The sequence below is a fragment of the Pseudomonas sp. PDM19 genome, from assembly GCF_014852215.1.
GTDB lineage: Bacteria > Pseudomonadota > Gammaproteobacteria > Pseudomonadales > Pseudomonadaceae > Pseudomonas.
Genome location: NZ_JACVBG010000002.1, coordinates 168932 through 279388, shown reverse-complemented (window position 1 = coordinate 279388; position 110457 = coordinate 168932). Strand labels below are relative to the sequence as shown.

At 66.4% G+C, this 110457-nt stretch carries 106 protein-coding genes, 1 pseudogene and 1 riboswitch (1 of these 108 running past the window's edge); of the genes and pseudogenes, 51 read left to right on the top strand and 56 right to left on the bottom strand.

Features of this window, described 5'->3' with window-relative positions:
* The first annotated feature begins 51 nt into the window (after window positions 1–51).
* Window positions 52–723 (top strand): tyrosine-protein phosphatase, encoded by a 672-nt coding sequence (locus IB273_RS09555; RefSeq protein WP_192223944.1) that lies wholly within the window; start codon window positions 52–54, stop codon window positions 721–723.
* 74 nt (window positions 724–797) lie between these two features.
* Window positions 798–1685, top strand: a complete 888-nt coding sequence (locus IB273_RS09550) for a TIGR01459 family HAD-type hydrolase (protein WP_081516194.1) — start codon at window positions 798–800, stop codon at window positions 1683–1685.
* 118 nt (window positions 1686–1803) lie between these two features.
* Here the strand turns inward: IB273_RS09550 and IB273_RS09545 are convergent, their stop codons facing one another.
* Window positions 1804–2337 (bottom strand): hypothetical protein, encoded by a 534-nt coding sequence (locus IB273_RS09545; RefSeq protein ID WP_081516196.1) that lies wholly within the window; start codon window positions 2335–2337, stop codon window positions 1804–1806.
* Between the two features lie 223 nt (window positions 2338–2560).
* Here IB273_RS09545 and IB273_RS09540 point away from each other — a divergent pair, with 223 nt between their 5' ends.
* Window positions 2561–2803: a hypothetical protein gene (locus IB273_RS09540; protein ID WP_192223943.1), complete on the top strand. Its 243-nt coding sequence runs from the start codon at window positions 2561–2563 to the stop codon at window positions 2801–2803.
* Window positions 2804–2915: 112 nt separating this feature from the next.
* On the top strand, window positions 2916–4592 hold the full coding sequence (locus IB273_RS09535; protein ID WP_318652475.1) for a SulP family inorganic anion transporter: 1677 nt from the start codon (window positions 2916–2918) through the stop codon (window positions 4590–4592).
* A 60-nt stretch (window positions 4593–4652) separates the two neighbouring features.
* Here the strand turns inward: IB273_RS09535 and IB273_RS09530 are convergent, their stop codons facing one another.
* From IB273_RS09530 to IB273_RS09515, 4 genes are read right to left on the bottom strand one after another with little or no spacing between them, the layout of a single operon-like run.
* Window positions 4653–5552, bottom strand: a complete 900-nt coding sequence (locus IB273_RS09530) for an HlyD family secretion protein (protein ID WP_081516201.1) — start codon at window positions 5550–5552, stop codon at window positions 4653–4655.
* A 13-nt stretch (window positions 5553–5565) separates the two neighbouring features.
* Window positions 5566–5766: a DUF1656 domain-containing protein gene (locus tag IB273_RS09525; RefSeq protein ID WP_081516439.1), complete on the bottom strand. Its 201-nt coding sequence runs from the start codon at window positions 5764–5766 to the stop codon at window positions 5566–5568.
* A gap of 1 nt (window position 5767) precedes the next feature.
* Window positions 5768–7969 carry an FUSC family protein gene (locus IB273_RS09520; RefSeq protein ID WP_081516202.1) on the bottom strand — a complete coding sequence of 734 codons (2202 nt, stop codon included), beginning with the start codon at window positions 7967–7969 and terminating at the stop codon, window positions 5768–5770.
* A gap of 1 nt (window position 7970) precedes the next feature.
* Window positions 7971–9464 (bottom strand): efflux transporter outer membrane subunit, encoded by a 1494-nt coding sequence (locus tag IB273_RS09515; RefSeq protein WP_081516203.1) that lies wholly within the window; start codon window positions 9462–9464, stop codon window positions 7971–7973.
* Between the two features lie 309 nt (window positions 9465–9773).
* Here IB273_RS09515 and IB273_RS09510 point away from each other — a divergent pair, with 309 nt between their 5' ends.
* Entirely contained in the window at window positions 9774–10709 is a 936-nt protein-coding gene (locus IB273_RS09510; RefSeq protein WP_081516204.1) for a LysR family transcriptional regulator, read from the top strand.
* Window positions 10710–10915: 206 nt separating this feature from the next.
* A complete protein-coding gene (locus IB273_RS09505; protein ID WP_192223941.1) occupies window positions 10916–11890 on the top strand; it encodes a 2-hydroxyacid dehydrogenase in 975 nt (324 codons plus the stop codon).
* Between the two features lie 102 nt (window positions 11891–11992).
* On the opposite strand, the gene IB273_RS09500 is transcribed toward IB273_RS09505, so the two are convergent.
* On the bottom strand, window positions 11993–12886 hold the full coding sequence (locus IB273_RS09500) for a DMT family transporter (protein WP_081516206.1): 894 nt from the start codon (window positions 12884–12886) through the stop codon (window positions 11993–11995).
* 137 nt (window positions 12887–13023) lie between these two features.
* Between IB273_RS09500 and IB273_RS09495 the strand changes: the two genes are divergently transcribed.
* The gene (locus IB273_RS09495; RefSeq protein ID WP_081516207.1) at window positions 13024–13899 is read left to right on the top strand and encodes a helix-turn-helix domain-containing protein; all 876 of its coding nucleotides are present in this window, start codon (window positions 13024–13026) and stop codon (window positions 13897–13899) included.
* A gap of 103 nt (window positions 13900–14002) precedes the next feature.
* Here the strand turns inward: IB273_RS09495 and IB273_RS09490 are convergent, their stop codons facing one another.
* The 5 genes from IB273_RS09490 to IB273_RS09470 form a co-directional block, all read right to left on the bottom strand.
* Complete coding sequence (locus IB273_RS09490) at window positions 14003–14326, bottom strand: DUF3325 domain-containing protein (RefSeq protein WP_192223940.1); 324 nt, start codon at window positions 14324–14326, stop codon at window positions 14003–14005.
* On the bottom strand, window positions 14326–15840 hold the full coding sequence (locus tag IB273_RS09485; RefSeq protein ID WP_192223939.1) for a PepSY-associated TM helix domain-containing protein: 1515 nt from the start codon (window positions 15838–15840) through the stop codon (window positions 14326–14328). Before IB273_RS09485 ends, IB273_RS09490 begins: the two co-directional genes overlap by 1 nt.
* Entirely contained in the window at window positions 15837–16124 is a 288-nt protein-coding gene (locus IB273_RS09480) for a DUF3649 domain-containing protein (RefSeq protein WP_081516210.1), read from the bottom strand. Before IB273_RS09480 ends, IB273_RS09485 begins: the two co-directional genes overlap by 4 nt.
* A 101-nt stretch (window positions 16125–16225) precedes the next feature.
* Window positions 16226–16813 carry a hypothetical protein gene (locus IB273_RS09475; protein ID WP_081516211.1) on the bottom strand — a complete coding sequence of 196 codons (588 nt, stop codon included), beginning with the start codon at window positions 16811–16813 and terminating at the stop codon, window positions 16226–16228.
* 296 nt (window positions 16814–17109) lie between these two features.
* Window positions 17110–18507: a PLP-dependent aminotransferase family protein gene (locus tag IB273_RS09470; protein WP_192223938.1), complete on the bottom strand. Its 1398-nt coding sequence runs from the start codon at window positions 18505–18507 to the stop codon at window positions 17110–17112.
* A gap of 138 nt (window positions 18508–18645) precedes the next feature.
* Between IB273_RS09470 and IB273_RS09465 the strand changes: the two genes are divergently transcribed.
* Window positions 18646–19533, top strand: a complete 888-nt coding sequence (locus IB273_RS09465; protein WP_081516213.1) for a DMT family transporter — start codon at window positions 18646–18648, stop codon at window positions 19531–19533.
* A gap of 441 nt (window positions 19534–19974) precedes the next feature.
* Window positions 19975–22005, top strand: coding sequence for a DEAD/DEAH box helicase (locus IB273_RS09460; protein ID WP_139791481.1), 2031 nt, complete (start codon window positions 19975–19977; stop codon window positions 22003–22005).
* Between the two features lie 352 nt (window positions 22006–22357).
* On the opposite strand, the gene IB273_RS09455 is transcribed toward IB273_RS09460, so the two are convergent.
* From IB273_RS09455 to IB273_RS09425, 8 genes are all read right to left on the bottom strand, one after another.
* Window positions 22358–23143, bottom strand: coding sequence for a 3-hydroxybutyrate dehydrogenase (locus tag IB273_RS09455; RefSeq protein WP_081516215.1), 786 nt, complete (start codon window positions 23141–23143; stop codon window positions 22358–22360).
* Between the two features lie 43 nt (window positions 23144–23186).
* Window positions 23187–23534 carry a YceK/YidQ family lipoprotein gene (locus tag IB273_RS09450; RefSeq protein ID WP_225610148.1) on the bottom strand — a complete coding sequence of 116 codons (348 nt, stop codon included), beginning with the start codon at window positions 23532–23534 and terminating at the stop codon, window positions 23187–23189.
* Window positions 23535–23564: 30 nt separating this feature from the next.
* Window positions 23565–23750, bottom strand: coding sequence for a YceK/YidQ family lipoprotein (locus IB273_RS31920; protein ID WP_412548072.1), 186 nt, complete (start codon window positions 23748–23750; stop codon window positions 23565–23567).
* A complete protein-coding gene (locus IB273_RS31915; RefSeq protein WP_412548071.1) occupies window positions 23751–23924 on the bottom strand; it encodes a hypothetical protein in 174 nt (57 codons plus the stop codon).
* 33 nt (window positions 23925–23957) lie between these two features.
* A complete protein-coding gene (locus IB273_RS09440) occupies window positions 23958–25091 on the bottom strand; it encodes an ABC transporter permease (RefSeq protein ID WP_081516218.1) in 1134 nt (377 codons plus the stop codon).
* Window positions 25092–25100: 9 nt separating this feature from the next.
* Window positions 25101–26273 carry an ABC transporter permease gene (locus IB273_RS09435; protein ID WP_192223936.1) on the bottom strand — a complete coding sequence of 391 codons (1173 nt, stop codon included), beginning with the start codon at window positions 26271–26273 and terminating at the stop codon, window positions 25101–25103.
* On the bottom strand, window positions 26255–27226 hold the full coding sequence (locus IB273_RS09430; RefSeq protein ID WP_081516220.1) for an HlyD family secretion protein: 972 nt from the start codon (window positions 27224–27226) through the stop codon (window positions 26255–26257). Before IB273_RS09430 ends, IB273_RS09435 begins: the two co-directional genes overlap by 19 nt.
* Window positions 27227–27311: 85 nt before the next feature.
* Window positions 27312–27791 carry a phosphate-starvation-inducible protein PsiE gene (locus IB273_RS09425; RefSeq protein ID WP_081516221.1) on the bottom strand — a complete coding sequence of 160 codons (480 nt, stop codon included), beginning with the start codon at window positions 27789–27791 and terminating at the stop codon, window positions 27312–27314.
* A gap of 169 nt (window positions 27792–27960) precedes the next feature.
* Between IB273_RS09425 and IB273_RS09420 the strand changes: the two genes are divergently transcribed.
* The 9 genes from IB273_RS09420 to IB273_RS09380 all read left to right on the top strand — a co-directional run bounded on the left by IB273_RS09420 (window position 27961) and on the right by IB273_RS09380 (window position 36085).
* Window positions 27961–28242 carry a DUF3509 domain-containing protein gene (locus IB273_RS09420; RefSeq protein WP_151188210.1) on the top strand — a complete coding sequence of 94 codons (282 nt, stop codon included), beginning with the start codon at window positions 27961–27963 and terminating at the stop codon, window positions 28240–28242.
* Between the two features lie 269 nt (window positions 28243–28511).
* A complete protein-coding gene (locus IB273_RS09415) occupies window positions 28512–28778 on the top strand; it encodes a YebG family protein (RefSeq protein WP_081516223.1) in 267 nt (88 codons plus the stop codon).
* A gap of 261 nt (window positions 28779–29039) precedes the next feature.
* The gene (locus tag IB273_RS09410; protein WP_151188211.1) at window positions 29040–30404 is read left to right on the top strand and encodes an ABC transporter ATP-binding protein; all 1365 of its coding nucleotides are present in this window, start codon (window positions 29040–29042) and stop codon (window positions 30402–30404) included.
* Between the two features lie 4 nt (window positions 30405–30408).
* On the top strand, window positions 30409–30900 hold the full coding sequence (locus IB273_RS31745; protein ID WP_151188212.1) for an acyltransferase: 492 nt from the start codon (window positions 30409–30411) through the stop codon (window positions 30898–30900).
* A 7-nt stretch (window positions 30901–30907) separates the two neighbouring features.
* Entirely contained in the window at window positions 30908–31744 is an 837-nt protein-coding gene (locus IB273_RS09400; protein ID WP_192223935.1) for a 3-keto-5-aminohexanoate cleavage protein, read from the top strand.
* Window positions 31737–33176, top strand: coding sequence for a glycosyltransferase family 4 protein (locus IB273_RS09395; RefSeq protein ID WP_192223934.1), 1440 nt, complete (start codon window positions 31737–31739; stop codon window positions 33174–33176). The genes IB273_RS09400 and IB273_RS09395 overlap by 8 nt, the downstream gene beginning before the upstream one ends.
* A complete protein-coding gene (locus IB273_RS09390; protein WP_192223933.1) occupies window positions 33173–34078 on the top strand; it encodes a Gfo/Idh/MocA family protein in 906 nt (301 codons plus the stop codon). Before IB273_RS09395 ends, IB273_RS09390 begins: the two co-directional genes overlap by 4 nt.
* A gap of 19 nt (window positions 34079–34097) precedes the next feature.
* A complete protein-coding gene (locus tag IB273_RS09385; RefSeq protein ID WP_192223932.1) occupies window positions 34098–35210 on the top strand; it encodes a DegT/DnrJ/EryC1/StrS family aminotransferase in 1113 nt (370 codons plus the stop codon).
* A 26-nt stretch (window positions 35211–35236) separates the two neighbouring features.
* Window positions 35237–36085 carry a sulfotransferase family protein gene (locus IB273_RS09380; protein ID WP_081516230.1) on the top strand — a complete coding sequence of 283 codons (849 nt, stop codon included), beginning with the start codon at window positions 35237–35239 and terminating at the stop codon, window positions 36083–36085.
* A 17-nt stretch (window positions 36086–36102) separates the two neighbouring features.
* Here the strand turns inward: IB273_RS09380 and IB273_RS09375 are convergent, their stop codons facing one another.
* Window positions 36103–37122: a Glu/Leu/Phe/Val dehydrogenase family protein gene (locus IB273_RS09375; protein ID WP_192223931.1), complete on the bottom strand. Its 1020-nt coding sequence runs from the start codon at window positions 37120–37122 to the stop codon at window positions 36103–36105.
* A 155-nt stretch (window positions 37123–37277) separates the two neighbouring features.
* Between IB273_RS09375 and IB273_RS09370 the strand changes: the two genes are divergently transcribed.
* Complete coding sequence (locus tag IB273_RS09370; RefSeq protein ID WP_081516232.1) at window positions 37278–38087, top strand: SirB1 family protein; 810 nt, start codon at window positions 37278–37280, stop codon at window positions 38085–38087.
* Between the two features lie 10 nt (window positions 38088–38097).
* Here IB273_RS09370 and IB273_RS09365 read toward each other — a convergent pair whose 3' ends face one another.
* From IB273_RS09365 to IB273_RS09355, 3 genes are all read right to left on the bottom strand, one after another.
* Window positions 38098–40641, bottom strand: a complete 2544-nt coding sequence (locus IB273_RS09365; protein WP_192223930.1) for a LuxR C-terminal-related transcriptional regulator — start codon at window positions 40639–40641, stop codon at window positions 38098–38100.
* 193 nt (window positions 40642–40834) lie between these two features.
* Complete coding sequence (locus tag IB273_RS09360) at window positions 40835–42205, bottom strand: DUF1329 domain-containing protein (RefSeq protein ID WP_081516234.1); 1371 nt, start codon at window positions 42203–42205, stop codon at window positions 40835–40837.
* A gap of 22 nt (window positions 42206–42227) precedes the next feature.
* A complete protein-coding gene (locus IB273_RS09355) occupies window positions 42228–44039 on the bottom strand; it encodes a DUF1302 domain-containing protein (protein WP_081516235.1) in 1812 nt (603 codons plus the stop codon).
* Between the two features lie 241 nt (window positions 44040–44280).
* Here IB273_RS09355 and IB273_RS09350 point away from each other — a divergent pair, with 241 nt between their 5' ends.
* The 3 genes from IB273_RS09350 (at window position 44281) to IB273_RS09340 (ending at window position 47038) form a co-directional block, all read left to right on the top strand.
* The gene (locus IB273_RS09350) at window positions 44281–45096 is read left to right on the top strand and encodes an AraC family transcriptional regulator (RefSeq protein WP_081516236.1); all 816 of its coding nucleotides are present in this window, start codon (window positions 44281–44283) and stop codon (window positions 45094–45096) included.
* A gap of 113 nt (window positions 45097–45209) precedes the next feature.
* Complete coding sequence (locus tag IB273_RS09345) at window positions 45210–46631, top strand: NAD(P)/FAD-dependent oxidoreductase (protein WP_192223929.1); 1422 nt, start codon at window positions 45210–45212, stop codon at window positions 46629–46631.
* A gap of 59 nt (window positions 46632–46690) precedes the next feature.
* A complete protein-coding gene (locus tag IB273_RS09340) occupies window positions 46691–47038 on the top strand; it encodes a cupin domain-containing protein (protein ID WP_081516238.1) in 348 nt (115 codons plus the stop codon).
* A 41-nt stretch (window positions 47039–47079) separates the two neighbouring features.
* On the opposite strand, the gene IB273_RS09335 is transcribed toward IB273_RS09340, so the two are convergent.
* The 5 genes from IB273_RS09335 to IB273_RS09315 form a co-directional block, all read right to left on the bottom strand.
* A complete protein-coding gene (locus tag IB273_RS09335) occupies window positions 47080–47847 on the bottom strand; it encodes a crotonase/enoyl-CoA hydratase family protein (protein WP_081516239.1) in 768 nt (255 codons plus the stop codon).
* Between the two features lie 125 nt (window positions 47848–47972).
* Window positions 47973–48884, bottom strand: coding sequence for an SDR family oxidoreductase (locus IB273_RS09330; protein WP_081516240.1), 912 nt, complete (start codon window positions 48882–48884; stop codon window positions 47973–47975).
* A 112-nt stretch (window positions 48885–48996) separates the two neighbouring features.
* Window positions 48997–49290 carry a hypothetical protein gene (locus IB273_RS09325; RefSeq protein ID WP_081516241.1) on the bottom strand — a complete coding sequence of 98 codons (294 nt, stop codon included), beginning with the start codon at window positions 49288–49290 and terminating at the stop codon, window positions 48997–48999.
* Between the two features lie 99 nt (window positions 49291–49389).
* On the bottom strand, window positions 49390–50268 hold the full coding sequence (locus IB273_RS09320; protein WP_192223928.1) for an alpha/beta fold hydrolase: 879 nt from the start codon (window positions 50266–50268) through the stop codon (window positions 49390–49392).
* A complete protein-coding gene (locus IB273_RS09315) occupies window positions 50268–51050 on the bottom strand; it encodes a class II aldolase/adducin family protein (RefSeq protein ID WP_192223927.1) in 783 nt (260 codons plus the stop codon). Before IB273_RS09315 ends, IB273_RS09320 begins: the two co-directional genes overlap by 1 nt.
* 421 nt (window positions 51051–51471) lie before the next feature.
* Between IB273_RS09315 and IB273_RS09310 the strand changes: the two genes are divergently transcribed.
* On the top strand, window positions 51472–52185 hold the full coding sequence (locus IB273_RS09310; RefSeq protein WP_230986095.1) for a WbqC family protein: 714 nt from the start codon (window positions 51472–51474) through the stop codon (window positions 52183–52185).
* 7 nt (window positions 52186–52192) lie between these two features.
* Here the strand turns inward: IB273_RS09310 and IB273_RS09305 are convergent, their stop codons facing one another.
* On the bottom strand, window positions 52193–52879 hold the full coding sequence (locus IB273_RS09305; RefSeq protein ID WP_151188224.1) for an LrgB family protein: 687 nt from the start codon (window positions 52877–52879) through the stop codon (window positions 52193–52195).
* Complete coding sequence (locus IB273_RS09300; protein WP_081516245.1) at window positions 52866–53243, bottom strand: CidA/LrgA family protein; 378 nt, start codon at window positions 53241–53243, stop codon at window positions 52866–52868. Before IB273_RS09300 ends, IB273_RS09305 begins: the two co-directional genes overlap by 14 nt.
* 113 nt (window positions 53244–53356) lie before the next feature.
* Here IB273_RS09300 and IB273_RS09295 point away from each other — a divergent pair, with 113 nt between their 5' ends.
* Window positions 53357–54253: a LysR family transcriptional regulator gene (locus tag IB273_RS09295; protein WP_192223926.1), complete on the top strand. Its 897-nt coding sequence runs from the start codon at window positions 53357–53359 to the stop codon at window positions 54251–54253.
* A 146-nt stretch (window positions 54254–54399) separates the two neighbouring features.
* On the opposite strand, the gene IB273_RS09290 is transcribed toward IB273_RS09295, so the two are convergent.
* The gene (locus tag IB273_RS09290) at window positions 54400–54870 is read right to left on the bottom strand and encodes a cupin domain-containing protein (protein ID WP_192223925.1); all 471 of its coding nucleotides are present in this window, start codon (window positions 54868–54870) and stop codon (window positions 54400–54402) included.
* The gene (locus tag IB273_RS09285; protein WP_081516248.1) at window positions 54870–55325 is read right to left on the bottom strand and encodes a flavodoxin; all 456 of its coding nucleotides are present in this window, start codon (window positions 55323–55325) and stop codon (window positions 54870–54872) included. The genes IB273_RS09290 and IB273_RS09285 overlap by 1 nt, the downstream gene beginning before the upstream one ends.
* 144 nt (window positions 55326–55469) lie before the next feature.
* Here IB273_RS09285 and folM point away from each other — a divergent pair, with 144 nt between their 5' ends.
* From folM to IB273_RS09260, 5 genes are all read left to right on the top strand, one after another.
* The gene (gene folM, locus IB273_RS09280; protein ID WP_151188227.1) at window positions 55470–56195 is read left to right on the top strand and encodes a dihydromonapterin reductase; all 726 of its coding nucleotides are present in this window, start codon (window positions 55470–55472) and stop codon (window positions 56193–56195) included.
* A gap of 32 nt (window positions 56196–56227) precedes the next feature.
* Window positions 56228–56788, top strand: a complete 561-nt coding sequence (folE, locus tag IB273_RS09275) for a GTP cyclohydrolase I FolE (protein ID WP_081516250.1) — start codon at window positions 56228–56230, stop codon at window positions 56786–56788.
* A 1-nt stretch (window position 56789) separates the two neighbouring features.
* A complete protein-coding gene (gene folX / locus IB273_RS09270) occupies window positions 56790–57161 on the top strand; it encodes a dihydroneopterin triphosphate 2'-epimerase (RefSeq protein ID WP_081516251.1) in 372 nt (123 codons plus the stop codon).
* A gap of 125 nt (window positions 57162–57286) precedes the next feature.
* Window positions 57287–57598: a DUF1244 domain-containing protein gene (locus tag IB273_RS09265; protein WP_081516252.1), complete on the top strand. Its 312-nt coding sequence runs from the start codon at window positions 57287–57289 to the stop codon at window positions 57596–57598.
* A 12-nt stretch (window positions 57599–57610) separates the two neighbouring features.
* Complete coding sequence (locus IB273_RS09260) at window positions 57611–57949, top strand: HopJ type III effector protein (protein WP_081516253.1); 339 nt, start codon at window positions 57611–57613, stop codon at window positions 57947–57949.
* Window positions 57950–58070: 121 nt separating this feature from the next.
* Here the strand turns inward: IB273_RS09260 and IB273_RS09255 are convergent, their stop codons facing one another.
* Window positions 58071–58547 carry a Bro-N domain-containing protein gene (locus tag IB273_RS09255; protein ID WP_192223924.1) on the bottom strand — a complete coding sequence of 159 codons (477 nt, stop codon included), beginning with the start codon at window positions 58545–58547 and terminating at the stop codon, window positions 58071–58073.
* Window positions 58548–59421: 874 nt separating this feature from the next.
* Complete coding sequence (trxB, locus tag IB273_RS09250; RefSeq protein ID WP_192223923.1) at window positions 59422–60366, bottom strand: thioredoxin-disulfide reductase; 945 nt, start codon at window positions 60364–60366, stop codon at window positions 59422–59424.
* 420 nt (window positions 60367–60786) lie between these two features.
* On the opposite strand from trxB, the gene IB273_RS09245 reads away from it, so the two are divergent.
* The 3 genes from IB273_RS09245 to IB273_RS09235 all read left to right on the top strand — a co-directional run bounded on the left by IB273_RS09245 (window position 60787) and on the right by IB273_RS09235 (window position 64836).
* On the top strand, window positions 60787–62718 hold the full coding sequence (locus tag IB273_RS09245; RefSeq protein ID WP_192223922.1) for a diguanylate cyclase domain-containing protein: 1932 nt from the start codon (window positions 60787–60789) through the stop codon (window positions 62716–62718).
* Window positions 62719–62815: 97 nt separating this feature from the next.
* A complete protein-coding gene (gene cysZ, locus IB273_RS09240) occupies window positions 62816–63556 on the top strand; it encodes a sulfate transporter CysZ (protein ID WP_192223921.1) in 741 nt (246 codons plus the stop codon).
* 83 nt (window positions 63557–63639) lie between these two features.
* The gene (locus tag IB273_RS09235) at window positions 63640–64836 is read left to right on the top strand and encodes a glycosyltransferase family 4 protein (protein ID WP_192223920.1); all 1197 of its coding nucleotides are present in this window, start codon (window positions 63640–63642) and stop codon (window positions 64834–64836) included.
* Window positions 64837–64838: 2 nt separating this feature from the next.
* Here IB273_RS09235 and IB273_RS09230 read toward each other — a convergent pair whose 3' ends face one another.
* From IB273_RS09230 to IB273_RS09215, 4 genes are all read right to left on the bottom strand, one after another.
* Window positions 64839–65798: a DegV family protein gene (locus IB273_RS09230; protein ID WP_081516259.1), complete on the bottom strand. Its 960-nt coding sequence runs from the start codon at window positions 65796–65798 to the stop codon at window positions 64839–64841.
* A 245-nt stretch (window positions 65799–66043) separates the two neighbouring features.
* Window positions 66044–67156 carry an NADH:flavin oxidoreductase gene (locus IB273_RS09225; protein ID WP_081516260.1) on the bottom strand — a complete coding sequence of 371 codons (1113 nt, stop codon included), beginning with the start codon at window positions 67154–67156 and terminating at the stop codon, window positions 66044–66046.
* A gap of 69 nt (window positions 67157–67225) precedes the next feature.
* Window positions 67226–67816 carry a TetR/AcrR family transcriptional regulator gene (locus tag IB273_RS09220; protein ID WP_081516261.1) on the bottom strand — a complete coding sequence of 197 codons (591 nt, stop codon included), beginning with the start codon at window positions 67814–67816 and terminating at the stop codon, window positions 67226–67228.
* 74 nt (window positions 67817–67890) lie between these two features.
* Complete coding sequence (locus tag IB273_RS09215; protein ID WP_081516262.1) at window positions 67891–68781, bottom strand: LysR substrate-binding domain-containing protein; 891 nt, start codon at window positions 68779–68781, stop codon at window positions 67891–67893.
* Between the two features lie 107 nt (window positions 68782–68888).
* Here IB273_RS09215 and IB273_RS09210 point away from each other — a divergent pair, with 107 nt between their 5' ends.
* Window positions 68889–69296 carry a tautomerase family protein gene (locus tag IB273_RS09210; RefSeq protein WP_192223919.1) on the top strand — a complete coding sequence of 136 codons (408 nt, stop codon included), beginning with the start codon at window positions 68889–68891 and terminating at the stop codon, window positions 69294–69296.
* On the opposite strand, the gene IB273_RS09205 is transcribed toward IB273_RS09210, so the two are convergent.
* The 3 genes from IB273_RS09205 to IB273_RS09195 all read right to left on the bottom strand — a co-directional run bounded on the left by IB273_RS09205 (window position 69283) and on the right by IB273_RS09195 (window position 71325).
* The gene (locus IB273_RS09205) at window positions 69283–70023 is read right to left on the bottom strand and encodes a nitroreductase family protein (protein WP_081516264.1); all 741 of its coding nucleotides are present in this window, start codon (window positions 70021–70023) and stop codon (window positions 69283–69285) included. The two genes, IB273_RS09210 and IB273_RS09205, sit on opposite strands and share 14 nt — an antisense overlap.
* Before the next feature lie 112 nt (window positions 70024–70135).
* Window positions 70136–70621 carry a glutathione peroxidase gene (locus IB273_RS09200; RefSeq protein ID WP_081516265.1) on the bottom strand — a complete coding sequence of 162 codons (486 nt, stop codon included), beginning with the start codon at window positions 70619–70621 and terminating at the stop codon, window positions 70136–70138.
* A 218-nt stretch (window positions 70622–70839) separates the two neighbouring features.
* Window positions 70840–71325: an FKBP-type peptidyl-prolyl cis-trans isomerase gene (locus IB273_RS09195; protein ID WP_017519102.1), complete on the bottom strand. Its 486-nt coding sequence runs from the start codon at window positions 71323–71325 to the stop codon at window positions 70840–70842.
* On the opposite strand from IB273_RS09195, the gene IB273_RS09190 reads away from it, so the two are divergent.
* From IB273_RS09190 to IB273_RS09175, 4 genes are all read left to right on the top strand, one after another.
* Complete coding sequence (locus tag IB273_RS09190; protein WP_139791476.1) at window positions 71294–71626, top strand: DUF3565 domain-containing protein; 333 nt, start codon at window positions 71294–71296, stop codon at window positions 71624–71626. The genes IB273_RS09195 and IB273_RS09190 overlap by 32 nt on opposite strands.
* A gap of 2 nt (window positions 71627–71628) precedes the next feature.
* Window positions 71629–72819, top strand: coding sequence for an acetate kinase (locus IB273_RS09185; protein ID WP_151188236.1), 1191 nt, complete (start codon window positions 71629–71631; stop codon window positions 72817–72819).
* A gap of 61 nt (window positions 72820–72880) precedes the next feature.
* Window positions 72881–75007, top strand: coding sequence for a phosphate acetyltransferase (gene pta, locus IB273_RS09180; RefSeq protein WP_081516268.1), 2127 nt, complete (start codon window positions 72881–72883; stop codon window positions 75005–75007).
* An 81-nt stretch (window positions 75008–75088) separates the two neighbouring features.
* A complete protein-coding gene (locus IB273_RS09175; protein WP_151188237.1) occupies window positions 75089–75997 on the top strand; it encodes an acyltransferase in 909 nt (302 codons plus the stop codon).
* A 52-nt stretch (window positions 75998–76049) separates the two neighbouring features.
* On the opposite strand, the pseudogene IB273_RS09170 reads toward IB273_RS09175, so the two are convergent.
* Together IB273_RS09170 and IB273_RS09165 are read right to left on the bottom strand one after the other, a co-directional pair.
* Window positions 76050–76776, bottom strand: a pseudogene (locus tag IB273_RS09170) (OmpA family protein).
* An 85-nt stretch (window positions 76777–76861) separates the two neighbouring features.
* Window positions 76862–77503, bottom strand: coding sequence for an MBL fold metallo-hydrolase (locus IB273_RS09165; protein ID WP_081516271.1), 642 nt, complete (start codon window positions 77501–77503; stop codon window positions 76862–76864).
* A gap of 119 nt (window positions 77504–77622) precedes the next feature.
* On the opposite strand from IB273_RS09165, the gene IB273_RS09160 reads away from it, so the two are divergent.
* The 4 genes from IB273_RS09160 (at window position 77623) to IB273_RS09145 (ending at window position 82356) form a co-directional block, all read left to right on the top strand.
* Complete coding sequence (locus tag IB273_RS09160; RefSeq protein WP_138216057.1) at window positions 77623–78435, top strand: LuxR C-terminal-related transcriptional regulator; 813 nt, start codon at window positions 77623–77625, stop codon at window positions 78433–78435.
* A gap of 183 nt (window positions 78436–78618) precedes the next feature.
* A complete protein-coding gene (locus tag IB273_RS09155; protein ID WP_192223918.1) occupies window positions 78619–79749 on the top strand; it encodes a class II histone deacetylase in 1131 nt (376 codons plus the stop codon).
* Window positions 79746–80924, top strand: a complete 1179-nt coding sequence (locus IB273_RS09150) for an MFS transporter (protein ID WP_192223917.1) — start codon at window positions 79746–79748, stop codon at window positions 80922–80924. Before IB273_RS09155 ends, IB273_RS09150 begins: the two co-directional genes overlap by 4 nt.
* Window positions 80925–81033: 109 nt before the next feature.
* Window positions 81034–82356: an alginate export family protein gene (locus IB273_RS09145; protein ID WP_192223916.1), complete on the top strand. Its 1323-nt coding sequence runs from the start codon at window positions 81034–81036 to the stop codon at window positions 82354–82356.
* Between the two features lie 60 nt (window positions 82357–82416).
* Here the strand turns inward: IB273_RS09145 and IB273_RS09140 are convergent, their stop codons facing one another.
* A complete protein-coding gene (locus tag IB273_RS09140; protein ID WP_192223915.1) occupies window positions 82417–83433 on the bottom strand; it encodes an AraC family transcriptional regulator in 1017 nt (338 codons plus the stop codon).
* Window positions 83434–83554: 121 nt separating this feature from the next.
* On the opposite strand from IB273_RS09140, the gene IB273_RS09135 reads away from it, so the two are divergent.
* Window positions 83555–84394, top strand: a complete 840-nt coding sequence (locus tag IB273_RS09135) for a metal-dependent hydrolase (RefSeq protein WP_192224500.1) — start codon at window positions 83555–83557, stop codon at window positions 84392–84394.
* A 290-nt stretch (window positions 84395–84684) separates the two neighbouring features.
* Here IB273_RS09135 and IB273_RS09130 read toward each other — a convergent pair whose 3' ends face one another.
* On the bottom strand, window positions 84685–85623 hold the full coding sequence (locus IB273_RS09130) for an alpha/beta fold hydrolase (protein ID WP_081516277.1): 939 nt from the start codon (window positions 85621–85623) through the stop codon (window positions 84685–84687).
* Window positions 85624–85786: 163 nt separating this feature from the next.
* Here IB273_RS09130 and IB273_RS09125 point away from each other — a divergent pair, with 163 nt between their 5' ends.
* On the top strand, window positions 85787–86659 hold the full coding sequence (locus IB273_RS09125) for a hypothetical protein (protein ID WP_081516278.1): 873 nt from the start codon (window positions 85787–85789) through the stop codon (window positions 86657–86659).
* A gap of 278 nt (window positions 86660–86937) precedes the next feature.
* Here the strand turns inward: IB273_RS09125 and IB273_RS09120 are convergent, their stop codons facing one another.
* The 4 genes from IB273_RS09120 to IB273_RS09105 form a co-directional block, all read right to left on the bottom strand.
* Entirely contained in the window at window positions 86938–89664 is a 2727-nt protein-coding gene (locus IB273_RS09120) for a LuxR C-terminal-related transcriptional regulator (RefSeq protein WP_192223914.1), read from the bottom strand.
* 232 nt (window positions 89665–89896) lie between these two features.
* The gene (locus IB273_RS09115; RefSeq protein WP_081516280.1) at window positions 89897–91264 is read right to left on the bottom strand and encodes a DUF1329 domain-containing protein; all 1368 of its coding nucleotides are present in this window, start codon (window positions 91262–91264) and stop codon (window positions 89897–89899) included.
* A 166-nt stretch (window positions 91265–91430) separates the two neighbouring features.
* On the bottom strand, window positions 91431–93353 hold the full coding sequence (locus IB273_RS09110; protein WP_081516281.1) for a DUF1302 domain-containing protein: 1923 nt from the start codon (window positions 93351–93353) through the stop codon (window positions 91431–91433).
* Window positions 93354–93560: 207 nt separating this feature from the next.
* Entirely contained in the window at window positions 93561–95243 is a 1683-nt protein-coding gene (locus IB273_RS09105) for a fatty acid--CoA ligase (RefSeq protein WP_192223913.1), read from the bottom strand.
* Between the two features lie 200 nt (window positions 95244–95443).
* Here IB273_RS09105 and IB273_RS09100 point away from each other — a divergent pair, with 200 nt between their 5' ends.
* On the top strand, window positions 95444–96619 hold the full coding sequence (locus IB273_RS09100) for a thiolase family protein (RefSeq protein WP_081516283.1): 1176 nt from the start codon (window positions 95444–95446) through the stop codon (window positions 96617–96619).
* A gap of 63 nt (window positions 96620–96682) precedes the next feature.
* Here the strand turns inward: IB273_RS09100 and IB273_RS09095 are convergent, their stop codons facing one another.
* Together IB273_RS09095 and IB273_RS09090 are read right to left on the bottom strand one after the other, a co-directional pair.
* Window positions 96683–97312, bottom strand: a complete 630-nt coding sequence (locus IB273_RS09095; protein ID WP_151188246.1) for a LysE family translocator — start codon at window positions 97310–97312, stop codon at window positions 96683–96685.
* Between the two features lie 77 nt (window positions 97313–97389).
* Window positions 97390–98619 carry a DUF1266 domain-containing protein gene (locus IB273_RS09090; RefSeq protein ID WP_192223912.1) on the bottom strand — a complete coding sequence of 410 codons (1230 nt, stop codon included), beginning with the start codon at window positions 98617–98619 and terminating at the stop codon, window positions 97390–97392.
* A 444-nt stretch (window positions 98620–99063) separates the two neighbouring features.
* On the opposite strand from IB273_RS09090, the gene IB273_RS09085 reads away from it, so the two are divergent.
* The 6 genes from IB273_RS09085 to IB273_RS09060 all read left to right on the top strand — a co-directional run bounded on the left by IB273_RS09085 (window position 99064) and on the right by IB273_RS09060 (window position 104802).
* Window positions 99064–100029: a 2-hydroxyacid dehydrogenase gene (locus IB273_RS09085; RefSeq protein WP_151188248.1), complete on the top strand. Its 966-nt coding sequence runs from the start codon at window positions 99064–99066 to the stop codon at window positions 100027–100029.
* The gene (locus IB273_RS09080; protein WP_192223911.1) at window positions 100026–100790 is read left to right on the top strand and encodes a DUF1835 domain-containing protein; all 765 of its coding nucleotides are present in this window, start codon (window positions 100026–100028) and stop codon (window positions 100788–100790) included. Before IB273_RS09085 ends, IB273_RS09080 begins: the two co-directional genes overlap by 4 nt.
* Window positions 100791–100843: 53 nt before the next feature.
* A complete protein-coding gene (locus IB273_RS09075; protein ID WP_192223910.1) occupies window positions 100844–101845 on the top strand; it encodes a class I SAM-dependent methyltransferase in 1002 nt (333 codons plus the stop codon).
* A 119-nt stretch (window positions 101846–101964) separates the two neighbouring features.
* Entirely contained in the window at window positions 101965–103422 is a 1458-nt protein-coding gene (locus IB273_RS09070) for an amino acid permease (RefSeq protein ID WP_081516289.1), read from the top strand.
* Between the two features lie 44 nt (window positions 103423–103466).
* Window positions 103467–103670: riboswitch (yybP-ykoY riboswitch) on the top strand.
* A 6-nt stretch (window positions 103671–103676) separates the two neighbouring features.
* Window positions 103677–104258 (top strand): TMEM165/GDT1 family protein, encoded by a 582-nt coding sequence (locus IB273_RS09065; protein WP_081516290.1) that lies wholly within the window; start codon window positions 103677–103679, stop codon window positions 104256–104258.
* Between the two features lie 100 nt (window positions 104259–104358).
* The gene (locus tag IB273_RS09060; RefSeq protein ID WP_192223909.1) at window positions 104359–104802 is read left to right on the top strand and encodes a ketosteroid isomerase-related protein; all 444 of its coding nucleotides are present in this window, start codon (window positions 104359–104361) and stop codon (window positions 104800–104802) included.
* 117 nt (window positions 104803–104919) lie between these two features.
* Here the strand turns inward: IB273_RS09060 and IB273_RS09055 are convergent, their stop codons facing one another.
* Window positions 104920–105903, bottom strand: a complete 984-nt coding sequence (locus IB273_RS09055) for an NAD-dependent epimerase/dehydratase family protein (RefSeq protein WP_081516291.1) — start codon at window positions 105901–105903, stop codon at window positions 104920–104922.
* A gap of 92 nt (window positions 105904–105995) precedes the next feature.
* Window positions 105996–106817, bottom strand: a complete 822-nt coding sequence (locus tag IB273_RS09050; RefSeq protein ID WP_151188250.1) for a M48 family metallopeptidase — start codon at window positions 106815–106817, stop codon at window positions 105996–105998.
* Between the two features lie 429 nt (window positions 106818–107246).
* Here IB273_RS09050 and IB273_RS09045 point away from each other — a divergent pair, with 429 nt between their 5' ends.
* Window positions 107247–109379 carry a methyl-accepting chemotaxis protein gene (locus IB273_RS09045; protein WP_192223908.1) on the top strand — a complete coding sequence of 711 codons (2133 nt, stop codon included), beginning with the start codon at window positions 107247–107249 and terminating at the stop codon, window positions 109377–109379.
* Window positions 109380–109517: 138 nt separating this feature from the next.
* Here IB273_RS09045 and IB273_RS09040 read toward each other — a convergent pair whose 3' ends face one another.
* The 3 genes in view from IB273_RS09040 to IB273_RS09030 are tightly spaced (at most 22 nt apart) and all read right to left on the bottom strand, a layout consistent with a single transcriptional unit that may run on beyond the window.
* A complete protein-coding gene (locus tag IB273_RS09040) occupies window positions 109518–110129 on the bottom strand; it encodes an SOS response-associated peptidase (protein ID WP_192223907.1) in 612 nt (203 codons plus the stop codon).
* 22 nt (window positions 110130–110151) lie between these two features.
* The gene (locus IB273_RS09035; protein ID WP_081516295.1) at window positions 110152–110418 is read right to left on the bottom strand and encodes a DUF2007 domain-containing protein; all 267 of its coding nucleotides are present in this window, start codon (window positions 110416–110418) and stop codon (window positions 110152–110154) included.
* Window positions 110418–110457, bottom strand: the 3' portion of a protein-coding gene (locus IB273_RS09030; protein WP_081516296.1) for a CPXCG motif-containing cysteine-rich protein. Its footprint extends 143 nt past the window's final position; the window shows 40 of its 183 coding nt (coding positions 144–183); its start codon lies off the right edge, out of view; it ends in the stop codon at window positions 110418–110420. Before IB273_RS09030 ends, IB273_RS09035 begins: the two co-directional genes overlap by 1 nt.

Sequence of the window (110457 nt, the reverse complement as noted above, 5' to 3'; positions counted from 1 at the left end):
CGGGCACAACCGGCCCCTCCCTAAGGTGACGCGGACCTTAGAGGAGTCCCCATGTCCCTGCCTTCGATTTTCCGTGGCGCCATCGCCGCCGCCCTGCTGAGCACTGCACTGCTGGGCATCAGCCCGCTTGCCCTGGCCGCTGGCGAGACGCAGGCCGACTGGGCCCGGCCGGTGGACAAGTCATTCAACCTCTACCAGATGTCGCCAACCCTCTACCGCAGCGCCCTGCCCGGCAGCGCCGACCTGCCCGAGTTGCAACGCCTGCAGGTGAAGACCGTGGTGAGCTTCATCAAGGACGATGATCGCGAATGGATCGGCCAGCACGACATGCAGGCAGTCAGCTTCCCGACCCACGCTGACCGCGTCGACGACGCCGACGTGCTGGAGGTCCTGCGTATCCTGCAACAGGCCGAACAGAACGGCCCGGTGCTGATGCACTGCAAGCACGGACGTGACCGCACCGGCCTGTTCGCCGCCATGTACCGCACGGTGATCCAGGACTGGAGCAAGGAAGACGCGCTCAAGGAGATGGTCCAGGGCGGCTACGGCGCCGAAGACGACATGACGGACGCCATCGCCTACGTACAGAAGGCCGATATCGGCAAGCTGCAACAGGCCCTGGCCAGCGGCGAGTGCAGCACCTCGGCCTTCGCCGGCTGCCAGCTCAAGGGCTGGCTGGCGGACACCTTCGGCGAGGAACGCCCGCCGCACCCGGCGCACTGATCGGCTTCTCTGTCACACCGTCATGGCGAGAGTGCGCTAACGTGGGCGCACTCCCACCGTTTTACAGGCAAGCCATGACCACCTCCCGCTTCAGTGCCGTCACCCACACCCGCTACATCGACCACGCCGGCCTGGATGCCTTCTGCGCCGACTACGACGGCTTCCTGCTCGACCTCTGGGGCGTGCTGATCGACGGCGTCGACGTTTTCCCCGGCGCCCTCGACTGGCTCGCCCGCCGCGCCGCCGAAGGCAAACCGGTGTGGTTCCTCAGCAATGCTTCGCGCAGCGTCCCGGAAATGGCCGACACCCTGGTGCGGCTGGGCGTCTCCCGCGAGCTGTTCGCCGGCATCACCACCTCCGGCCAGTTGGCCATCGACGCCTTCACCCATGAGCGGGAATTCCAGCGCGGCGGCATCTACACCGTTGGCGTCGGCGACGCGCTGACCACCTGGCCGGCGGAGATCCGCGAGCGCTTCTGCGACGACATCCACGCCGCCTCGCTGATCCTCGGCGTCGGCAGCTTCCCGCAGCACGAACTGGAGGAGCGCTTCGCCCCGTTGCGCGGCGCCACCGACAAACCCTTCCTTTGCGCCAACCCGGACCGCGTGGTGGTGTCCGGCGGCCAGACGGTGTTCGGCGCCGGTCGCCTGGCCGAAGCCTTCGCCGAGGAAGGTGGCAGCGTCCACTGGTACGGCAAACCCGATCCGTCAGCCTTCCGCATCGCCCAGCGGCAGCTGGAAGCGCGCGGCGCGAAGCACATCCTGTTCGTCGGCGATTCGCTGGTGACCGACGTGCCCGGCGCGCTGGCCGCACGCATCGATACGCTGTGGCTGGCGTCCACCGGCATCCATCGCCAGGCGCTGGGCGTGCCCTTCAACGGCGAACTGGACCCGGAGAAAACCAACGCGCTGCTCGATGGCTACCCGGTTCGTCCGCACTTTGCTGCGCCGGGGCTGGTCTGACGGCCTGCCCTGACCGGGGCACGAACATCGACTGCGGGCCCCACCGCCCCTTGCCACCGAAATTGCTCGTGACCGATTCCGCCCGTTGGACTCAGGCGGAACCGGCCGAGGTGGGAAGTCAGTCGATGGCCGAGGTGGGCAGCGCGGAGACCTTGGGCTTGGCGCCGAGTCGCGCAAGCAAAGTGAGCAGCGCCACCTCACCCGCCAGCAGGATGCCGCCGCCGATCACGATCAGCCCGCTGATTGCCAGCGGCGGCTCGGCCAGGTGGGTCGCCAGGGCGACGGTGAGGAAGACAAAAGCGCTGTGATTGATGAACAACGGCGCGAACAGGCCGCCGCAGAAAATGATGTAGACGCCGACGAACAGGACGATGCCCGTCGCCAGGATCGGGTCCATGAGCGTCTTGAGCAGGCCGATGGCGACGACGATGCCCCAGGCCAGCCAGACGCCGGTCACCGCCCCGCAGAGAATGCCGGGTATGCGCTGGGTGTCCTTGTTATAGACGCTGAACAGGATGGCGCAGAAGAACGGCGCCCAGATCGCCTTGAAGCCCAGGATCACCCCGACGATCGCGACACCGACCACCCAGGCCACCAGGACGGCGGCATCGAAGAAAACCTTGGGACGGATTTGTGGCGTTTGCTCACTCATGACCTTGCCTCTCCTTAGTCTTTGTTCTTATGTCATTTTCAACTGCCGTATCGAGCTGCACAGCGAGACTGCGCGGTCCAGCCTAATGATCCAGATCGGGTCGACAATCGCTCGAACGAACTACTGCACCGCAATTCGAACAGTCCCGGAAAGCCGGCCGGTTGTTCGCACCTTTGTTCGGTCCCACAGGTCTCAAGCAGCACAGCCCTGTGGGAGTGCCCGAATGCCACTGATCGACCTGCTGCAATGGCCAGCCATGCTGGTCACCGTCCTCGCCGCCTGGCTGGTCGGCTCCCGCGAGCGCAAACGGCGAAAGATCGGTTTCTGGGTGTTCCTCGCCAGCAACGTGCTGTGGATCGTCTGGGGAATTCCGGCCAAGGCCTATGCGCTGGTGCTGCTGCAGCTGTGCCTGGCGGCGATGAACATTCGCGGCAGCTACAAGAACCGCCAGCGCGGTGACGCCTGACGGAATGCCGCGAAGACTCCGATAGGCCCTTGGGAAGTCGCCCGCTGTCGCCGGCCGGCGCCATTGCTCGAATGCCCTACCAAACTCCAGGTAGAGCACCATGGCGTCTCCCGTGAAACTACTCCAGGGCATTCGCCCCATTACCCGCAAAGGCGCGCTGCGCGACGCGCTGGCCGGTATCTCGCTGGCGGCGATGGACATCCCCCAACTGCTCGGATACGCACGCATCGCCGGGATGCCGGCAGTCACCGGGCTGTACACCGCGCTGCTGCCGCTGCTGGCCTTCGCCTTCGTAGGCTCCTCGCGGCATCTGGTGGTCGCGGCGGATTCGGCCACCGCGACTATCTTCTCCGGCCATCTCGCCAGCCTGGCACCCGTTGGCAGCCCGCAGTACATCGCCCTGGCCGGCACGGTCGCGCTGCTGACCGCCGGCATGCTGCTGATCGCCCGGCTGCTCAGGCTGGGCTTTCTCGCCGACTTCCTGTCGCGCACGGCACTGACCGGCTTTCTGGTCGGCGTCGGTGCACAGGTAGCGCTGTCGATGGGCGGTGACATGCTGGGTATCGTCGTGCCCGCTTCGACGGCCGGCGAGAAAGCCGTGTTCCTTGCCGGCCATATCGGCCAGGCGCATCTCCCCACCGCCGCCATCGCAGTCTCACTGGTAGCGCTCCTGCTGGCGGCCAGGCAATGGCTGCCCAACTGGCCGCTCCCCTTGCTGGCCATGGTCGGCTGCATTGCCGCCAGCGCCGCCTTCGACTTTGCCGGGCACGGTATCAGCGTGCTCGGCCCGATTGCCGGAGGCCTGCCAAGCCTGTCGCTGCCCGCGCTGGGCTGGCGTGATGTTCGGGAGCTGCTGCCGATCGCCGGCGCCTGCTTCATCATGATCGTCGCCCAGAGTTCAGCAGCCGCCCGCGTCTACGCCGACCGCCACAGCGAGTGCGACGACGAGAACGCCAACATCCTCGGACTGGCGGCCGCCAACACGGCAGCTGCCTTCAGCGGCACCTTCGTGGTCAACGGCAGCCCGACCCAGACAGCCATGGCCGAACAGGGCGGCTCGCGCAGCCAGGTGGCGCAACTCAGCTTCGCCCTGATCGTGGCCCTGGTGGCGCTGTTTCTCTGCCAGTGGCTGCAGTACCTGCCGCACTGCGTGCTGGCCGCCGTGGTGTTCACCATCGCGATCGGCCTGATCGACCTGAAGACCCTGCTGGCCATGCGCACGGAAAGCCCGCTGGAATTCCGCATGGCCCTGCTCACGGCCGCCACCGTGCTGTTGGTGGGAGTCGAGCAGGGCATCCTGCTGGCCATGGCCCTATCGCTGGCGCATCACGTACGCCGCAGCTACCGCCCGCACACCCTGATGCTGGAACCGGACGCCGACGGACGCTGGCTACCGGTGCCGGTACAGATCGGCAAGCAGACGGCGCCTGGGCTGATCGTCTATCGCTTCGGCGCCGACCTGTTCTACGCCAACGACAGCTTCTTCACCCAGCAGGTCATCGCCCTGGTGGAGCGGGCACCCGCCGGATTGCGCTGGTTCGTGGTGGATGCCGGCGCCATCACCGGGCTGGACTACTCCGCCGCGCGTTCGCTGGCCGATCTCTGCGAGCGCCTGCGCAAACAGGGTGTGACCCTGGTGTTCGGCCGCGCCAACCGCTTCCTGCGGGCCGACATGAAGCGCCACAACGTGGCGCGCATCATCGGCCACCGGAACATCCTGCCCACCCTGCATCGGGCACTGGCCGTCGCCGGGGTCTCGGAACAGGGCGCCGTGGCCGGTGTGGTGTAAAGGCGGCACCAAGAAACGAAAACGGGAGCCGAGGCTCCCGTTTTCATTCATCCACTCAGATCACTGCGCAGCCGCGCCGTCGGAGTGTTCCGCGTTGCGGCTCTGCGGGTTGACGATCACCGTGGCGGTGATGCCCGCTGCCAGCAGGACGCCTTCGGGCACGTCGTCGATGTGGATGCGCACCGGCACGCGCTGGGCCAGGCGCACCCAGTTGAAGGTCGGATTGACGTCGGCCACCAGCTCGCGGCTTTCCGGGTTGTCGCGGTCGTAGATGGCGCGGGCGATGCTCTCGACATGGCCCTTCAGGCGCTCGCCGCTCATCAGTTGCAGCTCGGCCGGGTCACCGACGCGGATGTGCGGCAGCTTGGTCTCTTCGAAGTAGCCGTAGATCCAGTAGGAGTTCTCGTCGACCACGGCCATCTTCGCCTCGCCCACGCGGGCGTAGTCGCCACGGTGCACGTTGAGGTTGGTCACGTAGCCGTCTACCGAGGCCCGCACCTGGGTGCGTTCCAGGTTCAGCTTGGCGGCGTCCAGCGCGGCCAGGGCCTGCTGGTAGTCGGCCTCGGAGGCGGCGGCGGTATTGCTGGCGTCGTCCAGGCTCTCGCGGGAGACGACTTCCTCGTCCATGGCGCGGCGGCGCTTGGCGTTGAGCAGGCGCATCTGCAGGGTGGCCTTGCGCGAGTCGACCAGGGCCTGGGCCTGCTTCACGGCGATCTGGTAGTGGTCCGGATCGATCTGCATCAGCAGGTCGCCCTTCTTCACCTGCTGGTTGTCGCGCACCGGCACGTCGACCACCACGCCGGAGACGTCGGCGGCGACGTTGATGATGTCGGCGCGCACCCGGCCGTCGCGGGTCCAGGGCGTATCCATGTAATTCACCCAGAGGGCGCGGCCGATCAACGCGGCGACCGCCAGGATGATCAGGGTCGCCAGCAGGCTGATGATGGATTTGAGAGTCATGGGTGCACGCTCGTTACTTATAGATAGTGAGAGACAGGCCGCCGAACAGGCAGGCGAACAGGCACACGCGGAACAGCGCCGGGTGCCAGGTGAAGCGGTACAGGCCGATGGAGGCGAAGATGCGGTCGATGCCCCAGCAGATCACCGCGGCAACGAGGAACATCAGGGTCAGGGTCGGCATGTAGACCCCGTGGAACGCGATCTCGCGGGGCAGGTCAGGCAACATGGGTCGATCTTCCAGAAGAGGTTTCGCCATCGCGCAGCGGCGACTGCGGGTCGAGCAGGCTGCTGCGGATGAAGTGCAGGTAGCTGAGCACGCGGCGCAGCGGCGAGCTTTCGAAGTCCGGGGCGCGAGGCTCGTCGGTGGTCCTGACGCAGTCGATGGCCTGCTCGACGGCGGCCAGGGCGCGCTCGCGATTGGCCTGCCCGGGTTTGACGAACAGGCGGATCAGCGCGCGGCCCATGGCGCGAATCGACTGCCGCCAGGGCGACGATTGCGCGTAGCAGGCCTCGTCTGGCAGGTTCTCCTGCTCGACGCGCAACTCGATGATCGAATGGCCGATCTCCAGCACCACGAAGGTCCAGCGCAGCAGGCGGCGTTGCATCAGCGGGCTGCGCGCGGCGACGCCGTAAGCCTGGTTGAGCAGGTCGCGGGTGCCGCTCTCGAAGGACGAGACGAGGCCGTCGAGCTTGCCGCTGATGGCTTCCACCACGCGCAGGCGCAGGTCCTTCTCCAGGCGGCGCCACAGCCAGGCGCTGGTCGGCGGCATGATCACCGCGGCGACCACGGCCGCCAGGCTCTGCGAGATCACCAGGGCGATGTACTCGTTGAGCATGCGGCCCGGATCGTAGACGGTGAGGTTTGCCGGAATTGCCCCGAAGCTGAAGAACACCAGCAGGCCCAGGCCGTAGCCGGCGTACTTGGGCTTGATCGAGAAGAACGCGCCCACCGCGAACACCGGCGCCAGGGCGAAGGCCAGCAGCGGGAAGCCGTCCAGGTGCGGGAACACGAAGAAGGTTTCCGAGAAGCCGAGGATGGCCGCGAAGAAGGTGCCCACGGCCATCTGCATGGCCATCTTCGCCGGGTCCGGCGCAGCCGATACCAGCGCGGCGACGGCGGCGGCGTTGAGCACGAAGGTACTGCCGCTGGGCCAGGCGGTCTCGATCCAGAAGATGCCGAACACCAGCACCATCAGCGCGGTGCGCCCGCCGGCCACCAGCGAGGCAACCAGGTTGGCCTTGGGCGAGAAGCCGTGTTTCCAGTTCTCCCTTTCGTGCTTGTGCGCGGCCAGGGAGGCGTGGGTCAGGGCGTAGTTGTAGAGGTCGTCGGCCAGGCGGTAGAGCAGCTCGCCGGCGGTGTTGTAGTCCAGCAGCGCGGACGGATCGTCCTGCTCATCCAGCAGTTGCGCGCGACCGGAGCGGATGCGTTGCATCATCCGCGTGCGGTGGCTTTCCAGCTGGGCGGCGAGGCGCTCGGCGTCGCGGTCGGTGACCGACTGGCCGCGCCACGGGGCGAGCACCTGGGCGAGTTCGTCCAGGCACGGCTGCAGCGCACGCAGCACGGCCTCGGCTTCCTGCGCACGCAGGCGCGAGAGCAACTGGTGCAGCGCGTGGTAGCGGGTGGTGAGGACCATGAACTCGTTGTTCAGGCGCGACAGGCGGCCGGAACGCAGACGCATGTGCGGGTCTTCGAAACGGGTAACGCTGCGCAGCGCTTCCAGGCCCACGGCCTGGGAGGCGAAGGCCACGTTGGCGGCCTCGAACTTCGGCCGCTCGCCGCCGCCGAGGTTGTCCAGGACGAAGCCGGCGAAGGCGCCGAAACGCTGGTACAGCGCACTGCGCATGGCGGTGCTGGAGGTCTGCGGGAACAGCGTGGCGCTGACCACCATGGAACAGAGGATGCCGAGGCTGATTTCCAGCACACGCCAGATGGCCGACATGAACGCGGCTTCCGGATGCAGGGTGGCAGGCAGGCCGATCAGCGTGGCGGTATAGCCGGCGAGGACGCAGGCGTAGGAGCGGAAGTCTCGGTAGCGCGCAGCGCCGACGGTGCACAGGCCGATCCACAGCGCCGAGACGAGCAGGAACAGCTCACGCTGCTGGGCGAAGATGGCGATCAGCGCGACCATCACGGTCAGCCCGACCAGGCTGCCGAGAATCCGGTAGAAGCTCTTGGCGAACACCTGGCCGCTCTGCGGCTGCATGACGATGAACACGGTGATGGTCGCCGTGCTCGGCTGCGGCAGTTCCAGGCGCATCGCCAGCCACAGGGTCAGCAGCGCGGCGAGCAGCACCTTGGCGATGTACACCCAGGTGACGCCGTCACTGCGGCCCCACTCCAGCAGCGCCCGACGCAGGGCGTCCAGCGGCGCCAGCTGGCGGGTGGCGGTGCTGCCGTTGAAGGAATCGCCGGCCATCTCAGCGCTCGCTGGCCGCGCGGACGTCGACGGTCTCGGGGACCATCTTCGCCTCTTTCGGGCCTTCCTGCTTGTCCATCAGGCCGCCGCCCAGGGCGACGACGAGGCCGGCATGGGTAGCCAGGCGCGCGGCGCGCACCTGCTGCTCCACCAACTGCTGCTGGAACAGCCGGGTCTGCGCGTTGAGCACGTTGAGGTAGTCGGTCAGGCCGCCACGGTACGCCTTGGTGGCGATGTCGTAGGTGCGCTGGGCCGAGGCCACGGACTTGGCGGCGAAGCCTTCCTGCAGCTCCATGGAGTGCATGCGGATCAACTGGTCGGAGATGCCCTTGAGGGCGTTGACCAGGGTCTGGTTGTACTGCGCCACGGCGGCATCATAGCCGGCGGATTCCTGGCTCAGCTGCGAACGGCGACGCCCGCCGTCGAAGATCGGCAGGGAGATGGCCGGGCCGACGCCGTAGGTGAATTTCTCGGCGTTGAGGAACTCCAGCACGCCGCCACCGACGGCGCTGTAGCCGATGCTCGCGACCAGGTCGACGTTGGGGTAGAACTCGGCGCGGGCGACATCCACACCCTTGGCTTGCGCAGCGACTTTCCAGCGGCTGGCGACCACGTCCGGGCGGTGGCCGAGCAATTCCATCGGCAGCTTGCTCGGCAGCCCCGGCCCTTCGGCGAGCTTCAGGCTCGGCCGCTGGATCGAGGTACCGGCGCCGGGGCCCTTGCCGGCCAGGGCAGCGATCTGGTTGCGGGTGAGCTGGATTTCCTCGTCCACCGCCTCGATCTTGCGTTCGGTTTCCGGCAGCGGGACTTCCGCCTGGCTGACTTCGAAGTGCGTGCCGATGCCACCGTCGAGGCGGCGCTGGGCCAGGGCCAGGATGCCCTGCTGCTGCGCCAGCATGGCCTTGCCGATGTCCAGCTTGGCGTACTGCAGCGACAGCTGGATGTAGGCGCGGACGATATTGCCCTCCAGCTCCAGCTGGGCCATGCGCGCCTCGGCGGCAGTCATCTTGGCGATGTTCACGTAGCGCTCGGTGTTGCTGCGCTCGCGGCCCCAGAGGTCCAGCGAATAATTGAAGCCCAGGGCGGCGTTGTTGTTGAACGTGGTGCTGTCGGCCAGATCGCCCGGGCCGTAGAAATAGTCGGTCGGCCAGCGGTGGCGGGTCAGCGAAGCGTCCACGCCGATCTGCGGCGACTCGGCGGACTCGGCGATGCCGGCCATGGCCATGGCCATGCGCACCCGCGCCTCGGCCTGGGCCAGGGTCGGGCTGCCCTCCAGCGCGGTCTGCACCCAGGCATTCAACTGCGGATCGCCATAGGCGCGCCACCACTGCTCGGCCGGCCAGCCAGCTTCCTGGTTGGCGTGCGCGATGGCGGCGTCGGTGGCCAGCTCGGTGTCGCCCAGGCGTTGTTCCTGCGGGGCGATGCCGTTGGTGCTGATACATCCGGCGATTGTTGAAAAAATGACAAAGGAGCCGACGAACGTCAGTCCTTTCATGAGGTGACGCGACACGGTGGAGGTCCTGGAAGTGGTCTAGCTTTTCAGCGTGGGGCTTTTAAGCGTGGAGATGCCGGCAAAGCCAATGGCGGCGATTGAATTCTAGGGATGGGGAAGGGAACGGATAAGCCGGCTGATTTGTGATTGTTTATTACCGATAATGAAACAATGTGTGTCGCCATCCATGTGACAATAGGCCGCCCCCGCTCTGCTCCGCGCATTGCCACCCATCAAGGACATGCTGCCGGCGACGACGTATCGCTTCACTGCGTCGCCACCCGGGACAGACGCCCCACTGACGAGGCCCCAATGGACACACTGCAGACCATGCGTGCGTTCGCCTGTGTCGCGGAAACCGGCAGTTTCACCGCCGCCGCACAGCAGCTGAACACCACCACCGCCTACGTATCCCGCGCGGTCGCCAATCTGGAGTCCCACCTGCGGACCCGCCTGCTCAACCGCACCACCCGGCGGATCGCCCTCACCGAGGCTGGCCAGCGCTACCTGCTGCGCTGCGAGCAGATTCTCGCCTACGTCGAGGAAGCCGAAGCCGAGGCCAGCGACGCCCATGCCCGCCCCGCCGGCCGCCTGCGCGTACACTCGATGACCGGCATCGGCCAGCACTACGTGATCCGCGCCATCGCCAACTACCGCCAGTTGCACCCGGACGTGACCTTCGAGCTGACCATGGCCAACCGCGTGCCGGACCTGCTCGACGAGGGGTTTGACGTGGCCATCGTGGTTGCCTCCGAACTGCCCGACTCGGGCCTGGTATCCCAGCGTATCGGCGAGACCTACAGCATCCTCTGCGCCTCGCCCGACTACCTGGCCCGGCGCGGCACGCCGAAAACCCCGACGGAGCTGATGGACCACGATTGCCTGCGCCTGATCAGCCCGGTGCTGCCGCTGGACAAGTGGCTGTTCGACGGCCCCAACGGCCAGGAAATGATCACCCTCGGCCCCTCGCCCTTCCAGGTGAACGTCGGCGATGCCATGACCGAGGCCATCGGCTCGGGCATGGGCATCAGCGCCCTGCCCGTCTACTCGGCCATCGACGGCCTGCGCGACGGCTCGCTGGTGCGCGTGCTGCCGCACTACAAACTGCAGATACTCAACGTCTATGCGCTGTACCCGTCGCGACAGTATCTGGACGCAAAGATCAAGACCTGGGTCGCGTACCTGCGAGAAAATCTCCCCGGTGTGCTCCAGGCCGATGGCGCCGGGCTCGCCGATGTGGGACCCTGACCACCCTTTTTGTCGTGTTTCGCGGGCAAGCTCACTGTGTAACTCCTTACCCCGGTGTTCAGTGAGCTTGCCCGCGAACCCATCTTCTTCCCCGCCGCACACCACCCCACGTTCGATAATCGCCCGGCGCGCACGCAGGCCTTGCGCCGCTCTGGCTCGGCAATGGTAGGGTTAAGCCCCCTCCGCCTCCCTGCCGTCCGAGAGCCATGAAAAAGAATGTGTTCGTCTTCAGCCGCCTTGCCGCGGAACACCTCGACCGCCTGCGCAGCCAGTTCAACGTCACCGTGCTCGACCCCAAGCAGGGCGATGTCGACGCGCAGCTGGCCGCTGCCCTGCCGACCACCCACGGCATGATCGGCGTCGGCCGCCCGCTGGGCGAGAAGCAACTGGCCCAGGCCGCCCAGCTGGAAGTCATTTCCAGCGTCTCGGTGGGCTACGACAACTACGACCTGAACTACCTGAACCAGCGCGGCATCCCGCTGACCAACACCCCGGACGTGCTGACCGAAACCACCGCCGACCTGGGCTTCGCCCTGATCATGGCCGCCGCCCGGCGCACCGCCGAGCTGGACGCCTGGACCAAGGCCGGGCAGTGGAAGCGCACCGTGGACGCCCAGCACTTCGGCGTCGACGTGCACGGCAAGAAGCTCGGCATCCTCGGCCTGGGCCGCATCGGCGCGGCCATCGCCCGTCGCGGCCACTTCGGCTTCAACATGGACATCCTCTACCACGGCAACAGCCGCAAGCCGGAGCTGGAACAGGCGTTCGGCGCGCGCTTCTGCGGTTTCGAGGAACTGCTGGGCGAGGCGGATTTCGTCTGTGTGGTGGTACCGCTGTCGGACAAGACCCGCAAGCTGATCGGCAAGCGTGAGCTGGAGCTGATGAAGCCCACCGGCATCCTGGTGAATATCGCCCGCGGCCAGGTGATCGACGAAGCCGCGCTGGTGGAAGCGCTGCAGGAGAAGCGTATCCTCGCCGCCGGCCTGGATGTCTACGAGAAGGAACCGCTGGCCGAGTCGCCGCTGTTCGCCTTGCCCAACGCAGTGACCCTGCCGCATATCGGCTCGGCCACCCACGAAACCCGCCAGGCCATGGCCGAGTGCGCGCTGGACAACTTCGAAGCCGCCCTGCGCGGTGAGCGGCCGAAGAACCTGGTCAATCCGCAGGCCTGGAAAGCCTGATGCGCTTTTCGTAGAGCGCATAACCTGGGACAGGTTATCCGCCGGCACCTCGGCGGCGGATAACGCTGGCGCGTTGTTCGCCCTACGAAGCTACGAGGAACATCACGCCCGCGCCGGCTGCAACACCGGCCTGGGCTTGCGGAACACCAGCACGTTACCCACCATCACCAGCCCCAGCCCGGCCAGCGCCGGCAGGCTCCACTGGTAGCCCTCGGCGAAGGCCGAGACGTTCAACGCCACCACCGGGAACAGCACGGTGCAGTAGGCCGCACGCTCCGGCCCCATGCGCCCGACCAGCGTCAGGTAGGCGGTGAAGCCGATCACCGAGCCGGGGATCGCCAGGTACAGCAGCGACCAGACGTACTGCGGGCTGCTGTCGAAAGTCAGTGGCACACCCTGCACCAGACAGATCACCAGCAGGATCAGCGAGCCATAGAGCATGCCCCAGGCGTTGGTCGACAGCGGCCGCAGCCCGGCTTTCTGCTGCAGGCTCGACAGCAGGTTACCCGCCGAGAAACACAGCGTGCCGAGCAGCGCCAACCCCAGGCCGTAGAAGGTCTCCCGCGAGGCCTGATGCCCGGACAGCTCCGGCCAGAACAGCAGCGCCAACCCTGCCAGACCGAATGCGCCGCCGCCCAGGACGTTGGGCGCAATCCGCTGGCCGAAGAAAACCCGTGCATTCAGCGCGTTCCACAGCGTCGCGGTGGAGAACACCACGGCGACCAGCCCGCTGGGGATCCACTGGCTGGCGGTGTAGAAGCACAGGAAATTCACGCAGAACAGGCACAGTCCCTGGGCGAAGCAGATTGCCTGCCCACGCCGCCCCAACGGCTGCAACCGGCGCGAAACCAGCAGCAGGGCGAACAGCACCAGCGCCGCCAGGCTGAAGCGATAGGCGATGGACAAAGGAATGGCGACCACGCCGACCTGCAACTTGATGGCGATCCAGGTCGTGCCCCAGATGAGCACGGTGAGCAGGTAGAGCGAGAGGTTCATGGCGGTCTCCGAAAATCCTACGGAAACAGTCTCCCGCCCGCTCCCGGCGCCGGCTTGCAGATTCTTGCGCTTATTGCGACAACCGGGCTGGCAAGGCGCGCCCGCGCGGGTAGAGTGAAGGCAACAGAGGAACATCCATGTCAGCCATTTCGCAGCTCGAAGTCTTCCAGTCGATGAACGCCTCGCCCAACGCCCGCCTGGAGCGTTGCGCGGAGCTGGGCGACGGGCTGTCCGCTGCGATCTGGAGCAACAGCCACGACGCCCGCGACTACCACGCGCCGAGCCACCACACACTGTCCTGCTACCTGAACGACGGCACCGGCACCTTCCGTCGTGGCGCCCCCGGCACCACTGGGGCGCCCGACAAGCTCTGCGTGATGCCGGCCGGCGCCGAGTCGGCCTGGATCGTCAACGGCGACATCCGCCTGGCCCACCTCTATATCGGCCAGGAACAGTTCTCGCTCGGCTGCATCCGCCTGCTCGACCGCGAGCCGCGTGAACTGCAACTGCACGAACGCACCTTCCTCGATGACCCGCAGCAGGCCGCGCGCTTCCGCCAGCTGGTGAAGCTCGACTGGCACGAGCCGGGCGAACGCATTCGCACCAGTACGCTGGCCCATGACCTGATCGATCACCTGCTGCTGAACCAGGTCGGCATGCGCGAAGGCTTGAAACTCAAGGGCGGGCTGGCGCCGACCATGCGCCGGCGCGTGGCCGACTACATCGAGCAACGCCTGGACCAGCCGCTGTCCCTCGGCGAGCTGGCGATGCAGACGGCACTGTCGGAATACCACTTCGCGCGGATGTTCCGCGAAAGCTTCGGCATGCCACCGCACCAGTACGTCCTGGCCCGCCGCGTGGCCCTGGCGCAGCGCCTGCTGCGCGACACCCGCCAGCCGCTGAGCCAGGTCGCCCTTGCCTGCGGGTTCTCCAGTGCCAGCCACTTCGCCAACCGCTTCAGATCGGTGGTAGGCGGGACGCCAGGGGAATACCGGCAGGCGTTCGAGGAGTAGGCATTCGGTCGTGTACCGGCCGGTACAGGGTTCGCGGGCATGGCCCGCTCCTACAGGTTGAGTCCTGCACTGCTCATCAGCGAATACGCCGGCAAGTCCGGCGTCAGCCCAGCACCGCCAGCAGGCCACCGATCACCGGCATAGCCGCCGCCGTCGGCAAAGCCCAGCGCGGACGCCAGGCCAGCAGCAGGACCAGCGCAGCACAGGCGATCATCAGCAGGCATGCCCAGTAGACGATGCCCAGTTCGATGCCCATACGGTGAATCGAATAGGCCAGCGCCAGCACGCCATCCACCAACGCCACGATCCGCAGCAGGCGCACGCGGGACGGCGATGGAGCACTGCCGAACAGATCGCGATGATGGCGGGACAGCGACAGGCAGGCCGCCGCCAGCGCCAGCAGGTTGAGACCGAACACCAGCAGCATCAGGCGTACTCCTCGTTACGGACGCGGCGTGCGCGAGTCGGCTCAACACGCTCCTGTCCCAGTCGCCAGCCGAGGAAAGCACAGAGACCGCCGATCAGCAGCAGGCCGAGATCGATACCGACCATCATCCAGTCGCCGTTGGCGACATGCGTCGTGACCCGCCCTGGCTCGGGGCCGAACAGGCTCAGCACCGGCAGCAGCAACGCCAGCGCGGCGAACTGCTCGCGAGCCATGGAGCGACTGCCACGGCGCAGCAACGCGTGGGCCAGCGCCAGCAGCCAGATGACCACGAAGGCGGTGGCTTCCCAGCGGGTGCGCTGGAGCAGGTCGGCCGGCAGCAGGCGCGATGCCGCCAGCAGGCCGAGGGAGGCGATCGGCAGACCGCCGCAAACCGCGCCGTTGAGCGTACGCACCAGCGCAACGCCACGATGGCCGCGCCCCTCACGCTTGCTGACCCAGACCTGCAGGCCGCCGAACACCATTACGCAGCCCACCAGGCCGAGGACGAAATACATCACCCGCAGCAGCTCGTTGCCGAACTGCGCCATGTGCAGGCCGGTCAGCCAGGCGTAGGTCTTGTAGCCCGGCTTGTAGGGCTTCTGCACGTGCAGCAGCGCGCCGCTGCCGGAGTCGAAGGACACGGTACGCTGGTCGTTGACCATGCTCTTGTCGATCGCCTTGCGGATCTGCACCATCGCCGCCGCATCGCCCGGGTTCTCGATGTTGATCCAGCCGACCTGGCTGTCATCGCCCCAGGCCTCGCGGGCCTTGAGGATCATGTTGTCGATGGACTTGGTCGCCTTGGCCGGCTTGCCCAGCGCCTCGCGATCGAAGGCGCCCTGCACGTCATGGAAGAAGTGCTCCATGTCGTTCTTGTAGGCCACCTTGATGCCGGCGGTCATATAGAAGGTGATGAAGATCGCCAGGCCTGTGTAGGCCATCAGCAGATGGAACGGCAGGCCGAGCACGCCCAGCACGTTGTGCGCATCCAGCCACGCGCGCTGCCGGGCAGCTTTCGGGCGCAGGGTAAAGAAGTCCTTGAAGATGCGCCGGTGGACGATCACCCCGCTGACCAGTGCCACCAGCATGAATACACCGGCCACGCCGACCACGTAGAGGCCGAGGATTCCGCCGTGCAGTTCGTAATGCAGTTCGAGGAAGAAGTTGCCACCGACCGTCCTGGGCAGCACCTCGCCACTCTGGGCATCCACCAGGAAGGACTGGAACTCACTGAAGTCCGCCGGCTCCCAGCCCGCCGTCCAGTACGGCATGCGCTCAGTGGGCGGGTGCATCCAGTAGCCATGGGCCTTGGGCGCGCGCAGGGCGATCAGCTCGCGCACCTGGTCGGCGCCCACCTTGACCTGCTCCAGCTTGTGCAGCTGCGGGGTCATCCAGCGGGTGAGCTCCTTGTCGAACACTGCGACGGTGCCGGAGAACAGCACGACGAAGAGAATCCAGCTGACCAGCAGCCCGGCCCAGGTGTGCAGGCCGGACATCGATTGACGCAGGCTCATGGACGCACTCCGTAGCCACTCGGCAGGAAGGCCGCGACGCCAAGCACGACACTCACTGCCACCGGGAGCCAGACCGCACGCCACGGGCTCTTCGCGCCGAAGGCGTAGAGGATCGCCGCGACCCAGACGATGAAGCAGGCGAGGCTCGACAGCGAAACGCGGTCCGGCCTCGACATCGGCAGGTAGACGCTGAGGAAGGCAGTCGCGGTATAGGCCAGGGCATAGCCGCCGACCACGGCGCTGAGGATGCGGGCGACAACGGCGCCAGCCTGGGTTCCGGTCATACGGCAAGTCTCGACGGGATACGGGCAAGGCGGCCCGGGCTGTTCCCAGGCACGCGATTGAAAAGCGGAATTATATGATACTAATTCTCAATTAAAAGAACTCAGCAACGCCTTTTGTGAGTATCTGTGTCGGAAATTCGCTGAACGGCATAGGTTGCAGTCACATCCATGGCGCGTATCAGCCTACTCATCACTATGTCGGCTTCGGCCATGACACGAGGCGGCGGTTGCTCGAGGAGGATTCGGGATGCGCCAGGGGTCAGTTCGACAGCGGCCACTACCGAGCCCTTGCCAAAGAGGTATTCATAGATCAGCAGGTAGTCCGTGCCTGGCAGGTCCTTGTGCTCCGCTACACGCCGCAGCACGTTGAGCACGCCGACTATCCAGTCCCGGCTGTCGCGGAACTCCAGCACGCCCAGGCTCCAGGTCTGGGTCCAGTCATCGTAATGATTCCAGGCCGGCGAGCGCAGGTGCCGGCTCCAGCCAGCCACCCAGCCCGCCGCCGTCGTTCCCTGCCCCAGTTCGCACAGTTCCCTCCAGGTCAAACCGCCGCGGTGCTGGGGATTGCGATCCAGCCATTCATCCAGGTCCTCGAAACGCGCAGCGGATCCTGCCTCCTGACGCAGGAAATCTTCCAGCCTGGCGCGGCTGATGGCGACATTCAGGTACAGCTGGCACGGTTCGGCCATAGAGCGTCCTCTTCTTCTGATCCAACGATTCACCTCGAATCACCTGTCGCGAGCCTGAGGTGCTGAATCGATAATCCTAGAGGTTTGGCCTGTTCGTGGTTCGCCGTACCTTTTCGACCGTGAGGTGGTATTTTTCAGATCCTGCTGTACAGCTGTTCAGCTTTCCGCAGGCTTTTCAGTCGGCCCAGGGCTTATTGCCCTGCCCCGCGGCCTTTTCTGCCGGCTTCCGGAGAGGGAAACGCTCTGGATTCGCGGGCAGAAAAGGAATACCCGACCAGTTCTGAGCTCGATTTCTGTCAGCGCCTGCGCGCTTGCCCCATGGCCCGCTCCAGCCCCTCGAAGACGCGGGGCGACAGGCACTGGGCGACGTTGAAGCGCAGGTAGCCGGCGGCACTCTGGCTCAGGCTGAAGACATTGCCGGGCGCCAGCACCAGATTGTCCGCCAGCGCCGCCCGCGAGACTTCGGCGGCATCCAGCCCATCCGGCAGACAGGCCCAGACGAACACCCCGCCACGCGGTTCCAGCCAGGGCTGGATATCCAGCGCGCGCAGACGCAGCAGCGTCTCGCCCATGGCATCGGCCAGGCGCCCGCGCAGGCTGTCCAGGTGGCGGCGATAGCTGCCCTTGCGCAGCAGTTCGTAGAGCATCTCCGCGCTGAACGGGCTGTTGCCGAAGCTGGTCGCCAGCTTCAGGTCCACCAGCCGCTCGCACCATTCCGGCTGGGTGGCGATGTAGCCGCAGCGCACCGAAGCCGACAGTGTCTTGGAGAAGCTGCCGACCTGGATCACCCGCTCCAGCCCGTCGAAGGCCGACAGGCGCGGCGCACTCTCATGTTCGAAGTCGCCGAAGATGTCGTCCTCGACGATCAGCAGGTCATGGGCCTCCGCGAGCTTCAGCAGGCGATGGGCAACCAGTGGCGACAGCACCGCGCCGGTAGGGTTATGGAAGGCCGAGTTGGTGATGTACAGGCGCGGGCGGTGCTGCTCCAGCAGGGTCGCCATGGCAGCAACGTCCGGCCCGGCAGGCGTGTAGGGCACGCCCACCACCTGCACGCGATGCGCGCGCAGCAGGGCCTGGAAGTTGAAGTAGCCGGGGTCGTCCACCAGCACGCAGTCGCCCGGTTCCAGCAGGAAGCGACAAACCAGGTCGATGGCCTGGGTGCCGTTGTCGGTGAGCACTACCTGTTGCGCTCCGACCGGCACGCCGTAGTCCGCCAGCCGGCGCGCGAGCTGCTCGCGCAGGCCGGAATGCCCGTAGGGGCGGCCGTATTCCAGCAGGCTCGATTGCGGCGCGCGGGCAATCTGCCGCAGCGCCCGGCGCAATTCCTCCTCCGGCAGCCAGGACGGCGGCAGCCAGCCGCAGCCGGGCTTGAGCGAGGTATCCGCGGCCTCCAGCGACTGTCTCGAAATCCACAGCGGATCGATGCTGCGGTCCAGCGCCGGACCGACATCCGCCAGGGACAGCGGCGGCGCATGGCCGGCGACATAGAAGCCGGAACCCCGGCGCGCGGCGATCACACCGTCGGCGGCCAGCCGGTCATAGGCTTCCACGACGGTGGTCTTGGACACTTCCAGCTGTTCGGCCAACTGACGAATCGACGGTAGCCGCTCACCGGGCACCAGCGCCCGTACGGCCAGGCGTTCACGCACGTGCTGCATCACCGAATCGACCCGCGTGCTCTTTGGTCTGCCCATGCCGCCCTCGCTTGCCCCCGGATAAGGTGTACCGAGATAATTTACGGACAGTTTGCGCAAATTGTACCCTTCTGTCACTGGCCGCCCGGCGGCTCCGCGCGCATCCTCCAGGCTCGCTCTCCTGCCGGAAGACCCACCATGAACAACACCCAGACTCTCGCCACGAACAGCCACCTCGGCGGCTGGCTCAGTGGCTTCCTCGGCGTCCTCATCTTCAGCGGATCACTGCCGGCGACGCGGGTAGCAGTGGCCGACTTCGACCCGACCTTTCTCACCCTCGCCCGCGCCAGCATCGCTGGCCTGCTGGCGGCGGCGATCCTCATCGTGCTGCGGCAGAAACTGCCGGCGCGCAAGGACCTGGTCCCCCTGCTGGTGGTCGCCGGCGGCGTGGTGGTGGGCTTTCCGCTGCTCACCGCGCTGGCGCTCAAGCACGTCAACTCGGCCCACGCCATCGTCTTCGTCGGCCTGCTGCCGCTGGCCACCGCGCTGTTCGGCGTGGTGCGCGCCGGTGAACAGCCGCGGCCGGCGTTCTGGATCTGTTCGCTGCTGGGCAGCGCCGTCGTCGCCGGCTTCGCCCTGTCGCAGAGCGGCGCGGGCAACTTCACCGGCGACCTGCTGATGCTCGCCGCCGTGGCGGTCTGCGGCCTGGGCTACGCCGAAGGCGGGCGCATCGCGCGCCACCTGGGCAGCTGGCAGGTGATCTGCTGGGTGCTGGTGCTGTCCCTGCCGCTGATGCTGCCGCTGGCCTGGTACACCCAGCCGGAAACCTTCACCGGCGCCAGCTGGCCGGCCTGGATCAGCCTCGGCTACGTCTCGCTGTTCAGCATGCTCATCGGCTTCTTCTTCTGGTATCACGGCCTGGCCACCGGCGGCATCGCCGCGGTCGGCCAGCTGCAGCTGCTGCAACCGTTCTTCGGCCTGGCGCTGGCCGGCCTGCTGCTGCACGAGCAGATCAGCCCGCTGATGGCCGGCGCGACCGTCGCGGTTGTGCTGTGCGTTGCGGGGGCAAAACGCTTCGCCCGCTGACCGCCGGTTTCCTTCCGCGTCCCGCCCGAGAAAAATCGCGGTATCATCGGGCGTTTGCGTACTCGGCTGGACTGCCGGAAGGACACTCGGATGAAGCCACCCGCCGAATCTCCACTGCCTGCCGTGGAGCGCGACGAACTCGCGCCCCGGCCACGGCTGACCCTGGGCAGCCACGTGCACAGCGGCTTCGACCTGCGCAGCGGACGCATGCAGAACATCTCCCGGCACCGCGCCGCGCTGGCGTTCCTGTATGGCGATATGCCGGTCTCGGGCAGCGTCACGCCGCGTTCCGGTCGCGAAATCCGGGTGTTCCGCGATGACCAGATCGTCCGCGTCAGCCGCGAGCTGGAACTGGAACACGCCTGGCGCCTGGACCTTCGCGAGCTGGGCTTCAAACCGGCGATGCGCCGCAGCGATGCGCTGGAAGACAGTGCCGGGGAAATGTTCGAACTGCCCGACGACAGCGCCTGGCAGGAGTTCATGCGCGAAGGCCTGCCGCACCTGCGCGAACAGGGCTGGGAAATCGATATCCGCCCCGAATTCGTCTTCGACCTCACGCCGGTGGAAAACTGGTACGCCGAGATCGAGGAAACCGACGACCGCCAGTGGTTCGACCTGGAGCTGGGCATCGAAGTGGAAGGTCGGCGCATCAGCCTGCTGCCGGCGCTGATCGAACTGATCCGGCGCATGCCGGCGCTGCTCGACCCGGTCGCCCTTGCCCGCCACTCCGACGATGAACAACTGGTGCTGCGCCTGGATGCCGGGCGCAACCCTGTGCACACCTGGCAGACCGCCTCCGACCGGCCGCTGCGCGTCTCGCTGCCGTTCGGCAAGCTCAAGCCGATGCTGGGCACATTGTCCGAGTTCTACATCGGGGAACAGCCACCGGTACGCCGCCTGCGCATGGGCGCGCCGGACGCCGCGCGCCTGACCGAGCTGGAAGAACTGCCGCTGACCTGGCAGGGCGGCGAGCAACTGCGCGAGATCGCCCATCGCCTGCGCGACTACCGCGCCCAGCCGGCGCAGATTCCCGCCGGCCTCAACGCCGAGTTGCGCGGCTACCAGCACGAAGGCCTGAGCTGGATGCAGACCCTGCGCGAAGTCGACGCCAGCGGCATCCTTGCCGACGACATGGGGCTGGGCAAGACGCTGCAGTCCCTCGCCCACGTGCTGCTGGAAAAGCAGGCCGGGCGCCTGACCAGCCCGGCGCTGGTGATCATGCCCACCAGCCTCATTCCCAACTGGCTGGACGAGGCCGAGCGCTTCACGCCCGACCTGCGGGTGCTCGCCCTGCATGGCGCCGGGCGGCGCAAGGCATTTGCGAAGATCGCCGAGCACGACCTGATCCTCACCACCTACGCCCTGTTACCGCGCGATGCCGAGAAACTGGCGCAGCACGAGTATCACCTGCTGATCCTCGACGAGGCACAGAACATCAAGAACGCCACCACCAAGGCCGCCCAGGCCGCACGCCACCTGCGGGCGCGCCATCGGCTGTGCCTGACCGGCACGCCGCTGGAGAATCACCTGGGCGAGCTGTGGTCGCTGTTCCACTTCCTGCTGCCGGGCTGGCTGGGTGATGCGCGGCAGTTCGCCGTGGACTACCGCACCCCCATCGAGCGCCACGGCGACCAGGGCCGCCTGGCACACCTGGCCGCGCGCATCCGCCCGTTCCTGCTGCGTCGCACCAAGGAACAGGTGGCCTCGGAACTGCCACCCAAGAGCGAGTTCATCCAGCACATCGAGCTCAGCGAGGCACAGCGCGATCTCTACGAGACCGTGCGCCTGGCGCTGGACCGCAAGGTGCGCGATGAGATCGCCCGCCGTGGCTTGGCGCGCAGCCGGATCATCATCCTCGAGGCGCTGCTCAAGCTGCGCCAGGTCTGCTGCGACATCCGCCTGGTGAACAAGGAAGCCCCGCCGCCCACCGGCAAATCCGCGCGCGCGGTGACCTCGGGCAAGCTGGTCTACCTGCTCGACATGCTCGAAGAACTGCTCGCCGAAGGCCGCCGGGTGCTGGTGTTCTCGCAGTTCACCTCGATGCTCGCACTGATCGGCGAGGCGCTGGCCGAGCGCAACCTGGAGTACGCCCTGCTCACCGGTGATACCCGCGACCGCCGCGCGCCGGTGAAGGATTTCCAGGAAGGCCGCGTGCCGCTGTTCCTGATCAGCCTGAAGGCAGGTGGCGTAGGCCTGAACCTCACCGCCGCCGACACCGTGATCCACTACGACCCCTGGTGGAACCCGGCCGCCGAGAACCAGGCCAGCGACCGCGCGTACCGCATCGGCCAGGACAAACCGGTGTTCGTCTACAAGCTGATCGCCCGTGGCACGGTGGAGGAGAAGATCCAGCTGCTGCAGCGCGACAAGGCCGCACTGGCCGCCGGCATCCTCGACGGCTCGGGCAGCGACTGGCAGCTGGACGACGCGGACATCGACGCGCTGTTCGCGCCGCTGCCCAAGGCGGTCTGATCCTGCACGAGTGCTGTAGGAGCAGGCCATGCCCGCGATCGCGCGCATGGCGCGCATGGCGCGCATGGCGCGCTCCCATAACCCGCTTCGGTCGTAGATGCCGGCCAATCCCACGATTACCGTTCCGGGAAAGCTCCTACAGTGAAGAACCTCCTGACACCACGAAGGGGAAATCCACTACATCGCCAAGCACCGGCATGTAGGAATCTACACCTGCGCCGACGCAACGAGCCCGGACCCGGCAGAGGCAGACGCCCCGGGTGAACCAGAGCTCTTGCCGGCGCAAGCAAGTCGACCCAATGACCCCGCTCGTCCCCTTACGAGACGGGGTCATTGTCCTTGCGCCTCCAGCTCAGCGCATGCCCCAACCATGGCTGACCAGAACCGACTGTCCGGTGAGCGCCGCCGAGGGGAAACTGGCCAGGAACAGTACCGTCTGCGCCACGTCCTCCACGCTGGTGAACTCGCCATCCACCGTCCCGCCGAGCATCACCTGTTTCACCACCGCTTCCTCGCTGATGCCCAGCTCCTTCGCCTGTTCGGGAATCTGCTTCTCCACCAGCGGTGTGCGCACGAAGCCGGGGCATACCACATGGGAGCGCACGCCGTGTGGCCCGCCTTCCTTGGCCAGGGTACGGGCCAAGCCGAGCAAACCGTGCTTGGCAGTGACGTAGGCGGATTTGAGCGGCGAGGCTTCGTGGGAGTGCACCGAGCCCATGTAGATCACCACACCGCCGCGCCCGGCCGGGTACAGGTGGCGCAGCGCTGCGCGGGTGGTGAGGAAGGCGCCGTCGAGGTGGATGGCGAGCATCTTCTTCCAGTCGGCGAAGGCGTAGTCCTGCAACGGATTGACGATCTGGATGCCAGCGTTGGAGACGAGGATGTCGAGCCCACCGAAGGTGGCGACTACCCGCTCGATGCCGCGGTCCACAGCCAGCTCGTCGGTCACGTCCATGGCCACCGCCAGTGCCTTGCCACCGGCGGCTTCGATCTCGGCGACCACGCGCTGGGCGGCGTCCTGCTGCAGGTCGGCGATCGCCACTGCGGCACCGGCCTGCGCCAGGGTCAGGGCGATCTGTTTGCCGATGCCGCTCGCCGCGCCGGTGACCACCGCGACCTTGCCGTTCAATGCGTTCATCTGAGAGCTCCCGGGGAGGTTGGAACTCTCACTCTAGACGGCCCTAATCGCGAAGCAGCTGAATGTCGCCGTCCTGGTTCTGGCGGTACAGGGTGTAAGGAAGCGTCAGGGTATCGGCCACTGCGGATACGCCCATGTCGAGAAACGCCATCGGTACGTTCATGGGAGCGATGGCGTATAGCGGTCCTCCACGGGGATGGGAGTCTCCGCTCATCACGCAAAGGTTGTAGACCACTCCCCCGTATACGCGTGGAAGTGTGTCGCCACAGCCCGTTCCCTTGAGCTGCAGATCGTCCACGCGAGCAACGTTGTCGCTGGAAAGTGTTCGTGTCGATCCACAACCGGCAATACCGGCAAACGTCATAAGGATTACCAGCAGGCGAGTCAGCATCATTCAATTCCCTTGACGTTCGGATTCCGCTCAGTCACGACGCAGCTCGATGCTGCCATCGCGGTTCTGCCGATACAGGGTATAGGGCAAGGCCAGGGTATCGACGACGCCGGAGAAGGCCATGTCCAGCACCGGCAGGATCGGTGGGCCGAAGGTGTAGTTGGCTGGTGTGGCCGCCGGTGTGTAGCCATTCTGGGCCGGGGGCTCGCCGTACAACTAACAGGCATCCCAGACCACACCACCGTAGACCCGCGGGATGGCTCCGCAATAGGTCCCCTTCAATTGCAAGTCGCTGGCCTTCGCCACGTCGTCGCTGCGCAGGGTGTGGTAGGAGCCGCATCCGCTGAGCAACGCGGCGCCGAGCAGCAACCAGGAACGGAACATCGTCATATCGAAACTCCTTCTCGATAGCGAAACGACAGCTTACCAGCCCTTGAGCTGGTCCCAGCGCCAGTTGCGGTACTGGTAGATCAGTGTACCCAAGAGTCCATAGGCCGCCGCCATGGCGAAAAGGATGAGGATGCGGTCGGCCACGGCGGAAAGTGGCAGGTTCATCTGGTTCATTTCCACCACGGCGCGGATCGCCCAGGTAGACGGGATCGCGTCGGCCAGCAGCTGTACCCACTGCGGCATGGCCTGGGGCGGCCAGGTGAAGCCGGCCATGTAGAACAGTGGCAGGGTGATGAAGGTCATGGTCAGGTACACCGCCTCTTCCGAGGGCAGCAGTTCGGCGATGAACTCGCTCATGGCGATCACCGCCAGCAGGAAGGGCAGCACCAGGCCCATCAGCATGAAGAACGAGGCCGTCTGCCGGTATCCCATGATCCACGGCCAGATCACATAGAAGAGCATCGCCAGCACCGTCCAGATCAGCAATTGCGCGGCGTAGCGGCCAAAGCGCGTCGAGGTCGGCTGGCGCAGCGAGCGCGGGGTGCCGCCGCGCAGGTTGAGGTTCACCCGTGTGCAGGAGAGCAGCAGGCTGTGCTGCAGGATCAGCGTCACCAGCCCCGGCAGGACGATGGCGGCGAAGCTGGTGCCGGGGTTGAACAGATCGGTCAGCTGGCCGATGGCCGGCTGCAGCAGTACATTCGCCTGCACCTCGGAGAAGCCGCCGCGCATCAGCCGTTCGCGGTTATAGCGCAGCGACAGCTCGGTGTAGGTGGCGCTGATGTCCTGCTGGATCTGCCCGTTGGCCATGCGGTTGGTGGCGTCGCCGAAGATCGGCACGGTCACCGCCTCGCCGCGCAGCACGCGCTTCTCGAAGTCCAGCGGGATCACCACGATGGCGAACAGCTTGCGCCAGGCCAGGTCATGCTGGGCCTCGGGCAACTGGTCGTAGCCGACCGTGGCGATCTTCGGCGCGGCATCCAGCTGACGCACCAGTTCGCGAGACACCGCGCTGTGGTCCATGTCGATCACGGCCACCGGCAGGTCGTCCATGGTGCGGTGGGCGTAGGGCAAGGTCGTCAGCGCCACGGACAGCACCATCAGCAGCCACAGCGGCTTGCCGAGCATGCCGCTCAGGGATTCGCGGAAGACCTTCCAGAAGTTCTCCATGACAGCTCCTTACGCCGGGCTCAGGTCGAGGCGCCGGCGCAGGCGCATCTTGGCGATCATGTAGGCGATCAGCGGGTAGAGCAGCAGCTTGCAGCAGGTGTAGAGCCCGGACTCGGCCGGCGCCCTGCGCAGGAACTGGTCGAACAGGCCGTGCAGGGTATGGGTCAGCGGCTCGGCCTCGGAAATGACACGGGCGATCTGCGGCATCGCCAGTTCCGGCAGCAGCACGCCGGAATAGGTCTGCGCCACGCCGATCAGCAGGCCGATCAGGGAATACGCGCTGTAGCGGTTGGCGGTGAAGATGAACAGCATCAGCCCGACACTCTGCGCTGCCGCCACGTAGCAGATGGTGATCGCCAGCATCCACCAGGGGTTGCCGTTGATCCGCGCGCCATTGAGCTCCACCAGCAGGAACAGCTCGACCATCAGCAGCGTGCTGAACAGCAACGTGTAGGGCGCCAGCTTGCCCAGCAGCCGCGCGCCAAGGGCCTGGGCACGCAATATGTGCGGCGAGGACGCGCGCAGCTCCGGCGCTTCGCGCGCAAGCACATGCACGGTGGCGACGATCACGAACAGTTGCAGCAGGTGCACGATGGCGGCGAACTGCTGGAAGTAGATGTAGTTGCCGCTGGCATTGAACAGGCTTTCATAGGACACGCTGATGCTGGCCAGCGCCGGCACGGCGCGGTCCATGCCGGTGGCCAGGCGCGGGCGCAGCTCGGCGTTGACCGAACTCATCAGGCCGCTGAAATCCTGGGTCGAGTAGAAGCCGGCGGAATAGAACAGCGAGTTGTAGTACAGCTCGGCGACCGGCTGGCGGCCGGACAGCGCGTCCGCCTCGAAGTCGCGCGGGATGTAGAGCAACGCATAGTCATCGGCCATGCGCAGGCGGCGCAGGCCCTCCTGCAGGCCGCCGCCGAGCACCTCGACCTTGGCGTGGGAGCCGGCGTCCAGCTCGCGGACGATGCGCCGCGACAGGCTGCTGTGGTCGGCATCGACCACGGCCACCGGCATGTCCAGCAGCGTACCCGCCTGGTACACGCCGCTGATCACCACGAACAGCAGCAACGGCCAGAGCCAGCCGAGCCAGTGAATGGTCCAGCTGCGCAGGGCGACCCGCGTTTCGCTGCCGAAGGCCTGGGCGAAACGCAGCAGGTTGCGCCTTACTGCTTCCACTGCCACAGCGCGCTCATGCCGGGGCGCAGGCCTTGTACCGGCTGGTCCGGATACAGGCGTACCTCGAAGGTCTTCAGGTCGAAATCACCGGTGGCGCGGGTGGCGCGCTTGGTGGCGAAGTCACCGAGCGGCGCGATGTACGCGACCCGGGATTTCACTTCAGCGCCCTTGAGCGCCGGTACCCGGATGGAGACTTCGTCGCCCTTCTTCACATCGGCGAGGATGTCTTCGCGCAGGTTGAACACGAAGTAGCTGTCGGATAGCCGCACCAGCGTCAGCAACGGGCTGTAGGCATTGACCAGTTCGCCCTGCTCCGCCGGGATCGGCCCGACCTCGCCGTCCACCGGCGCGACCACGTTGAGATCATCGGTCTGCGCCTGCAGCTCGAGTATCTGCGCGTCGGCCCTGCGCACGGCGGCTTCCAGCGCACGGCGGCGCTCTTCGCGGTCGCCCTGGTTGCCCTGGTCGAGATTGGCCTGGGCTTCGGCGACGCGGTTGCGCGCCACGTCGCGCCCACGGCGGGACAGGTCCAGCTGTGCCTGGGAAACGAAACCGCGGCCGGCCAGTTCCTCGTTGCGCTGGTACTCCAGGTCGGCGTTGCGCAGCTCGGCCTGCGCCTGGGACAGACTGGCCTGCAGGGCCCGCAGGGTTTCCTCACGGGTGCCATGCAGGGATTCGTCGAGGTTCGCCTGCACCTGGTTCCGCGCGGCGCGCAGGGAGTCCAGCTGGGCCTGCAGCTCCGGGCTGCTGAGGGATATGAGCACCTGGCCCTGCTTCACGTCGTCACCGCGCCGCACATGCAGCACTTCGACCCGGCCCTTGGCCTTGGACGCGACGATGACGTTGGTGGCGTCCGCCTCGCCCTGCAGCAGCAGCGGCTGGGTGTGCAGGCGCAGGTAAAGGGTAACGGCGATGATCACCAGGATCAGCAGGGGTGCGAACAGCTTCCATCCCTTCATGGAGTGGTCTTCTCAGGCAGCGGATGCACCGATGGTAGTGCATCCGCCGGCCGAGCGGCGGCTCTGGATCAAAGCCGCCGGGCGATCAGCGCTCGTCGTCGCTGATCAGGTCGTGCTCGCCACCGCGCAGCTTGCCGCTGGGCGAAGGGAAGCGCGAGGAGGCATAACGCACCACCAGGATCGCCAGCGCCAGCAGCAACAGGGCAACCGAGACCAGGATGATGCCGTCGTCGGGCACGTGGTTGTGCTGGATGTCGGCGATCATCAGGCGGGTCAGCGCGGTCATCGCCACATAGATCAGGAAGCGCACCGGCATGTGGTTGGTCTTGAAGTAGATACCGACCATGGCGCCCAGCTCGAGGTAGATGAACAGCAGCAGGATGTCGTCGATGCTTGCGTGCCCCTTGCCGACCATCTCGCCGAAGGCCACCGCCGCCGACCAGAACACCGTGCCGCCGATGGCGAACAGCGCCAGGTAGTGGAAGCCCTCCACCAGCAGGTTACCCAGGGATTCGGCACAGCCGTGCATCCGCTCGCTCAGGCGCTCGGCCCAGTTCTGTTTCATTCGTCGGTTCTCCGCAATACAAGGCTTTGTTGGCGTGAAGCCTGCAAGTGCTACGCCATTGATCTTGCGCAGTCATGGCACAGATGGGCTGCGCGAATATGACTGCGAACTTTTTCGGCCCGCCCCGAGTCCATTCAGGGGCATGCCACAAAACAGGCAGGAACGAGTGATGGAAAGTCCCTTTCAGACGCTGACCGACGCCTTCCAGGACCAGTACCGCGTCAATTTCAGCCTTGAACGGCCCGACGGCAGCATTGTCCTGACCCTCTCCACCGAGGCAGGAGTCGCCGCGCGCCGGCTGATCCGCAACACCCAGCTGCAGGACCCGGAACAGCTGCAGCGCTTCATCCAGAGCATCCGCTTCGGCATCGCCATCGAGCAAGGCGGCACGGCGCCGCAGCTGCTGGCTGCCATGACGCGCGGCGACAACGGCCTGCCGATCGCGTCCTGACGGCACCCTCTGCAAGAATTCCTTCCTACAGAGCCATCTGACTGACGATTCATTGCGCCAGTCACGTGGCTGCGTTGCGCGCGCCTACGGGGCGCGCGCACTGCTTTGGGCCGCCGCCAATACTGGCCTTCTACAAGCACATCCCTTTCCTGCGTCTACGCTGCTGGCAACGATTCGCACAGCCGCAGTAGCATCGCGCGATCATTTTACTGTATAAATAGACAGTGATTTCGAACCCCCCAATCAAAGAGAAGGCACAGAGGTGATGAATGGCCGTCGAAGTGGTGTACCGCAGCAGCCGCGATCCGGAGCGCCTGTTCATGGATAAGGCAGAGGCCGACCGGCACGACAAGATGCTGGAGCTGGCGGAAACGCTGGCCGACGTGCTGCAGAAGGCGGTGCCTTCGCTGAAGGAGGATCAGGTCGAGGAGATCGGTATCTTCATGGCCAGGAACCGCGACGCCTTCGCCCGCGCCTTCAAGAACCAGCCCGATGCGTTGAGCGATATCTTCAGCGAGCCTGCTGCCGAGGAATGAGCCTGCAAGCAAGCCGCCTGACCCGGGCAATGGCGATGTGCGGGGTCGCATCGATCTTCGCCCCGCCTGCCCTCCCCATCTCCCGACTGGCGGGACTGCCAGCACTTGAAGGCAGCTTGTCCGGGGGCTTGTGCTGATGCCAGAATGCGCTAAGAAAATTCCTATAAGATTCTTAACGCACCGTGCACCGGGAATTGTCGGCGCGCCGGCCTTGCCGGAGTGCGGACGTCCGCCGCGTGGTCGTGATCAGGACGACCGATCATGCACGATTCGCCCGCTACCGAACTCATCCGCTGCTCAGCCCTGAGCAAGAGTTTCCGGCAATATTCCAAGCCCAGCGATCGCCTCCTCGATGACCTGAGCCATGTCTGGCCCCGCTGGCTTGGTGGCCGGCCACGCGACAGCGCCAACGAATTCCACGCCCTGCGCGGCATCGACTTGACCCTGAGTGCCGGTGAGGCCGTTGCTATCATCGGGCGTAACGGCTCGGGCAAATCGACCCTACTGCAACTCATTGCCGGAACCCTGAGCCCGGGCAGCGGCACTGTCCTGGTGCGCGGTCGGGTCTGCGCCATGCTCGAACTGGGCGTAGGCTTCAATCCCGAGTTCACGGGGGTCGAGAACGTCCGCCTGTATGCCGCCGTGCTGGGCATGAGCGGCGAGGAGATCGAACAGCGGCTGCCCTCGATCATCGCTTTCGCCGAAATCGGCGACTTCGTGGCACAACCGGTGAAGACCTATTCCAGCGGCATGTATGTCCGCCTGGCCTTCGCCGTGCTGGCGCACTCCGATCCGGAACTGCTTATCGTCGACGAAGCTTTGTCGGTGGGCGATGCGGCCTTCCAGGCCAAATGCATGCACTGGTTCCGCGGCTTCCAGGAAGCTGGCGGCAGCCTGCTGCTGGTCAGCCACGACGTGGGTACCGTCCGCGCCATCTGCAGCCGTGCCATCTACCTGGAATCCGGACGGATCAAGGCAGAAGGCCCCTGCGGCGAAGTCACCGATCTCTACCTGCACGACATCCACCAGACCCAGAACCAGGTGTTGGCGCAACCGGCGGCATCTTCCGAGGGAGCGACCCCGAAATGCCAGGTTACTGACGCCGCCTACCTCGCCCGCTGCCAGGCTTTCGAACAGCGCTGGATCAACAAGCGGCAGGGCACCGGCGATAGCCGCGTGCGTCTGGTGGAGTTGCTCAACGCCTCCGGCGAGCCGTCCGAACTGTTCCAGTTCGATGCTCCCGCGATCATCCGCATTCATGTCGAGTGTCTGCGCAGCGCCGCGGTATCGGTCAACTACAAGGTGCGCGACCGCCACCTGGTGTCAGTGATCGGCGCCGACTTCCTCATCACCGAACAGCCCCTGCTGACCATGCAGCCTGGCGAAATCCACTGCATCGAATACCGCACCCGGCTGCCGCTGATGCACGGCGACTACAGCCTGCGCCTATCGATCACCGAACCCGTCGACAAGCACGCCCAGGCAGTCTTCCACGACATCGTCGAGGTGGCGCTGCCCTTCAAGGTTCTGCCGGCCGATCGTGGCTGGATCTACACCCAGAGCTACCTGCCCAACCAGGTCAGCGTCCGCCAATGGCAGGACCAAACCCAACTCGAGAACGCCTGACGCCATGCATGAACTCGAACAGCGCTTCCCCGAAGTCCGCTTCTACAACCCGCTACTCACCGAAGTACAGGACAACGTCGAGATCGGCCCGCAGAGCCGGGTCGGCTCGATGACGCTGATCCACAGCGGCGCGCGAATTGGTGCTGGCGTCACCATCGGTTCGCACTGCAACATCTGCGACTGCCGCATCGGCGAACGCGTGTCGATCCAGACCGCCTGCCACATCACTCGCGGCGTCGTGATCGAGGACGATGTCTTCATCGGTCCGCACGTGGTCACCCTCAACGACAAGCTCAAGGGCGGCCCCATGGTCTACCCGCGCATCTGCCGGGGCGCACGGATCGGCGGCGGCAGCGTCATCCTGCCGGGCGTGACCATCGGCGAGAACGCCGTCGTAGGCGCCGGCAGCGTCGTCACCAAGGACGTCCCGGCGGGCGCCACGGTGATCGGCAACCCCGCGCGCAGCCGCGCCGGCGTGACCGTCGAGAGCGACTGAGACGACGATGGAAGGATTCATCCTCAATCTGGCCCCCACCGGCATGCTCCCCACACGGGCAATGAGCCCTCATGTGCCGCTGAGCGTGGAAGAGATAGTTGCCGACGCGTGCCGCTGCGTCACGCTGGGCGCCAACATGCTGCACCTGCATGCACGCGATGAGCAGGGTCGGCCGACCTATCGCCGCGAGGTCTATGCCCGCATCATCGGTGGCATCCGCGAGGTGCATCCCGACGTCGTCATCTGCGTGTCCCTGAGTGGCCGCGATTTCGGCGAGTTCGAGCAGCGTGCCGACCCGCTCGGGCTCACCGGCGACCTGCGACCGGACATGGCGAGCCTGACCCTGTCGTCGCTGAACTTCAGCCGCAGCGCCAGCGTCAACAGCCCCGAGATGATCCAGCGCCTGGCCGAACGCATGGCCGAAGCGGGCATCCGGCCGGAGCTGGAAGTGTTCGACGCCGGCATGCTCAATTACACCCACTACCTGCTCGAGCGCAGGCTGATCCAGCCGCCGCTGTACTTCAACTTCATACTCGGCAATGTTGCCGGCGCCCAGGCCAGACCCGGCGCCCTGGCATTACTGCTCAGCGAATTGCCGCAAGGCGCCCTGTGGTGTGGAGGCGGTGTGGGAACCAGCCAACTGGTGATGAACACCCAGGGCCTGTTGTACGGCAACGGTGTCCGAACCGGCCTGGAAGACTACCTGTGGCTCGATCCGCAGCGCCGCGAGCTGGCAAGCAACGCACAGATGGTCCAGCGCCTGGTCGACATCGCCTCTCACTTCGAGCTGCGCCCGGCCACAGCCCGTGCAGTTCGCCAGGCACTGGGGCTGCGCCATGTCTGAAGCGACCTTCAAGCCGTTGCGCGTTCTCATCACCAACAACACCCTGGGCAACCGCGCCGGTTCCGAACTCTACGTCCGTGACCTGGCGCTGGCGCTCCTGCGCCGCGGCCACTTGCCGGTGGCTTACAGCTCGCAGCTGGGCGACGTCGCCGAAGAACTGCGCCGGGCGACCATTCCGGTCATCGACGACCTGAATGCGCTGAATATTCCGCCTGACGTCATCCACGGCCAGCACCATCTGGATGCGGCCACCGCGATGCTGCACTTCCCCCGCGTCCCGGCACTGTACATCTGCCACGGCTGGTTGCCCTGGGAGGAAGTTCCCCCTGTGCTGCCTGCCATCGGGCGGTACCTGGCCGTGGACGACCTGTGTCTGGAGCGTCTGCTGACGACGCCAGGGATTCCTCCGGAGCGCTGCGAAGTGCTGTACAACTTCGTCGATCTGCAGCGTTTCAAACAGCGCCCGGCATTACCCGAGCGCCCACGCTCCGCGCTGATCTTCAGCAACTACGCTGCAGGCCAACCCAGTCTCGAAGCCATGCGTAACGCTTGCCATCGCGCGGGCATCGTGCAGGTCGACGTGGTTGGCGGCGGCTCGGGCAACGCGGTCAAGGAACCGGCGCAGATACTGGGTAATTACGACCTGGTGTTCGCCAAGGCGCGCGCGGCCCTCGAAGCCATGGCCAGCGGCTGTGCGGTCGTGGTCGCCGATCAAGTAGGCCTGGCGGGCATGGTGGACAGCGACAACCTGGCCGAGCTGCGTCGCCTGAACTTCGGCGTACGCAGCATGCAGCGCCTGCCTCTGGACGAAGAGACCCTGCTGGCACAGATAAATCGCTACGACAGCCAGGACGCGCGCCGGGTCAGCGACTGGATTCGCCAGGATGCCGACATGGAGCGTGTGGTGGATCGTTGGCTGCAGATCTATACCCAGCTCATCGAGGACTCTGCAGAGGGCGACAACGCCCCGTCGCCGCAGTCCCAGCTGCAGGCCGGAGCCGCCTACCTGCGCTGGCTGGCACCCACCATCAAGAAGCAGTACCAGACTGCACACCATGCCGCACAGGCCCAGCGGAACCTCGCACACGTGCAAGGGCAGGTTCGCCAGTTGACCGAGCAACTCGACGGACACCACACTCAGTGGGCCGCACTGGAACGGCATTGCCAGCATCTGCAGTCGCTGCTGGACGAGGGCGAGCAGCGCGCTCAGCACCTGCAGGCGTCGCTGACGGAGCAAGAGCTGCACGGCCAGCAGCTGGAAAACCAACTGGCCGTGCAGGAGCAGCATGGCCAACGCTGGCAAGCACTGGCAAGCGAGCGAGAACTGCACCTGCGCAAGGTCGAAGCCGATCTCGCCGAAGTCCTCGATTCGCGGACCTGGCGCGCCCTCGCCCCGTACCGACGCCTCAGACGTTGGCTGCGCAAGGGATGAGCGCCGCTCTGCACTCGCCACTGCGCGTCGCAATCGTCGGCCTGGGCAAGATGGGCCGCCTGCACTGTGCCGCCTGGCAGCGCCTGCCTGACGTCCGGCTCACAACGCTGGTGGACTGCGCCCCCGAACAGATCGCCTGGGCGACGGCCCAGGCGATGACCTGTCTCGACAGCGCCGAAGCACTGGTGGGCCGGGTGGACGTGGCGATCATCGCCACCCCCAGCGACCAGCATGTCGACTGCGCCCTCCCCCTGCTCGAGGCCGGCATCCATTGCCTGGTGGAGAAACCCCTGGCCTTGACCTTCGCCGGGTGTCGGCGCCTGGTCGATGCCAGCCGGCGCAGCGGTGCGCTCCTCGCCGTAGGCCACAGCGAGCGCTTCAACCCCGCCCTGCACCTGGCTCGCAGCGCGCTGTCCGGTCACGCACCCTGCGTAGAAGTGATACGCGCCGCCCCCCCACCTCAACGCTCGCTCAAAGGCGACAGCGACGTGGTGCAGGATCTGATGATCCATGACCTGGACTGGCTGCTGGATACCCTGGGGGCTCCCGAGGAAGAGCTCCGCCTGCTCGAATGGCGCCGGCAGGACGGCCAGCTGTCGCACGTCCGCTGCCAGTTGAATTACGCCAATGGTCGCCGGGTGAACCTGACTGCGTGCCGCGAAAGCGACCGCCGGCAGCGCCAGGTGCGGCTTTACGAGGGCGACATGGCGAACCGGGTGATCGACCTGGACGTACGCTACGCCAGCCACGAACCGGACGCCCTGACGCGCCAGGCGCAGGCCTTCCTCATGGCGCTGCGCGGCGAGCCCTCGCCCATCGCCCTGGGCAGCCAGGCCCTGGAAGCGGTCCTGCTGGGCGAACGCATCCGCAACGGCTGCCAGATGGCCGAGGCCGTACTGTGATTTATTCCCGGAGCAACGAATGACGACTGCGGTTCCCTTCATCGACCTGGTGGCCGACTGGCAGCCGCTCAAGGACGAGGTTCTGGCGCGGGTGGCCCGCCTGTTCGAGCATGGGCATTTCATCATGGGGCCCGAAGTGCAGGAGCTGCAGCGGCTCCTGCAGGCGGACTGTGGCGTTGCCCACGCCCTCACCTGCAGCTCCGGGACCATGGCCCTGCAACTGGCGCTGATGGCCCTGGACATCGGCCCCGGCGACGAAGTGATAGTGCCGGCGTTCACCTTCGCCGCTCCGGTCGAAGCTGTCCTGCTGCAGGGCGCCACACCGGTGCTGGCCGATATCCATGCCGAAACGCTCAATCTCGACGTGGAGTCCTGCGCTCGTCTGATCGGCCCGCGCACCCGGGCCATCATCGCCGTCTCGCTGTTCGGCCAGCCGGCCGACTTCAACTCACTCAATGCGCTGGCCCGCCAGCACGGCCTGCGAGTCATCGAGGATGCCGCCCAGAGCTACGGCGCGACGCTTCACGGCCGACACAGCGGTGGCCTGGCCGACATCGGCTGCACAAGTTTCTTCCCCACCAAGCCCTTCGGCGGCGCTGGCGAGGGCGGGGCCCTGTTCACCCAGGACGAGCGGCTCGCCCAGCGCATTCTTGAGGCTCGCGATCACGGCCAGTCCGCCAAGTATCTGCATAGCTCGGTGGGTACCAACGGTCGGCTGGATGGTTTGTCGTGCTGTGCGCTGCTGGTGGCCCTTGGACGCCTGCCGGAACAGCTGGCACGCCGGCAGGCCATAGCGCGACGCTACGACCTGGGGCTGGCCGTAGCCGGCAACAGCCTGCGGCGCCAGGGAATGCTGGCCGGTGCCAGTTCGGTCTTCGCGCAGTACGCCGTGCGGCTCGAGGAGCGTGACCGCCTCGCCGAACATCTGCTCAAGGCTGGTATCCAGGTGGCCGTCCACTATCCCACGCCCGCCCACCAGCAACCTGCTTTCGCCCGCCGTTGCCGCTATGAAGCCCTGCCCAACGCAGAGCAGGCTTCTCGTCAGGTGCTGTGCCTGCCGCTCTACCCCACCCTGACAGAAACGGCGCAGGAACGCGTCGTCGATGTACTGCTCGAGGGGTTATTGCGGTGAGTGGGCAACCACAACACTCCCGGCCCATGCCAATCATTGTTGGTGTGCCACGCTCGGGCACGACATTGCTGCGCTTCATTCTCGACGCCCACCCGCAGCTGGCGATTCCCCCGGAAACCGGCTTTTTGCTCAACGAAACCCTGTTGCGCAATCCAGCTCCGGCCGCCGAACTGGCCCGAGCGTTGACCTTGCTGCCGGAGTCTGCTCCGGCCTGGGCAGACTTCGCCCTGGACGCGGATCACTTCATCGATGCTGCAGCCTGCTTGCCAGCGCAGGCCGGCCTGCCGCAAGTACTGCGGCTGTTCTACAAGCTCTATGCCGCGCGCTTGGGAAAGCCACGTTTCGGAGACAAGACACCGTCTTATCTGCAACGCATGCGTACTGTCGCCGAGCAACTGCCGGAAGCCCGCTTCATCCATATCCTGCGCGATGGCCGGGACGTCGCCCTATCCTGGGGACAAACCTGGTTCGCTCCAGACCGGGAGCCTGAACTGCTGATAGCGCGCTGGGCTCAGCTGATTGGCGATGCCCGTCAGCAGGGTCAGGGCCTGCCCTATCTCGAGGTCCGCTATGACCAGTTGCTCAATGAGCCGGAAATACAGACCAGGCGCATCTGCGAGTTCATCGAGCTGGACTTCCACCCGGCCATGCTCGACTACCACCTTGGCTCGGCCTCGCGCCTGGAAGAACATCAGGCTCGCATCCGAAGCGATGGCCAGCTACTGGTCAGCAAGGAGCAACGCCTGCACCAGCAGTGGCGTACAACCCTGCCGCCGGACACCAGTCGCCTCGATGTCTGGCGCCACCAACTCAGCCCTGCACAACAAGCCGCCTGCAAACGAGCAGGCGGCGAGCTACTGGCAGAGTTCGACTGAGCCCGGTTTCGGTCCGCCTACCCGTAGAGAATCCGTTCGGCCAGCATATCGGCGATGCGCGCCGGTGAACGGTGATCGGCCTGGGCGTGGGCGTAGACCTCGGTCAGGCGTTCGGCGATGCGTGACAGGTACGCGGTAATGGTCGGCAGGGACTCGCCCTGGTGTTGCAGCGCGACGTAGATCAGCCCGCCGGAGTTGATTACATAGTCCGGCGCGTAAAGGATGCCCCTTCCCTCCAGCTCGTCAGCGACCTCCGGGTGCGACAGCTGGTTATTGGCCGCCCCGGCCACGGCAGCACAGCGCAGGTGGCCGACCACATGCGATGTCAGCACACCGCCCAGCCCGCACGGAGCGAGGATGTCGCACGGCGTCGTGAGCAGTGCTTCGTTGGGCACCGGCCGGGCGCCCAGTTGCTCGACGGCAAGCTGTACCTTGCCGGCGTCGATATCGCTGACCAGCAATTCAGCCCCCGCGGCCGACAGGTGTTCGGCCAGCGCGTAGCCCACATTGCCCAGGCCCTGGATCGCCACGCGCAGGCTGTCCAGGTCATCGCTACCCAGTCGTGCCTGGGCACTGGCGCGGATGCCGGCGAATACGCCGAGGGCGGTGTGCGGTGAGGGATCGCCGCCACTGGTGGTGCTGGTGACGTGACGGGTGAACTGGGCGATGCAGTCCATGTCGGCACTGGAAGTACCGCTGTCCACCGCCGTGATGTACGCGCCGCCCAGGGAATCGATCGCGCGGCCGAAGGCCTCGAACAGCTCACCACGGTTGTTGACGTGCGGCGCGCGCAGGATCACCGCCTTGCCGCCGCCCTGGCGCAGGCCGGCCAGCGCCGCCTTGTAGCTCATGCCCTGGGCCAGGCGCGCGGCATCGCGCAGTGCGGCATCGTCGCTGGGGTAGGGCAGATAGCGGCAACCACCCAGCGCAGGGCCGAGGCGGGAGTTGTGGATGGCGATGATGGCCTTGAGTCCCGTGGCCGGGTCCTGGAAGAGATGCAGCGACTCGAGCCGGGTGGCTTCCATCATGTCGAACATGGCGGCGCTCCCTTGCTGGGGGTGGACGGCGGTCCGAAGGCGGACCCTCTTCAGTATAGGCAGCGCCTGTCACAACACCTTCACGGGCGACGACTGCACCACTGGACGAGTGCCCGGCGCTCCGGTTACAACCGCAGGGTCAGCCGGAGAACGCCATGGACCCGCGTCAAGCCTGCCTTGCCTGTCTTGCCCAGGACCCGCCCGCCCTGTTCGAAGCGGCCCTGTGGATCGCCGCCGAGCACGAACCGCACCTGCCGCCAGACCAGGCGCTGCGTTGGTTCGACTCGCTCGCGCACCAGGTCGCGGTGGCCCTGCCGCAGGGCACCGGCGATGCCGAGCGCGCGCAGTTCCTGCTGCGCCGGCTGAGCGAGCTGGGCTTCGCCGAGGACGACGAGTACCCGCTGCACCCGCGTGCCGCCCTGCTCCCCCAGGTACTGCAGCGCCGCCATGGCCAGCCACTGTCGCTGGCGCTGATCGCACTGGAGATGGCTCGGCGCAACGGCATCACGCTGGTCGGGGTGAACTTCCCCGGACGTTTCCTGCTGCGCGTGCCCGGTGCCGACCACCTGCTCGACCCCGCCACCGGCCGCCGTCTCTACACCCGCGACTGCCGTGATCTGCTGGCGCGCCAGATGGGCATCAACACCGAGCTATCCGCCGAGCACCTGCGCACAGCCAGCGCCGCCGACATGCTGCAGCGCCTGTCGCGCAATCTGCGCCAGCTGCACCTGGCCGCCGGGGAACCGCTGGCGGCGCTGAAGGATGCCCAGCGCGTTTTGGAATTGGGGCCGCCCAGCGCCAGCGATCACCTCGCCCGCGCCGACCTCTACCACGTGCTGGATTGCCCGCAGGCGGAGCGCTACGACCTGGAGCGCGCCATGCTGCTCAGCGACGACGCCGCCGAGCAGATGCGCCTGGCCCAGCGCCTGGCCGAGATCAGCGTGCCGCCCAAGGCGCTGCACTGAGACTCACGGGTCAGACCTTCAGCAGGCCCAGCTCTTTTGCCCGCGCGACCGCCTGGGTGCGGCGCTCCACGCCGAGCTTGCCGTTGATCCGGCGTGCGTGGGTCTTCACCGTGTGCAGGGAGATGTACAGCCGCTCGCCGATTTCCAGGTTGGAACAGCCGCGGGCGATCAGCTCCAGCACCGAGAGTTCGCGCAGGCTCAGCAGGTTGTGCGGTGCCATCTCGCCAGCATGCGGGCGCAGGCCGAACAGGCCGGGCTGGCGGCGCTGGGTGTCGCGCAGCGTCGAGAGCAGCCCGAAGCGCTGGGCCAGGGATACCCCCTGATCCAGCGCGCTGCGCGCTTCGTCCAGGCTGCCGGCGATGAAGTGCGCTTCGGCCAGCGCCAGCCAGACGTCGCAGGCCAGGGTGTTGCGGCCCTGGCGCAGCAGGTCCGGCAGCATCGCCAGCAGGCGCTGCAGGGCGGCGTCAACGTCGCCGTCATAGAGTTCGGCCAGGGCCAGGTGATGTTCGACCCGCAGTATCTGGTCCGGCGCCGCCGCGGGCGGGCTGAGGCGGTCGGCGCGATAGCGCGAGGCCACGCGCTGCAGGACTTCCCGCGCCGGCCCCGCCCGGTTCTGGCGCAGGTTCAGCGCGCCGCTGGCGAGCAGCAGCGGGCCGCGATAGATGGGCTCGGGGACATGTTGCAGTTGCATCAGCCGCTCGACTTCCAGCAGGCGGCTGAAAGCGCCATCGGTGTCGCCGTCCAGCGCATCGAGCCAGGCCATGCCGGTAAAACCGTAGATCGAGCTCGGATCGTGGCTGCGGCGAGTTTCGTTGAGGCCGGCGATGAACAGCTCGCGGGCCTCTTCGTCACGCCCCTGGCGCAGGCATAGCCAGCCACGACGCAGCGCGACGCGGCCGGCCATGGCATTACAGGTGATGCGCATCTCGTCGAGGTATTCCTGCACCCGCGCCAGCAGCGCATCGGCGCGCTGCAGCTCGCCGCGTTGCTCCAGCCACTGGGCGCGGTCCAGCTCCAGCAGCGCTTCGAAGGTGGTGCTGCCTTGCAGGCGAGCGCGCCGCAGCGCTTCGCGGTTGATCAGCCGGGCCTCGGCCAGACGCCCTTCGGCCTGGGCCTGCTGGGTCAGAGCGGACAGGCAGATCAGCGTCTGCGACCAGGCTTCCTCCGGCAGGTGCTGCAAGGCCTCGCGCAGTTGCTCGCGGGAGCCGGGCAGGCCGCGCGCGTGGGTGAGCATGCCGTTCAGCCCTTGCCACTGGGCGACCAGCGCGCGCTGGCGGTGTTCGCCGGGCATCGGCAGGAAGCGGTCGAAGCCCGTCAGCAGCGCCTCCACGTCATCCAGGCGGCCGACGAACAACAGCGTCCAGGCGTTGAGGATGAGCAGGCGTGGCGTGCTGCACAGCAGTTCCTCGGGCAGCGACTCGCGCAGTTGCAGCACACGCTCGACGTTGCGCCCATGCAGCAGCTGCTCTTCGGTGAGGCGTTGCAGCAGGCTGGCGGAAACGTCCGGCTGCTCGGCGTACAGGGAATGCTCGAATGCCGAGTGGATTTCCCCGCCCTGGGTGAACCACTGGCAGGCGCGCCGGTGCAGGGTCGCCGCCGGCCAGCGCGACAGGCTCGCCAGCGCCGACGCCACCATGGGCGCGACCTGGAACCAGTGCTGGGTATTGTCCACCGCCTCGATCAGCACGCCCCAGGCTTGCAGGCCGTCCAGGCCGAGACCGGGCTCATCGAACAGGTAATCACAAAGTTCGCGGTTGAAACGGGCGATCTGCGCCAGGCCGCAAAGGGTTTCCGCCAGCTGGGCCGGCAGGCTCGCGAGGACTTCGCGCTGCAGGTAGTCCTGCAGCAGGCCGTTGCCGGTCTCGGCCACCTGGGTGGCGCAGGGCGCGATAGGTTCGGCCCCCAGGCTGAGCAGGCGCAGGCGCACACCGGCGAACCAGCCATGGGTGGCGTCCTGCAGGGCCTGGCGCTGGGCCTGCGGCCATTCCAGGCCGGCGGTCTGCAGGTAGGCATCAAGCTCGCACTGGGTCAGCGCCAGGGTGCTGGCGGCCAGCTCCAGCAGCTCGCCTTCGAGCAGCAGGCGGGTGAGGTTGCAGGCTGGGCGACGGCGGCTGGCCAGCCACCAGCCGATCTGCGGCGAGGCCACGGCGAGCAGACGGTCGAAGCAGTCGTCGAGGGCGGAATCGGGGGCGCGCGGATAGTCGTCGAGCATCAGCCAGACCGGCTCGCTGGCGTTTTCCAGCCAGGCCGCCAGGGCCGCTTCGCCCGACCACGGCACGCCCAGCGCCTCGCCCAGGCGTTCGCAGAACTGTTCGGGCTCGAGCGCTCGACCGCCCAGGCCCAGCCAGACCACGCGGGTGCCGGCTGGCGCCAGGCGCGCGCACTCGCTCATCAGCACCGTCTTGCCGCAACCAGGCGGCGCCACCAGCAAGCGCAGGCGGCACTCGGTGGCGCTCAGGCTGGCATGCAGCCGTTCGCGGGGCAGGTGCTGGCGGGGCAGGCGAGGCAGCGCCGCACCGTGCTGTGCAAGACTGTGCAGGGCGATTGTCGACATGGGCTTCTTCCGGCCATTTGCAGGCCAGACTATGCCGCCGGGCGAAGCGGGCAAAGGACCATCAGCCAGATTCATGGGACGGTATAGCGCAGGCCGCCCCCGGGCCGGAACAGAGGCCGCGCGCCTTGCCGACGACAAAAAAAGAAACCCGGCATCCACATGGGCTGCCGGGGCCAAGGAGCGGAGTGTTACTTCAGCGCACGCCAGTGTTGCGCAGTGCCGCCGGGGTGAAGTCGGCCATGCTGGCCTTGTTGCCGAACTGGTAGCCGCGCTTCTCTTCGTTGTTCAGGCCGAAGGTCACGTAGCGGCCGGCGAGGATGTCGTACAGCGACTCGGCGGCGTAGCCAGTGGCGAGTTCGGTGTAGAAGGTCATCTCGTGGCCTTCGCCGACGCGCCACAGTTGGCCGCGACCGTCATACAACTCGGACACCGCGATCTGCCAGCTGTCCTCGTCGAGGTAGAAGTGGCGCTGACCGTAGATGTTGCGCTCGCCGGACTTCAGGGTGCCCACGACTTCCCACACACGGTGCAGTTCGTAACGGGTCAGGTCCTGGTTGATGTGGCCCGGCTTGACGATGTCGTCGTACTTGAGCTCCGGCGAGTTCAGGTGGTAGCTGTTGTACGGGATGTACATCTCGCGCTTGCCCACCAGTTTCCAGTCGTAACGGTCCGGGGCGCCGGAGAACATGTCGTAGTTGTCCGAGGTGCGCAGGCCGTCCGAGGCGGTGCCCGGGCCGTCGTACGCTACCTGCGGGGCGCGGCGCACGCGGCGCTGGCCGGCGTTGTAGATCCACGCCAGGCGCGGCTCCTTCACCTGGTCCAGGGTCTCGTGCACCAGCAGGACGTTACCGGCCAGACGCGCCGGAGCCGTTACCTGCTGCTTGAAGTAGGTCAGGATATTGCCGGTCTTGCTGACATCCTGGTCCCCCATGTTCTGCGGCACCGCGATCGATTCCTCGAAGCGGATCGGCGTGTAGCTGCCGTTGGTCTGCGGCACGACCTGCACCACCGAGCGGGAGATGTTGCCGCCGTGGTAACGGGTCAGGTGGTTCCACAGCGCCTGCACACCGTTCTGGGGCAGCGGGAAGGCGTAGTAGCGGCTCTTCTCGAAGTTCTCCAGGCCGTTGCCGTCGTTGATCGGCTGGACGAACTCGGCGCTGCGCTTGATGGCGGCGTAGATGTCGTCGGGCAGCGCGAAGGTGCGGTGGGTCTTGTACACCGGAATCTTGTAGGTATCCGGGTAGCGCTTGAACATCGCCAGTTGGCCGGCGGAGAGCTTGTCCTTGTACTGGTCGACGTTCTGCGCGGTGATGGTGAACAGCGGCTTCTCGTCGGCGAACGGGTTGGAGAGGAAGCCCTTGGCGTCCAGCTTGCCGGCGGTGCGGGAGATGCCGCCGGTCCAGGCCGGGATGCTGCCGTCGGCGTTGCCTTCCTTCTGCGAGCCCATGGGCGTCAGGCTGGTGCCCAGCTTGGCCACTTCGTCGGCGGACACCGCCGCCATTACGCCGCAGGACAGCAGGCTCAGGGCCAGCGCGCCGCATTGGAGGATTCTTGTCGTTCTCATGTCGATTCCTTGAGCAGGCAGGTCAGAAGTTCACGCCGAAGCTGAGCGAAACGAAGTCACGGTCGACGATGGTGTTGTAATCGCCGCCGAAGAAGTTCGTGTAGTTCAGGCTCGCGGTGTAGGTGTTCTGGTAGTCCGCATCCAGACCAACGCTGGCGGCCTTGCTGCCCTCGTTGAAGACCGGGCCGTAGCCGTGCACGTCGTGGGACCAGGCGAGGTTCGGCTTGAGGTTCACCCCGGCGAAGACGTTGTTGTAGTCCCAGATGGCCCGGGCGCGGTAACCCCAGGAAGACGATGTGTAGAAGCCGCCGCTGCCGTACTCGTTACGCGCGGTGGCATTCTCCGGGACGCCGTAGACCGAGTCTCGACCGTAGCGCTCGCCGACTTCGTTGGTCATGCCGCCGACATAGGTCATGCCGACTTCGCCCACCAGGGTTACGCGGTCCGCGCCCATGGTCTGGTCGAAGAAGTGGGTGAAGGTGGTCTGCGCCTGGGTCACTTCCTTGCGGATGTAGCCGTGGCTGATCCGGTTGGCCTGGGCCAGCGCGCCGGCCGCGCCACCGCTGGTGAATCCGCCGACCACGGTGGTGGCGAGCAGCGGCGTCATGTCGGTGGTATTGAGCTGCAGCGGCATGTTCGGCCGGTAGCTGATTTCGCCGTTCCACGCGGTACCGGTGGGCAGGGTGGTGGAGAAGCTCAGACCGTACAGGCGAATGTCTTCCGGGTACTCCAGGAAGTAGTTGCCACGCCCCAGCAGCAGCGGCTGGGCCAGCGCAGCGCCACCGGGCACGGAGAGCGCGCGCAGGACGTTGCCGATGTCGGCGGTGCCGGCGTTCTTCATGCTCACGATCGGCGTACGGCTGTGGTAGTTCATGGCATAGGCGCCGTACTCCACGTCGTCACCCAGCCAGCGCAGGGCCAGGCCCCACTGACCGGAGTCACGTGCGTCACGATCGGCGCCGCGCGGCACCATCAGACCCTCGGGGGTCACGGTGACACCCAGGGAGTTGAGCAGGGCCTTGGTCGCCGGCGCGTTCAGCGAGTTGACGGTGGCCGGGTCGAGGATGTTGTAGTTGGTGTTGCAGCCGTCAGCGGCGACGTCGGTGGTGGAGAAGAAGGTGCCGCAGTTGTCGAGCACCGTCTGGTCCCACTCCAGCTGGTAGAAGCCTTCCACGGACAGCGCGTCAGTCACGCTCTGCGACATGTACAGCATGTTCACCGGGATCAGGCCTTCCTTGATTTCCGAACCGGGACGGCGGAAGGCGGAGACGTCGATCGGGTTGATGCTGTTGATGCTGTTGCCGATGAAGGTGCTTTCACCCCAGCTCACCACCTGCTTGCCCAGGCGCACGGTGCCCGGCATGTCGGCGATGGCGTAGTTGTAGTAGCCGAAGGCGTCGAGCAGCTGCGCTCCGGAAGACTTGGCGCCTTCCTTGCGGCCGTCGTCGGAAAGATCCTTGAAGGCTACGCCTTCGTCCTTCAGGCGGAAGTCATACCAGTACTTGCCACGGGTGAAGACGCCGAAGTCCCCGTACTTCAGCTCCAGGTCGTGGATACCCTTGAAGATCTTCGAGAAGGTGTGGCCCTTGCGGAAGTTCTGCCGGCCGTCGTCGTTGGTCTGGGTCATGCCGTGGCCGCCGTTGGCGGCACCGATCAGATCCTGCTTCGGACTCTGGGTACTCCAGCTGGCCCCCACGGACAGGCTGGAGTCGAACTGTCCTTCGATCTCCCCGATGTTGAAGTTGATTGCCTGAGCCTGGGTGGCGCATCCCAGGGCGACAGCAGTGGCGAGAAGTTGCGGTTGGAAGAATCCGCGCCTTGTTTTTGTTGTCATGCGGCTCTCCTGACGGTGTCTAGGTGGCCTTACCCTACTGAGCGACCTGACAGGGAGTAAGCGCTCCAAGGTGGTATTTGGCGTGTCGCCCGAAAGAGTGAATCCCCCCTCTGGGACGGGCTCCGGCGGGCGATATTGGCGCAGGCGATGACGGATCATCGAGACGATGGATAGTGCCTTGCACCCGACAGGTGCTTTGCCACTACCCGAGAAGCGCTGTCTGGGGCATCCTTAGCTTCCTATGCAAGCCATCGACCAACGCCCGACCGACAGTCACCTGACCGAGCAGACCCGCGAGGTGGTGCTGCGCTACCACCAGTGCTGGAAGCATCGCGACCTCGAAGCGGTGCTCGCGCTGTATCACCCGCAGGTGCAGTACAACGACTTCTTCCAGAACCGCACGCTGGGCTACACCGACCTGCGCGACTACGTGCAGGGCACCATGCCCAGCCGCCCGGAAGAGTTCCTCGACCACATCGACCGCATCCGCGTGGACGGCGACACCGCCTTCATCCAGTACCGCATCGCGGTCACCCTGAGCGGCCGCCTGGCGACCTTCCATTCCAGCGAGGCGATCACCGTGCGCGAAGGCCTGATCTGGCGCATCAACGAATACGCCTCGGTGGTGCGCGAAGGCGGCGAAAGCCGTCCGCAGGCCATCGACCCGCGTCCGGCCACCAGCCGCCTGGGCCTCTCGCCGCGCCAGCTCAGCCAGTTGGCCAGCGACCTGGAAGACTATTTCAGCAAGAGCCAGCCATACCTTGCGCCGGACCTGGACCTGACCCAGGTGGCCACCGCCACCGGCTACACGCGCAACCAGATTTCCTACCTGCTCAACCAGGTGATGGGGCTGAGCTTCTACCAGTACGTCAACCAGACGCGCCTGACCCACCTGCTCAGCCAGCTGCGCCCGCCGCTGCCTTCGCGCATCGACGAACTGGCCTTCTCCGCCGGCTTCAACTCGCTGTCGGCCTTCTATCGCTGCTTCCGCCAGCAGACCGGCCAGTCCCCCCGCGAGTACCTCAAGCGCCTGCGCGAGGAACAGCAGGAGGCCTGATGCGCCCCTGCCGGCGGGTACGCGAGCAATCCTCGCGTACCCGCGCGCACGACAGAACCCCGCGCCAAATCTAGGCTTGCCGACATTCCCCCTTCTTCCTTTCGGAGTCGTCTATGTCGGCATGGCGTCATATCAGTCTGTGGATGAACCAGCTGGACGATGATCTCGTCCCGCGGCCGTCCCTGCAGGGCACCCTGGACGTCGATGTGGCCATCGCCGGCGCCGGTTATACCGGCCTGTGGACCGCCTACTACCTGAAGCTGCGCGCACCGCAGCTGAAGATCGCCATCGTCGAGGCCGAGACCGCCGGCTTCGGCGCTTCGGGCCGCAACGGCGGCTGGCTGATGGGCAACATGCTCGGCGAGGATCGCCTGCTCGCCGGCCTGTCGCCCGAGCAGCGCCGCGCGTCCTACGACCTGCTGCACGACATCCCCAATGAAGTGGCCCGCGTGCTCGACCGCGAAGGCATCGACTGCGACTACCGCAAGGCCGGCGTGCTCTACACCGCCGCGCGCTACCCGGAGCAGGAAACCCGCCTGCGCGAATACCTCGCCCACCTGCACGCCGAAGGCCTGACCGAGGACGACTACCGCTGGCTGAGCAAGAGCGAGCTGGACGAGCAGCTGCGCATTCCCAGCTCGCTGGGCGCCATCCACACCCCGCACTGCGCCACCATCGACCCGGCCAAGCTGGTCCGTGGCCTGGCCCGCGCGGTGGAACGCCAGGGTACGCAGATTTTCGAGAAGAGCCGCGTCACCCACTGGGCGCCCGGCCTGCTGCGCACCGACCGGGGAGAGCTGAAGGCTCACTGGGTGGTGCCGGCCATCGAAGGCTACGCCGCCGACCTGCCGCCGCTGGGCAATTACCAACTGCCGGTACAGAGCCTGTTGGTGGCCACCGAGCCGCTACCCGAATCGGTGTGGGCCGAAATCGGCCTCGACAAGGGCCAGGCCTTCAGCGAATTCAGCCGCCAGGTCACCTACGGCCAGCGCACCCCGGACAACCGACTGGCCTTCGGCGCCCGCGGCGGCTACCGCTTCGGCGGCAAGCTGCGCAACGACTTCAGCCTGACCGAGGATGAAGTCGGCCTGCGCCGCTACCTGTTCAGCGAACTGTTCCCGCAACTCAAGGACGTGCGCATCACCCACACCTGGGGCGGCAACCTGGGCATGTCGCGGCGCTTCCACCCGCACATGCTGATCGACCGCCGCAACGGCATCGCCCTCGCCGGCGGCTACGGTGGCGAAGGCGTCGGCGCCACCAACCTGGGCGGCCGCACCCTCGCCGACCTGATCCTCGGCCAGGACAGCGCCCTCACCCGCCAGCCCTGGGTCATCAATGATCGCAGCGTGCAGGACGGCCTGCGCGGCTGGGAACCCGAACCCTGCCGCTGGCTGGGCTACAACGCCATCATCCGCAGCTTCGTGCACGAGGACGATGTGCTGGCCAACCCCCACAGCGCGCCCTGGCGCCGCCGGCTGGCCGAGAAAGTCGCCGCCAGCATGGAAAACCTGATGACCTGGAAGGTCGGCTGACACGCTGGCCTGCTTGCGAACAGTCAGCCCCGAATAGAAAGCCCACTGGAGCCCCCCGTATGAAACTGACCCACCTGAAGAACACCCTGCACGCCGAACTCGGTGAAGCCAACCCGGTTGCCGTGCCCCTGGGCGAGCCGATTTCGGAAACCCGTGTGGAATCCATCGAGCGCACCGACCGCGTGGAAACCGGCATCTGGGAATGCACCCCCGGCCGCTGGCGCCGCCAGATCGTCGAGCAGGAGTTCTGCCACTTCATCGCCGGTCGCGGCACCTTCACTCCGGACGGCGGCGAGCCGATCGCCTTCCAGGCAGGCGACGCCTTCCTGCTGCCGCAGAACAGCCTGGGCATCTGGGACATCCAGGAAACCACGCGCAAGACCTATGTGATCATCGAGCGCGACTGATCAAAGCAAAGCGGAGGCGCAAGGCCTCCGCTTTTCTCTTTCTAGAATCGGCCGTGCCGCCCTTCCCCGCCAGCGAAACGCTTCGCCCCGTCCACCGTCTCGCCGCTTTCGATCACCGCCATCCCGCCCTGGAATTCATTGGCCAGCGCCACGTCGAACGACAGCTCCCATTGCGCGAACACGCTCGCCCGGTCGGCCAGCATGCACAACTGCGGAAACTCGGCGATCTCCCGCGCCAGCTCCTCGGCTGACTCCAGCGCCTGCCCGCTGGGCACCACGCGATTGGCCAGGCCCATGGCCAACGCCTCCTGCGCGCCCACCGGGCGACCGGTGAGGATCAGGTCCAGCGCCCGTCCCTGACCGACGATGCGCGGCAAGCGCACGGTGCCGCCGTCAATCAGCGGCACGCCGAAGCGACGGCAGAAAACCCCACACACCGCGTCCTCGGCCATCACTCGCAAATCCGCCAGCAGCGCCAGTTCCAGCCCGCCGGCCACGGCGTAGCCCTCGATGGCGGCGATCAGTGGTTTGGACAACTGCATACGGCTCGGCCCCATGGGCCCATCGCCCTCCATTTCCAGGCGGTTGCGCCGCTCGCCATCCTCGGCCACCGCCGCCAGATCGGCGCCCGCGCAGAAGGTCCCGCCGGCGCCGGTGAGCACGGCGACACGGGCCTCCTCGTCCTGCTCGAAGTCGCGCAGGGCATCGGCCAGCGCCTGGGCGGTCGGCAGGTCCACGGCGTTGCGCACCGCAGGGCGGGCGATGACCAGGGTGGTCACCGGTCCGTTCTTCTGGATTATCACGCTCATGGCGAACTCCTCGGGCCTGGAAGCGGAAAAGCAAAAGGGCCGGCATTGAGCCGGCCCTTTCACCTTACTGCGTTCGCCGCCGTGGAACAGCCCCGCTGGCCGTTCCACCGGTCAGGCTGGCCGGATCAACCGGCGTATTTCTGCAGGTTGGCCATCATCTCGCGCAGCGCTTCGACGTTGTCCTTGGGATGTGCAGCGTTCTCGAAGTCGCAGATCTGCGCGAAGTTGGCCGCCACGTCCTCGACGCTGAAGCCTTCGCGCGGGTCAAAGCCCACGCCCAGGCTGCGCTCCCAGCGCACCTTGCCGATCCAGCCGCCGCCGACTTCGAACAGGCCGGAGGTTTCCTGGCAGGCTTCGCTGCCCAGGTACACCACCAGCGGGCTGACCAGTTCGGGCTTGAGCGCCTCGAACACCTGCGGCGGAATCAGGCCTTCGGTCATGCGGGTGCCGCCGGTGGGGGCGATGGCGTTGACGAAGATGTTGTTCTTGCGGCCTTCGATGGCGAGGTTGCGGGTCAGGCCGTAGAGACCCAGCTTGGCCATGCCGTAGTTGCTCTGGCCGAAGTTGCCGTAGATGCCGGAGGTGGACGAGGTGAAGATCACCCGGCCGTAGCCCTGCTCGCGCATGAACGGCCACGCGGCGCGGGTCACCTTGTAGGCGCCTTCGACGTGGACCTTGTAGACCAGGTCCCAGTCGGCGTCTTCCATCTTGTGGAAGGTCTTGTCGCGCAGGATGCCGGCGTTGTTCACCACCACATCGATGCGGCCGAATTCCTCGACGGCCTGGCGGACGATCTTCTCGCCGTCGGTCACCGAGTCATGGTTGGCGATGGCAGTGCCGCCGGCTTCGCGGATTTCCGCGACCACGCGATCGGCAGCCGAGGCGTTGGCGCCTTCGCCATGGGTGCTGCCGCCCAGGTCGTTCACCACCACCTTGGCGCCGTGCTTGGCAAACAGCAGGGCGTGGGCGCGGCCGATACCGCCACCGGCTCCGGTAACGATCACGACTTTTCCGTCGAAACGCAGGGCATCACTCATGATTGGGGCTCCAGGCAGGATGGTTTTTTCTGGAGTGTCCGGTAGTCACGATCCGGTCACAACCAAGACGACCCAGGCTGAATAGTGCTCGATAAGGCCAGGGGATGATCGGTCAGCGCATCGGCAGGTTCAGCTCCGAGCGCGGGCCGAGCTTGAACAGCCACCAGTCGTACTCGCTCCAGAACAGCAGCAGGCCGAAGGCCGGCAGCAGCGCCAGCGCGCCAAAGGCGGCGGGCACCCAGTCCTGCGTGAGCCAGGCGTAGTAGCCACCGGCTGCGCAGATTCCGACCAGCACCAGCAGCACCGGAATGGCGACGAAGACGAAGTCACGGCGCAGGTGCAGCAGCGCCCGGTACAGCAACGAACCCTGCGGCTGGCGGACGGGAATGACGGATCTGAGTGGCATGGCAGCGACCTCCGGCTGGACAAAGCCGGGGAAGCTACCGCTGCCACGCAGGGCCGATCTATCAGTCAGTTCCGAATCTACAGGTGGATCGGTCCGTAGCTACGGCGCCCTTTCCTGTCGGAACGACAGATAGTGCTGTAGCACCAGTTCCGGCGCCTCGACCTGCGGGTAGTGGCCGATGCCGGGCAGTTCGACGGTGTCCGGCCGCGGGATCAACTCCCGGTAGCGAACCACCATGTGCGCGCCGGAGATCGGGTCTTCCGGACCGTCGATCAGGCGCAGCGGCACCGCCGTGCGCTGCATCGCGCCGACCCAGCGTTCGCGGTGCTGGCGGCGGTCGAGGATGTAGTGGATCAGCCGGTGCATGACGCGCGGCCCGTCGTTATGGCGGATCAGCTCCCAGAACGCATCCAGTTCTGCTTCGGACGGCTGGGTCTGCGGACCGAACACCTTGGCGAAGTTCTGCGCCAGGCGCTTGCGGTCGAACAAACGGCCGAACAGGGAGCCGAACGGGCCGAGCAGCAGCTTCTGCGAGAGCACCGCGCGGTGGGTCTCCGGGAACAGCCCGCCGTTGAGGAAGGCCAGCGAGGCCAGGGCGAACCCGCCCTCCTCGTGCCGCGCGAGCAGCTCCTGGCCGACGCTGTTGCCGTAGTCGTGCACCAGCAGGTGCACCGGCTCGCGCACGCCCAGATGCTCCAGCAGCGCCTGTTGCAGGTCGGCCTGTTCGAGGATGCGGTAGTCGTGGCCCCTGGGTTTGGCGGAATCGCCGAAGCCGAGCATGTCGCAGGCGATCAGCCGGTAGCGCTCGGCCAGCGGTTGCCAGAGGTAGTGCCAGTCCCAGGAAGCGGTGGGGAAACCGTGGACCAGCAGCAGCGGAGCGCCGCTGCCGGCGCTCCAGTAACGTATCTGCTGCCCACGGAAGGTGAAGTCACTGCCCTGCGCGCGCCAGTCGCGCAGGGCGATGCCGGCCAGCGCCATCAGTCGCGGTAGCCGGGGTTCTGCAGGTCCAGCTTGCGCAGCAGTGCCGGCCACGCCAGCGCGCCGCCCATGCCCTGTTTGCTCTTGGTCACGGCGGCGGCCATGGCGCGGGCGCCATCGAGGATCGGCTGCGGGATCATGATCAGCTCGGCGCCGCCACCCTGGGCCAGCACCTGGATTTCGCAGGCGCGCTGCAGGGTGAACATCATCAGGAAGGTGTCGGCGATGGTGCCCGCGCAGGTCAGCAGGCCGTGGTTGGGCAGGATCATGAAGTTGGCCATGCCCAGGTCCGCCTGCAGGCGCGCCTTCTCGTCGTGGTTCAGTGCCACGCCCTCGTAGCCGTGGTAGGCCAGGCTGGAGAGGACGAACAGCGACTGCTGGGAAATCGGCAGCAGGCCCTGCTTCTGAGCGGAGACGGCGATGCCGGCGGCGGTGTGGGTGTGCAGCACGCACTCGACATCGTGGCGCACGTCGTGGATCGCGCTGTGGATGGTGTAGCCCGCCGGGTTGATGTCATAGGGGCTGTCCATCAGCTTCTTGCCCGAGGCGTCCACTTTCACCAGGCTCGACGCCGTGATCTCGTGGAACATCATGCCGTAGGGGTTGATCAGGAAGTCCTCGGTGCCGGGGACCTTGGCCGAGATGTGGGTGAAGATCAGGTCGTCCCAACCCTGCAGGGCGATCAGCCGGTAACAGGCGGCGAGGTCGACGCGGGTCTGCCATTCGGCGGCGGAGACCTGGTCCTTGACGTTCACGGTGGGCAGCGGATGAGCGGCGTGCATGGTCGGTAGCCTCTTCGTTGTTGTTGTTCGATGGCGCAGTCTAGTCAGCGCGGCAACCTGGCGACTGTCACGGAACTGACAGTTTCATCTGGCAGCGTCTGGCGAATGTTCCCCTATAAGCGCAGGCGGATAACTCGGCTTGCGTCAGCAGTTTCCCCACCTATAGTGGCGGTAGTCGCTGCCAGCGGCGCCTGATCGACCCGGCGCCCGGCGACTCCCTCCAAAAGCGCCATCCAGACAGTGCGGCAGCCAGCTCGCACGTCAGGGCTGGCGGAAGCGTGCCCGATTTCCATCCCTGCCCCGGCGTCCTTTGCGGCGTCTCCGAGTCATCTGGAAACATTTCGCAATATCTTTCGCAACATTCCTCAGTAGTACCCGGGAGTCGGGAGGAGACTCCAGTTCGGCCAACGAGGCAGCCGACGTGAAACGAACCGCCATCATGCAGCCCTACTTCTTCCCGTACCTGGGCTACTTCAGCCTGATCAAGCACACCGACCTGTTCGTCCTGTTCGATACCGTGCAGTACATCCACCACGGCTGGATCGAGCGCAACCGCATCCTCAATCACCAGGCCGGCTGGTCGTACATCCGCGTGCCGCGGATCAAGCACCACCGCCAGACGCTGATCAAGGACGTGCGCCTGGACAACCGCCAGGACTGGCGGCGCAGCCTGTTCTCCCAGCTGGACGTGTACCGCAAGGTCGCGCCCTATTACCGCGACGTGCGGGAAATGATCGCCGCATCCCTGGACCATCCGTTCGAGGACATCGTCTCGCTGAACAAGACCACCCTGGAGGCCACCTGCGCCTACCTCGGCTTCCCCCGGAAGATGCCGGTGCTGTCGCACATGGAGCTGCCGATGGAGCAACCGACAGCGCCGGACGAGTGGGCGCTGAACATCTGCAAGGCGCTGGGCGGCGTGGAGGAGTACTGGAACCCGCCGGGCGGGCAGAGCTTCTTCGACCGTGGCAAGTACGAGGCCGCCGGGCTGACCCTGCGCTTCCAGGAGCCGAAGCTCACGCCCTATGAGCAGAAGCGCCCGACCTTCGAGGCGGGTTTGTCGATCATTGACGTGATGATGTTCAACTCCCCCACCGAAACCTCACAGATGCTCGATGCCTACGAACTGAGCTGAATGCCCTTTACAGGCACCAGACCAGAACCGGCGCCAGCAGCAGGTTGAACAGCCCGGTCAGGACCATCAGCAGGCCGGCCGCCGAACCCTCTTCACCGCCGAACTCGTAGGCCCGGCTGGTGCCCGCGCCATGGGCGCCGACGCCCAGCAGCGCGCCACGGGCCAGGGCAGAGCGCAGGTGCAGCATCTTCATCAGCACGCCACCGATCAGCGCGCCGAACACCCCGGTGATCATGACGAAGGCCGCAGTCAGCGCCGGTACACCGCCCAGGTCGTGGGACATTTCCATGGCGAAGGGCGTGGTGATCGAGCGCGGGATCAGCGACAGGGTCACCTGGCCGTCCAGCGCCAGCGCGTGGGCCAGCGCCCAGGAGCTGCCGATGGCCATGGTCGAGCCAGCCAGCATGCCGGTCAGCAACGCCGGCCAGTGGCGGGCGAGCAAGGCACGCTGCTGCCAGATCGGGATGGCGAAGGCCACGGTGGCCGGGCCGAGCAGCGCCACCAGCCAGCTGGTGTCACGGGCGTAGTCGACGTAACGGGCCTGCAGCGGAATCGCCAGGGCGAACAGCAGTACCGGCACGAAGACGATGGGCGACAGCCAGTACTGCTGGAAACGGCGGTAGAGGGTACGGCTGAGCAGGTAACCGCCCAGGGTCACGGCCAACCAGAACAGGGCTTGCTTATCGAGGCTCATGGCGCGAACTCCTGTTGCACATCCATTCCACCGCCAGGGCGGTGGAGAGCATCACCATCACAGTGCTGGCAGTGATCACCAGCAGAATCTTCCAGCCTTCACTGCGCAGCAGCGGGCCATAGTCGAGCAGGCTCATCAGCGCGGGGATGAAGAACAGCAGCATCTCCGCCAGCAGCAGGCCGGCGCCGCCCTGCAGCAGGGCCGGGCGGATGGCCCCGCAGGCGAACAGCACCAGCAGCAGTGCCAGGCCGATCACCCCGCCCGGCAGTGGCAGGCCGGTGAGCGTGGCGATCCAGCCGCCCACCCACCAGAAGGCGGCGAGGACGGCGAGTTCGAAAATCAGGCGGGCGGCGCGGCGGAACATGGCGGCGATCTCGATGCGTTAGGCGGGTGAAGAAATCGGTTGGGAATGGCGCAAAGCCTACTCCCGCACGTATCATCCCCAAAGCGAATAGATCGAATCGGAGCCATTCCAGAATGGAATTCAAGCAACTGCGCACCTTCGCCGAAGTCGTGCGCCACGGTAGTTTCACCCAGGCGGCGGTGTACCTGAACGCCAGTCAGTCGGCGGTGAGCAAGCAGGTCGCACAGCTGGAGCAGAGCCTGCGCGTGCAACTACTGGAGCGCAGCGGCCCGCACATCCGCCTGACCGCAGCAGGCGAAGTGCTGCTACGCCGCGCCGAGGACATGCTGCGCCTGCGCCGCGAGCTGCATACCGAACTGGACGACCTTACCCAGCTGCACCGCGGCGAACTGCGCCTGGGCCTACCGCTGCTGGGCGCGGATGCGCTGTTTGCCGGACGCTTCGCCGAATACCGGCGGCGCTACCCGAACATCGACGTGCACCTGATCGAGGGCGGCAGCAAGACCATGGAAGAGATGGTCCACAGCGGCGAGCTGGAGCTGGGCGGCGGCCTCACGCCGGACGACCCCGGCTTCGACTGGCAGCCCTTCTGCAACGAGCCGCTGGACGTACTGCTGCCCGCCGCCCACCCGCTGGCCGGGCGCGGCAGCCTGGATCTGGCGGAACTCTCGGACACACCGTTCCTGCTCTACCAGCAGAGTTTCACCCTCAACGACCGCCTGCTGCGCGCCTGCCGCGAGGCCGGTTTCGAACCGAAGGAAGGCGGCCGCAGCGGCCAGGCGGACTTCCTCGGCGCGCTGGTCGCCGCCGGGCAAGGCGCGGTGCTGCTGCCGCGGGTGGTGGCGAAGGACCTGGAGCGACCGGGGCTGGTGCGCGTGCTGCTGAGCCAGCCGGACCTGCGCTGGGACATCAGTTTCATCTGGCGGCGCGACGCCTACCTGTCGAATGCCGCGAAGGCCTGGCTGGCGTTGATGGTGGAGATGCCGCTGCATCCAGAAGGTGCGGAGTGAAGCAAGGTTCGCGTGCAAGGGCCAGGCACCCCTCGATCCCACGAAGATCGTAGGGCGCATAACCCGGAACGGGTTATCCGCCGGCAACCTGGCGGCGGATAACGCTGGCGCGTTATTCGCCCTACCAGAGCTCGGCACGAAGCCGTTCAGAGCAGATCGGAGAACTCGTCGGCCAGCCGGGGCCACTCCCGCTGCGCTTCACCGTCATCCGCCAGCAGCTTGAAACCAGCGAACTCGAAGGCCGGCGATACAGTGCAGCCCACCAGCACGTAATCCCCCAGGCAACGCGCGGCCTGCCAGGCATGGGCGGGCACGGCGCGTTGTGGCAGGCTGCCCTCGCCCACCGGGCCGAGGGTTTCGCGGCGCACCTCGGCATCCGGCCGCTCGGCGACCAGCAACTCCAGCGCGCTGCCCTCGTGAAAGTGCCAGAGCTCGTCGGCATCCACGCGGTGCCAGCGGCTGACGGTGCCGGCCGGCAGGAGGAAGAGAATGGCCGACGATTGCGGCCGGCCATCGGTACCCACCAGGCTCGATTCGAACACCCGGCGGTAGAAGCCGCCCTCAGGGTGCGGGGCGAGCTGCAGGGTGTCGATCAGGTAGCGGGCGCGGGGATGCATCAGGCCTTCAGCGCGGCGATGAAATCGGCCAGCCACGGCTCGGAGTCGGTCTCCTGGTCCACCGTCTCGCTGCCGTCCAGGCGCAGCATCGGCACCACTTCCTGCACGCCCAGCTCGGCGTACAGCTCACGCACCTGCTCGCCGCCGCCGCAGTAGGTATCGCCGTAGCTGGAATCGCCCAGCGCCAGCACGGCGCCCGGACGACCGCGCCACTCGCCCGGCAGGCGGTCGCGGATGGCGTGGAACAGCGGCTGGAAGCTGTCCGGCAGGTCACCCATGCCGGTGGTGGCGGTCACCACCAGGAAGGCCTCGGGAGCGAACTCGAGCATGGCGTCCAGGGTGGCGCGCGGGTCATACCAGGCCTCGAAGCCGGCGGCTTCGAGCAGGCGCTTGGCGTGGCGCGCGACTTCTTCGGCGGTGCCGTAGACCGAACCAGACACGATGGCGACTTTCATGTTCACTCCCACAAGGCAAGACAAGGCCGCCCATTATGCCCCATCCGTGCCGCACCGCGCCGGGGCTGGTATAGTTTTGCCCTACCCGGCCGCTAGGACATTGTCCGCCGCGGCGCTCCCTGAAGTGGATTTCGCGAGGCGCGCATGGGCCAGACCCCAGCCCCCATCCTGATCACCGGCGCCAGCCAGCGCATCGGCCTGCATTGCGCGAAACGCCTGCTGCTCGAAGGCCAGCCGGTCATCGTGACCTATCGCCAGGACAAGCCCGGCATCGCCGAACTGCGCGAACTGGGCGCCACCTGCCTGCACGCCGAACTGGCCGATGAAGCCGGCATCCTCGCCTTCATCGACGAGTTGAAGTCCCGCACCGACCGGCTGCGCGCGATCATCCACAACGCCTCGGCGTGGATTGGCGACACCCCCGGCGAGGAAGCCCAGGCCTTCGAATCGCTGTTCCGCCTGCACATGCTCGCGCCCTACCTGATCAACCTGCGCTGCGCGCCCCTGCTCGAGCGCGACGCCGCCGAGCGCGGCGCCCCGGCGGATATCATCCACCTCTCCGACGACGTCGCCCGCAAGGGCAGCGCCAACCGCATCGCCTACTGCGCCAGCAAGGCCGGCCTGGACAACCTCACCCTGTCCTTCGCCGCGAGCCTCGCGCCGCGCATCAAGGTCAACGGCATCGCGCCGGCACTGATCCTGTTCAACGAAGGCGACGACGACGCCTACCGCGCCCGCACCCTGGCGAAATCCGCCATGGGCATCGAGCCCGGCCCGGACGTGATCTACCAGAGCGTGCGCTACCTGCTCGACAGCCCTTACGTGACCGGCACTACCCTGACCGTCAACGGCGGCCGGCACCTCAAATGACCCGCCCGGCGCGGGCGCGAGGAACTCCCACCATGATCGAAGACCTGTCTCACCACTACCGTGAGATTCTCCAGGGGATCGGCGAAGACCCGACCCGCGAAGGCCTGCTGGACACCCCCAAGCGCGCGGCCAAGGCCATGCAGTACCTCTGCCACGGCTACGGGCAGACGCTGGACGAGATCGTCAACGGCGCGCTGTTCGCCTCGGACAATGACGAAATGGTGATCGTGAAGGACATCGAGCTCTACTCGCTGTGCGAACATCACCTGCTGCCCTTCATCGGCAAGGCCCATGTGGCGTACATTCCCACCGGCAAGGTGCTGGGCCTGTCGAAGGTCGCGCGCATCGTCGACATGTTCGCGCGGCGCCTGCAGATCCAGGAAAGCCTGACCCGGCAGATCGCCGAGGCGGTCCAGCAGGTCACCAGCGCCGCCGGCGTGGCGGTAGTGATCGAGGCGCAGCACATGTGCATGATGATGCGCGGGGTGGAGAAGCAGAACTCGGTGATGAACACCTCGGTGATGCTTGGCGCCTTCCGCGCGTCCACCAATACCCGCCAGGAATTCCTGCAACTGATCGGACGGAGCAAGTGAAATGACGCAATTGCAGCCGGGCATGGCGCGAATCCGGGTCAAGGACCTGCGCGTGCGCACCTACATCGGCATCAAGGAAGAGGAAATCCTCAACAAGCAGGATGTGCTGATCAACCTCACCATCCTCTACCCCGCCGGTGATGCGGTGCAGGTCAACGACATCGACCACGCGCTGAACTACCGCACCATCACCAAGGCGATCATTGCCCACGTCGAGGAAAACCGCTTCGCCCTGCTCGAGCGCCTGACCCAGGAACTGCTCGACCTGGTGATGGCCAACCCGGCGGTGCACTACGCCGAGGTGGAAGTGGACAAGCCCCACGCGCTGCGCTTCGCCGAGTCGGTATCGATCGCCCTGGCCGCCCAGCGCTGAGCCGCGCTCTGCACTTGCACGCGCGTGCCAGTCGGCCAACGGGCGTTGCTGGCAGATCGCCCGCCTCTTAGAATCTCGCCAGCCCCGCCATGCGCCTCCGATGCGCCTTAGTTGAGAGACCTGCCATGACCGAGCCGATGAACCTGACCGACGAGCAGCGCACCGAACTCGAAGCCGCCGCGTTCCGCACCCTGGTGCAGCACCTGCGTACCCGCAAGGACGTGCAGAACATCGATCTGATGAATCTTGCCGGGTTCTGCCGCAACTGCCTGTCCAAGTGGTACAAGGCCGCGGCGGACGACATGGGCCTGCCGGTCAGCCCGGATCAGGCCCGCGAAGAGATCTACGGCATGCCTTACGCCGAATGGAAGGCCAAGTACCAGACGGAAGCCTCGCCCGAGCAACAGGCGGCCTTCGACCACGCGAAGAAACACTAAGAGTTTGCCTTGATGACCCTCACTGATTTCCGCTCGCGCCTGCGCAGCGAACAGCACCTGTTCACCGATACCCTGGCGTACATCGCCGAGCACTACAGCTACACCCCCAGCGCCTTCACCAACGGCAGCGTGGAAAACCCCGCCGGGCAGAACGAAGGCTCCTGCAAGACCCTGGGTTTCGCGATCCTCGAAGGCCTGAGCCAGGAAGAGTCGCTGCTGGCATTCGGCGAGCACTACCGCGCCGTGCGCGAGCACCCCGAAGGCACCGACCACGCCAACATCCGTGCGCTGCAGACCACTGGCCTGGCCGGCGTCAACTTCGAGCGCCAGCCGCTGTCGCGCCGCGGCTGAGGCTGGCCGGTTCGATGAAAAAGCCCCGCTGATGCGGGGCTTTTTCATTTCGCGCGCCGCGCTCCTACCAAGAGCCGCACACCTCGCCGTAGAGCAGATAACGCCTGCGGCGTTATGCGCCCTACACGCTGCCCGGACCCTCAGGGTGTTCCAGCCGGCCTATCGCCGGCAGATCATCGAACGGCACCCACAACCGCCCATGCCACTCCAGCACACCCAGGTGCTGGTCGGCCCAGCTCAGCTGCCGTTCCCTCGGTAGCAACGCCGGATGCTCTGCGCTACGCAACGCCGGCACCACCTGACGATTGAGCCAGTGGCGGATACTGCGGTTCTCCGGATGGAAGTGGAAGATCAGCGCGGCATAGGCACCGGACTCGCTGACCAGCAGGGCCTTTTCGTAGTCGCCACAGCTGTCGCGTATCCAGCAGGTCTGCAACTGATCGGCATCCAGGCTGTTGTGCAGGCGCTCGTCCAGCGGGCGGTTGATCAGCCGCCCCAGATCGCTGACGCAGAACCAGGGCTCGTTGTCGAGCAGGAAAGCGCGCAACTGGCGGCGGTGACGGATGAAGGTGGTGGGGGTAAGGATTTCGTTATCCATGGCGAGCCTCCTTGAATCGGACGTCGCTCAAGACAACTGAAGCAATTGTCTGGTGCATAAACGGATACCCAAGTAGTTGCTGAATCCACCCTTGTTGAGAGGGTGATCGGGCACTTCAACACCGCACTTGGAACGGCCCGCAGATTTCCCTTGTTGCCAAGGTTTTATATAGCTGCGCGCTACCCGACCATAGCGAATGCCATAGCCACGAATTACCACTTGCCGATGGCCAGGCAAGCGAACCAGTGAGGTGTGTTGAAGCACCGGCGGCAAAGTTACTGCTTCTGCTTCGACGCGGTTAGCTCACTCGGGACGGGAAAGAATGATAGGGAGGTTTCGTACGCGAAAGTGCGGCATCAGTTCATAGGAAGGCGAATCGGACGCCAGCAAAAACTCCGCTAAGCGCTGCCCGGTATCTGTAGGAACGAGCTTGCTCGCGAACCTGCACTCTGCCGCCGCTCCCGGCAAACACCTTCGTAGGATGGTGTGGAGCGCAGCGATACCCATCGATTCCGATGCACCGACAGCATGGGTATCGCAAGCTCCACCCATCCTACGTTCGTGACCCTTTATGAGCTCGGCGCGGGCGAAGGGCATGAAAGGACACGCCGCTCCTACAATGGGCCTCGGTGCGGGGAGGTTCGCGAGCAAGCTCGCCCCCTGCAGGAAACTCGTTCGGCACACCCAGCACGTAGGGCGGATAACGCTGGTGCGTTATCCGCCCTACGGCTTGGAACACGTGCACCCGAGGCATAGTCCGTGGCCGCCCAATGCGACCAATCTTCAACGCCACCAAGCGCACCCGCCTCGCCGAACGGCAAAGAAAAAGGCCCCGCAAGCGGGGCCCCTTCCTGCACGCCGGCTCTTCGGGCCGTTACAGGGAATCCAGGTAACGCTCCACATCCAGCGCGGCCATGCAGCCGGCGCCGGCGGAGGTGATTGCCTGACGGTAGACGTGGTCGGCCACGTCGCCGGCGGCAAAGACACCGGGAATACTGGTCGCGGTGGCGTTGCCATCGCGGCTGCCGCTCACCACCAGGTAGCCATCCTTCAGCGCAAGCTGGCCTTCGAACAGCGAGGTGTTGGGCGTGTGGCCGATGGCGACGAACAGGCCATCCACCTTCAGTTCGGAAACCTCGCCGTCGTTGTGGCGCAGGCGCACACCGGTAACGCCCATGTCGTCGCCCAGCACTTCCTCCACCTGGGCATTCAGGCGCAGTTCGATCTTGCCTTCGGCGATGCGCGCACGCAGCTTGTCCTGCAGGATCTTCTCGGCGCGGAAGTTTTCGCGGCGGTGCACCAGGGTCACCTTGCTGGCGATGTTGGCCAGGTACAGCGCCTCTTCCACGGCAGTGTTGCCGCCGCCGACCACCGCCACTTCGCGGTTGCGGTAGAAGAAACCGTCGCAGGTGGCGCAGGCGGACACCCCCTTGCCCATGAAGCTCTCTTCCGACGGCAGCCCCAGATAACGCGCGCTGGCGCCGGTGGCGATGATCAGTGCATCGGCGGTGTAGGTACCGCTGTCGCCCTTGAGCACGAACGGCTTGCCGGCCAGGTCCACGCCGTGGATGTGATCGAAGACGATCTCGGTCTCGAAGCGCTCGGCGTGCTCCTGCATGCGCTGCATCAACGCCGGGCCGGTCAGGCCATGGGGGTCGCCCGGCCAGTTGTCGACCTCGGTGGTGGTGGTCAGCTGGCCGCCGGCCTGCATGCCGGTGATCAGCAGCGGCTTGAGGTTGGCACGGGCGGCATAGACCGCGGCGCTGTAGCCGGCGGGCCCGGAACCCAGAATGATGACGCGCGCATGACGATCGGACATGACAGCCTCCAGTGCACAGGTGAATGAGTCGGGCAAAGAAAAGGGAGCTGCCAAAGCACCAGGGGGAAGGTTGGGAGGGCGGCAGCTCCACGTAAAAGTTTCTTGCGCGAACCGCATGGCCCGGAGACCGTGGGCAATGCGGTGTGACCCAAGTCACAATTCGCATTGTCCTGCAGAACGCTGGGAATCCCTTGAGATAAGTCAGGGATTTCCGCAGTCGCGCCGGACTCCTTGAGATAAGTCAGGGAGCTGCGGAACGACCCTCGAACTTGTTCGATAGCAGATGGCGCGCAGCTTACCGCCGCCGCTGCGTCCTGCTGAAATGTCCAATATCAATGCCCTTCATAGGCTGCCCCTATGCAGCGGGCACCCATTGCCTGGATGGCTAGACTCAAGAAACCAAAGGTCACCCGTATCACCATGAACCTTCGCGCCCGCCTGCTATGGCTGTGCCTGCCCCTGTTCATCGCGAGCCTTGCCGGGGTCTGGCTGCTGTCGGACATGATCCTGCTCGACCGCTTCGACCGCGGGGACCGCCAGCGCCTGGCCGACGAGGTGCGCATCGTCCACAACCGCATCGCCTACGAGAAGCAGCGCAACCTCGATATCGTCCACAGCTATGCCTGGTGGGACGCCAGCTACCAGTTCATGCGCCTGCCACAGACGCGCTTCGTCGAGGACAACCTGGACCAGGACCTGCTCGGCATACTCGGCTTCGACTACGTGCTCTACGTCGACCGCGACGGGCGCATTCTCGCCCAGCAGTGGAAGCTCGACGAACTGGCCCAGCGTTTCCCCGGCCAGCAGGTGCCGGCCCCCGCCCAGTTGCGCCAGAGCATTCTCAGCACCGCGCTGCGCCTGGGCGCGCTGGACATCGACGGCGACCCACGTCACAGCCTCGACCAGTTGCTGCAGGTCGAGGGCATCCCGCAGCTGTTGCTCAGCTACCCGATCAGCAATACCTCCGGCACCGCCGAACCGGCGGGCGCGGTCATCGCCGGCGTGCTGCTCGACAATGCGCGCATGTCCAACCTGCAGACCCAGATGGGCGCGACCCTGCGCCTGGTGCAGGACGAGGTGAAAGGCAACGACTGGCGCACCCTGAACATCCCTACCGGGCGCGGCGCCACCCTGCTCAGCCCGCGGCGCCTGCTGGACGAGAACAGCCAGCAGATGTCACTGCTCTACCTCGACTCCCACGGCAAGCCGCAACTGCGCCTGGAGCTCACCAGCCCGCGGCCGCTTTACCAGCAGGGCCAACAGTCCGTGCGGCTGTTCCTCTACCTGACGCTGGCACTGCTCGGCGGCGCCATCCTGCTGGCCTACGTGGCGCTGGAGTTCCGCATCATCCGCCGCGTCACCAGCATGAACCGCGAGGTCGCGGTCATCGGCCAGGACGACACGCCCTCGCGCCTGAGCCCCCAGGGCACGGACGAACTGGGCCAACTGGCGAACGAGATGAACCGCACCCTCGACCGCCTGGAACAAAGTGAGGCGCGCGACCGGGCGATCCTCGACGCGATCCGCGACGGCTACTTCGAGATGGACACCAAGGGCATCATCCGCACCCTCAACCCGGCGCTGTGCCGGATGCTCGGCTACAACGCCGAGCAACTGAGCGGCCAGCACTTCAGCATCCTGCTGCAGGAGCAGGACCTGCTCCGCGCTCGCAGCCTCTACCAGCAGGCCCGCGACGACGAGCAGGAAACCACCTTCTCCGCGCCCTTCAAGCGCCGCGACGGCCGCCTGGTCAGCTGCGAGACGCGGCTCTCGGCAATCCGTGACGGCCAGGGCGAATTCCAGGGATTCCGCGGCATCCTGCGCGACATCAGCGACCAGGTGGCCTACCAGAAGCAACTCATCGACCTGGCCTACCGCGACACCCTCACCGAGCTGGGCAACCGCAAGGCGTTCAACGAACAGTTGCAGCAGGCCGTCGTGCACAGCAACCGGGTCGCGCTGCTGTACATCGACCTGGACCGCTTCAAGCAGGTCAATGACCGCTTCGGCCACGCTCTCGGCGATGCCCTGCTCAGCACGGTCGGTGAGCGCATGCGCGGCAGCCTGCGCCAACCGGACCAGGCCTTCCGCCTGGGCGGCGACGAATTCGCCGTGCTGCTGGAGAACGCCGAACCGGATCAGGCCGAAGCCCTGGGCTTGCGCCTGCTGGCGGTGCTCGGCGCCGAATACCACCTGGGCGGCCAGGTGATCGACTTCGTCACGCCCAGCATCGGCATCGCCTTCTACCCGCAGGATGCCGGCGACGCCGACGCCCTCACCCGCGCCGCCGACATCGCCATGTACCAGGCCAAGCAGGAACGCAACCGCTGCTATCGCTACACGGCAGCCTGAGCGCCGGCCCGCGAACACATACCCGGCAAAACAGACGGCTCGCCGGCCGTTCGCCGGGTCTGCTAAGGTCGCCTACGGTTCAACCCTGGAGAATCCGATGTCCACCCTGAGCGGCCCGCAATACCTCAGCGAAGGCCTGAAACTGATGATGCGCCCCGGCCTGCGACTGTTCGTCCTGCTGCCCCTGAGCATCAACATCCTGCTGTTCGTCGGCCTGATCGGCTTCGCCATCAACCAGTTCAGCCACTGGGTCGATTGGCTGATGCCCAGCCTGCCGGACTGGCTCAGCTTCCTGCAGTTCATCCTCTGGCCGCTGTTCGTGGCACTGGTGCTGCTGATCGTGTTCTTCACCTTCACCATGATCGCCAACATCATCGCCGCGCCGTTCAATGGCTTCCTCGCGGAGAAGGTCGAGGTGGTGGTGCGTGGCACCGATGACTTCCCCGAATTCAGCTGGGGCGAGCTGATGGCCATGGTGCCGCGCACCATCGGCCGCGAGCTGCGCAAGCTCGGCTACTTCCTGCCGCGCGCCATCGCGCTGTTCATCCTCAGCCTGATCCCCGGCCTGAACCTGATTGCCGCGCCGCTGTGGCTGATTTTCGGCGTTTGGATGATGGCCGTGCAGTACATCGACTACCCGGCGGACAACCACAAGCTGGGCTGGAACGAGATGCTCGCCTGGCTGCGCAGCAAGCGCTGGGCGTGCATGGGCTTTGGCGGCATCACCTACCTGGCGCTGCTGATCCCGGTGGTCAACCTGGTCGCCATGCCCGCCGCCGTGGCCGGCGCGGTGCTGTTCTGGGTGCGTGAGGGCGGGGAGAAGGCGCTGGTGAAGTAATCACCGACGCCGCCCGAGCCGCTGTCACCTATCGATCATCGCTCTGTCATCGGCGCGCCACCGCGCGCCGGGACACTGCAAGCATGACCACGACTCCCCTGCGCATCGCGCTGATCAGCGAAACCTTTCCGCCGGAAATCAACGGCGTTGCCAACACCCTTGGCCGGTTGGCCTCGGGGCTGTTGCGCCTCGGACACCAGATCCAGGTCGTGCGCCCGCGCCAGCAGGGCGACGAAGGCCGTCACAGCGATGGCGAACTCGTGCTCACCCGTGGTTGGCCGCTACCCGGCTACCCCGGCCTGCAATGGGGCCAGTCGTGCCTGCACAAGCTGCTGCGCCACTGGAACAGCACCCGCCCGGACGTGCTCTACATCGCCACCGAAGGCCCGCTCGGCCTTGCCGCCCTGCGCGCCGCGCGGCGCCTGCGGATTCCGGTGATCAGCGGCTTCCACACCAATTTCCAGCAGTACAGCGCGCACTACGGCTTCGGCCCGCTGATGCGCCTGGTGACGCTGTACCTGCGCTGGTTCCACAACCGTACCCAGCAGACCCTGGTGCCCAGCGCCAGCCAGTCGGTGGAGTTGCAACGGCGCGGTTTCGAGCGCCTGGCGCAGCTCTCGCGCGGCGTCGACAGCAAACTGTTCAACCCCGCCCGGCGCGACGAAGCGCTGCGCCGCGAATGGGGCCTGGGCGAGCGCGACGTCGCCGTGCTGCACGTCGGCCGGCTGGCGGCGGAGAAGAATCTGTCGCTGCTGGGCAGCAGCTTCCGCGCGCTGTGCGCGGCGCACCCGCAGCTCAAGCTGCGCCTGGTCATAGTCGGCGACGGCCCGCAGCGCACACAGCTGCGAAAGGAGTTGCCCGAAGCGGTGTTCTGCGGCCTGCAACGCGGCGAGGAACTGGCCCGGCACTACGCCAGTGGCGACCTGTTCCTGTTTCCCAGCCTGTCGGAAACCTTCGGCAACGTGGTCCTGGAAGCCTTGGCTTCAGGGCTGGGCGTGGTGGCTTTCGACCAGGCAGCCGCTGGCCAGCATATTCGCCACGGGCACAACGGCGTGCTCGGCGTGCCGGGGGAAGAGCAGAGCTTCTTCGAAGCCGCGAGCTGGTTGCTGAGCGACCCGGAGCGCCTGCGCCGGGTGCGCCTCAACGCGCGCCACCACGCCATCCATCAGGCGTGGGACACGGTGGTCGAGCGTTTCGAGGGCTATCTGCAGGCAGCCTGCCGCACGGCCTTGCCGGGGAAGAACCCCGGCGGCCTGGGGCACCCTGAAATCCACAAATAGGATCAGGTGAAGGGCTTGGGCTCGGCGGCGAAGGACAGGCTCATGGCGCCCGCGCCGAGGTTGATGCCACCCGTGGGGCTGAGCATCGCCAGGTGTACCTGGATGCCTTTTGCCTCGCAGGCATCCTCCAGCGCCGCGAATCCGGGCAGGTCGCGCAGGGCGGAAGGGTCGCCGGCGTAGCTCAGGCACATCTGCGGCGCCAGCAGCTCGCCCGCCTCGACCCGCGCACGGGCGAAGTTGAGCAGGCGCTCGGCGGACTTCTCGTAGTTCGGCGACACCGATACCGGCTTGTCCTCGCCCTGTACCAGGCTCAGCACCGGTTTCATGTCGAGCATCGAGCCCAGGCCGAGGAAGGCACCGCGCAGGCGGTCGCCGATGCTGCTGCGGTCGCCCTTCTGGAAGCCCCGGCGGCGGATGTGCCCCAGGTCGCTGGCGACCAGGAAGGTGTTCATCTGCTGGCTGAGCTGTTCCAGGCGGGTGCGCACGGCGTTGGGATGCTGGTCTTCGCCGAGCAGGCGCACGCCTTCGGCGGCCAGCACGGCAAGGCCGGCGAACACGGTCTGGCTGTCGATCACCCGCAACGCGAACGGCCCGGCGATGCCAGCGGCGGCGCGGCGCTCCTTGTAGCTCTGCAGCAGGCTGAAGGAGGCCTGGGTGGCGTGCTCGAAGATCGGGCTGCGCTGGCTGGTCACGGTCAGGCAGATCACGTAGTCGAAGTCGGTGACCAACTGCTCCAGGAACCAGTCGTGGGTCTGCGCCGGCGTCAGCGGTTCGCTGCCGTCCTCCGGGCCAACCTTGGGCAGGTCCTGGGAATAGAATTTGAGGGTGGTGTCGGGATCGCGGTCATCGACGATGCGCCGCTCGCCCACACGGATGCCGATGGGCAGTACGCGAATGTTGTTGGCAGCAAGGAATTCCGGGGGAAGGTCACAGGTTGCATCGACCACCAAGCCGATCCGCATGTCTTACTCCTATGGCCGTATCCCGGCCTATTTTTGTGTGAACGCCGTCATACTCTGCCCGTTTCGGACTGGGAAGTCAGCATGCGGAAAGGTGGGTCTCGGAAAAGATTTGTAAACGCCTAGGACGGTGCTTTCAGACCATTCAGGCCATCAATACCCCGCCATAACCGAGACACTCCTGCGAAAAGCAAAAAAGCCCCTGGCACCGTCGGCGCCAGGGGCTTTTCATTTCAACGAAGCGCCGATCAGGCCAGCGACATCAGCGCATCGCGGCTGAAGGGCTTGATGTCCTCCAGGCGGCCGTCACGCACTTTCACTGCCCAGTCCGGATCGACCAGCAGGGCGCGGCCGACGGCTACCAGGTCGAACTCTTCCTTGTTCAGGCGCTCCAGCAGCCCGTCGATACCCGACGGCTGCGCGACTTCCTCGGTGTTGCCGAAGAAGGCGAGGAACTCGCTGCCATCCAGGCCGACGTTGCCGACTGTGATGGTCGGTTTGCCGGTGAGCTGGCGGGTCCAGCCGGCCAGGTTGAGGTCGGAGCCTTCGAATTCCGGAATCCAGAAGCGGCGGGTGGAGCAGTGGAAGATGTCCACGCCGGCATCCGACAGCGGCTTGAGGAAGGCTTCCAGCTCTTCGGCGGTCTGCACCAGGCGGGCGCTGTAGTCCTGCTGCTTCCACTGGGAGAAGCGGAAGATGATCGGGTAGTCGGGGCCGACGGCCGCGCGCACGGCCTGGATCAGCTCGATGGCGAAGCGCGAACGGTTGGCCAGGCTGCCACCGTATTCGTCGGTGCGCTTGTTGCTGCCGTCCCAGAAGAACTGGTCGATCAGGTAGCCGTGGGCGCCGTGGATTTCCACGCCGTCCATGCCGATGGCCTTCGCGTCGACGGCGGCCTGGGCGAAGGCGGCGATGACGTCCTGGATGTCCTGCCTGGTCATCTCATGGACCAGCACGGTGCCGTCCTTTTCCTTGCCGCTGGGGCCGTAACCCGGAACGCTGGCGTCCGGCTCGGTACCCAGGCGGCGCACGGCGCCGACGTGCCACAGTTGCGGGACGATCTTGCCGCCTTCGGCGTGCACGGCGTCGACCACCTGCTTCCAGCCGGCCAGGGCGTCTTCACCGTAGAAGCGCGGTACGTTCGGGTAACCGTTGGCGGCCTTGTGGTTGACCGTGGTGCCTTCGGTGACGATCAGGCCGACGCCGGCAGCCGCGCGGCGACGGTAGTACTCGACCACCTGGGCATGGGGTACGCCGCCCGGGGTGAAGTTGCGGGTCATCGGCGCCATCACGATGCGCGTGGGCAGTTCCAGGCCGCCCAGGCGGAAGGGCGAGAACAGGGTGTCTACGGATGCGGTCATTGAGGTCTCCATGACGACCAGGCGACCGGTCGTCTCGTTTTTGGAAAGGAAAATGATGACTCAGGCAGATCAGGCCTGAAGCAGGTGCTCCAGGCGTTCGATAAAGCGCTCCACCGGTTTGAGCGAGGCACTGACTTTCATCCGTGCCAGCACGCCCTGCCAGGCGTTGCCGATGAACTCGGCGAGGGATTCGGCGTCTTCCGCTGCCGGCAGCTCACCAGCGCGCTGGGCGTCGATCAGGCAGCCACGCAAGGTGTCGATGGACTGCTGGAGGATGCCGTCGACCCGCTCGGCGATGGCCGGCGACAGCTCGGCCATCTCGAAGCTCAGGCTGCCGATGAAGCAGTGGTATTCGAGCTTCTCCTGGCGGGCGAAATGCGCCAGCAGTTCGCGGTAATAGGTGAGGATGCGCGCACGCGGGCCCAGTGCCGGGTTGCCCAGCGCCTCGGCGTAGCGCGCCAGGCGCGGTGCGTACAGGTGCTCCAGGGCCTGCAGGGCAAAGTCTTCCTTGCTCTCGAAGTAGTGATAGAAGGATCCCTTGGGGATGCCGGCGGCCTGGACGATGTCCTGTACGCCGGTGCCGTGGTAGCCGCTGCGGGTCATCGCCAGGGAGCCCTTGGCGAGGATCAGGTCGCGTTTGTCGAGTCGGATGCTGTTCATGGGCGCAAGAATATGACCGGTCGTCTCGCTTTTTCCAGCACCATTGATCGCAGTGATTTTCCTCCAGAAACGAATCAGCGAATCGCCGGGCTTTCCAGCAGCTCTGCCAAGCCTTCCTGCAACAGTTCGCGCAGGCGCTCCACCACTGCTTCCGGCTCGGCTTCGCTGCGATGCAGGCACAGGCCCAGCGGCGCCATCAACGGCAGGCCGGCGCGCTCGGCGTCCAGCCGTTCGACGCTGGCCGGCAGACCGATCGGTGTGCGCAGGCCGACGCCCAGCCCGGCGCCGACTCCCGCCCAGATGCCGGACAACCCGGCACTGGTGAACGCCACGCGCCAGGGGATACCGGCGCGATCCAGCGCCGCCGTTGCCGCGCTGCGCAGCAGGCACGGCGCCTCCAGCATCACCAGTGGCAAGGGTTCCGCGCCGGGAGATGGGAGTGCGTCCGGCGCACCGATCCAGCATTGCGTCACGGCGCCGACGCGCTCCATGTGCGGCGTGCGTTCGCCGGTTTCCCAGGCCAGCGCCAGGTCCAATTCACCGTTGCGCACACCTTCGATGAGCTGCTGATTGCGTGCCGTGCGTACCTCGATGCGCACCTTGGGGTGGGCGCGCGCGAAGCGCGCCAGCACGGCGGGCAGCAGGGTTTCACCGAAGTCTTCCTGCAGACCAAGGCGCACCCGGCCTTCCAGCGAGCCACCGCGCAAGGCGCCGGCGGCTTCGTCGTTCAACTCCAGCAGCCGGCGGGCGTAGGCCAGCAGCGTCTCGCCCGCCTCGGTCAGCGCCATGCCGCGCCCCTCACGGCGCAGCACCGGAGTGCCGGCCTGCTCTTCCAGCTTCTTCAGCTGCGCGCTGACGGCGGAAGTGGAACGCCCCAGGCGATCCGCCGCGCGGGCGAAGCTGCCCAGCTCGATGCCGGTGACGAAGGTGCGCAGCACGTCGAGGTCGAAGTTGATGCGGGCCATGGCAACCTTCCTGATTATTCGAACTATCGGTCAAATATTTCCCGATTTTCCGAATCAACTTGCCGGGCTAGCCTGAACTCGTCAATCACTCACCGAGGAACGGCGCCATGCCAACCGTCCGCATCTCCCTGCTCAAGGGCAAGCAGCCCGACTACCTGCGCGAACTCGCCGACACCGTCTACGACGCCATGCACGAGGCCTTCAACGTACCGGAAGGCGACCAGTTCGTGATGATCCACCAGCACGAGGCGGAAGAATTCGTCTTCAACCGCCACTACCTGGGCGGGCCGCGCAGCGACGACTCCGTGCTGATCGCCATCACCATCGGCCGGCCACGGGACTCGCAGACCCGGCAGGCGTTCTACCGGCGGCTGAACGCGTTGCTGGGCGAGCGACTGGGCATAGCCAGCGAGGACGTGATGGTGCAGATCACCAACAGCGACGCGGACGACTGGTCCTTCGGCGGCGGGCGCATGGGTGTGCTGACGCGTCCCGATGCAGTCAGTGCCAGCTGACGCGCTGCTCCAGCGGAAAACGCAGGCGCGGGTTGTAGACACCGTTGTCGGCAGCCCGCCCGGCGGCCAGCAGCATGATCGGCACCGCGCCACGGGGAATCTGCAGTACCTTGCGCAGCCGTACCTCGTCGAAGCCTTCCATGGGGCAGGTGGCGTAGCCGTGGCTCTGCAGGGCGAGCATCAGGTTCTGCGCCGCCAGCGCGGTGGACTTCACCGCCCACAGGCGCATCTCGGCGTGGCTGTTAGGTTGGCGCATCAGCGCGCGGCGGCGGCCGACCACCGCATACAGCGCGCGCTTGAACAGCCCGCGCAGGCCGAACGCGCCCTGGTTGTACTGGAAGGGCGCGGTGCGCTGATAGAAGTCGCGCACCTTCTCCGGCACCTGCGGCTCGGGCCACTGGTCGAGGACGGCCGCGCAGGACTCGCGCCAGGTATCCGGCCGCGCCAGCACGGCAATCAGCACCGGCGCCGTGCGCGCCGCATTCTGCCCCAGGCACACCGGCGCCAGCTGGCGGCGCAGTTCGGCGTCACGGATCACCTGGAAGCTCCACGGCTGCAGGTTGCAGGCATTGGGCGCCAGCACTGCCTGTTCCAGACAGTCGCGCAGCACGGCATCCGGCACCGGCTCATCAAGGAATCGCCGCACCGCGCGGCGCTGTTCGATCAGGGCGCGCAAGGCATCGGGGGTGGCGGGCAGACAGGCGGACTCAGCGGCGAAACGGCTCATGGCGGGCTCCGGAAGCAGGTCGCCCGATTAAGCCGTCACCCCTGGCGTGGAGCAAGACGAAAGGGAGAAATGCCGGCGGGATTGGCGCTTGCGCCCTCTCCCGCCGGGAGGATCAGGCGCCCAGCGCCTTCTCGATGGCCTGGATCAGCGCCGGATCATCCGGCGTGGTGCGCGGGCTGAAGCGGGCCAGCACGCGGCCATCCGGGCCGAGGAGGAACTTCTCGAAGTTCCAGGTGATGTCGCCGGGGAACTCGGCGCCCTCGCCCGCCAGCAGGCGGTACAGCGGGTGGCGCTCTGAGCCGTTGACCTCGAGCTTGCCCGACATCGGGAAGCTCACCCCGTAGTTCAGCGAGCAGAACGACTGGATCTCGGATTCGCTGCCCGGCTCCTGCCCGGCGAACTGGTTGCACGGCAGGCCCAGTACCACGAACCCCTGATCCTTGTATTGCTGGTAGAGCTGCTCCAGACCGGTGTACTGCGGAGTCAGGCCGCATTTCGAGGCGACGTTGACCACCAGCACGACCTTGCCCTTGAGCGGGGCCAGCGGCAGATCCTGGCCGTCGAGACCATGCAGCGTCAGATCGTGAAAAGCGCTCATTGCTTGCTCCTTGAAGAGGTAGGCACAAAGTGCCCGCGCAGGGAGCGGACAACGCGTCCGTCGTGCTGCGCAATCCCAGTCGATACGGGAAAAATGCCCTGGCATTCTTTGCAGTTACAGCGACTTGCATGAGAAAGGCGCCCGAAGGCGCCTTTCACGATTGAGCGTAGCAGCTCAATGATGGCTTCACCCGGTCGGGGCCGACCGGGTGACAGCAATCAGTGGTGGTGACCACCTTCGCCATGGACGTGGCCATGGGCAACTTCTTCGGCGGAAGCGTCGCGGATGTCGACCACTTTCACCTTGAAGTTCAGGCGCTGGCCGGCCAGCGGGTGGTTGCCGTCGACGATCACGTCATCGCCTTCGATGTCGCGGATGGTGACGATCTGCATGCCGCCGTCCGGAGCGGAAGCGTGGAACTGCATGCCGACTTCCAGCTCGTCCACGCCTTCGAACATTTCGCGGGTCAGGGTGGCAACCAGCTCGGCGCTGTACTCGCCGTAGGCATCGGCCGGCTCGACGGTCACGTCCAGCTCGTCACCGACCTGCTTGCCTTCCAGGGCCTTTTCCAGGCCGCCGATGATGTTGTGGGCACCGTGCAGGTAGACCAGCGGAGCGCCGCCGGCGGAGCTGTCGATGACCTCACCCGCGTCGTTGGTCAGGGTATAGTCGATGGAAACCGCCTTGTTGGCCGCGATCTGCATGGTTCGAAACCTATCTGATATAGAAGTTGAGCGCGTAAGTTTACGCGGCGACGCCCCCGAATGCGACCCGAAGACGGACGGACGGGATCACGCGGCCCCGCCGCGCCTGCTTGACTTTCATCAGGACGAAGACGGCCACTGGGTGGCAGTCTTGTCCTGCGGTCACACCCAGCACCTGCGCCACCAGCCACCCTGGCAGTCGCGGCCCTGGGTGCTGGACCCGCAGCAGCGCATGGCGCAGATCGGCCGCTGGTTCCCCTGCGGCTGGTGCGCCAAGGATTCCGACAGCAACAAGGAGTAGGCATGCCGGCTCGCAATATCCTGGTGATCAACTGCGGTAGTTCGTCGATCAAGTTCGCTCTGGTTCGAGAGGGACGCGACGATTTCATCCTCCACGGCCTGGCCGAACGCCTCGGCGCCAACGGCGCCAGCCTGCGCTGGCAAGGCGAGACCGACGAGCAGCCGCAGACCCTGGAGCTTCCCGGCGCCGACCACAAGGCCGCCCTCGCCCGCCTGCTGCCGCTGGTGGCCCGGGCCGCCCAGGGCGAGCTGCACGCCATCGGCCACCGCGTGGTGCACGGCGGCGAGCGCTTCACCCAGGCCTCGCGCCTGACCGAAGAAGTGCTCAGCGCCATCCGCGAGACCTCGCCCCTGGCGCCGCTGCACAACCCGGCGAACCTGGTGGGCATCGACGCCGCCATGGCGCTCTACCCGGACCTGCCGCACATCGCGGTGTTCGACACCGCCTTCCACCAGAGCCTGCCCGAGCGCGCCTACCGCTACGCCATCCCCGAACCGCTGTACCGCGAGCAGCACGTACGCCGCTACGGCTTCCACGGCACCAGCCACCGCTACGTCAGCCACAAGGCCGCGGAAATGAGCGGGCTGGCCGTGGGCGACAGCTACTGGCTGTCCGCGCACCTGGGCAACGGCAGCTCCACCTGCGCCATCGCCAACGGCCAGAGCCGCGACACCAGCATGGGCCTGACCCCGCTGGAAGGGCTGATGATGGGCACCCGCTCCGGTGACGTCGACCCGAACCTGCACAGCCACCTGGCGCGCACCCTGGGCTGGAGCCTGGAGAAAATCGACCACATGCTCAACCACGACAGCGGCCTGCTCGGACTGTCGGGGCTGTCCAACGACATGCGCACCCTGGAGAACGCCCGCGAGCAGGGCCACGCCAATGCGGCGCTGGCCATCGAAGTATTCTGTTACCGATTGGCCAAGTCCCTGGCCTCGCTGACCTGTGCGCTGCCGCGCCTGGACGGCATCATCTTCACCGGTGGCATCGGCGAGAACTCCGCGCTGGTGCGCAACCTCACGGTCAAGCACCTGCACGTGCTCAATCTCGAACTCGACGGCGAAGCCAACGCCCGCTGCGTGCGCGGCGTCGGCGGGCCGATCCACCTGCCCGGCCACCCCCGCGTGCTGGTGATCCCCACCAACGAGGAAAAGCAGATCGCACTCGACACCCTGGCAGTGCTCGACTGAAGATTCATCGGTTGTGCCCCACAAGGGCAACTCCCACCCCCGCACGGCTTAAGGAGCCCGGATGCACACCTTCTTCCTCGCGCCGACCGGTTTCGGTGTCGGCCTGACGTCTACCAGCCTGGGCCTAATCCGCGCCCTGCAACGCGCCGGCCTGAAAGTCGGCTTCTTCAAGCCCATCGCCCAGCCCCATGCCGGGGACGACGGCCCGGAGCGCTCCAGCGAACTGGTCGCGCGCACCCACGGGCTCAACGCGCCTACTCCGCTGTCGCTGTCCAAGGTCGAGCGCATGCTCGGCGACGGCCTGCTCGACGAACTGCTCGAGGACATCGTCGGGATGTACAACCGCGCCGCCGTGGACAAGGACGTGATGATCGTCGAGGGCATGGTGCCGACCAAGCACGCCAGCTACGCCGCGCGCATCAACGGCCATCTGGCGCGCAGCGTGGACGCCGAGGTGATCCTCGTCTCCGCGCCGGACAACGAGACGGTGAGCGAGCTGTCCGACCGCATCGAAATCCTTGCCCAGCTGTTCGGCGGCCCGCGCGACCCGCACCTGGCCGGCCTGATCGTGAACAAGGTGCGCGGTGGCGAAAGCGACGACCTGCCGCGTGACGCCGAAGAAGCCGCAAGGCTGTTCGGCGAACGCCTGAAGGAACATTCCCCGCTGCTGCGTGATGGCGACGTGCGCCTGCTCGGCTGCATCCCCTGGCAGGACGAGATGAACGCCCCGCGCACCCGCGACGTGGCCGACCTGCTGGACGCCAGCGTGCTCAATGCCGGCGACTACGAACAACGCCGCGTGCAGAAGATCATCCTCTGCGCGCCCTCGGCGCCCAACACCGTGCACCTGCTCAAACCCGGCGTGCTGGTGGTGGTGCCGGGCGACCGCGACGACATCATCCTCGCCGCCTGCCTGGCCGCCATGAACGGCGTGCCGCTGGCTGGCCTGCTGCTGTGCTCGGGCCTGATGCCGGACGCGCGGATCATGGAGCTGTGCCGCAGCGCGCTGCAGAGCGGCCTGCCGGTGCTGACGGTGAAGACCGGCTCCTTCGACACCGCCGGCGACCTGTCGCGGATGAACAAGGAAATCCCGGTGGACGACCGCGAGCGCGCCGAGCGCGTCACCGAGTTCGTCGCCGAACACATCGACTTCGAGTGGCTCAAGGACCGCTGCGGCTCCCCCCATGAGCTGCGCCTGTCGCCGCCGGTATTCCGCTACCAGCTGACCCAGCGCGCCAACCGCGCCGACAAGCGCATCGTCCTGCCCGAAGGCAGCGAGCCGCGCACCGTGCAGGCCGCCGCCATCTGCCACGCCCGCGGCATCGCCCGCTGCGTGCTGCTGGCCAAGCCCGACGACGTGCAGGCCGTGGCGCAGATGCTGGGCATCGTGCTGCCCGAGGACCTGGAAGTGGTCGACCCGGACCTGGTGCGCAGCCGCTACGTCGAGCCCATGGTCGAGCTGCGCAAGGGCAAGAGCCTGAACGCGCCGATGGCCGAGCAGCAGCTGGAAGACAACGTGGTGCTGGGCACCATGATGCTCGCCCTGGACGAAGTGGACGGGCTGGTTTCCGGCGCCATCCACACCACCGCCAACACCATCCGCCCGGCCCTGCAGCTGATCAAGACGGCGCCCGGCTACAACCTGGTGTCCTCGGTGTTCTTCATGCTGCTGCCCGACCAGGTGGTGGTCTATGGCGACTGCGCGGTGAATCCCGATCCTTCGGCCAGTGACCTGGCGGAGATCGCCCTGCAGAGTGCCGCCTCGGCGCAGGCCTTCGGCATCACCCCGCGGGTGGCGATGATCAGCTACTCCACAGGCGACTCCGGAACCGGCGCAGATGTCGAGAAAGTCCGCGAAGCTACGCGCATCGCGCAGGAAAAACGCCCCGATCTGTTGATTGACGGCCCCTTGCAGTATGATGCCGCCGCCATCGCCAGCGTGGGCCGCCAGAAGGCGCCCGACAGCCCGGTGGCCGGACGCGCCAACGTGTATGTGTTCCCCGACCTGAACACCGGGAACACCACCTACAAGGCGGTCCAGCGCAGTGCCGACTGCGTCAGCATCGGGCCGATGCTGCAGGGCTTGCGCAAACCGGTGAACGACCTGTCGCGCGGGGCGCTGGTGGACGACATCGTCTATACCATCGCGCTGACGGCGATCCAGGCGGACAGCGGCAAGGACGGCTGAAACCCAAGGCACGAGGGATGTGCCCAAGAACGCATCACGCGCCCGGCCGACCGGGCGCCTACGTACAAGGACCATTCCTCGATGTTGAGTTTCCTCCCGCACACCCTGCGCGGCATCCTCGCCACCCTGATTCTGGTGACGAGCACGCTGTGCTGGTGCATTCCGCTGCTGGGCATGTCGATCATCAAGCTGCTGCTGCCCTTCAACGCCGCCCAGCTGGCGCTCAGCAAGATCATGAGCGTGATCGCCGAAAGCTGGATCACCTGCAACAAGGGCTGGATGAACCTGGTCCGCAACACCGGCTGGAACGTGCAGGGCCTGCAGGGGCTGCACTACGACCATTCCTACCTGGTCACCAGCAACCACCAGAGCTGGGTGGACATCCTCGTCCTGCAGTACCAGCTCAACCGCCGCATTCCGCTGCTGCGCTTCTTCCTCAAGCAGGAACTGATCTGGGTGCCGGTGATCGGCCTGTGCTGGTGGGCGCTCGATTTCCCCTTCATGAAGCGCTACACCAAGGCCTACCTTGCCAAGCACCCGGAAAAGAAAGGCAAGGACCTGGAAACCACCCGCAAGGCGTGCGCCAAGTTCAGCCGCATCCCGGTGGCGATCTTCAACTTCCTCGAAGGCACCCGCTTCACCCCCGCCAAGCATGACGAGCAGAACTCGCAGTTCCGGCACCTGCTCAAGCCCAAGGCCGGCGGCATCGCCTTCGTCCTCGACGCCATGGGCGAGCAGCTGCGTACCCTGGTCAACGTGACCATCCATTACCCCGACGGCCGTCCGACCTTCTGGTGCCTGCTGTCCGGCCGCCTGCGCTCGGTGGTGGTGCGCTTCGAGGAGCTGGAAATCCCGCGTCAGTTCATCGGCAAGAGCTACGACCAGGACGAGGGCTACCGCGCCGAGTTCCAGCTGTGGGTGAACCAGCTGTGGGAACGCAAGGACCAGTTGCTGACCCAGCTGCACCGGGAATTCCCCGCCAAGGCCTGACCGCTTTTGCAGAACAGCAAGAACGAAAAAGCCCGCCAATCGGCGGGCTTTTTCATGGGCAGTACTTACTGCTGGTACTGCTGGGTCTGCGCGTTGGGCAGGGCCTTCAGGTTCACTTCCACGCGACGGTTCTGCGCGCGGCCGTTGACGTCGGCGTTGGACGCGATCGGCTGGTCCGGGCCCATGCCACGGGTGCTGACGCGGGAAGCGTCGACGCCCTGGGAGGTCAGGTAGGCGGCCACGGACTGCGCACGGCGCTGGGACAGGTCCATGTTGTGCTGGCGGCTGCCGGTGCTGTCGGTGTAGCCGACGATCTCGACGCTGTTCTGGTTGAACTCCTTGAAGGAGTTGGCCAGGTTGTTCAGCGGGGTGTAGAAGGACGGCGCGATGTTCGCCGAATCGGTGGCGAAGGTGATGTTGCCCGGCATGATCAGCTTGATGTCGTCACCCTGGCGCTCGACCTGCACGCCGGTGCCCTGCATCTGCTGGCGCAGCTTGGCTTCCTGCTTGTCGGCGTAGTAGCCGTAGCCGGCGGCGGCGGCACCGATGGCGGCGGCGCCGATCATTGCGCCCTTGCCACGGTTGTCATGGTTGATCGCGGCACCGGCGACGGCACCGGCCAGCGCGCCCAGCGCACCGTATTTGGCAGTCTTGCTCATGCCGCCTTCGGCCGGCGGGGCCTGGGTGTTGGGGTCATAGGGGTTCTGGGAGGCGCAACCGGCCATGAGGGCAAAGGCGGTGGCAGCCGCAACCATGGACAGACTACGTGCGGTGAACATGTCGGATGACTCCTCGAAATAGCGAAACACCCATTAGCGGGCGGCAGGTTAGAGCTTAGGTCGTGCAAATAATTCCGTAGCAACCTTAAGCGCGGATGAAGGGATTCTCCCTCATCTCGTCGCCCAGGTTGGTATCCGGGCCGTGGCCGGTGACCACGGTCGCGTCTTCGTCCAGCGAGTACAGACGGTCGCGGATCGAGCGCTCGATGGTGGCGTAGTCGCCGCCCCACAGGTCGGTGCGGCCGATGCTGCGACGGAACAGCGTGTCGCCGGCGATCAGCAGCTTGTCCCTGGGGAACCAGAAGCTCATCGAGCCCGGCGTATGACCCGGCGTGTGCAGCGCCACGCCGCAGCCGCAGGCCAGCTCCTCGTCATCGGCCAGCCACTGGTCCGGCGAAGGCACCGGAGTATAGGGGACGCCGAACATGCGGCATTGCATCTCCAAGTTATCCCAGAGGAACTGGTCGTCCTTGTGCAGGTGCAGAGTCGCGCCGGTCTTCTCCTTCATCTGCCCGGAAGCGAGGAAGTGGTCCAGGTGCGCGTGGGTGTGGATGATACTGACCACCTTCAGCCCCAGCGCGTCGAGACGCTGAAGGATGAGCTCGTGGTCGCCGCCCGGATCGACGACGATGGCCTTCTTCGTCAGCGGGTCGCCGATGATGGTGCAGTTGCATTGCAGGGGGCCGACGGGGAAGGTTTCGCGGATGAGGGTAGGCTGATCGGTCATCGGTTACTCCGGAGCGGTGAGCGGCCAGCGAAGCCGGCATGGCAGTCGGCGGCCGAATGGCACCCATATTGCAGCAACTCACCCGGAAAAGAACAAGATCGAATGCAGAGAGCACGCCGATGCAACTGAGCAACCTGCTGGCGACCCAGGCCAGTGCCGACTGGAACCAGAACCTGGCTCGGCTACTGGAGCACAAGGGCCACCCGGACTTCCCGGTGCTGCTGTCGCACAGCCTGCAACCGGTCCTGGCCCATGACAACGTGATCATCAAGGCGTACCGCGGCGACGGTTGCCCGCGCATTCTCTACGAGGACTACCCGGACCAGCTCCACGCCGAGTACATCGAGCGCTACCTCGACGGCATGTATCGCCTGGACCCGGTGTCGAACTCGATTCGCGAGGGCATGAGCAGCGGCATCCTGCGCATCAACCAGCGCACCAGCCAGTTGCACGGCAGCGATTACTACAAGCACTACTACCGCGAACTGCGCCTGGACGACGAGATCGACATTCTCTTCGACGATTGCGACGACACCGTGCTGGTGATGTCCATTGGCCGACGCCAGCGCCACCTCGCCAGCACCGCCGAACTGCGCGCCCTGCGCAACCTCTACCCGCTGTTGCGGTACCTGCTGGGCGGCTTCGCACAGAGCCGCGAAACCCTCGTCCAGCCGGAAGAAGAAGACAGCCTCGCGCGGGCCCTGGCGTCCTTCGCAGGTGGCCTGCTGACGCCGCGCGAGCAGGAAATCGCCCGGCTTATGCTGCAGGGCAACTCCAGCAAACTGATCGCCCGCCAGCTGAACATCAGCCAGGCCACCGTCAAGGTGCATCGGCGCAACCTCTATACGCGGCTCGGCGTGCGCTCCGAGCTGCAACTCTGCGACTTGTTCCTGCGCCACTCCGCCAACGGCCTGCTGCCCCTGCCGCGCTGATCCGCGCCTACCCACCCCGTATCGGCACTGTTCCCGCCGGGAACACGGCTGCCTGTTGCCCGCCGGGGCCCCTACCCCCACGGGTGTATTTACCCTCTTCCGGCCCCTTCCTACTCTCGCCGTGCCTTGCCCAGTCCCGCTGCGCACGCTGCAACATCCCGAACAACAACAAGGATCAAGCCAATGACCACGGCATTCGTCTGGCACGAACACTACATGTGGCATGACACCGGCAACTACGCCGGTCTGTTCACTCCCGGCCTGGGGATCCAGCCCGGCCTGCATTTCGAGAACGCGGAAACCAAGCGCCGGCTTAAGAACCTGCTGGACGTCAGCGGCCTCGGCGAACGCCTGCTGGCGGTCAAGCCGCTGGCGGCGACCGAGGAGCAACTGCTGCGGGTACACACCCCCGGCTACCTCGCGCACCTGCAGGAACTCAGCGCCGGGCGTGGCGGTGACGCCGGCGACAACACGCCCTTCGGCCACGGCAGCTATGACATCGCCCGGCTGTCCGCTGGCGGCGTGATCCAGGCGGTCAAGCACGTGCTGCGCGGCGACGCGCGCAACGCCTATGCCCTGGTGCGGCCGCCGGGCCATCACGCCGAAGCGGACCGCGGCCGCGGCTTCTGCCTGCTGGCCAACGCCGCCCTGGCCGCCCATGTGGCGATGGCCGAACACGGTCTGGAACGCATCGCGGTGGTCGACTGGGACGTGCACCACGGCAACGGCTCGCAGAGCATTTTCTGGGAAGACCCGCGCGTGCTGACCCTCTCCCTGCACCAGGAAGGCAACTATCCCCAGGACTCGGGCTTCGTCGACGAACAGGGCGCTGGCGCCGGCCGCGGCTTCAACCTCAACGTGCCGCTACCGCCCGGCTGTGGCGAAGGCGCCTACCTGCATGCCTTCGACGAGATCGTGCTGCCGGCCCTGCGCGCCCATCGTCCGCAACTGATCCTGGTGCCCTGCGGCTTCGACGCCGGCGCCCACGACCCGCTCGGGCGGATGATGCTCCACGGCGATGCCTACCGCGCGCTGACCGCCAGGCTGATGGCGCTGGCCGACCAGCTCTGCGATGGCCGCCTGGTGCTGTGCCACGAAGGCGGCTACGAGCCCAACTCGGTGCCCTACTTCGGCCTGGCCGTGATCGAGACGCTCAGCGGCATCGCCACTGACATCCAGGACCCGCACCTGGAGGCGATGCGCGCCCTCTCCGGGCAGCCCCTGGCCGCGCACCAGCGGCAGTGGATCGCCAACCTGCGCGCCCGCTACGACAGCCCCTTGCTCCCGGCCAATCGGCAAAAGGTGGAAGCATGAACACCCTGACCGCTCCCCTGGTGCTCAATCCGGTGCAGCAACGCCTGCGGCTGCTGGCAGTGGTGCTGTTCTCCGCCATCGGCCCGCTGGTGCTGCTCACCGCACCGGCCCTGGCCAGCCGCTACATCGCCGAACTGGGCCTGGACAACCGTCAGGTCGGCTTCCTGTTCAGCATGGAGCTGGGGGCCATGGCGATCTCCACCATTCCCACCTACTTCTGGATGCGCCGCTACAACTGGCGCCGGATCGCCGCGATCGCCGCTGCCGTGTTCCTTCTCGGCAACCTGCTCAGCGCCGTGCTGATGAGCACGGCGGCACCGTCCTATCCCTTGCTGGTAGCGCTGCGCTTCCTCACCGCGTTCTCCGAGGCGGCGCTGGTGCTGGTGTGCCTGGGCACCGCCGGCACCCTGCCGAACGCGGCGCGGGCATTCGGCCTGTGGGTCACCGGCCAACTGGTGCTGGCAGCCCTGAGCCTGCAGTTCATGCCGTGGCTGTTCAGCCATTGGCGCGTCGCCAGCTTCTTCCTGCTGATCGCCGTGTTCACCGCCGCGTGCCTGCCGTTGATCCGCTCCCTGCCTGCGGGCAGCGACAATCAGGCCGAAGCCCTGCCGCCCAGCCAGGCACGCGCCGCGCTGGGGAAGATCGCCCTGGGCATGAGCGCGATCTTCCTGTTCTACCTCAGCCTCGCCGGCATCTGGACCTTCGTCGGCGAGCTGGCGCGGACCCAGGGCATCAGCGCCACGGACAGCTCCAGCGCCCTGGCCAGCGCCTCCCTGCTGGGCGTGGTCGGCGCTTCGCTGGCCAGCTGGATCGGCATCCGTGGCCGGCGTGAGTGGCTGCTCGCGCTGGGCTACCTGGCCATGGCGTCGAGCCTGATCGGCCTGCTGGGAGACGTCTCGCTGCTGCGCTACGTACTGGCGGCCTGCGCCTTCAAGTTCGCCTGGACCTTCGCCCTGCCGTTCCTCCTCGCGGCAATCAGCGACTACGACCGCCAGGGCGGCAAGCTGGTGGTGCTGGCCAACCTGGCGATCTGCGGCGGGCTCGCCGTGGGTCCTTCGCTGGCGGCCTGGCTGCTCGGCGAGACGGAGAACTTCAGCCTGCTGCTGCAGGTCTCCGCGGTCATCTGTGCGCTGTCCTTCCTGGCGATCCTGCCGCTGGCCCGCCGCCGCGCCTGACCCGCTCCACCACTACCTCGCGCTTCCCTCCGGCGTGCTTTCGGGCACGCCGCGAGCGGTTGCGCCCTGAACTCCTGCCATCCCAATAACAACAACGCAGAGCTCCCACATGAACAACCAGAACCTGGGTTCGTTATCCACGCTCCTGCTCGCCTCCCTGACGAGCCTCGCCCACGCCGACAGTCACTACGAGAACGGCGACCTGCAGGCGGACTTCAGCCTGAGCAGCGGCGCCACCTTCATCGACAGCCACAACGTCAACTTCGGCGCCGGCCAGCGCGACTATCGCAGCGGCGAGGTGAAGGGCGAGCGGGCCGTCTGGCAGGAAGCCTTCCTCAAACCGGAAGCCAGCTTCCGCTACACCCTGGACCAGGACCTGCGCCTGGTCGGCGGAGCCTCGCTGGTCGCCGCGCATACCTTCGGCGACGGCGACGCCGGCGGTTACACGCGCAACTCGGACGGCAAGACCTCACTGGAAGAACTCTATGCCGGCATCGAGCGCGGCCCCTGGCGGCTGACCCTGGGCAACCAGAACTTCCGCGTCGGCACGGGCTTCATCCTCGCCGACGGCAACCTCGACCTGCTCGGCGAAGGGGCGTACTGGTCCGGCCCACGCACCGCCTTCCGCGATGGAGCCATCCTTGCCTATCGCGGCGGCGCACTGTCTGGCCAGGCGTTCAGCGTGCGCAACGACGACGACCTTGGCGGTGCCCGCTTCAGTGGTGCCAACCTCGACTATCCCTTCCTGCGCGGCCAGCTCGGCCTGATGGCGCTGAAGGTCAGCGACGTCGGTAGCCAGGCCAACCAGATAGCGCCGCGCAATGGCATGCAGGTGTACAACCTGCGCTGGCTGGACGGCGGCTTCGAAGCCCTGCCGGAGCTGTCGATCAGCGCCGAGTACGGCCTGCAGACCGGCGAGGGCGAACAGGTGAGCTTTTCCGGCCACGCCTGGTATGTGCGCCTGGACTACGGCTTCGCCGACCTGCCCCTGCAGCCGAAGCTGACCTACCGCTATGCGCTGTTCTCCGGTGACGACGACCCGAGTGACAACCGCCGCAAGAGCTGGGACCCGCTGAGCAAGGCCTACACCGAGCGTGGCTCCTGGGTGATCGGTGATGTGGTCGGCAACTACCTGCTCAACGACAGCAACGAGCGTGTGCACATGTGGCGACTGGCCGGGCAGGTCGCGCCCGGCCTGAGCGCGGGCACGGTCTACTACCAGTTCTCGCTGGATGAGGAGAACTACTACGGCCAGCCGGTCAGCGACCGGCGCTTCGCCGACGAGGCGGCGGTGTACCTGGACTGGGCGGCGAGCAGCCAGCTGTTCGCGACACTCTCGTACAACTGGGTGAAACCCAAGGCCGCCGCTCGCGAAGTGTTCGGCAACGACACCTTCGATGCCCTGCAACTGTACGTCGGCTATCGCTTCTGAAGCCGACGCCGCCCCAGTGATCAGCGCAGCTGCCGGGAGGCAGCTGCGCCGGTCCTGGGGTCAATCCTCGCGGTAGTCGGTGGGCAGCTTGCCGGTCCATTTGCGGAACGCCCGGCGGAAGTTCGACGGGTCGTTGAAGCCCAGCAGCAGCGCGATCTCGTAGAGCGGCAGGTGGGTCGTGGTGAGGTACTGCAGGGCCAGGCGCTTGCGCACGTCGTCGAGTACTTCCTGGTAGGTGGTGCCGAGGTTCGAGAGATGCCGGCGCAGGCTGCGCCCGCTGGTGTGCAGGTCGGCGGCCACGCTCTCCAGGTCGGGGAACTCGCCGGGGCGCGCCAGCAGCAGGCGGCGGATGCGGGTCAGCAGGCCTTCCTGCACATCCAGCGTGGCCAGCAGCGCCTCGCACTGCTGCTCGCACATCTGCACCGTGGCCGGGTTGGCCAGTGCCATGGGCCGCGCCAGGTACTCGCTGGGCAGGCCGATGAAGTGGAACGGCTGGTCGAACAGCACCTCGCAGCCAAAGACCTCGGCGTAGCGCTCGACGTAATCCGGCTCGGCATGGGCGAAGCCGACGCTGACACCCTGCAGGGGTTCGCCCACCAGGAAGCGGGCGATGGTGTGCAGGCTGGTCATCAGGCCTTCGGCGGCGAAGCGGCTGGTGGGGCCCAGGGGAATCGACTCGCTGGCGCGCAGGTAGGACACCCCGCCGTCTTCCACCATCTCCAGGTCATAGGCCAGGCCGAGCACGCGGTAGTACTTCAGGGCGAAGCCGATGGCGCGCCCGAGGTTGGCGCTGGACAACACCGCGTAGCCGAGGATGCCATGGGTGGAGACGTTCAGCCGCTGCCCCAGCAACAGGCCGAAGGCCGGCTCGTTGCAGTGCGCCAGGGCGGTGCTGGAGAGCTGATGGAAGTCGATGAAGGACAGTCGGCCGTTGGGGCTCTGCAGCACCTCGGGGCGCACGCGGGCCAGTTCGAACAGGCGCACACGCGGCACGCCCAGCTCTTCGGCGAGGTCCAGGAGTGCCTGCGCATAGGCGACGGGCACCAGTTCGGCGGTGAAATTGAGCGGTTGTTTCATCATTCTTCTTATAGTGACCGCTGGCCGGATATGACCGGAAAGTTGGCAGACAATAACCTTGTGACGCTTTCCCTACAAGCCCAGAGTAATGACCATGGACAACCACAACAATGGAGCCGCCATGGCCAGCACCACCCCCGCAGGACTGGAGATCAAGCCCCGGCACATGGACTTCGATCTGCCCGATCCGCTGCCGCGTCACTGGCACAGTGGAGACGCCTTCAAGTCCCATCTGTTCGACGCCATGTCGGTGCTGTTCCCCGACGGCGAGCGCTTCTTCATCGACTCGGTGCGGCAGTTCCGCGACCAGATCAGCGACCCGGTGCTCAAGGAACAGATCCGTGGCTTCATCGGCCAGGAAGGTCACCACAGCCGCGAGCACCTGACCTACAGCCAGCGTCTGCGCGACCAGGGCTACGACATCACCGCCATCGAGAAGCGCGCCCAGGCGCGCATCCGCTTCACCCAGAAGAAATTCCCGGCCCAGCGCCAGCTGGCCGCGACCGCTGCGCTGGAGCACATCACCGCGATCATGGCCAACGGGCTGCTGACCGACCCGCGCACCATGGAAGGCGCCGATCCGGTGATGCAGCGCCTGTGGCGCTGGCACGCGCTGGAGGAAACCGAGCACAAGGCGGTGGCCTTCGACGTCTACAACCAGGTCTGCGGCAGCCGCAAGCTGCTGCGCCGGGCGATGCGCATGGCGACCTTCTTCTTCGTGCTGGATACCTTCCGTGGGCTGGTGCACATGCTCAAGGTCGACGGCCTGCTGTGGAACTGGCGCGTCTGGCGCGACGGCATCAAGTGGACCTGGGGCAAGCACGGCGTGTTCCGCCCACTGCTGCGCGAGTACATGGACTTCTTCAAGTCCGACTTCCACCCCTGGCAGCACAACAACCTCGATGTGCTCTACGAGGTGCGCAAGGAGTACGACGCGCAGCCGATGGCACACGCTGGCTGACTCGTCCTGCGCTTCGAACACCGCCCCGCCCTGTCGGGGCGGTTTCGTTTCCGTCCCATTGCAGTTCGTAGGGCGGATAACGCTCGCGCGTTATTCGCCCTACGAACTGCAGGAGCGCGCCAAGCAATCGGGAGCATCCGGGTAGGATGGGTGGAGCGCAGCGATACCCATGCTGTCCGCGCGAGGGAATCGGCGGATATCGCTACGCTCCACACCATCCTGCGAAGATCGATCCGGCAGAACGAAAAAGCCCGGCACTTGGCCGGGCTTTTTCACCGAGCGATCAGCCGTCAGGCATGCAGGAAGCGCAACGCATCCGCCGCCGACTCCTCGGGGATTTCTTCCATCGGAATATGCCCCACGCCCGGATAGACCTTCACCTCGATGCCCGGCACGTCACGCTGCCACATCGGCACATGGCGCGGCGAAATCCAGCGGTCGCGCTCGCCCCACATCAGCATCGTCGGAACCTTCAGCGCGGCAACGCGGTTGGGCGTGGTGGGCAGTTCCTCGCGGTTGGCTTTCACCAGCACGCGGAAGATGTCGATCATCGCGCGGCGGTTGCCCGGCCGGCGGCTGATGTCGTAGTAGCGGTCAATCACGCCCGGCTTGATCTTGCGCGCATCGCCGTAGACTTCCTTGATGCCCTGGGCCACCAGGGCGCGCGGCATCCACATCGGCATCATGATGCCGGCGCCGGGCAGCACCGCGCTGGCGATCATCAGCGGCACCTTCTGCATGTAGTAGCCGGCCGGGTCGATGAGAATCAGCCGCTCGACGCGGTGGGCGTTGGCCAGTGCGTAGTTCCAGGCGATGTAGCCGCCCAGGGAGTTGCCGGCGATGGACACGTGCTTGAGGTCCAGGCGGTCGAGGAACAGGCCGAACACCTTCACCAGGCGCTCGCCGTCGTACTCGCGGTCCTGGCCGCCGCCGGTGAGGCCGAAGCCGGGCACGTCGAGGCGGATGATGCGGAAATGCTCGGAAAGCTCGGCGACCCAGCCGTCCCAGGTATGCAGCGACGCCATCACGCCGTGGACCATCACCAGCACCGGCTTGTCCGGGCTGCCTTCGTCGCGGTAGTGGATATCGAAGCCGTCGACGTGAATGAACTTCGAACCGGATTCGGGCGAAGCGTAGCGTGCCTTCAGCGCGGCCAGTGGCAGGGGGCCGAAACCATAGCGGGCCAGGCCCTCGGCCAGCGGCGGTTGCACAGACAATGTGGCGGTCATGGACGAGTGACTCCCGTGCTTGTTGTTCTAAAGGCTGAATCACACCACAGCGCCCGCGCCGCCGCGCCCAACCTAGGTAGTGTGATGGCCTGCCACGGGATGACGCAGGCCGCGCGCCCCGCTAACCTAGCCCGACCCGCCCTCGCGCAAGGAAAGCCCGTTCGTGCCGATCTTCACTCGCCGTTCGCTGTGGCCGCTGGCCGTGCTGTTGCTGCTCCTGTGCCGCCCTGCCCTGTCCGCCGACCTGTATTACCTGGGCCAGAAGATTCCCGACATCCAGCGCAACTGGACCAGCGCCGACTACCAGGTGCTGATCGACGCGCTGAAGAAGATCGACGAGACCCAGGTCAACGGCCTGCCCCGGCGCAGCGGCGAGTTCACCGGGCCGATCTACCAGCGCATGGTCAGCGAGGAGAACTTCCGCCCGCAGCTGAACATCTACGCCCCGCTGGAGCTGCGGCAGAACGAGGCGCGCGAGGTGCTGTTCAAGCTCAAGGAGCTGATGCGTCTGTACTTCAACTTCCGCGCCGCCAAGCAGCCCTATGGCGCCGAGGCGCTGGGCCTGATGAGCTACTCGCTGCGCGAACAGGCGATCCTGTTCAACCTGACGGTGGAATTCTGGATGACCCTGGCGCAGAGCGAGCAGCGCAACCCGGTGCGTCTGCAAGGCATGCAGGAAGCCAAGGCCGCCGCCTCGATGCTGACCAGCAGCGCGCTGGACTACCTCGGCCTCACCGCGCAGTTCGACCGCCAGGACCTGGTGCTCTACAGCGCCGAGCTGGCCAAGCAGTTGCCCGAACTCTTCATCCACCTGCCGCCTGAAGTGCGCGTGCAACTGCTGATGCGCGTGGATGAACTGTCGCAGAAGCACGCCTACCCGGAAGTGCGCGAGAACATGCGCGACCTGCTGCCGGTGCTGCAAGCGATCCAGGCTGACGTGCAGAAACAGCTGGCCGCCCCGGCCAAGGGGCAGCCTGTGCCCAAGGGGCTGGACCTGAGCGCGCCGCCGGAGGCGGAGAAGAAGAAGGGGATGTGAGTGGGGATAAGTTCCTTGCTGCATCCTGGCATCGCTGGCCCTCACCCTAACCCTCTCCCAAAGGGAGAGGGGACTGATCGGCACAGGATGAAACCATAGCGTCAGCCGGCACACACGGCTCCCTCTCCCTCTGGGAGAGGGCTGGGGTGAGGGCAAGCCCACGCAGAGGAATCGCCCTGGGACCGGGCGCATAACCCGGAACGGGTTATCCGCCGATTGCCTCGCGGCGGATAACGCTGGCGCGTTATCCGCCCTACGATCTTCGGAGCGGGGTCCCCCTAGCGCAACAACCCCAGCTCCTTCGCCCGCGCCACCGCCTGGGTGCGGCGTTCGACGCCGAGCTTGTCGTTGATGTGGCGGGCGTGGCTCTTCACGGTGTGCAGGGAGATGAACAGCCGCTCGCTGATTTCCTGGTTCGAGCAGCCCTGGGCGATCAGTTCCAGCACCGCCAGCTCGCGCCCGCTCAGGCAATCGTTGAGCACCGCACCGCGCTCCGGCGGGGCCGGCAGGCGCTCACGCAGGGCGTCGATGGCCGGCGATGATGCCCGCACGGCCAACTGCTCGCGCAACCATTGCGGATGCTGCAGCAGCACTTCATGCAACGGGATCAGCAGGCCGACCGCCAGACCGTTCAGGCACTCGCCCAGTTCGAAGGATGCTTCGCGATCGCGACCGTCCTGCAGCAGCAGGGCGACCAGCTGGCCCTGGGCAAAGCGCGCCTGCAACTGCGCGCCGCCTTGCAGGGCACCGCTGGCCACGGCGCGCAGCCGCACCTCGGCATCGGTCATGCGGCCTTCGCGGCGTTCCAGCTGGGATTGCAGCATCTCCACGTTGCGCGGCAGCTGCGGCGAGCATTCCGGCGGAGTGGCCGGCTCGTCGCCGGTATAAGTGTCACGCAGACGCTCCAGCCACGCAGTGGCCAGTTCGACCTGGCCCTGGCCGAGCCAGAGTTCGCACTTGATCAGGGTAATCGCTGACAGGTAATAGACCGGCGGGACGTCCCACACATGCATCATCCGCTCGACCTCGGCGAGGTGGGCGAAGGCGCGGGTGTAATTGCCCAGCCGCCCTTCCAGGCTGGCCAGCACGCAGAAGCCGATCACCAGGCTGATGTCGCGGCAGGCGCGGGCTTCCTCGATGCCGGCCTTGAGGCATTTGCGCGCCTCGTCCGGCTGCAGCGCCAGGCTGCGCAGGTAGCCCTGGTAAAGCATCAAGCGGCCACGCACCGCATAGCGTCGCTGGGAGGACAGGCCGGACAGCCGCGCCAGCCCCTGGCGCACTTCTTCCTCGGCGCGCAAAACCTCGCCGCGTGCCTGCAGAACGCGGGCCCGGTCGTAATGCACCATGGCTTCGAACAGCGGATTGCCGAAGCGCTGCGCCAGTTCCAGCGCTTCCCGGTTGAGCCCGCGGGCGCGCCACAGGTCGTCGCGCACGATGGCCAGGTTGCTCAGGGTCGACAGGCACAGCAGGCGCGGACCGAAGCGCTCCGGGCCGAGGCCGTGCATGGCCTCCTCGCAGTGCCGCTCCGCCGCTTCGATCTCGCCGCGGCCACGGGCGATCACGCCCGCCAGCGCCTGCCATTGCGCGAGCAGGTCGCGCTGGGCGGTGGCATCGGCGGCGGGCAGGAAACGCGACAGCTGCGCCGCCAGTTCTTCGGCTGCATCCAGCTGGCAGGCCAGCGCCAGCGCCCAGCTGTACAGCACGATCAGGCGCGGCGTGCTGGCCAGCAGGCTGTCAGGCAGGTCCATCTTCCAGCGCAGCAGCGTGGCGACGTTCTGCTCGGCCAGCAGTTGTTCCTCGGACAGGCTCTGCACCAGGCTCGCCGCGACCTCCGGGTGGCCGGCGCGCAGGGCCTGCTCCACCGCGTCGTCGAACAGCCCCTGGGCGCTGAACCAGCGACAGGCGCGCAGGTGCAGCGCCGCTGCCGAAGGCCCGGAGCCGGGCAGCGGGCGCGCCAGCAGCAGGTCGGAAAACAGGTGGTGATAACGGAACCATTGGCCCTGCTCGTCCAGCGGCACGAGGAACACCTGGTGCTGCTGCAGGTGGCGCAGGATCGAGGCGCTGTCGTGGGCGTCGCGCAACGCGTCGCACAGTTCGGCGGAGAAGCGTTCGAAGCGCGCGGTCTGGGCCAGGAACATCTGGACCTCCGGCGACTGCTTGTCGATCACCTCTTCCAGCAGGTAGTCGCGGATCAGCTCTTCGGCGCCATGCACCGACAGATCGGGCACATTGGCCGCCAGCTCGTCGCCGTGGGCCAGCAACCACAGGCGCAGCCCGGCGATCCAGCCTTCGCTGCGCTCGACCAGGTTATCGAGGGCGTTGTCGTCGAGTTGCGCGCCGTTGGCGCTGACCAGTTGCGCGGTTTCCTCGACGGTCAGGCGCAGGTCCTGTTCGGTGAACTCCAGCAGCTGCCGCGACAGGCGCAGGCGCGCCAGGTGCCAGTCCGGGCGCTGGCGACTGGTGACCAGCACGACCAGGCCGGCGGGCTGGTGATTGAGCAGGAATTGCAGACAACGGTCGAGCACCGCGCCCTGGGCCAGGTGGTAGTCGTCGAGCACCAGCAGCAGCGGGCGGTCCACCGACAGGCTGTCCACCAGCTCATCGAGCAGGTCGTCGAGCCAGGCTTCGAAGGCGAACGGCTGGTGGCGCTGGCGCATCTTCAGCAGGGCCAGGGCTTCCTCGCCGAGGGTGGGAAAATGCAGGCGCAGGCCTTCGAGCAGGCGTTCGAGGAAACGTCCGGGGTCGCTGTCCCTGGCACTGAGCCCCAGCCACAGGCTGCGCCAGTGATCTTCCAGCGTCTGACAGAATTCGATGGCCAGCGAGCTCTTGCCGAACCCGGCCGGGGCGGATACCAGTATCAGCCGTCCCTGCAGCCCCGCGGCCATGCGCTGGCACAGCCGCGAACGGGCGACGTGGCCATGCGGCAGCGGCGGTCGGAAGAAGCGGCTGCCGGCCGTACTGGGGGGAACATCGGTCAGACTTGGCAGAGTCGAGAAGTCGGTCATCGGCCTGGCTCTTGCTCTAGCTCTTATAGCGGTCAACGAAGGTCACACTGCCGTCCGAGCCTAGCCGCTCGCGGTCGGGAATAGAAGTCGATTTTGTTACCTTTGCTCACAACATGACCAGAAGGCGTCCTACATTCAGGCTTCCATTCATCTGACAGATGATCTCCCATAAAAAAACCGGCCCGAAGGCCGGTCTTTTTTCACCGCGGAACCACCCGTGGGGATCGGGGGATCAGCGCACGCCTTCCTGGCGAAGCGCTGCCGGGGTGAAGTCGCTTTCCGAAGCGCTGTAGTTGAAGTCGTAGGCGGATTTCTCCTCGTTCTTCAGACCCAGCACCAGGTAGCGGCCGGACAGCAGGTCATACAGGGTTTCCGCGGTGTACCACGGTACCTGGTAGTTGTAGTAGTACTGGTTGAACGCCTCGGCGACGCGCCACAGGGTGCCACGACCGTCGTAGTGGTCGATCTCCACGGCCTGCCAGGTGTCCTCGTCGATGAAGAAGTCACGCTTGGCGTAGATGTGACGCTCGCCCGGCTTCAGGGTGGCGGTCACGTGCCACACGCGGTGCAGCTCGTAGCGGGCCAGGTCCTGGTTCAGGTGGCCGGGCTTGATGATGTCCGAATACTTCAGCTTCGGATCATCCATCTTGTAGTTGTTGTACGGGATGTACAGCTCCTGCTTGCCCACCAGTTTCCAGTCGTAGCGGTCCGGCGCACCGTTGTACATGTCCAGGTTGTCGGAGGTACGCAGGCCGTCGGCGGCGGTACCCGGGCCGTCGTAGGAAACCTGCGGAGCGCGGCGAACGCGGCGCTGGCCGGCGTTGTAGAGCCACGCCAGGCGCGGTTCCTTCACCTGGTCGAGGGTCTCGTGCACCAGCAGCACGTTACCGGCCAGACGCGCCGGAGCGGTTACACGCTGCTTGAAGTAGAAGAGCACGTTGCTCGGCTTGCTGGCGTCGTAGTCCTTCAGGTCGGTACGGAAGACGAACTCGTCCTGGAAGTACACCAGCGAGTAGGAGCCGTTGACCTGCGGGGTCGCCTGGGTCACCAGACGGCGCACGTGGCCGCCGCGGTAGCGGGTGATGTGGTTCCAGATGACTTCCAGGCCGTCCTTCGGAATCGGGAAGGGGTTGGCTACCTGGAAGTTCTCCAGGCCGTTGCCGCCCTGCAGCAGCTTGGTCGTGGTGGCGTTCTTCCTGGTCGCTTCCAGCACGTTGTCCGGCACGGTGGCGGTACGGTGCGTGGTGTAGACCGGCATCTTGTAGGTGTCGGGGTAGCGCTTGAACATGGCCTGCTGGCCAGGGGTCAGCTTGTCCTTGTACTGGTCCATGTTCTGCGCGGTGATGGTGAACAGCGGCTTCTCGCTGGCGAACGGATCGCTGAGGAAGCCCTTGCTGTCAGCGGTGCCGGCGTTCTTCGCCAGGCCACCGGTCCAGGCCGGAATGCTGCCGTCGGCGTTGCCGGCCTTTTCCGCGCCCATGGGAGTCAGGGTGGAGCCCAGCTTCGCCGCTTCATCGGCAGAGACGGCCGCCATCACCTGGGAGGCGAGGAGGCTGAGCGCCAGGGCGCCCGTGTGCAGCAGGATCTTTGTTGTTCTCATTCGTTTATCGTCCTCGTTGAGTCTTTGCCCACCGCGCTGGCCGCCCTTGCCGGATGCTTTCGCCAAGACGGGGCGCGGTTTTGTCTGCTGCCCCGCGCAGCCGGGTCACCCGGCCGTGCGGATGGCCCGCCGCGAGGGCGGGCCGCTTGCCGGTTGAACGGCCGGCTTAGAAAGTCACCCCGAAGCTCAAGCTGACGAAGTCACGGTCATCGACGGTGGAGTACTTGCCGTCGAAGTAGTTGGTGTAGGCCAGGCTTGCGGTGTAGGTGTTCAGGTAGTCGGCATCGACGCCCAGGCTGACCGCCTTGCGTCCTTCCTCGAAGTTGCCGCCGGGGCCGGGGGAGTAACCGTCCACGTCGTGGGACCAGGCCACGTTGGGCTTGAGGTTCACGCCGGCAAACACGTCGTTGTAGTCCCAGATCGCACGGGCGCGGTAACCCCAGGAGTCAGCGGTGGTGAAGCCATCGCTTTCGCAGTTGCGGCTGACGTTGTTGGCATTGGCGGTGCCCAGGGTCGACACGTTGAGCGCTTCGCAGGTCGAGCGGCCGTTGAGGCTGCCGTTCAGCGGGCCGGGGCCGAAGATCGGGTCGCGGCCATAGCGCGCCTTGTTCTGGCTTTCCAGGCCGCCGACGTGGGTCCAACCGACCTCGCCCACCAGGGTCAGACGCTCGGCGCCCATGACCTGGTCGAAGAAGTGGGTGAAGGTGGTCTGCAGCTGGGTGACTTCCTTGCGGCGGTAGCCGTGCAGGTCTTCACCCGCGGTGCCGGTCAGCACGGAGGCGTTGTCGTAGACATGGTTGCCGCCGATGGAGACCGGGTCCAGGCCGGAGTACAGGATGTCGGTGGTGTTCAGCTGCACCGGGGCGTTCGGACGGTAGCTGATCTCGCCCTGCCAGGCGGTACCGGTGGGCAGCGTGGTGGAGAAGCTCAGGCCGTACAGGCGGATGTCTTCGGGGTACTCGATGAAGTAGCTGGAGTTGCCCGCCATCGCCGCCGCGCCGGCCTGGGCCGCCAGGGACGGGCTGATCGCCGCGATGTTGGTGATCAGCTGGTTGATCTGCGCAACCTTGGAGGCATCGGCGCCACGGCCGGAGAAGATCGGCAGGCGGCTGTGGTAGTTCATGTAGTAGCCGCCGAACTCGGTGTTCAGGCTGTCGGCGAAGTACTTCAGGGAGAAGCCGTACTGGCCACTGTCGCGGGCGTCGCGGTCCGGGCCACGTCGCACCACGATACCTTCATTCCAGGGCGACGGAGTCAGCGCCAGGCTCGGGCCGAGCAGGGAGTTCAGGGTATTGATCGAGGCCTGGTTGTTGGTCAGCACCGCCAGGTTCTGGGTGCAACCGTCAGCCACGACATCCGGCTGGGAGAAGAAGGTGCCGCAGTTGTCGACCACCGTCTGGTCCCACTCCAGTTGGTAGAAGCCTTCGGCGGAGAGGTTCTCGGTGAGGTTCTGCGACAGGTAGAACATGTTCACCGGCACCAGGGCTTCCTTGATCTCGGAACCCGGGCGGCGGAAGGCGGTGACGTCGAACGGGTTGATCACGCTGATGCCGTTCTGGATGAAGGTGCTCTCGCCCCAGTTCACCACCTGCTTGCCCAGGCGCACGGTGCCCGGCAGGTCGGCGATGTTGTAGTTGTGGTAGATGAAGGCGTCGAGGATTTCCGCGCCGGAGGCCTGGGCGGCTTCCTTGCGGTTGTGGTCGGAGAGCGGCTTGAACTCGGTGTTCTCGTCCTTCTGCTCGAAGTCGTACCAGTACTTGCCGCGGACGAAGACGCCGGTGTCCTGGTATTTCAGTTCAAGGTCGTGGATGCCCTTGAAGATCTTCGAGAAGGTCTTGCCGGCCTTGTAGTTCAGGTGGCCATCGTCGGAGGTCTGGGACAGCCCCTTGCCGCCGTTGTTCACGCCGATGAGGTTGCTGTTCGGATTCTGCGTCGACCAGCTGGCCCCCACGGACAGCGTCGAGTCGAACGAACCTTCGATTTCCCCGATGTTGAAGCTGACGGCGGAAGCCGGCGTCGCCAGCGTGGATGCCAGGCTCACTGCCAGCGGCAACCGTGCCAGGCGCCAGATATGTTGCATGGTTTTCATCGACGCTACTCCATGTGTTTTTTGTTATGAGTAGCGGCGACTATATCCAGCGTCCTAAGGCACTTGATCGCTCTAAAGTGTGATTTGTCTTACAAAGGCCCTGACTAGACGCTTGCGCAGGCCCCGAGGTGGCGTGATCACTGGGCTGCGTCGTGCCAAGCGCTTGCTTGGCACGACGCCCGAAAACCGTGACTTGCCGGTCGTCGGTCACACCGTGGAGAGGAAAGCGCTGCCAGCCTCCTGCCATTGGGCGATGTCTACCCGGATACGCTTCTTGTCGAGCTTGCCGACACTGGTCTTGGGAACTTCAGTAACAACGGCGATCTGCGAGGGAATGGCCCACTTGTTGATGTGGCCCTGCTCGACGAAAGGCTTGAGGTGTTCGCGCAGCGCCTTGGCGTCCAGCGCCTGGCCGTCGCGCAGCACCAGCAGGGCGAACGGGCGCTCGCCCCACTGCGGGTCGGGTACGCCGACCACGGCCACCTCGCGCACCGCCGGGTGACGGCTGATGAGGTCTTCCAGCTCCAGGGACGACAGCCACTCGCCGCCGGTCTTGATCACATCCTTGATACGGTCGCGGATGTCGATGAAGCCCATGCCGTCGAGGGTCGCCACGTCGCCGGTGTGCATCCAGCCGCCGGCCCAGAGTTCTTCGCCCTTCTCCGGCTCGCGGAAATACCCCTGGGTCAGCCAGGGCGCGCGCAGCACCAGCTCGCCCTGGGATTCGCCGTCGGCCGGGTGGAACTGGCCGTGCTCGTCCATGATCGCCGCCTCCACCAGCGGCACCGGCACGCCGGCCTTGATGCGGTAGGTGGTGCGTTCATCCTCGCTGCCGGCGCAGAGTTCCTGGTTGAGGTAGCCACAGGAAATCAGCGGGCAGGTCTCGGACATGCCGTAGGCCGCCGTGAGCTGGATGCCGCGGGCCTTGGCGGCGTCGTACAGCGCGTGGTTGAGGGCGCTGCCGCCGATGATGATCTTCAGCCCGCCGAAGTCGTGATCCTTGGCGCCGGCGGCGTTGAGCATCATCTGCAGGATGGTCGGCACGCAGTGGGAGAAGGTCACCTTCTCCTCGCGGATCAGCTTGCACAGCAGCTCCGGCTCGTAACGGCCCGGATACACCTGCTTCACCCCCAGCATGGTCGCCACGTAGGGCACGCCCCAGGCGTGGACGTGGAACATCGGGGTGATCGGCATGTACACGTCGTCGGTGCCCATCAGGCGGATGCTGTCCAGGCTGCCGATGGTCGCGGCCATCGCCAGGGTGTGCAGCACCAGCTGGCGGTGGGTGAAGTACACACCCTTGGGGTTACCGGTGGTGCCGGTGGTGTAGAAGGTGGTCGCCACCGAGTTCTCGTCGAAGTCGGGGAAGGCGTAGCGTGGGCTGGCGGCAGCCAGCAGGGTCTCGTACTCACCGACGCAGTTGGGCAGCGTGCTGCTCTTGTCGGTGCCGTCGGTGATCAGCAGGGTCTTTTCCACCGTGGTCAGTTGCCCGGCAATGCCCTGGTAGAGCGCGGCGAACTCGCTGTTGACCAGCACGAAGCGGTCATCGGCGTGGTTCATGGTGTAGAGGATCTGCTCCGGCGAGAGGCGGATGTTGATGGTGTGCAGCACCGCGCCGATCATCGGGATGGCGAACATGCACTCCAGGTAACGGTGGCTGTCCCAGTCCATCACCGCCACGGTGTCACCGGCCTTCACGCCGGCCTCGGTCAGCACGTTGGCCAGGCGCGCGACGCGCTCGTTGAAGGTGGCATAGCTGTAACGCACGGTGTCGCGGTAGACGATTTCCCGGCCTTTCTCGTAACGGCTGCCCGACAGCAGCAGGCTCTTGATCAACAGCGGGTACTGGTAGGCGTTCTGTGCAGCGGGGATGACGCGGGTTTTCAGCATGGCGTACGCACTCTCAAGGCTGGATCTCATCAGGATGAGACCGACTCTAGAGCGCCCCGTGTGTCCATTCATCAGTCAAAAGAGTGATTTGCCGATGACTCTATGGCCACATCCGGTCACGCGGTAGAATCCTGACGCCCGGTCGTTCACGCCCGGTACCCAGATAGCGCATCACAACAAGAGCGAAGAAGAGGTTAGTCATGTCCGAGATCGTCATCGTCAGCGGCGCCCGTACTCCCATGGGCGGCTTCCAGGGCAGCCTGGCCGGCGTTTCCGCCGTCGACCTGGGCGCCATCGCCATCCGCGAAGCCATTTCCCGTGCCGGCATCCAGCCCGAGGACGTGCAGGAAGTGATCATGGGCAACGTACTGCCCGCCGGTCTGAAACAGGGCCCGGCCCGCCAGGCAGCGCTGAACGCCGGCCTGCCCGCCGCCACCGGCTGCACCACCATCAACAAGCTCTGCGGCTCGGGCATGAAAGCCGTGATGCTGGCCCACGACCTGCTCAAGGCCGGCACCAACAGCGTGATGGTCGCTGGCGGCATGGAAAGCATGTCCAACGCCCCCTACGTCATCGAGAAGGCCCGCACCGGCCTGCGCATGGGCCACGGCGAGATCAAGGACCACATGTTCCTCGACGGCCTGGAAGACGCCCGCACCGGCCGCCTGATGGGCTCCTTCGCCCAGGAAACCGCCGACAAGTACAACGTCACCCGCGAAGAGATGGACGCCTACGCCATCGAATCCCTGCAGCGCGCCCAGGCCGCCATCAAGGACGGCTCGCTGGATTCGGAAATCGTCCCGGTCACCGTCACTACCCGCAAGGGCGAGACCGTGGTGAAGGACGACGAGCAGCCGCTCACCGCCAACCTGGACAAGATTCCCGGCCTGCGCCCGGCCTTCCGCAAGGACGGCACCATCACTGCGGCCAACGCCAGCTCCATCTCCGACGGCGCCTCCGCGCTGGTCCTGATGACCGCTGAAGAAGCCGCGCGCCGTGGCCTGAAGCCGCTGGCGAAGATCGTCGCCCACGCCACCCAGAGCCAGGACCCGGCCGAGTTCACCCTGGCCCCGATCGGCGCCATGACCAACCTGTTCAAGAAGGCCGGCTGGAGCAAGGACGACGTCGACCTGTTCGAGATCAACGAAGCCTTTGCCATGGTCACCATGCTCGCCATGCGCGAACACGGCCTGGACCACGCCAAGGTCAACGTCTACGGCGGCGCCTGCGCCCAAGGTCACCCGGTCGGCTCCACCGGCTCGCGCATCATCGTCACCCTGATCAACGCCCTGCAGAAGAAGGGCGGCAAGCGTGGCGTGGCCTCGCTGTGCATCGGTGGCGGCGAAGCCACTGCGGTGGCGATCGAGCTGGTCTGACCCTCGAACCGGCATGAAAAAGGGGCGCCTCGGCGCCCCTTTTCATTTCGCTCCGGCCGCGGCTCAGCGCAGTTCGGTGAACGCCAGCTTGATCCCCAGCCCCACCAGCACCACGCCCATCATCCGATCGAACCAGTGCCCCATGCGGGCAAAACCGGCGCGCACCCGTTGCTGGCTGAACAGCAGCGCCACCAGGCAGAACCAGGCGGCGGTCGCGCAGGCCAGGTACACGCCATAACCGGCCTGCACCAGCAGCGGCGTGTGCGGGTTGATCACCACGGTGAACAGCGAGAGGAAGAACAACGTGGCCTTGGGGTTCAGGCCATTGGTAACGAAGCCGGCGACATAGGCACCGCGTGCGCTGCGGGCGACCGGCGCGGCAACTGCTTCTACCGCCGACGGGTCAGCCGGGCGCGCCCGCAGCGCCTTGAAGCCGATGTACAGCAGGTACGCCGCCGCCAGCCATTTCAGGGCGTTGAACAGCACGATGGACTGCGACACGATCAGGCCGATGCCCAGCAGCGAGTAGGTGACGTGCAGGAAGATCGCGCTGCCCACGCCCAGTGCCGTCCAGGTGCCGGCGCGACGGCCGTGGGTCACGCTCTCGCGCACCACCACGGCGAAGTCCGGGCCGGGGCTGGCCACCGCCAGCAGGTGAATGAACGCCACCGTGAGAAATTCCGCCCAGTACATCGCGCCTCCGAACAGCCGCCGAGAAAGCTCCCACTTCTATACGACTCGACGGGGCTCCGACAAGTGCCGGGGCGGCCTCAGCGTGCGGCCGCAGAGGATACCCCGTGCAATACCGGCAGCTTGTCCAGCGGACACGACTGCCAGGGCGACAAGTGCTCGGCGAACGGGCTGATGCCATCGAGCAACACCATGCCACTACGCAGCAATTGCCGGCCGGCATCCCGATCCTGATTGGCCAGCGCATGGCCAACCACCACCGAGACCAGGTACTGCTCCCAGTCGGCGAATGCCGAGCGAGCCCGCTGCGCCATGTGACGCAGGGCATTCCACAGACTCGCCTCGTCCAGCAGGCCGGCGGCGAAGGCCAGGCGCGCGCCGAAGGCGGCCCGCTCCAGGTCGTAGGCCAGCACCGTGCGACAGCCGTCCACCAGCGCAGGGTCATGTCCGGCCTTGAGCAGAGCCCGGCGCGCCTGCTCGAAGCGCTCCTGGCCGGGCTCGCCAGCGGCAACGTTCAGGCGGCCAACGCTGCGCTCCAGCAGGGCATCGAAGCGTGCCCGGCTGCCAGTCTCCAGCAGCCAGTGCAGACGCTCCTTCACTTGCCCCTTGCCTTCGGCGCGCCAGTGCTGCGTCAGCCACAGGCGATGCAGTTCGGACTCCTCGGGGGCAATCGCCAGTCGATCGGAACGAACGCCGGCGCTCAGTGCAATCAGCGAGCCGAAGGACAGCAGGGACTGGCGAGGCTGGCAGGTGTACAGCGGAATCTCGTGCTCGATCTGCAGGACCACGTCGTCTACGCGAATGCCCGCCAGCGGGTTGAGCCGCCATTGCCCTGCGCCCTCCATCAGATCCTTGTAGGCACGGATGGCCAGCGGACCCTGTTGGCTGTCGCGTTGCAGCGTGGCCCGCACCAGCACATAGGAAGCGGCATAGGCCTGCCAGTCGCCGAACTGGCGCACGGCGGCTTCTGCGACCCAGGCCAGGCAAAGCCAGGCCTCGTCCTCGGCGAGATAGCCGCAGGCATGGCAGCGCCGCGCCAGCCAGGCGATGCACTCGTAGTCGTGGGCCGCCATGGAAAGGTCTTTCGGCAGGGCCAGGCCGGCCTTGCCCCAGACCTGCTTTGCACGCTGCCAGCGCAAACGCTGCTCGCCGTCAAAGGCGCTCGGTTCGTTGCGTTGCAGGCGGCGAAAATCCTCGTCCAGCGGCAGGCTGTGCGCTTCCAGCAGCATGCCCTGCAGCGTATCGCGCGCCGATTGGCCATCGCGGATGCCCCAGTATTCCGCCAGGTCAGCCTGCAGGCGCTCGGCCATTTCGCCGCGCTCGCGTATCAGAGCTGTTCCCGCCGGCCCTTCGCAAGCGTCCATCAGGGCGCCGAAGCAGAGCAGCGGTTCTGGGCCACTGCCGCGCACCGGCTTGCGGCGCCGTGTCCGGGGAAAGGACGCGGAAGAACCAACACGGGACCAGACCCGTGCGCTCCAGACACCAGCGGTCGTGATGCCAAAGGCAGTCAGACCGGAGATCAGCCAACCCATCATCGCGAGTCACCTCGAGGTTTAGATGGGCTCAATCTACGAAGGCAACGCCTCGCCGCAGATGAGGAGAAACTGAATCGTCTGTCAGACTTTTCACTCAAACGTCTAACCTCAGTGCAGTTCGCTCCGCCCCTCGCGACGCGGGCAGCCTGGGTTGTTAGCCGGCGAGGTTGCGCCGAGAATCCCCTTCACCCCGCCCTTCCGATCAAGGTGTCATCGCTCATGAATCCTCCTCGCGCCGTCTTCCTCGACCACGCCTCCCTCGACCTCGGTGACCTCGACCTCGCGCCGCTGCGCGCGCCGTTCGGCGAACTGGTCCTGCACGGGCGCAGCGACACGCAGCAGGTGGCCGAGCGACTGCAGGGCGCGCAGGTAGCGATCAGCAACAAGGTGCGCATCGGCGCCGAGGTGTTCGGGCAGTGCCCGGAACTCAAGCTGATCCTGGTGGCCGCCACCGGCACCAACAACGTCGACCTCGAAGCCGCCCGCCAGCACGGCGTGACCGTGAGCAACTGCCAGGGCTACGGCACCCCATCGGTGGCTCAGCACACCCTGATGCTGCTGCTCGCCCTGGCCACGCGCCTGCCGGACTACCAGGCGGCGATCCGCGCGGGGCGCTGGCAGAAGGCGCCGCAGTTCTGCCTGCTGGACTTCCCCATCGTCGAACTGGAAGGCAAGACCCTCGGCCTGCTCGGCCACGGCGAACTGGGCGGCGCGGTGGCGAAACTGGCCGAAGCCTTCGGCATGCGCGTACTGCTCGGCGCCCTGCCCGGACGCCCGGCGCGCGCCGATCGCCTGGCGCTGGACGACCTGCTGCCGCAGGTAGACGCCCTCACCCTGCACTGCCCGCTGACCGACGCCACGCGCAACCTGATCGGCCAGCGCGAGCTGGACCTGATGAAGCCCGGCGCCTACCTGATCAACACCGCCCGCGGCGGGCTGGTCGACGAGCAGGCGCTGGCCGACACCCTGCGCCGCGGTCATCTCGGCGGCGCGGCCTTCGACGTGCTCAGCGTCGAGCCCCCGCGGGACGGCAACCCTCTGCTGGCCGGCGACATCCCGCGCTTCATCCTCACCCCGCACAGCGCCTGGGGCAGCCGCGAGGCCCGGCAGCGCATCGTCGGCCAGTTGAGCGAGAACGCCGCCGGCTTCTTCACTGGCGAGCCGCGCCGGGTGGTGGCGCCATGAGCCTGCATCTGGTCTGCGGCGACGGTGCCGCCGAAGCCCTGCATCGGGCCGTCGAGGCAGGCGTGCTGACCGAAAAGAAAATCCGCGTGATGCCGGACGACCTGGCGGTCGGCCCACTGAGCGATGTGGATAACCCGCCCTGCCAGCAGCGCGCTGCGTTCTGGCATGCGCTGGGCGGCGAAGTCCTGCGCGAGCGGGAAATCGCCAGCGAGATGGCCACCGAGGTGAACTGGCTGCACAGCCCGGACGTCGCCTCCGTCACCCTCTGGCACGGCGACAGCGCCAGCGAGCAACTCCTGCTGCGCCGCGTCTGCGCTTTGCTGCCAGCGAACATCATCCTGCGCAGTGTCGGCGCCGGCAGCGGCCAGTGCCGCAGCGAGGACCGCCACGCCATTGCCATGCTGAAACCCGTCGAACTGGCCAACGCCCTGGCCGCCAGCCACGAACTGGACGCCGCCGAGCGCCAAGCCCTGGCGGCGGACTGGCAGCGCGCCCTGGCGGAGAACGCCGAGCTGCGCCTGTGGCTGGATGGCCAGTTGAGCGGCACCGGCTACGCCCACATCGACCGCATCCTGCTGGACAGCGCCAGCGAGTCCTGGCGCCCGGTGCAGTCGCTGATCGGCCCGACCATGGCCTACGTCGACGGCCTGTTCGTCAGCGACCTGCTGGCCGCCTGGCGCCTGCGCGAACAAGTCGCGGCCGGGGCGCTGGAACTGCGCGGCGACGACTTCTGGAAGAACGCCGAGGTGCGCCTCGCCTAGGCTCGGCCGCGGCAGCCCTGCTAAACTCGCGCCCTTTTTCGCCAGGAGGCCGCATGTCCAACGCCCCCACCAGTGAAGTGCTGCTGCGCCAGATCGAGCGCTTCCAGGGCCGCGTCCTGCTCGCCGGCCTGCCCGCCGACGCCCTGCTCGGCGACCTGCCGCAGGCCCAGGGCTGGAGCTGGCATGCCGGCGTAGCCCGGCAGTTGGAAAGCCGCTACGCCGGTCGCTGCCACTTCGGCGCCACGCCGCCGACGGGCCAGTTCGCTGCCGCCGTGCTGTTCCTGCCCAAGTCCCGCGAACTGACCGACTACCTGCTTGCCGCGCTGGCCAGCTGCGTGCCGGACGGCGAGCTGTACCTGGTCGGCGAGAAACGCGCTGGCGTCGAACGCGCCAGCAAGCAGCTCGGTGAGTTCGGCCGCGCCAGCAAGCTGGACAGCGCCCGCCACTGCCAGCTGTGGCACACGCGCATCGACGGCGCGCCGACCGCGCCGGACCTGCATGCCCTCGCGCAACGCTACGAACTGCCACTGGCCGATGGCCCGCTGCAAGTCATCACCCTGCCCGGCGTGTTCAGCCATGGTCGCCTGGACCGCGGCAGCGCGCTGCTGCTGGAACACCTGGACAAGTTGCCAGCCGGCCATGTGCTGGACTTCGGCTGCGGCGCCGGGGTGCTCGGCGCCACGCTCAAGCGACGTTATCCACAGAGCCGCCTGACCCTGCTGGACGTCGACGCCTTCGCCGTCGAGAGCAGCCGCCTGACCCTGGCCGCCAATGGCCTGGAGGGTGAAGTGATCGCCGGCGACGGTATCGACGCCGCGCCGGAAGGCCTCGCTGCCATCGTCAGCAACCCGCCCTTCCACCAGGGCGTGCACACCAGCTACGCCGCCACCGAACACCTGCTGCGCCAGTCGGCACACCACCTGGCGTCGGGCGGCGAGCTGCGCCTGGTGGCCAACAGCTTCCTGAAATACCCGCCGCTGATCGAACAGCACCTGGGCCCCTGCCGCACCCTGGCCGAGGCCGACGGCTTCCGTATCTACAGCGCCCGGCGCTGATCCAAGGCTCGCACTACACTCCACCGAGCCCGCTGGATCGGCGCATCGCCGCTCGCCCTGAACTATCGAGGACACCCGTGAACCGAAGAATTAGAGATGACGTCGAACTGACTTTCGCCATGGGGCCGAAGGAGAAGCCGCATCATCTGAAGCGCTCCCTCAAGCCGCGCCACCTGAACATGATCGCCATCGGCGGCTCCATCGGCACCGGCCTGTTCGTCGCCTCCGGCAGCACCATCGCCACTGCCGGCCCCGGCGGTGCGCTGCTGGCCTACGCGCTGATCGGCCTGATGGTGTTCTTCCTAATGACCAGCCTCGGCGAGCTGGCGGCTTACATTCCTGATTCCGGCTCGTTCTGCACTTATGGCAGCCGTTTCATCGACGATGGCTTCGGTTTCGCCATGGGCTGGAACTACTGGTACAACTGGGCGGTGACCATCGCCGCCGAGCTGGTGGCGGCGCAGCTGGTGATGAAGTTCTGGTTCCCGGAAGTCTCGGGCATGTACTGGAGCGCCGGCTTCCTGGCCATCATGTTCATGCTCAACTTCTTCTCGGTGAAGGGCTTCGGCGAGAGCGAGTTCTGGTTCGCGCTGATCAAGGTGGTGGCCGTGGTGATCTTCATCGGCATCGGCCTGGCCAGCATCATCGGCATCATGCATGGCATCGACAGCCCCGGTTTCAGCAACTTCACCAGCGGTGACGCACCCTTCGTCGGCGGCCTGCAGGCGATGATCGGGGTGGCGATGATCGCCGGTTTCTCCTTCCAGGGCACCGAGCTGATCGGCGTCGCCGCGGGCGAGTCGGAGAACCCGCAGAAGTCCATTCCCATCGCCATTCGCCAGGTGTTCTGGCGAATCCTGATGTTCTACATCCTGTCGATCTTCGTCATCGGCATGCTGATCCCCTACACCGATCCGAACCTGCTCAAGACCGACAGCAGCGACATCAGCACCTCGCCCTTCACCCTGCTGTTCGAGCGCGCGGGCCTCGCCGCCGCGGCGGGCGTGATGAACGCGGTGATCCTCTCGGCGATCCTTTCGGCGGGCAACTCGGGCATGTACGCCTCGACCCGGATGCTCTACACCATGGCCACCCAGGGCAAGGCACCGCGCCTGTTCACCCAGGTGTCCGCGAGCGGCGTGCCGCGCTACGCCCTCTACGCCACCACGCTGATCGGCGCACTGTGCTTCCTCACCAGCTTCATCGGCGACAAGACCGTCTACACCTGGCTGCTCAACGCCTCGGGCATGTGCGGCTTCATCGTCTGGCTGGGCATCGCCGTGTCGCACTACCGCTTCCGCAAGGGCTTCGTCCTGCAAGGCGGCAACCTCAACGACCTGCCCTACCGCGCCAAGTGGTTCCCCCTCGGCCCGCTGTTCGCCTTCACCCTGTGCCTGATCATCACCCTGGGGCAGAACTACCAGGCCTTCGTCGGCGAGCACGTGGACTGGGCCGGGCTGGTCGCCACCTACATCACCATCCCGCTGTTCCTGGCGATCTGGCTGGGTTACCGCTTCAAGAACGGTACCCGCTTCATCCGCTACGAGGACATGGACATCCGCCCCACTCGCGACTGATCCGACGCGCAGGCTTGCCCAAGTCCCGGGACTTGGGCAGAATGCGCCCCGTCCTAGGGGAGTAGTCTCCCGCGAGCGCCCTGCTCGCCCGGTACGCGTCAACACACTTGGTCCACAGACCATGGCGCGTACGATCCAGGCCTGCAGCGTTCAGGCCGGGGTTTGACAAGACCTATGACACGAGCAACCTGACCCGGGGCGGGCAGGTGGCGCGTGTCATGGTGATTAGTCGACCCGCCCCCTTAGGAAGTCTGATGGAATCCCTCTTCGTCCCCACCCTGATCGTTGCCCTCGCGGAAATCGGCGACAAGACGCAATTGCTCGCGCTCGTCCTCGCCGCGCGCTTCCGCAAGCCCTGGCCGATCATCGCCGGGATCATCGCCGCCACCCTGGCCAACCACTTCGCCGCCGGTGCCGTCGGTAGCTGGGTCGCCTCGTTCTTCTCGGAAAGCACGCTGAGCTGGGTGCTTGCCGTGTGCTTCCTGGCGGTCGCTGGCTGGACCCTGATTCCCGACAAGCTGGATGACGACGAAGAAGGTTCGCTGAAGAAATTCGGTCCGTTCCTCACCACCCTGATCGCCTTCTTCCTCGCCGAGATGGGCGACAAGACCCAGGTCGCCACCGTGATGCTGGCCGCGCAGTACCCGCACTTCTGGCTGGTGGTCATCGGCACCACGCTGGGCATGCTGATCGCCAACGTACCGGTGGTTCTGGCGGGCAACTTCGCCGCCGAGCGCCTGCCGCTGAACCTGATCCGCCGCCTGGCCGCCGCCGCCTTCGCCATCCTCGGCCTGGCTGCCGTGTACCACGCGCTCAAGCTCTCCGGAGTGTTCTGACCGGCCGCTTTCGTCGGGAGGCTGGCGCGCCGGCCAATGCCTGTGTATCGCCCGCGATACACAGTGGCGCCTGAAGCCTCCCACGACAAAGGATGTCGCCATGCCGGAAAAAGACCTGAAGAAAATCGCCCGCCACCACATCGACCTTGCCTGGAACAAGGGACACCTGGCGCTGGTGGAGCAGCTGCACAGCCCGGACTTCATCTACAAGAGCGCCTTCACCGCCCAGCCGCTGGACAACGCCGGCTACCGGACGTTGGTGGAGGAGATCCGCAGTGGCATGGAGGACCTGGAAGTGGCCGTGGAGGAATGCATCCGCGAGGGCAACAAGGTCTTCACCTGGAGCACGCTGATGGGCAGCATCGCCCGCCCGGTGCTGGGCTACCCGGCCAGTGACCGCATCGTCAGTATCTCGGCCATGGGCTTCTGGACCTTCAACAGCCAGAACCAGGTGCAGGAGCTGTGCACGTTGTTCGACATGGAAAGCTTCCGCGCGCAGATGGGGCTGCCCAACCGGCCCTTTGCGGAGAAGGCGCTGCCCTGACAATGAAAAAGCCCGGCCATGAGCCGGGCTTTTTTCATTCGCTTCCACGCTCTACGCGGCACATACGGCTCTCGCGGGGAGCTCCGTAACAGCTCGCTCCTACAAAGACAGCCGAAGTCAGAGGTAGTCGTTGGCGTGGAACCAGGAAATGGCCCGCTCCAGCGTGTCTTCCAGCGGCACATGCGACTCGAAGCCCAGCTCCTCGCGGGCCTTGCGGCCGTCGAGGAACTGCCCGCCGGCCATCACCTCGATGGCGGTGTCGTCCAGCAGCGGCATCTTGCCGGTCAGGCGGTAGCGCCAGCGGCCCAGGGTCGCCAGCGCGCGGGCGCGGTGCAGCGGCATCGGGGTAGGCGCCGGCTTGCCCAGCAGCTTGGCGATGGTGCTGGTCAGCTCGCCCATCTCGATATTGTGCCCGGTGAGCAGGTAACGCTCCCCCACCCGGCCTCGCTCGAGCGCCTTGAGCAGACCACGCCCGGCCTCGGAGGCATCGATGACGTTCCGCCGGCCCGGCACGTAGTGCAGCATCTCGTCGCGGCCGATGGCGGTGATCAGGCGCCCGGTGGTCGGGCCGATGTCGAGCTCGCCCAGCACCATGCCGGGAATCCCGATCACCACCGGCAGGCCGCCACGAGCCTGTTCGCGGGCCTGTTCGTCCAGCGCCCACTTGCACATCACGTAGGCGCTCTTGCCGGTGGGCAGGCCTTCATAGAACAGCCCCTCATGGCCCGGCAGCCCCTGAGGGTGCGAAGGCATGGCGAAGGCCGAACCGACGTAGAGGATGCGCGGTACTTTCGCCTGCAGGCAGGCGGCGTAGAAATGATTGGTCAGGTCCAGTGCGCTGGCCACTTCCTCCTGCCAGCGACGCGGGCGCACCGGGTAGTAACCGGCGCTGAAGATCACCGCGTCGAGCCCGCTGAGCGCGCGGGCCATGCCCTGGTGATCGAAGAGTTCGGCTACCCGGCACTCAGGCTCGAGGTAGGCCAGGCGCTGGATCTGCGACGAGGGTCGGTGGATCAGCACCAGCTGGTGGCCGGCCGCCTTGATCGCGCGGGCGGCGTGGTGGCCCAGGAGCCCGGTGGCTCCGAGTACAGCGATTTTCACGGGTGCTCCCTGTTCACTGGATAAAGCGGCGCAACCTTACGCCGCTCCTGGCCGTTCGAGAGAATCACGAACCCCTGCTGCAAAAACACTGTTCAGCGGGTCTTGGCCTGCTCGTAGAGCGGCATGACCTTCGGGATGGCGGCCTGCAGGTTGGCCATCCGCGTACTGTCCGCCGGGTGCGTGCTGAGGATTTCCGGCGGAGCTTCACCGTTCGACGCCTGCCCCATCTTCTGCCACAGGGTCATCGCGGCGTTGGGGTTATAACCGGCTCGCGCCGCCAATTCCAGGCCGATCAGGTCAGCTTCGTTCTCATTCTGCCGGCTATTGGGCAACGTCAGGCTGTATTCGACCACCTGGTGGGCCATGTCCACGCTGCTCTGCCCCAGCCCCAGCAGCGCGCCGCCAATGCCCAGCCCCATCTGCTCCGCATAGGCGCGGGACATGGCTTCACGGCCGTGCTCACGCAGGGCGTGGGCGATCTCGTGGCCCATCACCGCGGCCAGTTCGTCGTCGGTGAGCTTGAGCTGATCGATCAGCCCGGTGTAGACGATGATCTTGCCGCCCGGACCGCAGTTGGCGTTGAGCTCGTCGCTCTTGATCACGTTGACTTCCCACTGCCAGGACGGCGCGTCGGAACGGAAGGCGCCGGTCTGCGGGATCAACCGCGCGGCGATGGCCTTCACGCGCTTGGCGTCATTGCTGCTGGCATCCAGCTTGCCGGCCTTGGAGGCCTCACCGAGGGTCTGCTGGTAGGACTGCGCATACATCTGGTCGACCTGGGCGCTGGACAGCATGCTGAACATGTTCTGCTTGCGATCGACGCCGACGACACCGCTGCTGGTGGTGTTCACCTGCTGGCAAGCGGTGAGCAGCAGGGCTGCGGCCAGGCCTGCGACACGAAAAACTCTGGGCATGTTGCTCTCCCGAAACAATGCAATCTCCCACGGACAGCGCGCATGGTAGGCCCACCCCCGATGCCCGGCAACTGGCAGGAAACAGCCGGCGCAGCAGTGACTTAGGAAACCGCACCGACGCATCGGAAGGTGCCGGGGGCGCCTGTCGTGGCGTACGCGGTGCGCGGCATCGCGCCTGCGATCCACACCCGCGAGCTAGCCGCGGCCAGCGTCTGATCTCACCCTGGAAACCAGGATGTCGAGGCGCTCGCCACGGCCAGATAATTTCATTTTGACATCACATGCTAGACCTCCCGGTCAGCGCCGACAATCCTGCGACAGGCGGCGAACAGCCGCGTTACAACCCATTACAACGGCCGCCTAAGGAAAATCCCCGGACCTGCCGATACAGATAGACACGCAGACCTCTGGCGCATTCCGGGTACCCGTATGAAATTCAAGTCGATCCAGTTTTCCGTGGTGGCGTTGGCAGGTGCCAGCGTTCTGGCAGTGGTCGCGGCGCTGGTGCTTTACGCGCTGTTCGCCGGCTCGCGGACTCAGGCGCTGGTGCAGGAGCGTACCCAGGCGCTGCTCGAGCAGGTGATCAACGATCGCCTGGTGGCGATCGCGCGCGGCCAAGTCGCGCAAATCCAGCGCGAACTGGAATACCCGCTCACCGTTGCCCGCGACCTCGCCAACACCAACGCCCTGCTCGACGAAACCGACGCCAACGGCCAGCCGCTGCTGGGCATCGGCCGCGCCGGCATGTCCAACCTGCTGCGCCAGACCGTGGCGCAGAACCCCAAGCTGCTCGACGCCTTCGCCGGCTGGGAACCCAACGCCTTCGCCGGCAACGACAGCCAGTACTCCGGCCTGCCCGGCTACGACGCCAGCGGCCGCTTCATGCCCTGGTGGTACCGCAAGGACGGCGGCCTGACCGTGGAAGCCATGGGCGACACCCTGGAAAGCCAGAAAATGCAGCCTACTGGCGTGCGCGAAGGCGAGTACTACCTGTGTCCGAAAGAGAAGCACCAGCCCTGCATCATCGACCCGGCGCCCTACGAGATGGCCGGCAAGATGGTGCTGATGTCCTCGTTCAACGCGCCGATCATGGTCAAGGGTCAGTTCAAGGGCACCGTCGGCGTGGACCTGTCGCTGGACTTCATCCAGGACCTGCTCAAGACCGCCGACAGCCAGCTCTATGACGGCGCCGGCGAGATGGCGCTGATCTCCACCAACGGCCGCCTGGTCGCCTACACCAAGGCCCCGGCCAAGCTCGGCGAACCCGCCAGCAGCGTGCTGGACGCCAGCGAAGTGGCCAACCTGGCCAAGCTCACCCTCGACCAGCCGCTGACCTCGGTGGACAAGGAACACGGCCACATCGAGCTGTTCCTGCCCTTCACCATCGCCGACTCCGGCGCGCGCTGGACCCTGATGCTGCAACTGCCGCAGGAAGCCGTGCTGGGTGACCTGAACCAGCTGCAGAGCGACCTGAAATCCCAGCGCGACAGCGACACCCTGGGCATGACCCTGGTCGGCCTGCTGATCGCCGCCATCGGCCTGGCCGTGATCTGGCTGGTCGGCCATGGCATCGCCCGCCCGTTGCGCCAGCTGGTCGGCATGCTCGACGATATCGCCCAGGGTGAAGGCGACCTGACCCGCCGCCTGACCAGCGACCGCGCCGACGAACTGGGCTCCATCGCCAAGGGCTTCAACACCTTCCTGGGCAAGCTGCAGGGCATGATCGGCCAGGTGGTGACCTCGGTGCAGCACGTCAGCGATTCCTCCGAGCACACCGCTGACATCGCCATCCGCACCAACCAGGGCGTGCAGAAGCAGCTGGCGGAGATCGAGCTGGTGGCCACCGCCGTCCACGAGATGACCGCCACCGCCCAGGACGTAGCGCGCAACGCCACCCATGCAGCCGAAGCGGCCAACCATGCCGACCAGGCCGCGCACCACGGCAAGCGCATCGTCGAGAGCAGCTCCACAGCGATCCAGGCGCTGGCCAGCGAGATCGGCCGCGCCGTGGGCGTGGTGCAGTCGCTGGCCCGCGACAGCGAGAACATCAACGCGATCCTGGTGGCCATCCGCGGTATCGCCGAACAGACCAACCTGCTGGCGCTCAACGCCGCCATCGAGGCTGCCCGCGCCGGTGAACAGGGCCGCGGCTTCGCGGTGGTCGCCGACGAGGTGCGCAACCTGGCGCAGAAGACCCAGCAGGCCACCGAGGAGATCCAGTCGATGATCCAGCAGTTGCAGAACGGCACCCGCGAAGTGGTGCACGTGATGCAGCAGAGCCAGGACAAGACCGAGGACAGCGTGCGCCACGCCGGCGAGGCGGCCCAGGCGCTGGAGTCGATCACCCAGGCGGTGTCGGTGATCAACGACATGAACACCCAGATCGCCAGCGCCGCCGAGGAGCAGAGCGCGGTAGCCGAGGACATCAACCGCAACGTCAGCAACATCGGCATGGTCGCCAACCAGGTGGCCGGCGGCGCCGACGAGGCCTCCCAGGCCAGCGCCGAGCTGACCAAGCTGGCTGAGCAGCAGCGCCGGCTGGTGAATCAGTTCAAGGTGTAAGACAGGCTGCCGGGCGTGCGCTGCCGTCGACAGCGCACGCATTGGCAGGATGGGTGGAGCCTAGGCGATACCCATGCTGCCGGTGCAGGGGGCGATGGGTATCGCTGCGCTCCACACCATCCTACTGCCCCGGAGTTCTCAGGCCGGGGTGAGGCACTCCGGCCCATTGCAGGCCGGGTCATTGACGAAGTTCGCCAGCGCCTGCACGCGCAGCCGCGCCTGGGGCAACTGCAGCAGTTCCAGCAAGCGCGCGGCGGGCGTCTCGTTCGACAGCCATTGCGCCTGCTCCTGCAAATCGAGAATCAGCGGCCGGCGCATATCGCCCGCCGCCTGGGTGAGCATCGCCACGCTGTAATAGGTGTGGCCTTCCACCGGATACGCCTCCCACACCCCCGCAAAACAGATCAACCCGCCTCCGGAAACCCAGTGCGGCCGCTTGCGCACGCCGAGCCACTCATAGAAGCCATTGGCCGGCAGCAGGCAGCGACGCTGGGCGAAGGCATCGCGGAACATCGGCTGTTCAACGATGGTTTCCGTACGGGCATGGGCGGGGGTTCGCGACAGGTCCTTCAGCCAGGCCGGCGTCAGTCCCCAGCGCGCGAGGTCGGCATGGCGCGCGCCGTTCTCCTCGCGCAGCATGAGCACGCGGGCGCCGGGCGCGACGTTCCACTGCGGCTGCAGGTCGGCAGGGAAGCCGGCGTTTTCGGCAAGCTGGCGGTTCCAGCGGAACAGGGCGTAGCGGCTGGTCATTGGGACTCGTCGGGGGAGAAGGTCAGCAAAGCAGGACGCCGGGACCGCCCTCGTGATCGTCGGCGCAGCCCGGCAAGGGTTGCGCGGCATTGTACGCGGCGATCAGTTCGCGCGCCTGCTCGGCCACGTCGTCCTCCACCCACAGGTGCAGCAGGCCCAGGCCCGGCAGCTCGCCGATGCCGCCGACCAGATGGCGTCCGCCCAGGTGCGACGAAATGCCCTCGTTGGCCAGCATGCCGCCCAGCAGCTCGGCTTCGATCAGGTCGGCGGGTTCGTAGATTCGCTGCATCAATCGTCCTCGCGCTGGACTTCCAGGGTCCAGTCCACG

Excerpts from the sequence above, each read along its gene's own strand:
- IB273_RS09555 (WP_192223944.1), top strand. The coding sequence starts at position 52 with ATGTCCCTGCCTTCGATTTTCCGTGGCGCCATCGCCGCCGCCCTGCTG.
- IB273_RS09550 (WP_081516194.1), top strand. The coding sequence starts at position 798 with ATGACCACCTCCCGCTTCAGTGCCGTCACCCACACCCGCTACATCGAC.
- IB273_RS09545 (WP_081516196.1), bottom strand. The coding sequence starts at position 2,337 with ATGAGTGAGCAAACGCCACAAATCCGTCCCAAGGTTTTCTTCGATGCC.
- IB273_RS09540 (WP_192223943.1), top strand. The coding sequence starts at position 2,561 with ATGCCACTGATCGACCTGCTGCAATGGCCAGCCATGCTGGTCACCGTC.
- IB273_RS09530 (WP_081516201.1), bottom strand. The coding sequence starts at position 5,552 with ATGACTCTCAAATCCATCATCAGCCTGCTGGCGACCCTGATCATCCTG.
- IB273_RS09520 (WP_081516202.1), bottom strand. The coding sequence starts at position 7,969 with ATGGCCGGCGATTCCTTCAACGGCAGCACCGCCACCCGCCAGCTGGCG.
- IB273_RS09515 (WP_081516203.1), bottom strand. The coding sequence starts at position 9,464 with ATGAAAGGACTGACGTTCGTCGGCTCCTTTGTCATTTTTTCAACAATC.
- IB273_RS09510 (WP_081516204.1), top strand. The coding sequence starts at position 9,774 with ATGGACACACTGCAGACCATGCGTGCGTTCGCCTGTGTCGCGGAAACC.
- IB273_RS09505 (WP_192223941.1), top strand. The coding sequence starts at position 10,916 with ATGAAAAAGAATGTGTTCGTCTTCAGCCGCCTTGCCGCGGAACACCTC.
- IB273_RS09500 (WP_081516206.1), bottom strand. The coding sequence starts at position 12,886 with ATGAACCTCTCGCTCTACCTGCTCACCGTGCTCATCTGGGGCACGACC.
- IB273_RS09495 (WP_081516207.1), top strand. The coding sequence starts at position 13,024 with ATGTCAGCCATTTCGCAGCTCGAAGTCTTCCAGTCGATGAACGCCTCG.
- IB273_RS09490 (WP_192223940.1), bottom strand. The coding sequence starts at position 14,326 with ATGCTGCTGGTGTTCGGTCTCAACCTGCTGGCGCTGGCGGCGGCCTGC.
- IB273_RS09485 (WP_192223939.1), bottom strand. The coding sequence starts at position 15,840 with ATGAGCCTGCGTCAATCGATGTCCGGCCTGCACACCTGGGCCGGGCTG.
- IB273_RS09480 (WP_081516210.1), bottom strand. The coding sequence starts at position 16,124 with ATGACCGGAACCCAGGCTGGCGCCGTTGTCGCCCGCATCCTCAGCGCC.
- IB273_RS09475 (WP_081516211.1), bottom strand. The coding sequence starts at position 16,813 with ATGGCCGAACCGTGCCAGCTGTACCTGAATGTCGCCATCAGCCGCGCC.
- IB273_RS09470 (WP_192223938.1), bottom strand. The coding sequence starts at position 18,507 with ATGGGCAGACCAAAGAGCACGCGGGTCGATTCGGTGATGCAGCACGTG.
- IB273_RS09465 (WP_081516213.1), top strand. The coding sequence starts at position 18,646 with ATGAACAACACCCAGACTCTCGCCACGAACAGCCACCTCGGCGGCTGG.
- IB273_RS09460 (WP_139791481.1), top strand. The coding sequence starts at position 19,975 with ATGTTCGAACTGCCCGACGACAGCGCCTGGCAGGAGTTCATGCGCGAA.
- IB273_RS09455 (WP_081516215.1), bottom strand. The coding sequence starts at position 23,143 with ATGAACGCATTGAACGGCAAGGTCGCGGTGGTCACCGGCGCGGCGAGC.
- IB273_RS09450 (WP_225610148.1), bottom strand. The coding sequence starts at position 23,534 with ATGCTGACTCGCCTGCTGGTAATCCTTATGACGTTTGCCGGTATTGCC.
- IB273_RS31915 (WP_412548071.1), bottom strand. The coding sequence starts at position 23,924 with ATGACGATGTTCCGTTCCTGGTTGCTGCTCGGCGCCGCGTTGCTCAGC.
- IB273_RS09440 (WP_081516218.1), bottom strand. The coding sequence starts at position 25,091 with ATGGAGAACTTCTGGAAGGTCTTCCGCGAATCCCTGAGCGGCATGCTC.
- IB273_RS09430 (WP_081516220.1), bottom strand. The coding sequence starts at position 27,226 with ATGAAGGGATGGAAGCTGTTCGCACCCCTGCTGATCCTGGTGATCATC.
- IB273_RS09425 (WP_081516221.1), bottom strand. The coding sequence starts at position 27,791 with ATGAAACAGAACTGGGCCGAGCGCCTGAGCGAGCGGATGCACGGCTGT.
- IB273_RS09420 (WP_151188210.1), top strand. The coding sequence starts at position 27,961 with ATGGAAAGTCCCTTTCAGACGCTGACCGACGCCTTCCAGGACCAGTAC.
- IB273_RS09415 (WP_081516223.1), top strand. The coding sequence starts at position 28,512 with ATGGCCGTCGAAGTGGTGTACCGCAGCAGCCGCGATCCGGAGCGCCTG.
- IB273_RS09410 (WP_151188211.1), top strand. The coding sequence starts at position 29,040 with ATGCACGATTCGCCCGCTACCGAACTCATCCGCTGCTCAGCCCTGAGC.
- IB273_RS31745 (WP_151188212.1), top strand. The coding sequence starts at position 30,409 with ATGCATGAACTCGAACAGCGCTTCCCCGAAGTCCGCTTCTACAACCCG.
- IB273_RS09400 (WP_192223935.1), top strand. The coding sequence starts at position 30,908 with ATGGAAGGATTCATCCTCAATCTGGCCCCCACCGGCATGCTCCCCACA.
- IB273_RS09395 (WP_192223934.1), top strand. The coding sequence starts at position 31,737 with ATGTCTGAAGCGACCTTCAAGCCGTTGCGCGTTCTCATCACCAACAAC.
- IB273_RS09390 (WP_192223933.1), top strand. The coding sequence starts at position 33,173 with ATGAGCGCCGCTCTGCACTCGCCACTGCGCGTCGCAATCGTCGGCCTG.
- IB273_RS09385 (WP_192223932.1), top strand. The coding sequence starts at position 34,098 with ATGACGACTGCGGTTCCCTTCATCGACCTGGTGGCCGACTGGCAGCCG.
- IB273_RS09380 (WP_081516230.1), top strand. The coding sequence starts at position 35,237 with ATGCCAATCATTGTTGGTGTGCCACGCTCGGGCACGACATTGCTGCGC.
- IB273_RS09375 (WP_192223931.1), bottom strand. The coding sequence starts at position 37,122 with ATGTTCGACATGATGGAAGCCACCCGGCTCGAGTCGCTGCATCTCTTC.
- IB273_RS09370 (WP_081516232.1), top strand. The coding sequence starts at position 37,278 with ATGGACCCGCGTCAAGCCTGCCTTGCCTGTCTTGCCCAGGACCCGCCC.
- IB273_RS09365 (WP_192223930.1), bottom strand. The coding sequence starts at position 40,641 with ATGTCGACAATCGCCCTGCACAGTCTTGCACAGCACGGTGCGGCGCTG.
- IB273_RS09360 (WP_081516234.1), bottom strand. The coding sequence starts at position 42,205 with ATGAGAACGACAAGAATCCTCCAATGCGGCGCGCTGGCCCTGAGCCTG.
- IB273_RS09355 (WP_081516235.1), bottom strand. The coding sequence starts at position 44,039 with ATGACAACAAAAACAAGGCGCGGATTCTTCCAACCGCAACTTCTCGCC.
- IB273_RS09350 (WP_081516236.1), top strand. The coding sequence starts at position 44,281 with ATGCAAGCCATCGACCAACGCCCGACCGACAGTCACCTGACCGAGCAG.
- IB273_RS09345 (WP_192223929.1), top strand. The coding sequence starts at position 45,210 with ATGTCGGCATGGCGTCATATCAGTCTGTGGATGAACCAGCTGGACGAT.
- IB273_RS09340 (WP_081516238.1), top strand. The coding sequence starts at position 46,691 with ATGAAACTGACCCACCTGAAGAACACCCTGCACGCCGAACTCGGTGAA.
- IB273_RS09335 (WP_081516239.1), bottom strand. The coding sequence starts at position 47,847 with ATGAGCGTGATAATCCAGAAGAACGGACCGGTGACCACCCTGGTCATC.
- IB273_RS09330 (WP_081516240.1), bottom strand. The coding sequence starts at position 48,884 with ATGAGTGATGCCCTGCGTTTCGACGGAAAAGTCGTGATCGTTACCGGA.
- IB273_RS09325 (WP_081516241.1), bottom strand. The coding sequence starts at position 49,290 with ATGCCACTCAGATCCGTCATTCCCGTCCGCCAGCCGCAGGGTTCGTTG.
- IB273_RS09320 (WP_192223928.1), bottom strand. The coding sequence starts at position 50,268 with ATGGCGCTGGCCGGCATCGCCCTGCGCGACTGGCGCGCGCAGGGCAGT.
- IB273_RS09315 (WP_192223927.1), bottom strand. The coding sequence starts at position 51,050 with ATGCACGCCGCTCATCCGCTGCCCACCGTGAACGTCAAGGACCAGGTC.
- IB273_RS09305 (WP_151188224.1), bottom strand. The coding sequence starts at position 52,879 with ATGAGCCTCGATAAGCAAGCCCTGTTCTGGTTGGCCGTGACCCTGGGC.
- IB273_RS09300 (WP_081516245.1), bottom strand. The coding sequence starts at position 53,243 with ATGTTCCGCCGCGCCGCCCGCCTGATTTTCGAACTCGCCGTCCTCGCC.
- IB273_RS09295 (WP_192223926.1), top strand. The coding sequence starts at position 53,357 with ATGGAATTCAAGCAACTGCGCACCTTCGCCGAAGTCGTGCGCCACGGT.
- IB273_RS09290 (WP_192223925.1), bottom strand. The coding sequence starts at position 54,870 with ATGCATCCCCGCGCCCGCTACCTGATCGACACCCTGCAGCTCGCCCCG.
- IB273_RS09285 (WP_081516248.1), bottom strand. The coding sequence starts at position 55,325 with ATGAAAGTCGCCATCGTGTCTGGTTCGGTCTACGGCACCGCCGAAGAA.
- folM (WP_151188227.1), top strand. The coding sequence starts at position 55,470 with ATGGGCCAGACCCCAGCCCCCATCCTGATCACCGGCGCCAGCCAGCGC.
- folE (WP_081516250.1), top strand. The coding sequence starts at position 56,228 with ATGATCGAAGACCTGTCTCACCACTACCGTGAGATTCTCCAGGGGATC.
- folX (WP_081516251.1), top strand. The coding sequence starts at position 56,790 with ATGACGCAATTGCAGCCGGGCATGGCGCGAATCCGGGTCAAGGACCTG.
- IB273_RS09265 (WP_081516252.1), top strand. The coding sequence starts at position 57,287 with ATGACCGAGCCGATGAACCTGACCGACGAGCAGCGCACCGAACTCGAA.
- IB273_RS09260 (WP_081516253.1), top strand. The coding sequence starts at position 57,611 with ATGACCCTCACTGATTTCCGCTCGCGCCTGCGCAGCGAACAGCACCTG.
- IB273_RS09255 (WP_192223924.1), bottom strand. The coding sequence starts at position 58,547 with ATGGATAACGAAATCCTTACCCCCACCACCTTCATCCGTCACCGCCGC.
- trxB (WP_192223923.1), bottom strand. The coding sequence starts at position 60,366 with ATGTCCGATCGTCATGCGCGCGTCATCATTCTGGGTTCCGGGCCCGCC.
- IB273_RS09245 (WP_192223922.1), top strand. The coding sequence starts at position 60,787 with ATGAACCTTCGCGCCCGCCTGCTATGGCTGTGCCTGCCCCTGTTCATC.
- cysZ (WP_192223921.1), top strand. The coding sequence starts at position 62,816 with ATGTCCACCCTGAGCGGCCCGCAATACCTCAGCGAAGGCCTGAAACTG.
- IB273_RS09235 (WP_192223920.1), top strand. The coding sequence starts at position 63,640 with ATGACCACGACTCCCCTGCGCATCGCGCTGATCAGCGAAACCTTTCCG.
- IB273_RS09230 (WP_081516259.1), bottom strand. The coding sequence starts at position 65,798 with ATGCGGATCGGCTTGGTGGTCGATGCAACCTGTGACCTTCCCCCGGAA.
- IB273_RS09225 (WP_081516260.1), bottom strand. The coding sequence starts at position 67,156 with ATGACCGCATCCGTAGACACCCTGTTCTCGCCCTTCCGCCTGGGCGGC.
- IB273_RS09220 (WP_081516261.1), bottom strand. The coding sequence starts at position 67,816 with ATGAACAGCATCCGACTCGACAAACGCGACCTGATCCTCGCCAAGGGC.
- IB273_RS09215 (WP_081516262.1), bottom strand. The coding sequence starts at position 68,781 with ATGGCCCGCATCAACTTCGACCTCGACGTGCTGCGCACCTTCGTCACC.
- IB273_RS09210 (WP_192223919.1), top strand. The coding sequence starts at position 68,889 with ATGCCAACCGTCCGCATCTCCCTGCTCAAGGGCAAGCAGCCCGACTAC.
- IB273_RS09205 (WP_081516264.1), bottom strand. The coding sequence starts at position 70,023 with ATGAGCCGTTTCGCCGCTGAGTCCGCCTGTCTGCCCGCCACCCCCGAT.
- IB273_RS09200 (WP_081516265.1), bottom strand. The coding sequence starts at position 70,621 with ATGAGCGCTTTTCACGATCTGACGCTGCATGGTCTCGACGGCCAGGAT.
- IB273_RS09190 (WP_139791476.1), top strand. The coding sequence starts at position 71,294 with ATGGAAACCGCCTTGTTGGCCGCGATCTGCATGGTTCGAAACCTATCT.
- IB273_RS09195 (WP_017519102.1), bottom strand. The coding sequence starts at position 71,325 with ATGCAGATCGCGGCCAACAAGGCGGTTTCCATCGACTATACCCTGACC.
- IB273_RS09185 (WP_151188236.1), top strand. The coding sequence starts at position 71,629 with ATGCCGGCTCGCAATATCCTGGTGATCAACTGCGGTAGTTCGTCGATC.
- pta (WP_081516268.1), top strand. The coding sequence starts at position 72,881 with ATGCACACCTTCTTCCTCGCGCCGACCGGTTTCGGTGTCGGCCTGACG.
- IB273_RS09175 (WP_151188237.1), top strand. The coding sequence starts at position 75,089 with ATGTTGAGTTTCCTCCCGCACACCCTGCGCGGCATCCTCGCCACCCTG.
- IB273_RS09165 (WP_081516271.1), bottom strand. The coding sequence starts at position 77,503 with ATGACCGATCAGCCTACCCTCATCCGCGAAACCTTCCCCGTCGGCCCC.
- IB273_RS09160 (WP_138216057.1), top strand. The coding sequence starts at position 77,623 with ATGCAACTGAGCAACCTGCTGGCGACCCAGGCCAGTGCCGACTGGAAC.
- IB273_RS09155 (WP_192223918.1), top strand. The coding sequence starts at position 78,619 with ATGACCACGGCATTCGTCTGGCACGAACACTACATGTGGCATGACACC.
- IB273_RS09150 (WP_192223917.1), top strand. The coding sequence starts at position 79,746 with ATGAACACCCTGACCGCTCCCCTGGTGCTCAATCCGGTGCAGCAACGC.
- IB273_RS09145 (WP_192223916.1), top strand. The coding sequence starts at position 81,034 with ATGAACAACCAGAACCTGGGTTCGTTATCCACGCTCCTGCTCGCCTCC.
- IB273_RS09140 (WP_192223915.1), bottom strand. The coding sequence starts at position 83,433 with ATGAAACAACCGCTCAATTTCACCGCCGAACTGGTGCCCGTCGCCTAT.
- IB273_RS09135 (WP_192224500.1), top strand. The coding sequence starts at position 83,555 with ATGGCCAGCACCACCCCCGCAGGACTGGAGATCAAGCCCCGGCACATG.
- IB273_RS09130 (WP_081516277.1), bottom strand. The coding sequence starts at position 85,623 with ATGACCGCCACATTGTCTGTGCAACCGCCGCTGGCCGAGGGCCTGGCC.
- IB273_RS09120 (WP_192223914.1), bottom strand. The coding sequence starts at position 89,664 with ATGACCGACTTCTCGACTCTGCCAAGTCTGACCGATGTTCCCCCCAGT.
- IB273_RS09115 (WP_081516280.1), bottom strand. The coding sequence starts at position 91,264 with ATGAGAACAACAAAGATCCTGCTGCACACGGGCGCCCTGGCGCTCAGC.
- IB273_RS09110 (WP_081516281.1), bottom strand. The coding sequence starts at position 93,353 with ATGAAAACCATGCAACATATCTGGCGCCTGGCACGGTTGCCGCTGGCA.
- IB273_RS09105 (WP_192223913.1), bottom strand. The coding sequence starts at position 95,243 with ATGCTGAAAACCCGCGTCATCCCCGCTGCACAGAACGCCTACCAGTAC.
- IB273_RS09100 (WP_081516283.1), top strand. The coding sequence starts at position 95,444 with ATGTCCGAGATCGTCATCGTCAGCGGCGCCCGTACTCCCATGGGCGGC.
- IB273_RS09095 (WP_151188246.1), bottom strand. The coding sequence starts at position 97,312 with ATGTACTGGGCGGAATTTCTCACGGTGGCGTTCATTCACCTGCTGGCG.
- IB273_RS09090 (WP_192223912.1), bottom strand. The coding sequence starts at position 98,619 with ATGGCCGAGCGCCTGCAGGCTGACCTGGCGGAATACTGGGGCATCCGC.
- IB273_RS09085 (WP_151188248.1), top strand. The coding sequence starts at position 99,064 with ATGAATCCTCCTCGCGCCGTCTTCCTCGACCACGCCTCCCTCGACCTC.
- IB273_RS09080 (WP_192223911.1), top strand. The coding sequence starts at position 100,026 with ATGAGCCTGCATCTGGTCTGCGGCGACGGTGCCGCCGAAGCCCTGCAT.
- IB273_RS09075 (WP_192223910.1), top strand. The coding sequence starts at position 100,844 with ATGTCCAACGCCCCCACCAGTGAAGTGCTGCTGCGCCAGATCGAGCGC.
- IB273_RS09070 (WP_081516289.1), top strand. The coding sequence starts at position 101,965 with ATGGGGCCGAAGGAGAAGCCGCATCATCTGAAGCGCTCCCTCAAGCCG.
- IB273_RS09065 (WP_081516290.1), top strand. The coding sequence starts at position 103,677 with ATGGAATCCCTCTTCGTCCCCACCCTGATCGTTGCCCTCGCGGAAATC.
- IB273_RS09060 (WP_192223909.1), top strand. The coding sequence starts at position 104,359 with ATGCCGGAAAAAGACCTGAAGAAAATCGCCCGCCACCACATCGACCTT.
- IB273_RS09050 (WP_151188250.1), bottom strand. The coding sequence starts at position 106,817 with ATGCCCAGAGTTTTTCGTGTCGCAGGCCTGGCCGCAGCCCTGCTGCTC.
- IB273_RS09045 (WP_192223908.1), top strand. The coding sequence starts at position 107,247 with ATGAAATTCAAGTCGATCCAGTTTTCCGTGGTGGCGTTGGCAGGTGCC.
- IB273_RS09040 (WP_192223907.1), bottom strand. The coding sequence starts at position 110,129 with ATGACCAGCCGCTACGCCCTGTTCCGCTGGAACCGCCAGCTTGCCGAA.
- IB273_RS09035 (WP_081516295.1), bottom strand. The coding sequence starts at position 110,418 with ATGCAGCGAATCTACGAACCCGCCGACCTGATCGAAGCCGAGCTGCTG.